This is a genomic window from Methylomonas koyamae, assembly GCF_019669905.1.
Classification (GTDB): domain Bacteria; phylum Pseudomonadota; class Gammaproteobacteria; order Methylococcales; family Methylomonadaceae; genus Methylomonas; species Methylomonas koyamae.
Window position 1 is genome coordinate 4,586,301 of the sequence record NZ_AP019777.1, and the last position, 115,343, is coordinate 4,701,643.

At 57.9% G+C, this 115,343-nt stretch carries 97 protein-coding genes, 1 other RNA gene and 1 pseudogene (2 of these 99 cut by a window edge); 35 read left to right on the forward strand and 64 right to left on the reverse strand.

The genetic code is table 11. The features are described 5' to 3' along the window. From MKFW12EY_RS20655 to MKFW12EY_RS20715, 10 genes are all read right to left on the reverse strand, one after another. Positions 1 to 290: the 5' end (the start) of a protein-glutamate methylesterase/protein-glutamine glutaminase gene (locus MKFW12EY_RS20655; protein ID WP_064023087.1), read on the reverse strand. Its footprint begins 796 nt before the window's first position; only the first 290 of its 1,086 coding nucleotides appear in the window; its start codon is at positions 288 to 290; the stop codon falls past the left edge of the window. Then, on the reverse strand, positions 287 to 814 hold the full coding sequence (locus MKFW12EY_RS20660; RefSeq protein ID WP_245006370.1) for a chemotaxis protein CheD: 528 nt from the start codon (positions 812 to 814) through the stop codon (positions 287 to 289). Before MKFW12EY_RS20660 ends, MKFW12EY_RS20655 begins: the two co-directional genes overlap by 4 nt. Then, the gene (locus MKFW12EY_RS20665) at positions 807 to 1,646 is read right to left on the reverse strand and encodes a CheR family methyltransferase (protein ID WP_221053683.1); all 840 of its coding nucleotides are present in this window, start codon (positions 1,644 to 1,646) and stop codon (positions 807 to 809) included. Before MKFW12EY_RS20665 ends, MKFW12EY_RS20660 begins: the two co-directional genes overlap by 8 nt. 8 nt (positions 1,647 to 1,654) lie before the next feature. After that, positions 1,655 to 2,215 (reverse strand): chemotaxis protein CheW, encoded by a 561-nt coding sequence (locus MKFW12EY_RS20670; protein WP_054763201.1) that lies wholly within the window; start codon positions 2,213 to 2,215, stop codon positions 1,655 to 1,657. A 9-nt stretch (positions 2,216 to 2,224) separates the two neighbouring features. Further along, positions 2,225 to 5,209 (reverse strand): methyl-accepting chemotaxis protein, encoded by a 2,985-nt coding sequence (locus MKFW12EY_RS20675; protein ID WP_221053684.1) that lies wholly within the window; start codon positions 5,207 to 5,209, stop codon positions 2,225 to 2,227. 119 nt (positions 5,210 to 5,328) lie between these two features. After that, the gene (locus tag MKFW12EY_RS23105; RefSeq protein ID WP_245006371.1) at positions 5,329 to 9,405 is read right to left on the reverse strand and encodes a methyl-accepting chemotaxis protein; all 4,077 of its coding nucleotides are present in this window, start codon (positions 9,403 to 9,405) and stop codon (positions 5,329 to 5,331) included. A gap of 41 nt (positions 9,406 to 9,446) precedes the next feature. Next, positions 9,447 to 11,627, reverse strand: a complete 2,181-nt coding sequence (locus MKFW12EY_RS20700) for a chemotaxis protein CheA (RefSeq protein ID WP_221053685.1) — start codon at positions 11,625 to 11,627, stop codon at positions 9,447 to 9,449. Between the two features lie 3 nt (positions 11,628 to 11,630). Then, positions 11,631 to 11,924 carry an STAS domain-containing protein gene (locus MKFW12EY_RS20705; protein WP_054762804.1) on the reverse strand — a complete coding sequence of 98 codons (294 nt, stop codon included), beginning with the start codon at positions 11,922 to 11,924 and terminating at the stop codon, positions 11,631 to 11,633. A gap of 64 nt (positions 11,925 to 11,988) precedes the next feature. Beyond that, on the reverse strand, positions 11,989 to 12,357 hold the full coding sequence (locus MKFW12EY_RS20710) for a response regulator (RefSeq protein ID WP_054762806.1): 369 nt from the start codon (positions 12,355 to 12,357) through the stop codon (positions 11,989 to 11,991). A 9-nt stretch (positions 12,358 to 12,366) separates the two neighbouring features. Continuing rightward, on the reverse strand, positions 12,367 to 13,440 hold the full coding sequence (locus MKFW12EY_RS20715) for a methyl-accepting chemotaxis protein (protein ID WP_245006372.1): 1,074 nt from the start codon (positions 13,438 to 13,440) through the stop codon (positions 12,367 to 12,369). A 241-nt stretch (positions 13,441 to 13,681) separates the two neighbouring features. Between MKFW12EY_RS20715 and MKFW12EY_RS20720 the strand changes: the two genes are divergently transcribed. Next, positions 13,682 to 14,017 (forward strand): ASCH domain-containing protein, encoded by a 336-nt coding sequence (locus tag MKFW12EY_RS20720; RefSeq protein ID WP_054762808.1) that lies wholly within the window; start codon positions 13,682 to 13,684, stop codon positions 14,015 to 14,017. Here the strand turns inward: MKFW12EY_RS20720 and MKFW12EY_RS20725 are convergent. The 5 genes from MKFW12EY_RS20725 to nth all read right to left on the reverse strand — a co-directional run bounded on the left by MKFW12EY_RS20725 (position 13,995) and on the right by nth (position 17,493). Continuing rightward, positions 13,995 to 14,753, reverse strand: coding sequence for an HvfC family RiPP maturation protein (locus MKFW12EY_RS20725; protein ID WP_221053686.1), 759 nt, complete (start codon positions 14,751 to 14,753; stop codon positions 13,995 to 13,997). The two genes, MKFW12EY_RS20720 and MKFW12EY_RS20725, sit on opposite strands and share 23 nt — an antisense overlap. Then, positions 14,753 to 15,601: an HvfB family MNIO-type RiPP peptide maturase gene (locus MKFW12EY_RS20730; RefSeq protein WP_054762811.1), complete on the reverse strand. Its 849-nt coding sequence runs from the start codon at positions 15,599 to 15,601 to the stop codon at positions 14,753 to 14,755. Before MKFW12EY_RS20730 ends, MKFW12EY_RS20725 begins: the two co-directional genes overlap by 1 nt. A 3-nt stretch (positions 15,602 to 15,604) precedes the next feature. Further along, positions 15,605 to 16,168: a DedA family protein gene (locus tag MKFW12EY_RS20735; RefSeq protein ID WP_064023096.1), complete on the reverse strand. Its 564-nt coding sequence runs from the start codon at positions 16,166 to 16,168 to the stop codon at positions 15,605 to 15,607. 30 nt (positions 16,169 to 16,198) lie between these two features. After that, complete coding sequence (locus tag MKFW12EY_RS20740) at positions 16,199 to 16,753, reverse strand: hypothetical protein (protein ID WP_064027950.1); 555 nt, start codon at positions 16,751 to 16,753, stop codon at positions 16,199 to 16,201. A gap of 104 nt (positions 16,754 to 16,857) precedes the next feature. Continuing rightward, the gene (gene nth / locus MKFW12EY_RS20745; protein ID WP_054762828.1) at positions 16,858 to 17,493 is read right to left on the reverse strand and encodes an endonuclease III; all 636 of its coding nucleotides are present in this window, start codon (positions 17,491 to 17,493) and stop codon (positions 16,858 to 16,860) included. 187 nt (positions 17,494 to 17,680) lie between these two features. On the opposite strand from nth, the gene smbP reads away from it, so the two are divergent. Beyond that, positions 17,681 to 18,016, forward strand: coding sequence for a small metal-binding protein SmbP (smbP, locus tag MKFW12EY_RS20750; protein ID WP_054762813.1), 336 nt, complete (start codon positions 17,681 to 17,683; stop codon positions 18,014 to 18,016). Positions 18,017 to 18,102: 86 nt separating this feature from the next. Here smbP and MKFW12EY_RS20755 read toward each other — a convergent pair whose 3' ends face one another. The 9 genes from MKFW12EY_RS20755 to MKFW12EY_RS20795 all read right to left on the reverse strand — a co-directional run bounded on the left by MKFW12EY_RS20755 (position 18,103) and on the right by MKFW12EY_RS20795 (position 27,482). Further along, positions 18,103 to 18,936 (reverse strand): thymidylate synthase, encoded by an 834-nt coding sequence (locus tag MKFW12EY_RS20755; protein ID WP_064027945.1) that lies wholly within the window; start codon positions 18,934 to 18,936, stop codon positions 18,103 to 18,105. An 87-nt stretch (positions 18,937 to 19,023) separates the two neighbouring features. Then, positions 19,024 to 20,172, reverse strand: a complete 1,149-nt coding sequence (locus MKFW12EY_RS20760) for an acetyltransferase domain-containing protein (protein WP_054762816.1) — start codon at positions 20,170 to 20,172, stop codon at positions 19,024 to 19,026. A gap of 179 nt (positions 20,173 to 20,351) precedes the next feature. Next, positions 20,352 to 20,546, reverse strand: coding sequence for a hypothetical protein (locus tag MKFW12EY_RS20765; protein ID WP_054762819.1), 195 nt, complete (start codon positions 20,544 to 20,546; stop codon positions 20,352 to 20,354). Between the two features lie 296 nt (positions 20,547 to 20,842). Further along, positions 20,843 to 21,025, reverse strand: coding sequence for a hypothetical protein (locus MKFW12EY_RS20770; RefSeq protein WP_054762821.1), 183 nt, complete (start codon positions 21,023 to 21,025; stop codon positions 20,843 to 20,845). Positions 21,026 to 21,027: 2 nt separating this feature from the next. After that, positions 21,028 to 21,294 carry a hypothetical protein gene (locus tag MKFW12EY_RS20775; RefSeq protein ID WP_054762823.1) on the reverse strand — a complete coding sequence of 89 codons (267 nt, stop codon included), beginning with the start codon at positions 21,292 to 21,294 and terminating at the stop codon, positions 21,028 to 21,030. 239 nt (positions 21,295 to 21,533) lie between these two features. Further along, positions 21,534 to 22,109 carry a DUF4276 family protein gene (locus tag MKFW12EY_RS20780; RefSeq protein WP_245006373.1) on the reverse strand — a complete coding sequence of 192 codons (576 nt, stop codon included), beginning with the start codon at positions 22,107 to 22,109 and terminating at the stop codon, positions 21,534 to 21,536. Positions 22,110 to 22,126: 17 nt separating this feature from the next. Next, entirely contained in the window at positions 22,127 to 23,329 is a 1,203-nt protein-coding gene (locus MKFW12EY_RS20785) for an AAA family ATPase (protein WP_054762824.1), read from the reverse strand. Between the two features lie 373 nt (positions 23,330 to 23,702). Continuing rightward, a complete protein-coding gene (locus MKFW12EY_RS20790) occupies positions 23,703 to 24,926 on the reverse strand; it encodes a sialidase family protein (protein ID WP_221053688.1) in 1,224 nt (407 codons plus the stop codon). Positions 24,927 to 24,953: 27 nt separating this feature from the next. Next, complete coding sequence (locus tag MKFW12EY_RS20795) at positions 24,954 to 27,482, reverse strand: TonB-dependent siderophore receptor (protein ID WP_245006374.1); 2,529 nt, start codon at positions 27,480 to 27,482, stop codon at positions 24,954 to 24,956. A gap of 238 nt (positions 27,483 to 27,720) precedes the next feature. On the opposite strand from MKFW12EY_RS20795, the gene MKFW12EY_RS20800 reads away from it, so the two are divergent. Together MKFW12EY_RS20800 and MKFW12EY_RS20805 are read left to right on the forward strand one after the other, a co-directional pair. Continuing rightward, the gene (locus MKFW12EY_RS20800) at positions 27,721 to 28,134 is read left to right on the forward strand and encodes a GFA family protein (RefSeq protein ID WP_221053689.1); all 414 of its coding nucleotides are present in this window, start codon (positions 27,721 to 27,723) and stop codon (positions 28,132 to 28,134) included. Positions 28,135 to 28,159: 25 nt separating this feature from the next. Continuing rightward, a complete protein-coding gene (locus tag MKFW12EY_RS20805) occupies positions 28,160 to 29,155 on the forward strand; it encodes a Gfo/Idh/MocA family protein (protein ID WP_221053690.1) in 996 nt (331 codons plus the stop codon). Between the two features lie 123 nt (positions 29,156 to 29,278). Here the strand turns inward: MKFW12EY_RS20805 and MKFW12EY_RS20810 are convergent, their stop codons facing one another. The 5 genes from MKFW12EY_RS20810 to MKFW12EY_RS20830 form a co-directional block, all read right to left on the reverse strand. Continuing rightward, positions 29,279 to 31,441, reverse strand: a complete 2,163-nt coding sequence (locus MKFW12EY_RS20810; protein ID WP_054763184.1) for a hemerythrin domain-containing protein — start codon at positions 31,439 to 31,441, stop codon at positions 29,279 to 29,281. A 166-nt stretch (positions 31,442 to 31,607) separates the two neighbouring features. Beyond that, complete coding sequence (locus MKFW12EY_RS20815) at positions 31,608 to 32,636, reverse strand: GlxA family transcriptional regulator (protein ID WP_054763183.1); 1,029 nt, start codon at positions 32,634 to 32,636, stop codon at positions 31,608 to 31,610. A gap of 169 nt (positions 32,637 to 32,805) precedes the next feature. Then, a complete protein-coding gene (locus MKFW12EY_RS20820) occupies positions 32,806 to 35,349 on the reverse strand; it encodes a TonB-dependent siderophore receptor (RefSeq protein ID WP_221053691.1) in 2,544 nt (847 codons plus the stop codon). A gap of 171 nt (positions 35,350 to 35,520) precedes the next feature. Further along, positions 35,521 to 36,495 carry a FecR family protein gene (locus tag MKFW12EY_RS20825; RefSeq protein WP_221053692.1) on the reverse strand — a complete coding sequence of 325 codons (975 nt, stop codon included), beginning with the start codon at positions 36,493 to 36,495 and terminating at the stop codon, positions 35,521 to 35,523. Between the two features lie 63 nt (positions 36,496 to 36,558). After that, complete coding sequence (locus MKFW12EY_RS20830; protein ID WP_245006375.1) at positions 36,559 to 37,080, reverse strand: RNA polymerase sigma factor; 522 nt, start codon at positions 37,078 to 37,080, stop codon at positions 36,559 to 36,561. Between the two features lie 326 nt (positions 37,081 to 37,406). Here MKFW12EY_RS20830 and MKFW12EY_RS20835 point away from each other — a divergent pair, with 326 nt between their 5' ends. The 5 genes from MKFW12EY_RS20835 (at position 37,407) to MKFW12EY_RS20855 (ending at position 42,702) form a co-directional block, all read left to right on the forward strand. Beyond that, on the forward strand, positions 37,407 to 37,964 hold the full coding sequence (locus MKFW12EY_RS20835) for an RNA polymerase sigma factor (protein WP_245006376.1): 558 nt from the start codon (positions 37,407 to 37,409) through the stop codon (positions 37,962 to 37,964). Between the two features lie 82 nt (positions 37,965 to 38,046). Continuing rightward, complete coding sequence (locus MKFW12EY_RS20840; protein WP_054763504.1) at positions 38,047 to 39,198, forward strand: FecR family protein; 1,152 nt, start codon at positions 38,047 to 38,049, stop codon at positions 39,196 to 39,198. 785 nt (positions 39,199 to 39,983) lie between these two features. Beyond that, complete coding sequence (locus tag MKFW12EY_RS20845; RefSeq protein WP_221053693.1) at positions 39,984 to 40,493, forward strand: sigma-70 family RNA polymerase sigma factor; 510 nt, start codon at positions 39,984 to 39,986, stop codon at positions 40,491 to 40,493. A gap of 6 nt (positions 40,494 to 40,499) precedes the next feature. Further along, positions 40,500 to 41,465, forward strand: coding sequence for a FecR domain-containing protein (locus tag MKFW12EY_RS20850; RefSeq protein WP_221053694.1), 966 nt, complete (start codon positions 40,500 to 40,502; stop codon positions 41,463 to 41,465). Positions 41,466 to 41,724: 259 nt separating this feature from the next. Next, positions 41,725 to 42,702: a TonB-dependent siderophore receptor gene (locus MKFW12EY_RS20855; protein ID WP_245006377.1), complete on the forward strand. Its 978-nt coding sequence runs from the start codon at positions 41,725 to 41,727 to the stop codon at positions 42,700 to 42,702. A gap of 22 nt (positions 42,703 to 42,724) precedes the next feature. Here the strand turns inward: MKFW12EY_RS20855 and MKFW12EY_RS20860 are convergent, their stop codons facing one another. Next, complete coding sequence (locus tag MKFW12EY_RS20860; protein WP_221052987.1) at positions 42,725 to 43,951, reverse strand: IS256 family transposase; 1,227 nt, start codon at positions 43,949 to 43,951, stop codon at positions 42,725 to 42,727. On the opposite strand from MKFW12EY_RS20860, the gene MKFW12EY_RS20865 reads away from it, so the two are divergent. The 9 genes from MKFW12EY_RS20865 (at position 43,932) to MKFW12EY_RS20905 (ending at position 55,034) form a co-directional block, all read left to right on the forward strand. Next, on the forward strand, positions 43,932 to 44,864 hold the full coding sequence (locus MKFW12EY_RS20865; protein WP_221053695.1) for a TonB-dependent siderophore receptor: 933 nt from the start codon (positions 43,932 to 43,934) through the stop codon (positions 44,862 to 44,864). The genes MKFW12EY_RS20860 and MKFW12EY_RS20865 overlap by 20 nt on opposite strands. Positions 44,865 to 44,911: 47 nt before the next feature. Continuing rightward, complete coding sequence (locus MKFW12EY_RS20870) at positions 44,912 to 46,009, forward strand: IS5 family transposase (protein ID WP_221053058.1); 1,098 nt, start codon at positions 44,912 to 44,914, stop codon at positions 46,007 to 46,009. Positions 46,010 to 46,133: 124 nt separating this feature from the next. Continuing rightward, a complete protein-coding gene (locus MKFW12EY_RS20875) occupies positions 46,134 to 46,883 on the forward strand; it encodes a TonB-dependent siderophore receptor (protein ID WP_245006378.1) in 750 nt (249 codons plus the stop codon). Between the two features lie 496 nt (positions 46,884 to 47,379). Then, positions 47,380 to 47,889: an RNA polymerase sigma factor gene (locus tag MKFW12EY_RS20880; protein WP_054763482.1), complete on the forward strand. Its 510-nt coding sequence runs from the start codon at positions 47,380 to 47,382 to the stop codon at positions 47,887 to 47,889. A 243-nt stretch (positions 47,890 to 48,132) separates the two neighbouring features. Next, positions 48,133 to 50,499 (forward strand): TonB-dependent receptor domain-containing protein, encoded by a 2,367-nt coding sequence (locus MKFW12EY_RS20885; RefSeq protein ID WP_221053696.1) that lies wholly within the window; start codon positions 48,133 to 48,135, stop codon positions 50,497 to 50,499. A 228-nt stretch (positions 50,500 to 50,727) separates the two neighbouring features. After that, complete coding sequence (locus MKFW12EY_RS20890) at positions 50,728 to 51,951, forward strand: PepSY-associated TM helix domain-containing protein (protein ID WP_054763481.1); 1,224 nt, start codon at positions 50,728 to 50,730, stop codon at positions 51,949 to 51,951. 145 nt (positions 51,952 to 52,096) lie between these two features. Then, positions 52,097 to 52,612 carry an RNA polymerase sigma factor gene (locus tag MKFW12EY_RS20895; protein ID WP_221053697.1) on the forward strand — a complete coding sequence of 172 codons (516 nt, stop codon included), beginning with the start codon at positions 52,097 to 52,099 and terminating at the stop codon, positions 52,610 to 52,612. Between the two features lie 59 nt (positions 52,613 to 52,671). Next, entirely contained in the window at positions 52,672 to 53,637 is a 966-nt protein-coding gene (locus tag MKFW12EY_RS20900; RefSeq protein ID WP_221053698.1) for a FecR family protein, read from the forward strand. A 188-nt stretch (positions 53,638 to 53,825) separates the two neighbouring features. After that, the gene (locus tag MKFW12EY_RS20905) at positions 53,826 to 55,034 is read left to right on the forward strand and encodes a PepSY-associated TM helix domain-containing protein (RefSeq protein WP_221053699.1); all 1,209 of its coding nucleotides are present in this window, start codon (positions 53,826 to 53,828) and stop codon (positions 55,032 to 55,034) included. 253 nt (positions 55,035 to 55,287) lie between these two features. On the opposite strand, the gene MKFW12EY_RS20910 is transcribed toward MKFW12EY_RS20905, so the two are convergent. The 4 genes from MKFW12EY_RS20910 to MKFW12EY_RS20925 form a co-directional block, all read right to left on the reverse strand. Continuing rightward, positions 55,288 to 57,657 carry a TonB-dependent siderophore receptor gene (locus MKFW12EY_RS20910; protein WP_221053700.1) on the reverse strand — a complete coding sequence of 790 codons (2,370 nt, stop codon included), beginning with the start codon at positions 57,655 to 57,657 and terminating at the stop codon, positions 55,288 to 55,290. Positions 57,658 to 57,825: 168 nt separating this feature from the next. Then, positions 57,826 to 58,794 (reverse strand): FecR family protein, encoded by a 969-nt coding sequence (locus tag MKFW12EY_RS20915; protein ID WP_221053701.1) that lies wholly within the window; start codon positions 58,792 to 58,794, stop codon positions 57,826 to 57,828. Positions 58,795 to 58,869: 75 nt separating this feature from the next. Next, positions 58,870 to 59,397 carry an RNA polymerase sigma factor gene (locus tag MKFW12EY_RS20920; RefSeq protein ID WP_221053702.1) on the reverse strand — a complete coding sequence of 176 codons (528 nt, stop codon included), beginning with the start codon at positions 59,395 to 59,397 and terminating at the stop codon, positions 58,870 to 58,872. 417 nt (positions 59,398 to 59,814) lie between these two features. Next, positions 59,815 to 62,253 carry a TonB-dependent siderophore receptor gene (locus MKFW12EY_RS20925; protein ID WP_245006379.1) on the reverse strand — a complete coding sequence of 813 codons (2,439 nt, stop codon included), beginning with the start codon at positions 62,251 to 62,253 and terminating at the stop codon, positions 59,815 to 59,817. 419 nt (positions 62,254 to 62,672) lie between these two features. Between MKFW12EY_RS20925 and MKFW12EY_RS20930 the strand changes: the two genes are divergently transcribed. Further along, positions 62,673 to 66,512 carry a P-loop NTPase family protein gene (locus tag MKFW12EY_RS20930; RefSeq protein WP_221053704.1) on the forward strand — a complete coding sequence of 1,280 codons (3,840 nt, stop codon included), beginning with the start codon at positions 62,673 to 62,675 and terminating at the stop codon, positions 66,510 to 66,512. Positions 66,513 to 66,812: 300 nt separating this feature from the next. Here the strand turns inward: MKFW12EY_RS20930 and MKFW12EY_RS20935 are convergent, their stop codons facing one another. The 3 genes and pseudogenes from MKFW12EY_RS20935 to MKFW12EY_RS20945 form a co-directional block, all read right to left on the reverse strand. Beyond that, on the reverse strand, positions 66,813 to 67,823 hold the full coding sequence (locus tag MKFW12EY_RS20935) for a FecR family protein (protein ID WP_221053705.1): 1,011 nt from the start codon (positions 67,821 to 67,823) through the stop codon (positions 66,813 to 66,815). A gap of 88 nt (positions 67,824 to 67,911) precedes the next feature. Beyond that, positions 67,912 to 68,430: an RNA polymerase sigma factor gene (locus MKFW12EY_RS20940; RefSeq protein WP_054762890.1), complete on the reverse strand. Its 519-nt coding sequence runs from the start codon at positions 68,428 to 68,430 to the stop codon at positions 67,912 to 67,914. Positions 68,431 to 68,659: 229 nt separating this feature from the next. Further along, a pseudogene (locus MKFW12EY_RS20945) lies at positions 68,660 to 68,902 on the reverse strand (PepSY domain-containing protein); the annotation flags it as partial. A 151-nt stretch (positions 68,903 to 69,053) separates the two neighbouring features. On the opposite strand from MKFW12EY_RS20945, the gene fliW reads away from it, so the two are divergent. Further along, positions 69,054 to 69,512, forward strand: a complete 459-nt coding sequence (fliW, locus tag MKFW12EY_RS20950; RefSeq protein ID WP_054762888.1) for a flagellar assembly protein FliW — start codon at positions 69,054 to 69,056, stop codon at positions 69,510 to 69,512. 42 nt (positions 69,513 to 69,554) lie between these two features. Here the strand turns inward: fliW and panD are convergent, their stop codons facing one another. From panD to pcnB, 5 genes are all read right to left on the reverse strand, one after another. Further along, positions 69,555 to 69,935 carry an aspartate 1-decarboxylase gene (gene panD, locus MKFW12EY_RS20955; protein WP_064023131.1) on the reverse strand — a complete coding sequence of 127 codons (381 nt, stop codon included), beginning with the start codon at positions 69,933 to 69,935 and terminating at the stop codon, positions 69,555 to 69,557. Between the two features lie 98 nt (positions 69,936 to 70,033). Next, positions 70,034 to 70,885, reverse strand: a complete 852-nt coding sequence (gene panC, locus MKFW12EY_RS20960; protein WP_221053706.1) for a pantoate--beta-alanine ligase — start codon at positions 70,883 to 70,885, stop codon at positions 70,034 to 70,036. A 3-nt stretch (positions 70,886 to 70,888) separates the two neighbouring features. After that, positions 70,889 to 71,698, reverse strand: coding sequence for a 3-methyl-2-oxobutanoate hydroxymethyltransferase (gene panB, locus MKFW12EY_RS20965; protein WP_082409892.1), 810 nt, complete (start codon positions 71,696 to 71,698; stop codon positions 70,889 to 70,891). After that, positions 71,695 to 72,198 (reverse strand): 2-amino-4-hydroxy-6-hydroxymethyldihydropteridine diphosphokinase, encoded by a 504-nt coding sequence (gene folK / locus MKFW12EY_RS20970; protein WP_064023133.1) that lies wholly within the window; start codon positions 72,196 to 72,198, stop codon positions 71,695 to 71,697. Before folK ends, panB begins: the two co-directional genes overlap by 4 nt. Then, entirely contained in the window at positions 72,195 to 73,547 is a 1,353-nt protein-coding gene (gene pcnB / locus MKFW12EY_RS20975) for a polynucleotide adenylyltransferase PcnB (RefSeq protein WP_245006380.1), read from the reverse strand. Before pcnB ends, folK begins: the two co-directional genes overlap by 4 nt. Before the next feature lie 272 nt (positions 73,548 to 73,819). Here pcnB and MKFW12EY_RS20980 point away from each other — a divergent pair, with 272 nt between their 5' ends. From MKFW12EY_RS20980 to MKFW12EY_RS20990, 3 genes are read left to right on the forward strand one after another with little or no spacing between them, the layout of a single operon-like run. Continuing rightward, positions 73,820 to 73,999 (forward strand): hypothetical protein, encoded by a 180-nt coding sequence (locus tag MKFW12EY_RS20980; RefSeq protein ID WP_054762884.1) that lies wholly within the window; start codon positions 73,820 to 73,822, stop codon positions 73,997 to 73,999. Further along, a complete protein-coding gene (locus MKFW12EY_RS20985; RefSeq protein WP_054762882.1) occupies positions 74,000 to 74,464 on the forward strand; it encodes an RDD family protein in 465 nt (154 codons plus the stop codon). A 60-nt stretch (positions 74,465 to 74,524) separates the two neighbouring features. Further along, a complete protein-coding gene (locus MKFW12EY_RS20990) occupies positions 74,525 to 74,911 on the forward strand; it encodes a hypothetical protein (RefSeq protein ID WP_064023136.1) in 387 nt (128 codons plus the stop codon). Positions 74,912 to 74,975: 64 nt separating this feature from the next. Here the strand turns inward: MKFW12EY_RS20990 and lptG are convergent, their stop codons facing one another. After that, complete coding sequence (gene lptG, locus MKFW12EY_RS20995) at positions 74,976 to 76,043, reverse strand: LPS export ABC transporter permease LptG (RefSeq protein WP_054762880.1); 1,068 nt, start codon at positions 76,041 to 76,043, stop codon at positions 74,976 to 74,978. After that, a complete protein-coding gene (gene lptF / locus MKFW12EY_RS21000; RefSeq protein WP_082881037.1) occupies positions 76,040 to 77,176 on the reverse strand; it encodes an LPS export ABC transporter permease LptF in 1,137 nt (378 codons plus the stop codon). Before lptF ends, lptG begins: the two co-directional genes overlap by 4 nt. 96 nt (positions 77,177 to 77,272) lie before the next feature. Here lptF and MKFW12EY_RS21005 point away from each other — a divergent pair, with 96 nt between their 5' ends. The 7 genes from MKFW12EY_RS21005 to rimK all read left to right on the forward strand — a co-directional run bounded on the left by MKFW12EY_RS21005 (position 77,273) and on the right by rimK (position 83,037). Continuing rightward, positions 77,273 to 78,757, forward strand: coding sequence for a leucyl aminopeptidase (locus tag MKFW12EY_RS21005; RefSeq protein WP_221053707.1), 1,485 nt, complete (start codon positions 77,273 to 77,275; stop codon positions 78,755 to 78,757). 361 nt (positions 78,758 to 79,118) lie between these two features. Next, the gene (locus tag MKFW12EY_RS21010) at positions 79,119 to 79,574 is read left to right on the forward strand and encodes a DNA polymerase III subunit chi (RefSeq protein ID WP_054762878.1); all 456 of its coding nucleotides are present in this window, start codon (positions 79,119 to 79,121) and stop codon (positions 79,572 to 79,574) included. 315 nt (positions 79,575 to 79,889) lie between these two features. Beyond that, an RNA gene (rnpB, locus tag MKFW12EY_RS21015) (RNase P RNA component class A) lies at positions 79,890 to 80,240 on the forward strand. A 36-nt stretch (positions 80,241 to 80,276) separates the two neighbouring features. Further along, entirely contained in the window at positions 80,277 to 80,900 is a 624-nt protein-coding gene (locus tag MKFW12EY_RS21020) for a methylthioribulose 1-phosphate dehydratase (RefSeq protein ID WP_221053708.1), read from the forward strand. After that, the gene (locus MKFW12EY_RS21025) at positions 80,897 to 81,454 is read left to right on the forward strand and encodes a 1,2-dihydroxy-3-keto-5-methylthiopentene dioxygenase (RefSeq protein WP_054762874.1); all 558 of its coding nucleotides are present in this window, start codon (positions 80,897 to 80,899) and stop codon (positions 81,452 to 81,454) included. The genes MKFW12EY_RS21020 and MKFW12EY_RS21025 overlap by 4 nt, the downstream gene beginning before the upstream one ends. Then, a complete protein-coding gene (mtnC, locus tag MKFW12EY_RS21030) occupies positions 81,451 to 82,128 on the forward strand; it encodes an acireductone synthase (RefSeq protein ID WP_221053709.1) in 678 nt (225 codons plus the stop codon). Before MKFW12EY_RS21025 ends, mtnC begins: the two co-directional genes overlap by 4 nt. An 18-nt stretch (positions 82,129 to 82,146) precedes the next feature. Further along, positions 82,147 to 83,037 (forward strand): 30S ribosomal protein S6--L-glutamate ligase, encoded by an 891-nt coding sequence (gene rimK / locus MKFW12EY_RS21035; protein ID WP_064023141.1) that lies wholly within the window; start codon positions 82,147 to 82,149, stop codon positions 83,035 to 83,037. 36 nt (positions 83,038 to 83,073) lie between these two features. On the opposite strand, the gene MKFW12EY_RS21040 is transcribed toward rimK, so the two are convergent. Genes MKFW12EY_RS21040 through MKFW12EY_RS21050 form a run of 3 tightly spaced genes read right to left on the reverse strand, consistent with a single transcriptional unit; the run spans position 83,074 to position 84,967 of the window. Then, on the reverse strand, positions 83,074 to 83,484 hold the full coding sequence (locus tag MKFW12EY_RS21040) for an ExbD/TolR family protein (protein WP_054762872.1): 411 nt from the start codon (positions 83,482 to 83,484) through the stop codon (positions 83,074 to 83,076). A 4-nt stretch (positions 83,485 to 83,488) separates the two neighbouring features. Then, on the reverse strand, positions 83,489 to 84,157 hold the full coding sequence (locus MKFW12EY_RS21045) for a MotA/TolQ/ExbB proton channel family protein (RefSeq protein ID WP_054762871.1): 669 nt from the start codon (positions 84,155 to 84,157) through the stop codon (positions 83,489 to 83,491). 18 nt (positions 84,158 to 84,175) lie between these two features. Beyond that, on the reverse strand, positions 84,176 to 84,967 hold the full coding sequence (locus MKFW12EY_RS21050) for an energy transducer TonB (protein WP_082881039.1): 792 nt from the start codon (positions 84,965 to 84,967) through the stop codon (positions 84,176 to 84,178). A 225-nt stretch (positions 84,968 to 85,192) separates the two neighbouring features. Between MKFW12EY_RS21050 and MKFW12EY_RS21055 the strand changes: the two genes are divergently transcribed. Continuing rightward, positions 85,193 to 87,076, forward strand: coding sequence for a potassium transporter Kup (locus MKFW12EY_RS21055; protein ID WP_221053710.1), 1,884 nt, complete (start codon positions 85,193 to 85,195; stop codon positions 87,074 to 87,076). Positions 87,077 to 87,090: 14 nt separating this feature from the next. Here MKFW12EY_RS21055 and MKFW12EY_RS21060 read toward each other — a convergent pair whose 3' ends face one another. Further along, entirely contained in the window at positions 87,091 to 87,546 is a 456-nt protein-coding gene (locus tag MKFW12EY_RS21060) for a hypothetical protein (RefSeq protein ID WP_064024094.1), read from the reverse strand. A gap of 72 nt (positions 87,547 to 87,618) precedes the next feature. Beyond that, entirely contained in the window at positions 87,619 to 88,494 is an 876-nt protein-coding gene (locus MKFW12EY_RS21065) for a fumarylacetoacetate hydrolase family protein (RefSeq protein WP_054763355.1), read from the reverse strand. Between the two features lie 151 nt (positions 88,495 to 88,645). Here MKFW12EY_RS21065 and trpE point away from each other — a divergent pair, with 151 nt between their 5' ends. Beyond that, the gene (gene trpE / locus MKFW12EY_RS21070) at positions 88,646 to 90,130 is read left to right on the forward strand and encodes an anthranilate synthase component I (protein ID WP_054763359.1); all 1,485 of its coding nucleotides are present in this window, start codon (positions 88,646 to 88,648) and stop codon (positions 90,128 to 90,130) included. Beyond that, a complete protein-coding gene (locus MKFW12EY_RS21075; protein WP_054763356.1) occupies positions 90,127 to 90,717 on the forward strand; it encodes an anthranilate synthase component II in 591 nt (196 codons plus the stop codon). The genes trpE and MKFW12EY_RS21075 overlap by 4 nt, the downstream gene beginning before the upstream one ends. Before the next feature lie 21 nt (positions 90,718 to 90,738). On the opposite strand, the gene MKFW12EY_RS21080 is transcribed toward MKFW12EY_RS21075, so the two are convergent. Beyond that, complete coding sequence (locus MKFW12EY_RS21080; RefSeq protein WP_221053711.1) at positions 90,739 to 91,212, reverse strand: Lrp/AsnC family transcriptional regulator; 474 nt, start codon at positions 91,210 to 91,212, stop codon at positions 90,739 to 90,741. 159 nt (positions 91,213 to 91,371) lie between these two features. Between MKFW12EY_RS21080 and leuA the strand changes: the two genes are divergently transcribed. Next, positions 91,372 to 93,033 carry a 2-isopropylmalate synthase gene (gene leuA, locus MKFW12EY_RS21085; protein WP_221053712.1) on the forward strand — a complete coding sequence of 554 codons (1,662 nt, stop codon included), beginning with the start codon at positions 91,372 to 91,374 and terminating at the stop codon, positions 93,031 to 93,033. On the opposite strand, the gene MKFW12EY_RS21090 is transcribed toward leuA, so the two are convergent. The 14 genes from MKFW12EY_RS21090 to MKFW12EY_RS21155 form a co-directional block, all read right to left on the reverse strand. After that, the gene (locus tag MKFW12EY_RS21090; protein ID WP_425334033.1) at positions 93,014 to 93,622 is read right to left on the reverse strand and encodes a uracil-DNA glycosylase family protein; all 609 of its coding nucleotides are present in this window, start codon (positions 93,620 to 93,622) and stop codon (positions 93,014 to 93,016) included. The two genes, leuA and MKFW12EY_RS21090, sit on opposite strands and share 20 nt — an antisense overlap. Positions 93,623 to 93,628: 6 nt before the next feature. Next, a complete protein-coding gene (locus MKFW12EY_RS21095) occupies positions 93,629 to 94,396 on the reverse strand; it encodes an exodeoxyribonuclease III (RefSeq protein ID WP_054763357.1) in 768 nt (255 codons plus the stop codon). Positions 94,397 to 94,487: 91 nt separating this feature from the next. After that, positions 94,488 to 95,237: a methylenetetrahydrofolate reductase gene (locus MKFW12EY_RS21100; protein ID WP_054763358.1), complete on the reverse strand. Its 750-nt coding sequence runs from the start codon at positions 95,235 to 95,237 to the stop codon at positions 94,488 to 94,490. Between the two features lie 44 nt (positions 95,238 to 95,281). Further along, positions 95,282 to 95,713, reverse strand: coding sequence for a winged helix-turn-helix domain-containing protein (locus MKFW12EY_RS21105; protein ID WP_245006381.1), 432 nt, complete (start codon positions 95,711 to 95,713; stop codon positions 95,282 to 95,284). Between the two features lie 101 nt (positions 95,714 to 95,814). Next, complete coding sequence (locus MKFW12EY_RS21110) at positions 95,815 to 97,500, reverse strand: ShlB/FhaC/HecB family hemolysin secretion/activation protein (protein WP_221053713.1); 1,686 nt, start codon at positions 97,498 to 97,500, stop codon at positions 95,815 to 95,817. After that, positions 97,497 to 98,375 carry a hypothetical protein gene (locus MKFW12EY_RS21115; protein WP_221053714.1) on the reverse strand — a complete coding sequence of 293 codons (879 nt, stop codon included), beginning with the start codon at positions 98,373 to 98,375 and terminating at the stop codon, positions 97,497 to 97,499. Before MKFW12EY_RS21115 ends, MKFW12EY_RS21110 begins: the two co-directional genes overlap by 4 nt. Before the next feature lie 11 nt (positions 98,376 to 98,386). Then, on the reverse strand, positions 98,387 to 100,294 hold the full coding sequence (locus MKFW12EY_RS21120; RefSeq protein WP_054763733.1) for a putative porin: 1,908 nt from the start codon (positions 100,292 to 100,294) through the stop codon (positions 98,387 to 98,389). A gap of 790 nt (positions 100,295 to 101,084) precedes the next feature. Next, positions 101,085 to 101,759, reverse strand: a complete 675-nt coding sequence (locus MKFW12EY_RS21125; protein ID WP_221053715.1) for a TonB C-terminal domain-containing protein — start codon at positions 101,757 to 101,759, stop codon at positions 101,085 to 101,087. A 605-nt stretch (positions 101,760 to 102,364) separates the two neighbouring features. Next, entirely contained in the window at positions 102,365 to 102,769 is a 405-nt protein-coding gene (locus tag MKFW12EY_RS21130) for an ExbD/TolR family protein (protein ID WP_064021505.1), read from the reverse strand. 15 nt (positions 102,770 to 102,784) lie between these two features. Beyond that, complete coding sequence (locus MKFW12EY_RS21135; protein WP_221053716.1) at positions 102,785 to 104,647, reverse strand: DUF2341 domain-containing protein; 1,863 nt, start codon at positions 104,645 to 104,647, stop codon at positions 102,785 to 102,787. Further along, entirely contained in the window at positions 104,637 to 104,783 is a 147-nt protein-coding gene (locus MKFW12EY_RS21140) for a hypothetical protein (RefSeq protein ID WP_157198258.1), read from the reverse strand. The genes MKFW12EY_RS21135 and MKFW12EY_RS21140 overlap by 11 nt, the downstream gene beginning before the upstream one ends. Before the next feature lie 18 nt (positions 104,784 to 104,801). Next, complete coding sequence (locus MKFW12EY_RS21145) at positions 104,802 to 105,863, reverse strand: molybdopterin-binding protein (RefSeq protein ID WP_221053717.1); 1,062 nt, start codon at positions 105,861 to 105,863, stop codon at positions 104,802 to 104,804. 307 nt (positions 105,864 to 106,170) lie between these two features. Then, complete coding sequence (locus tag MKFW12EY_RS21150) at positions 106,171 to 107,796, reverse strand: hypothetical protein (RefSeq protein ID WP_221053718.1); 1,626 nt, start codon at positions 107,794 to 107,796, stop codon at positions 106,171 to 106,173. A gap of 25 nt (positions 107,797 to 107,821) precedes the next feature. Beyond that, positions 107,822 to 108,673, reverse strand: coding sequence for a hypothetical protein (locus tag MKFW12EY_RS21155; RefSeq protein WP_054763442.1), 852 nt, complete (start codon positions 108,671 to 108,673; stop codon positions 107,822 to 107,824). 373 nt (positions 108,674 to 109,046) lie between these two features. Here MKFW12EY_RS21155 and MKFW12EY_RS21160 point away from each other — a divergent pair, with 373 nt between their 5' ends. Next, positions 109,047 to 115,343, forward strand: partial view of a filamentous haemagglutinin family protein gene (locus MKFW12EY_RS21160; protein WP_221053719.1) — the 5' portion only. The gene runs 4,074 nt beyond the window's last position; 6,297 of the gene's 10,371 nt are visible here — the first part of the coding sequence; the start codon lies at positions 109,047 to 109,049; the stop codon falls past the right edge of the window.

Sequence of the window (115,343 nt, forward strand, 5' to 3'; positions counted from 1 at the left end):
TGCATCGTGGTTTCGGCGCCTTTTTCGGTCAGAGTCGAGCAAATAACTACCGGCGTCGGCCGCACCGACATGATTTTCTTCAGGAAGGTAATACCATCCATCCGCGGCATTTCCACATCCAACACGACCACATCCGGCCAATCCTGATTCATTCTGGCCATCGCAAAGATAGGGTCGGATACCGAACCGATAACTTGGATGTCGGCCGACTTGTTTAACAATTGGGTCAACACTTGGCGCACCACCGCCGAATCGTCGACCACCAGCACTCTGATTTTTTTTTCGCTCATGCCTGTATCCGCTCCAACCCCTTCGAAACGTGCCGCATCCAGACGTGGCCACTCCACAAATCGAAAATCACATTCCGGTGGCCGGTACCGCCCAAGTGTTCGGCTTTAAGTTTGAAACCGTGATGGGCCAGCAACTCTCTGCCGGCTATCACATTACTATCCGGTACACTGATCCGGTCGGACTTGGATTGTCCAGGAAACTGGTCCCCGCCGCCGAACATTTTCACTTCGTAATCTTTCGGCGAAGTGTTGGATTTACGTAGCTCCTGCATGAACATCAACAGGGCTTCATCCGCATAGCGTCCGTCGAATTGCGTTGCCCGCTGCCGGCGCCGGCTCCCCGGCAACATGAAATGGCACATGCCGCCGATATAAAGCGACGGATGCCACAACGTAATCGCCACGCACGAGCCCAAAACCGTCCGGATCCGAGTCTCTCTGTCGCCGAAATAAAGCTCTCCCGGTTGCAAAAATATCTCCAGAAACAACTCCGGCTTGTTCATGCCGTACCCGTAATCAAGCATCCACCGGCTTGCGGTAGATCGATGGCGTAATGATCTGCAAATCGGTCTTCATGCCGTTTAACGACTCCGAGTGGCTGACGAAGAAGTAGCCGCCCGGCAGCAAGTACTTGGTGATACGCTCCAGCAGCCGCTGCTTGGTTTCCATATCGAAGTAAATCATAACGTTGCGCAGAAAAATCACGTCGAACATGTCCAAGTTAGGCAGATTACCGATCAAATTGGCGTAAATAAACTTAACATGCTTGCGCAAGGCCGGATCGATCAAAAAATAGCCGTCGAACTCGCCGGTACCCTTCAAGCAATACTTTTTCAATAGCGCTTGCGGGATTTTTTCCGCCCCATGGCTCGGATACAGGCCACGCCGGGCCTTCTCCAAGATACGGTTGGAAATGTCGGTTCCGACAATCTCCCATTGGCCGAACCGAGATTGGTTGGCCAGTAGCATCGCCAGGGTATAAGCCTCTTCGCCGCTGGAACTTGCCGCACTCCAAACCCGAAATGTCCGGCGAGGCGACTGTTGCGGCAGAACGTGCTGGGTCAGAAAATCGAAATGCTTGGGTTCGCGAAAAAAATAGGTTTCGTTGGTGGTCAATAAATCGATCGCCATCGTGGTTTCGTTTTCGAAACCGGGCCGGCCGAACAAGCGGAAATACTCGGTATAGCTGTCCAAGCCATGGTGTCGCAGCCGTTTCTCCAAACGCCCCACCACCATGGCCTGCTTGCTATCGTTGAGAACGATCCCGGCGCGTTTGTACAAAAAATCCTTGATCCAGGCAAATTCATGCTGGTGTAAGACAGGTGCCGAGCCGCTAACGTGGTTAATGGCCACCATTTCCCCCTTTAATCGGCCGTTCCTTCCGCGGTAAACCCGGAAACGGTTTGCCCCAAGGCCACCATTTCATCCACAGATAGCACTTTGCCGACGTTCAACAGGATCACGAAGCGGTTATCCCGTTTTGCCATACCGTTAATGAAATCGGGCCGGATACCCGCGCCGAAACTGGGCGGCGGCTCGATATCCTGCGGACCGATGTCTACCACCTCGTTGACCGCATCGACGATAATCCCGATATCCTGGTTATGTCCGTCTTCATGCTCGCCGGCGGCAGTCTCGACAATGACGATGCCGGTGCGCTTGGCTATTTGGGTCGCGCCCTTGCCGAACCTGGCCATCAAATCGATGACCGGCACCACACTGCCGCGCAGATTGATCACACCGCGCACGAAAGCCGGCATCATCGGCACTTCGGTTAGTTGGCCGTAATCGATAATTTCCTTGATATTCAAAATCCCCAACGCATAAACCTCGCCGCCGAGCACAAAAGTCAGATATTGGCCGGCGGCAGCCAAGGATTCCGTAGCTGCCGGCAACTGGCTGGATGTAGTCGCGATTGCTCCCATGCCAACCTCCTAGAAGCGCTCGAATTGGCTGAGATCGAATTCGGCTTCGCCGCCGTAACTGGAGCTCGGATTCGAAGCCGGTTTAACCTTTTCCACCCGACGCGAGACGCTCTTAGCGCGCCGCGCCCCGCTGCCGCCGTGGCCGATTTTGAAGAAGGCCATCAACGATTGCAGTTGTTCGGATTGGCCGGTCATCTCTTCCGCCGTCGCCGCCAGCTCTTCGCTGGCCGAGGCGTTTTGTTGGGTGATTTGGTTCATTTGGTTCATCGCGTTGTTGACTTGGCTGACCCCGGCCGATTGTTCCTGCGAGGCCGCCGCGATTTCTTGCACCAGGTCGGAGGTTTTGGCGATGCTCGGCACGATTTCGTCCAGCAGTTTGCCGGCCGTTTCCGCCGTTTTTACGCTGCTGCCCGCCAGTTCGCCGATTTCTTGCGCCGCCACTTGGCTGCGTTCCGCCAGTTTGCGCACTTCCGCCGCCACCACGGCAAAGCCTTTGCCGTGGTCGCCGGCCCGTGCCGCTTCGATCGCTGCGTTCAGCGCCAGCATGTTGGTTTGGTAGGCAATGTCGTCGATGATGCCGATTTTGGCGGCGATTTCTTTCATCGCGTCTACGGTTTGTTTCACCGCGGCGCCGCCTTCCACCGCTTCTTTGGAGGCTTTGCCGGCCATGCCGTCGGTGACTTTGGCGTTTTCGGCGTTCTGGTTGATGCTGGCCGCCATTTCTTCGATGCTGGCGCTGGTTTCTTCGACGCTGGCCGCTTGTTCGCTGGCCGCTTGCGATAGCGATTGCGAGGTGGAGCTGATTTGTTCGGCGGCATTGGTCAGTTGGTCGGCCGCCACGATCACTTCGCCTATGGTTTTCGACAGGTTGGCGATGGTGTTGTTGACGGTGTCTTTGAAGTCGCCGAGCTGGCCTTGGTAGTCGCCGTTGATGGTGCGGGTCAGGTCGCCTTGTTCGACCAGGCTCAGGACATCGACCGCTTCGTTGAGCGGGCCGATCACGCCGTCCAGGGTGTCGTTGACGCCTTGCACGATTTTACGGAAGTCGCCTTGGTGTTTGTTGGCGTCGGCGCGGGTCGATAACCTGCCGTCACGCGCGGCCTGGGCCAACATGTCGGCGTCGGCGACCAGGGCGTTGACCGCGTCGATGCAGGTGTTCAGGTTGTTTTTGATGACGTTGAAGTCGCCGTTGTAGCTGTCGGTAATTTTGGCCGGAATCGCGCCGCGCGAGATTTTGTCGACGTAGTCGGCGGCCACGTTCAGCGGGCCGATCACGGCATCCAGGGTGTTGTTGACCCCTTGCACGATTTTGCGGAAGTCGCCTTGGTATTGGCTGGCGTCGGCGCGGGTGGCCAGGCGGCCTTCGATCGCGGCTTTTTCCAACGCCGCCGCTTCCGCCACCATGTTGCCGATCGCGTCGATGCAGTTATTCAGGTTGTTTTTGATGGTGTTGAAGTCGCCGTTGTAGTTGTCGCTAATCTTGGCCGGGATGTTGCCTTTGGAAATATTGTCCACATAGTCCGCCGCCACGTTCAAAGGCCCGATCACGGCATCCAAAGTATTGTTGACCCCTTGCACGATTTTACGGAAGTCGCCTTGGTATTGGCTGGCGTCGGCGCGGGTGGCCAAGCGGCCTTCGATCGCGGCTTTTTCCAACGCCGCCGCTTCCGCCACCATGTTGCCGATCGCGTCGATACAGTTGTTCAGGTTGTTTTTGATGGTGTTAAAGTCGCCGTTGTAGTTGTCGGTAATTTTGGCCGGGATGTTGCCTTTGGAGATGCGGTCGACGTAGTCGGCGGCCACGTTCAGCGGGCCGATCACGGCATCCAAGGTGTTGTTGACGCCTTGCACCAACTTTCTGAAATCGCCATGGTGTTTGGACGCATCGGCACGGGTCGCCAGTTTGCCTTCCACCGCCGCTTGCGCCAGCAGGTTGGCGTCGGCGATTACGGCTTTCAAATTGCCGCGAACCAGTTCGACCGCCTCGTTGATAAAGACTTTTTTCCCCGGCAATTTTTCTATCGGCGCATCGAAATCGCCTTCGCCGAAGGCTTTGAATACGCCAACGGCCATTTTTTTGACAGCGATATGGGCATTGACCATATCGTTGACGCCTTTCGCCACCGTTTTGAAACTGCCGTGGAATTTAGCGGTATCCACGACCACGTCGATATCGCCTTTTTCGTGTTCGGCAGACATATGGTCCATTTCGGCCAACAAGGCTTTAATGTTATCGCTCAGGCGCTTCATGTTGGCCATCACACTGGTCTCGTCGCCGGCGCGCAATGCGATTACCGTGCTCAAATCGCCTTGCGATATCTTGTAAGCGAGATCGGAAACGAAGGCCGGTTCGCCGCCCAATTGCTTCATCAGATTACGGGCGATAAAAAAGCCTAACAAGCCGACCACCGCGATAGACAACAAGGCAATCGTTGCCGAAACCGCAACGGCGCTCGATTGGATCGAAACGGCTTCGTCCGAGGATTTTTTGCCCAACCGCTGGCTATACTCGCTATGGTTTTTAAACGCGGCCAGCAGTTTGTCCACCACCGGCTGGCTCCGCATCAACAAATCTCGGGCTTCGCTGCTTTTATTCTGCCGGGATAACTCTCGCACCTTAGCGCTCAACTTGTCGTAGTCCGCCAGAGCGGTTCTATCGTCCTGAAGCAGCCGTCTGTCTTCGTCATTGGCCAATAACCCTTCGTATTGATTCAATGACTTATCGATATTACGGCGTTTGGTTTCGATTTCTCGTTCCACGCTCTGCATCGCCGCATCGTCGGTCTCTGTCAGATGCTGCCAAACGTGGACACGAATGCCTGATATCTGGCCGGCGATATCGTTCAACAACAATACGCTCGGCAAGGTATTGACGGTGTTGAAATTGGTGGCGTTATAAACCTTATCTATCTGCACATAGTTAAAGCCCGCCAATCCGGCCAGCCCCAGTACGGCAGAGCCGATTAATATCAACAAACGCTGTGTGACTGTCATGGGGTACTCCTCCGCTTTTTAATTTAGTTGGCTCATGTTTTAAAGCTGATGCCTTACGGCAAATACGGCGCCGGCAACCGACCATAGGCAATGGAGCCGGATCGGACCAAGCCGGCTGGTTACAAGTTGGCTTGAATCTTCAATTCGGCGATTGCCAACCCTACCGCGCTCGATGCGGCGGCATAGGCACTGCCTCGATCCAGCATCGATTCGGCCTGGTCGTATTGGCCGCTGTTGATAATCTCCGCCACTCGGCCCGCTTCCCGATGAAACACGGCGTGCTTTTGCATACAGTCACGAAAACTGGGCAATTGCTGGTATTGGCGCTTGCCGGGGCCATGCAACCATTTACCCAACTTGCAACAATTGTCGCGGGCGATGGTGGCCGCATCCATTTCCTCGCGATGGCTGATGCCCCGCCGCAGCTTGATTTTCCATTCGCTATGCGCCTGTAACGCTTCGTCCAAATCGATGGCCGGCTCGGCATCGGCGTATCGCTGATTGCGGCGGGCATCCGCCCCGCTGCCGCCGTGGCCGATTTTGAAGAAGGCCATCAACGATTGCAGTTGTTCGGATTGACCGGTCATCTCTTCCGCCGTCGCCGCCAGCTCTTCGCTGGCCGAGGCGTTTTGTTGGGTGATTTGGTTCATTTGGTTCATCGCGTTGTTGACTTGGCTGACCCCGGCCGATTGTTCCTGCGAGGCCGCGGCAATTTCTTGCACCAGGTCGGAGGTCTTGGCGATGCTCGGTACGATTTCGTCCAGCAGTTTGCCGGCCGTTTCCGCCGTTTTTACGCTACTGCCCGCCAGTTCGCCGATTTCTTGCGCCGCCACTTGGCTGCGTTCCGCCAGTTTGCGCACTTCCGCCGCCACCACGGCAAAGCCTTTGCCGTGGTCGCCGGCCCGCGCCGCTTCGATCGCTGCGTTCAGCGCCAGCATGTTGGTTTGGTAGGCAATGTCGTCGATGATGCCGATTTTGGCGGCGATTTCTTTCATCGCGTCTACGGTTTGTTTCACCGCGGCGCCGCCTTCCACCGCTTCTTTGGAGGCTTTGCCGGCCATGCCGTCGGTGACTTTGGCGTTTTCGGCGTTCTGGTTGATGCTGGCCGCCATTTCTTCGATGCTGGCGCTGGTTTCTTCGACGCTGGCCGCTTGTTCGCTGGCCGCTTGCGATAGCGATTGCGAGGTGGAGCTGATTTGTTCGGCGGCATTGGTCAGTTGGTCTGCCGCCACAATCACTTCGCCTATGGTTTTCGATAGGTTGGCGATGGTGTTGTTGACGGTGTCTTTGAAGTCGCCGAGCTGGCCTTGGTAGTCGCCGTTGATGGTGCGGGTCAGGTCGCCTTGTTCGACCAGGCTCAGGACGTCGACCGCTTCGTTCAGCGGGCCGATCACGCCGTCCAGGGTGTCGTTGACGCCTTGCACGATTTTACGGAAGTCGCCTTGGTGTTTGTTGGCGTCGGCGCGGGTCGATAACCTGCCGTCACGCGCGGCCTGGGCCAACATGTCGGCGTCGGCGACCAGGGCGTTGACCGCGTCGATGCAGGTGTTCAGGTTGTTTTTGATGACGTTGAAGTCGCCGTTGTAGCTGTCGGTAATTTTGGCCGGAATCGCGCCGCGCGAGATTTTGTCGACGTAGTCGGCGGCCACGTTCAGCGGGCCGATCACGGCATCCAGGGTGTTGTTGACCCCTTGCACGATTTTGCGGAAGTCGCCTTGGTATTGGCTGGCGTCGGCGCGGGTGGCCAGGCGGCCTTCGATCGCGGCTTTTTCCAACGCCGCCGCTTCCGCCACCATGTTGCCGATCGCGTCGATGCAGTTATTCAGGTTGTTTTTGATGGTGTTGAAGTCGCCGTTGTAGTTGTCGCTAATCTTGGCCGGGATGTTGCCTTTGGAAATATTGTCCACATAGTCCGCCGCCACGTTCAAAGGCCCGATCACGGCGTCCAAAGTATTGTTGACCCCTTGCACGATTTTACGGAAGTCGCCTTGGTGCTTGGTCGCATCGGCGCGGGTCGACAACTTGCCTGCCACCGCCGCTTGCGCCAGCAGGTTCGCGTCGGCGACCAGGGCCTTGATGTTACTGCGGACCTGTTCGATGGTTTCGTTGATAAATTTCTTTTTCCCCGGGAATTGCTCAATGGCGGCATCCATATTGCCTTCGCCGAATTCCTTGAAACAGGCCATGGCTTTCTTCTTGACCTCGATATGTCCGAATACCATGTCATTGACACCCTTGGCCATGGCCCGATAGCTACCATGGAAACGGTTTTCATCGATTTTGACGTCGATATCGCCAAGGTCGTGCTGGTCGGACATGTGGTGCATTTCTTCAATCAGGCCATTCAACGCATCGATGCAAGTATTCAGATTATTTTTGATGGTGTTGAAGTCGCCGTTGTAGTTGTCGGTAATTTTGGCTGGAATCGCGCCTTTGGCGATGTTGTCCACATAGTCCGCCGCCACGTTAAGCGGACCAATCACGGCATCCAGCGTGTCGTTAACGCCTTGCACAATTTTGCGGAAGTCGCCTTGGTGTTTGGTCGCATCGGCCCGGATAGACAACTTACCCTCCACCGCCGCTTGCGCCAGCATGCCGGCGTCGGCTATCAAAGCTTGCACCGAAAATACTGCGGCCTTGACGCCTTCGTTGAGCTGATTGAATTCCAGGCCGTAATTGTTGTCGTCGCGCGGCGGTATTTCGCCGCGTCCGAGCAAGGTCATGGCATTGATCATCGAAGCTACCGGCTTTAGCACGCCCATCGCGATATACCAGCTCAAGCCCAGGAAACCCAACAAAAACAGCGATACCACCGCCAACGTGGCGTTGATCGTTCCGTCCAGCCGCGCCACGCGCGCATCCAAACCGCTATGCAGCAACTTGCCGAATCCGGATGACATGGCGAAATTTTGTTGAATGGTCTCGCTCAAAATCCTGAAATATTCGTCATCGGCAAGCTCCAATTTGGCAGGCTGCAAAATTTCGGTCTCGGCCAAAGCCAGGACCTGCTTGGCATCGACGCTGGCCTTAAGCAATGCCGAACGGATACCGGAATCCACGAAAGCGATTTTGGCGATGTTCTCATCGACTAACGTCAATGTCTCTTCGGTATTGGCGATCAATTCGCGCAGGTAAGCGGCTTCTGCCGGCGTAATCACCTTTCTGTGTAAAATCGGCGCACCTATTCCGCGCAGCATGCCCAATTGCTCGGACAGGTCCGGAAATAAAGTGATCGCCAACACTTGCGTGTAATACGTGTCGTTTTCCGGATCCAACGCCAGACCGGATGCATCGCCGAGCTTGCGATTGAAGGCATGTAATTGCGCGATGAATTCGCCATGCCGTGCCACATTGGCTTGAGCATCCATCTGGCCAACGACGGCCGCCAAGGTCTGCCACTGGTCTTGGATGGCTTTCCACGCCGGCGTTAAACCGAGCCCGGAGAAACGGTTATCCAACTCGGCAACATTGGCCAACTGGCGCTCGATTTCGTTGCGCTTCGCCTCCCTGGCATCGCTTTGGTCCTTGTTGCCCGCAATCACCATCGCGTTCAAACCGCGGTGCTCCACTACCAATTTCATCAAATTGATGGTTTCGGTGGCGTAATCGACACCCTGTTTTTCTTTCAAGGCGAAATTTCTATCGTCGACGCTGCGCCCGACCAATAAGTAGGTCGGCACGGCGAACATCACAATGGCGAGTACGATCAAAGCCAAAAATTTTTGCCACAGTTTTATCTTGCTCAGCATGGTGTTCAGTGTTTTCGGTTGAAATGGATTGCTGATGCGGCCGGCCTTGATGTCGGCATATAAGCTGGCAGCCGCATCGACATCGCGGCGTTGGGGTTTAAAACGTAGAGAGCGGTAACCAACGATTTTGCCTTGGGTATAGACCGGCGAGACGTTGGCCTCCACCCAATAGAAATCGCCTTGTTTCGAGCGGTTTTTTACTAACCCGCTCCAGGTATTGCCTGCGGAGATGGTGCGCCACATCCATTCGTAGGCCTCGGCCGGCATGTCAGGATGGCGAACGATGTTATGGGGTTGCCCGATCAGTTCCTGCTCGGCAAAACCGCTCAACTTGACGAAAGCCGGGCTGACGCTAGTGATGCGCCCTTTTAAATCAGTCGTCGAACTCAGTATTTCGTCTTCGCCGAAATGCAATTCGACATCGGTAACGGGTTGATTATTTCTCATGGCTTAATTCCTGATTCGCAAAGAGAATGACCGGCAAAGCATCATGCCGACATCGACAGGGCCTGGCGCTGCATTTTCTGTTCGAAGGAGCCGACCAGCACCGGCACGTCGAGGATCAAGGCCACCTCGCCGCTACCCAGTATGGTCGAACCGCCCAGGCCTTGGGCATGTGCAAACAGCTTGCCTAGCGGTTTGATCACCGTCTGAAACTCGCCGAGCAAGCGATCGACAACCAAGCCGGTTTTGGCGCCGGCCACGTCCACCACTACCACATTCGCCCGCCGCGGGGGTTGGTCGTTGATGCCGAACAGATTGCGCAGACGGATAAAAGGCAGCACTTCGCCGCGCAAGTCCATGTAGTCGTTGTTGCCGTTGTCGTCGGTCAATTCGACGCATTCGACGACCCGGTCCAGCGGGATCACAAAGGAGGATTTACCGACGCCAACCAAAAAGCCGTCGATAATTGCTAACGTCAAAGGCAAGCGGATACGCATCGTCGTGCCGACGCCCAAGGTACTTTCGACTTCGATGCTGCCGCGCAAATCGGTGACGTTACGCTTCACCACGTCCATGCCGACGCCACGGCCGGACAGGTTGGAAATTTGCGCGGCGGTGGAAAAGCCGGGTTCGAAAATCAACGAGTAAACTTCTTGATCGGTCAACTTGGCATCGGCCGGCACCATGCCTTTTTCGACGGCCTTGGCCAGGATGCGTTCGCGGTTCAAGCCACCGCCGTCGTCGCTGACCTCGATGGCAATGGTGCCGGATTCGTGGTAGGCATTCAGCCGCAACGTACCCTGGCCGGGCTTGCCGTTTTGCAGGCGGACTTCGGCCGGCTCGATACCGTGGTCCATGGCGTTGCGCACCAAGTGCATCAGCGGATCGCCGATTTTTTCGACGACCGATTTATCGACTTCGGTTTCGCCGCCGGTGATGGCCAGATTGATGTCTTTGCCCAATTCCTTGCTGACATCGCGCACCACACGCTGGAAGCGGCCGAAAGTCGTGCCGATCGGCACCATGCGCAGTTGCAACGCACTGTCGCGCACTTCTTCGACCAGACGCATCATTTCGCCGGTGGCTTCCAGCAATGCGGATTGCGCGGTTTGCAAGGCACGCAAATTGACGCCGGCGCTGGAGATCACCAATTCGCCGATCAAGTCGATCAATTTATCCAAACGCTCGGCATCGACTCGAATGCTTTGGCTTTCGCGGGCTTTGTTGTCTTTAATCTGTTTTTGCTTTTCCAGCGCTGCCGTAACCAGCGGTTGCTGCACCACCTGCTGTTCGACCAGGATTTCGCCGATCGGCTGCGCCGGCTGACTGGCTTCGGAGTCGGATTTTTGCTTACTCAGGCCGTCTTCCAATTCACGCTTGGTCAGTACGCCGCTTTTCACCAGCAATTCGCCAAGGTAAGCGTCGTCTTCCGGCAAGGAACGGATCAATTCGATGTAGTCGGCTATCGCGCTTTCCAACGGCAAGATGTGAATGATGCTGTCGGCCCGGACGAATTCGAATACGTTCTCCAACGCTTCCTTACCGGCATCGCTTTTGACGTCGATTTCGAAGCCTAAATAATTGGTTTCCGGATCCATTTCCGCGGCTGCGGGAATCCGGTTGGTGATCGTCGTCAGATTGACGATACTGCCCAGCGTCGTCAGATAGCGGATGAAAGACAAAGGGTCCATGCCGTTGCGCAAAGAATCCTCGCCAAACCTGAGCGAGATATGCCAATTGCCGGTTTCTACTTCGCCGCCGCCGCTGGCTTCCAAATGGTCCTGCGCTTGAGCCACGGTTGCCACCGGGGCGGAATTGCCGCCATCCAGAAACGGCCGCAATTCGGCGAGCAGCGCATCGCCGGCCGTTGTCATATCCGGATTTTCCTCGACATCGCCGTCGACCACCGCCCGGATCAATAACGCAATGTGGTCGCAGCACGGCAACAACACGGCCACCAGATCGGAACTGACCTCGATTTTGCCCTCGCGTAGTGCGTCCAGAACGCTTTCGACCACATGGGTGAATTTAACGATGTGGTCCAATCCGAACAAACCGGAGGAACCCTTGATGGTATGCGCGGCACGGAAGATCGAATTAATCCGTTCGGTCGGATCGGCGCCGTCTTCCAGACTCAACAGGCTGTCTTCCATGTCTTGCAACAGCTCCAGACTTTCTATCGTGAAAGTCACCAGAGCCGCCTTCATTTCGGCATCGATATTCATCGGCTAACCCTCGCTGTGCGAAATGACCACTTGGTCGCCAAAGGCCGTGGTCAGATTGACAAGCTCCAAAATGTCCAACACCGCCTTGCTATGCATGACAAAACGCAGAGTTTTCCCGGCACGAGCCGCCTCCCGCTTGGCCAGAATCAACAATTGCAGACCGGCGGTATCCATTTCCGCAACCTGGGAAAGATTGATTTCCAAATCGTCGCCCGAGCTTAAAAAACTCAATACATTGTTTTTTTGCTCCGCCGCGGTAAAGATGGTCAATTCGTCTTCTATCGTTAGAGTTTGCATCGTCGAACCCTTGCCCTTAAATGCGATTTGCCTGAAACGCTGAACAGCAGTCAGCGGCGAACCCTTAAGGCAAAATCAACTTCGCTACGGCAGCCAGCATCTGTGCCGGCTGGAACGGCTTAACCACCCAGGCTTTGGCGCCGGCGGCTTGCCCTTCCTGTTTCTTGCCTTCCTGCGATTCGGTGGTCAGCATAATGACCGGAGTGAATTTGTAGGCCGGCAACTGCTTGAGTTCTTTGACAAAGGTGATACCGTCCATGTTCGGCATATTGACGTCGGAAATCACTAGGTGCACTTTCTGGCCGGTGAGTTTGCTCAACGCGTCTTTACCGTCCACGCCTTCGATCACCTCGTAACCGGCGCCTTTCAGCGCAATACTGACCACTTGACGAACGGAGGCGGAGTCATCGACCACTAGAATTGTTTTTGCCATTGTTTGATCCTAGAAAAAAGTAATATCGGTAGCGGGTTGTTGGTGGTTGACATTACCGCGATGGGCGCCGTGCTCGGAAACCATCGTGTAGGTACTGCTCAACTCATGCAGAATGTCGTCTGTCGCCAGCGGTTTGAGGCCGAATACGCCGTCGCCGTGGCTGCGCATAATGTGGCGCGGCAGATTGCCGATGCTGTCGCGAACATGGGATAAAACCTGACTGATCCGGTCCTGAAATTGAAATTGCACCAGCGATTCGTCTATCTCGCGTTTGATTAGACGGGCTTGATTGTCCATGTCGTCCGAGTGGCGCTGCAGCGTTTCGAACACGCCGTGCAATGCACTCATAACGGTTTGGATATTGCCTTGCGATGCGGCGACGGCCGCAGTTTCGTTTTCGGTGCTTTTCTCGACGGCCACCAATGTGGTTTGGATCGCGCCACTGACCTGGTCGACCTTAGAACCTATCAATTTACCGGTCTCGCCGGACAAATTGGACAACTTGCGCACTTCATCGGCCACCACGGCGAACCCGCGGCCGGCTTCCCCGGCTCTGGCGGCTTCGATGGCCGCATTCAACGCAATCAAATTGGTTTGCTCGGCGATCCGCGCCACTTCCCTAGCCATGGTTTTCAGTTCATCGATAAACCCGGCCAAGGAGCGGATTTTGCTCAGTACCTGCAAGTTTTCCTGTAAAGAGGCATCCAGCGATCCGACGACTTTTTGCAGATTGGCGTTACTGGCCGAAAAAACGTCGTCGTGACCGCCGAGCGCCGGCTTGCTCGACACACCTAGCAAGGTATCGAGTCCGTCGGTAATCGCGGCAAAGCGTCCGGTCAATTCTGCGACGGCCTGATCCATTTGCCGGCGCGAAGATTCGATATGGTTGGACCAGACCGGCGCGACTTCGTCGGCAAACTTGTCAATTCCGGCAAGGTATTTTTCCAAATCGGCGGTAGGCAGCGACGGCGGTGGTTTGGGTTGATTTGCCAGCTCTTTCAGCAATCGACGTTTGGTATACGAGGCAGCAAACCAAGCGCTGCACAGCGAACCAACCAACAATAAAAGTAATACTTGAAACATCGGCACTGGCTTCCGCCTCCTTTTCCGCTTAATCGAATTGCTCGAACCTGTTCAAAGACTCTCTGGCAAACGTCTGTCAAGCAGTATAGCTAGGCAATCACGCATTGCTAATGTGCGAATGTAGGAAATGTCCGACGCGCCGCAATTAAACCTTAATAATTGCGGGCCAGTTACGGGAGAGGCTTGTATTGCTCGGGCAACGCTCTTAAAGTGTCGCGTTTTTGCGCAATCGAAGAAGACTATGAACGACTACCCTGAAAAGACTTGCGAGATCGACCGACTGATCCGCCATCCTAAGCTGGTGGCAGCGGCACTGGCCGGCGACAAGACCCAACAACGCCGGGACGGCCTGTACGCCTACCCTGGGGAAACGTTTGTTTTGGAAGGCGTCGAGTTCGAGATCACCGCGGTGGAGCGGCAACGCATCGGCGATATGAGCGACGCCGACGCCCAAGCCGAGGGCTATCCGAATTTGGCGGTATATAAGGATTTGATCTTGCGCATGCACAGCGGCATGGAATGGAACGACGACGGCCTGGTATGGCTACACTGCTTCAAGCGGCGCCAGCCGGAATAACGATTCCTTTTTCGGCCAGTTCCCGCAACATCGCCAAGCCGTTGCTGTGCAACAGTTGCGGCTCGACCTGCGGGAATTCGGCTGCGACGATTTGCAAACATTGCGCGGCGGGCATCGGTCCCCGGTCTTGCAGGATTTGCAGCAAGCTTAGCGTCAGACCGCTCACCTGCAGAAAGTGGACTTGGTCCGCCTGGTCGCGATAGACGACCAGGCAAGTCGCTTGCTCGGGCGGCTGCGCCGGCAGGAAATCCGGACCGATGAGGTGCACCGGATATTGGTACAACAACGGCCAGGCCAGTTGTGACAGCGCAATGGTTTGGGTAGACAGGTTGGCCAAAAACGCCTGGTCACCCCAATTCGGCGCATCCTTGGCAATCGACAGCGCCATTTCCACCCATTCGTAATGAGCCAACTCCAGCAGAAACGGATAGTCGTCCGGCTGATTGCGCTCGTTTTGCATATACTCCAAAAACTCTTCGGCAATCTCGGAAAAATACGGCGTCCGGCAGTGGTGGCGGGAAAAAAAATCCTGCGTCAACTCCAGCCATTGTGCATCGTCCAGAATGGCCCGTAACACTGGAAAATTGCTGGCAATGAAACTATCGATATTGTTGAAAAACAATTCGCGGTACATCGCCATCCGTTTAGGCGCGACATCGGCCGGCAGCGGATTGCTATACGGATCGCGGATATAGGCGGCAAATCGCTGTTGCGTGGTTTGAAAAGATGCTGCCATCAAGCCACCCGTTTTTCGGCGGCAACGGCATGCTGTTGAATGGCGCTGATCGTGTCCACTTCCCGTAACAATTCAGCCAGGGGTGGAATGTTGAAATCCCGTTCCAGCAAGGTTGGAAAGACGCCGAACAGATCGTAAGCCGTCGCCAGCAACGTCCAGACCGGGTCGATCACCGCGGCGCCATGGGTGTCGACCAAGAAGTCTTCGGCTTCGACGTAATGACCGGCAATATGCGCGTACGCGACCCGCTCGGCCGGCATGGCCCGCAGAAAAGCGGCGGCGTCGTAACCGTGGTTGACGCTATTGACGTAGATATTATTGATATCGAGCAGCACATCGCAATCGGCCTCGGCAACGACGGCATTGAAAAAATCGATCTCGGCCATTTCCTGCCCGGGCGCGGCATAATAGGAAATATTTTCGATGGCGATACGCTGTTCCAGAATGTCCTGTACCCGACGAATGCGGGCCGCGACATGTTTGACCGCGTCGGCGGTAAACGGCATCGGCATCAAATCGTATAGATGCCCGCCGTGGCTGCAATAGCTGAGGTGTTCGCTGTAAAACTTGATGCCGTGTTCGGCCATGAACCGTTTAAGATCGCGCACGAACTGTTCGTCGAGCGGATCGCTGCTACCGATGGATAGCGACAGGCCGTGGCAAACGAAGTCGAAGCGCTCGGTCATGGCCCGAAATTGCTTGCCGAACTTGCCGCCGATCGGCATCCAGTTCTCCGGTGCCACTTCGTAGAAGCCGACTTGCGTTGGCGGCTGGTCGACAATCTCGCTCAAAAACGAACGGCGCAAACCCAGGCCGGCACCGTGGACCAGATTGCGAACGCTCTGCATCGCTTACTCTTCCGGTTTATGCGTCGAACGCCAAAACAAGGCCAGACCTATCGCCACCAACACGCCCAGAATATACATTTCGTATTTTTTGACCTGGCCCATGATGGATTCGGCAAATTGGCCGAAGGTATAGCCCAAGTAACCGACAGCGATGGCCCAGATCGCCGCACCCAGAAAATTCAAGGCAAAGAACTTCAGCGGATGAATCTTGCTGGCGCCGATCACGAACGGCGTCACGTTGCGTACGCCGTACAGAAAACGGAAACCGAGAATCACCGGTATCTGGTGTTTGTGCAGCAGATCGAACACTTTGTCGGTTTTACTATGCCAAAGCGGCCGCTTCTCCAAAAAAGAGATCCCCTTCCAGCGTCCCAGATAAAAGAAGGTCTGGTCGCCGGCAAAGGTGCCGAGGAACGCTGTCAACATGACCCATTCCAGCGCTAAATAGCCGCTATGCGCCAAAAAGCCGGCAATTACCAGAATGGTTTCGCCTTCCAGATAGGTACCGATGAATAAGGCCAGATAACCGTAATCGATAACCAGCTGTTGTATATCCTGAAAATCCATAACGTCGATTCTTACCGTCAGGTCGGAGAATTAATGGCCGGCCGCTTTGTCGGCATCCACTTTGCTGCCGCAACTGCCTTCGCCGCCTTTCATCATGGCACCGCAGCTATGCTCGCCGGCTTTTTTATCCGGATTCATCATCGCGCCGCAACTGCCTTCCTCACTTTGTTTCGGCTTGTCGGCATTACCATGGTCCATGCCGCCCATCATGCCCATGCCGCAGGCGCCTTCCTTGCCTTTCATCATCGCACCGCACATGTTTTCCATGCCCGGCTTCATCTTACCGCCGCTCATCATGCCGCCGCACATCCCTTCGCCGCAGGAACCCTCTGCCTTCTTCGCGTCGGCTTTCTTGGCGCCGCCAGCCACTTTTTTACCGTTACTATCCATCGCATTGGAGCCGCAGGCACCTTGGCTGATTTTGCCGTTGGAATGCTCGGCGTGCGAAGTAGCGACCTGCATATAGCCGCCGGACAGTTCCGACAACGCAAACGGATTGGACTCGGCTTGCGCGTTCGCAGCGATTCCGGACAAAAGGGCACCGCCCATTGCAGCGGCCAACGGAGATTTATTGAATTTTTTCATGTAGATATCCTCTCGTGCGTTTTTGTAATTATGTTATCCGGCCCGATTCCGGCCGCATTACGAATGGCAAACGTCCTGCTGCTTCGATCCTGATTATTGCATATTCAAGCTGGATTCTTGTCCTTAAATTCGCACAGGTCCGCGATGCAACAGGCCCCACAGCGCGGCTTTCGGGCAATACAGATGTAGCGGCCGTGCAGGATCAGTAAGTGGTGCGCATCTTTTTTATAGGGCTTGGGCACCGTCTTTTCCAGTTTCTTCTCCACCTCCAGCACGTTTTTCCCCGGCGCTAGGCCGGTGCGGTTGGCGACCCGGAAAATATGGGTATCGACCGCGATGGTTGGCTGGCCGAATGCGGTATTCAAAATCACGTTAGCCGTTTTGCGGCCGACGCCAGCCAGCGCTTCCAGCGCTTCCCGCTCACGCGGAACCTCGCCCCGATGCTTTTCCAGCAGAGTCTGGCAAAGTTTTATGACATTTGCCGCCTTGCTATTAAATAAACCGATGGTCTTGATGTGATCTTTCAAGCCGTCTTCGCCCAAAGCCAAAATCGCCTGCGGCGTATTGGCGACCGGAAACAATTTGGCGGTCGCTTTGTTGACGCCCTTGTCGGTCGCTTGCGCCGACAACACCACTGCCACCAGCAATTCGAACGGCGTGCTGTAATTCAATTCGGTGGTCGGATTCGGCGTGGCCTCGGCTAGGCGTTGAAAAATCGTCAGGCGTTTTTCACTATTCATATCGGTTTGGCAAAATCGGGTTGAAGTGTTCCAGGCCATTCGAACTTCGGCAAGCCGATCCGGCTAGGCTGGCAATGCATGCATCAGCGGTAACGGCTAAATTTAATGGAACCATTCCTCGCGCCTCAAGTCTTTAACTAGCCACCGCAAGGGGGCAACTCAACACACAACAAAAATCGGGGGATTTATGAAAACATTAACAGCGATTACCGTCAGCGCACTATTGTTTGCCAGCAGCGGCGTATTTGCCGAAGAACATGCCGCAACCGCGCTGGAACACGCCAACCAGGCCGTGACCCACGGCAAAGCCGGCCATGCTTCGGTATTGGTAGAACACGCCGAAGCCGCTCTGCCCCATGCCAAAAAAGGCGCCGAAGTCGCCAAAGGCGAAGCCAAAACCCACATGGAGGCCGGCGTCAAATCTCTGGAAAGCGCGGTCGAGCACGGCAAAATGGGCCATGCCGACGTTGCGACCAAAGCCGCCGAGGAAGCCGTCGAACATATCAAAGCCGGCAACAAATAATCCGCAAAACTCCCGCTATAAGGTCCCAACGGCCAGTTGAGGCCATCGGGTAGAGGCGCAGCCAATGCGCTTCTACCCGCACTCCATCATACCGACACGGCCCCGGCAATATGCGGGTGCGCCTGATAATTCAGCAATTCGAAATCGCTAAACCGGTAATCGAAAATCGACTCCGGCCGGCGCCCGAACTGCAACTGCGGCAGCGGCAAAGGCTGGCGGCCCAATTGCAATTCTACTTGGGCAAAATGGTTGCGATAGACGTGGACGTCGCCGAACGACATGATCAGCTCGCCCGGTTCGAAACCGCATTGCTGGGCCAGCATATGCGTCAATAATGCCACGCTGGCCTGGTTATACGGCACACCCAAAAAACAATCGGCACTGCGCTGAGTCATCATGCAAGACAATTTGCCATTGGCGACGTAAAACTGGTACAGCACATGGCACGGCGGCAACGCCATCCTGCCGGCCGCCGCATTTTCGCGTGGCCCTATGGTTTCATCCGGTAGAAAACCCACGTTCCAGGCGCTGACCACGTGCCGCCGCGAGTCGGGTTTACGCTTCAAGCCGTCGACCAGAATCTCGATCTGGTCGTAACAGGTGCCATCCGGCCCCAACCAATTGCGCCATTGCGCGCCGTAAACCGGACCGAGCTCGCCGTCCGGGGTCGCCCACTCGTCCCAGATTGTGACGCCGTGGTCGTTCAAGTATTTGATATTGGTGTCGCCGCGCAGAAACCATAACAACTCGTAGGCTATCGATTTGAAATGCAGTTTTTTGGTGGTTAACAACGGGAAACCGTCGGCCAGGTTGTAACGGATTTGCCGGCCGAATACCGAGCGCGTCCCGGTGCCGGTACGGTCGTTTTTGTCGACGCCGTTGGCCATGATGTCGGCCAGAAGATCTAAGTAGGGTTGCATAGCGGGATAAATCGAAAAAAATAGCTGCAGTATATCGGGGAACGGCTACCGGGCGGAAACGGTTCTGCCGTTACCGGCAGCGATTGGCTACAAATATTGCAGCCAACACCACTGCCGCCGCGCCGCTTTAAACGCTTCGAACCAGCGGCACACCGGATACAGCATCAGTAATACCAGCAACCAAAAGCCGTAAACGCCGACCAAGCCAAAACCGTAATCGGCCGGCCAGTCTTTCTGCCAAATCCCGCCGCCCATCACTACCGCCACCGGACCGCCGTTGATCAACGCCACCAGTACCGCCAGACCGTGGATCGTGTATAGATGAATCAGATAATAGAACAGCGGAGTCCTGCCGAATACTTGCAGTACCGGCAGCGGCCGCGCCGCAAGCGCCAAAAACACCAGCGCCGGCCCCAACGTCATCAGCAAATACAATAGTGACGGCGGATATTTGTGGCAGTTTAGAAACGACAGCAGCGTGAACGACGGGTCTGGGTAGGCTTGCCACGGTTGCGGATCGCCGTACAGATTGCTGTAGCGCAACGCGACAAACCCGGCAAGCAAGCTACAGCCCAGTAGCATCAGCCACCGGGGATTTCGCCATTGCTCCACGGTCAACAAATGGCCGAAGCCGTAACCCAAGGCCATCACGCCGACCCAGGGAATCAGCGGGTAATATGGGTTCAATTGCCAGCCAGCGCCCAAATCGATGTCGTCCCCGGTATGCAGCACCGACCACCACGGTCCGAACCAACCCAAGTCGGCAGGTTTAAGCCCATCGAACAAATTGTGCCCGACAACCATCGATCCGCCGATCACGACGACCCAGCCCAACGGCAATTTCACCAGCGCAGCCAACACGATCATCGACCAGCCAAGCGCCCACAACACGCCGCCGTCGATGTGGCGCAAATCGGCGCGAAAATTCCAGGCCCAGGCTTCTACCGTACAAACCAATACCAGCAACAGCAAACCGCGCTTGGCGAGAAAACCGCTAACCGGAGCGTCCGTACCGCGTTTAGCCGCCCACAAATAGGCGCTGGTGCCGGCCAGAAACACGAACACGGCCGCGCAGAAATGCGTAATCCAGCGAGTCAGGAACAGCGCTGCGGTGGTTTTCTGCAAATCGGTAGGATCGAAATGGGAAATACTGAAATAATCGCGGGTATGATCGAGCGTCATCAACATCATGACCAATCCGCGCAAATTGTCCAAGCAAGCGATACGTTGACTCATAGAAATGCGGCTGACCCCAACTAAAAGGGCTTAGCTTAGCGGCTCAGCGGCGCAAGTCAAACAACGCCTATCGAACAACCCGGCTAGGCCGGGCAACCAGCCGCAAGCCGAGGTTGGCCGGGTCGGATACCGCCGGAACCTAAGCGCCGGAAAAGCCTGGTCTCGCCGAAAATCGGCGCTCAAATCACGCCCAGGCTGGTACACAGCAACAACAGGCTGGAGCAGCATATCGAGACCAGAATGGTCAAGCCGACCGCAACATCGGCAAAAGAAGCCAAATACGCGTAAACCTTACGTCCGTTAATGGCTTTGGCTTGAATGACAGCGACCTGGGCAAAATCCGCGACTTTCGGATTATGGTGATAGGTGTTCATAATCGCCCCCGGTATAGTGATTTTTTGTCGTCAAAATACCAGCATAAAGCGAACCTAAGCACAAAACCGTTTCAAAATCAATGCCGCCGGCTATCCGAACGAACCGACGTTAGTTTCGTTGACCGGCAAGTGTCAAAAAACGCGACACGGCCAGCCGGCAAGTTGCCGCTTGGTTACGCCGCCTAGCCTTTGCGGCGCCAAGGGCTTTTAAACCAAACCGGCTGCCGGGCGCGCGATCCGGGTGGCTTATGTCGTCAAATTATTCGACACAGTGCGGCGCCAACAGACGACAGCCATCAGCGGTGGTGGTGGTGGCGATGATGCCAACCGCCGCCGTGGCGCGGACCGGCATCGTAGCCGTAACCGCCGTGAGGTGCATAATAGCCGGCCGGGCGATGGCCGTAGGGTACGTAGGCCACGCATCCCGAAAGCCAGAGCAAACCGGCCAACAACCCCCAAGTACGCATAATCCGTTTCATGGCTACCAACCGCGCCGGTAATCGTAGTCGGGGTAAGGCGCGTGACGGTCGTGCCGGTAATCGCGCGGCGGCGGCAAAGCATGGTAACGCGGCGGCACGCGTTGGTAACCCCATCTCGGCGGAAGATACGCCGGGCGGTAAGGCCCGTGGTGGTGCCGGTAATGCTGGTGATGGTGGCCGTGGCGGCGGCCATGCCCCCAATCTTCGTGCGCGGCGGCCACACCGGAAAACGACAAACAAAACAAAGCGATGGCTAACAACCTGAACATATATCCTCCTTTGCGGACTGTTTCAGTTGCAGCAGATTGTTCTCCATTCAGCTTAATATCGGCTTAGCGCGGCTCACTTCGCGGCCAAACGAGAATCGCAGCGCCAAATTCATTCCCGCCACGATGACAACGGACTGTTTCGCAATAGATAGCGGTTCAAGCGATTTACCAGGCGCAACGCCGATCGGTCGACAGCCGGCTATAACCGCTATACCGAATCGTCCCTAACCGGGATGGAATTAGGCCCCAGCGGCCAATGACCGTTTATGCCATTCGCTGCAAAGTTTTCTGAACGAGCGACTACGGTCAAATGCTAACTGCAAGTTTATTTGCGCGGAAAACGCCGGCTGATCGGTGGTTTCGCCATACGAACGATTGGCCATGCAAGCCTTGATCCACCCCTTGGCATCGCGCGGTTGTTCGGGATCGACAAACTTTGCCGGGTCGTAAGTAAAGCCTCGATGTCCCTGCAGCGATTCGGCGGCTGCGACAAACCAGGCCTCGTACTCTCTGTTTGCCAACACCACGGAAATTTTCCGGTGCGGGACGATACTTTCGGCGCGCCGCAAAATCTCTTGGCCCAGTTCGGCGGGGCAGTCATCGTCCGCATCGAACAGAATCAATATCCAGCCCTCGTCGCCGCATTTGTTAGCGGCAAGACTTAAGTGGCGACGAAATTCGTCCGCTCTGTTTAAAAAGCGGTCGCGACGAACTCGAATCGGATACCCCACATCGACGTGTATGTCCGGGGTTAACCACTGGTTGAGTCGCCGTAACAGAATGGGTAAAGCGATAACTTCGCCATCGCCTTCCACAATCGCGGTTACATTGATCACGGCCGACTATCTCCAAATAAATCGGTTTGCTTTTGTTCTTCCAATTCCAGTTGTTTGCGGTCGGGAACCAATTGATTCAGACGCAGCAATTCGCCGGCAGAAAACAGCGAGTCTCGCATCGCTTGCCGAGACGCTTCGTCGATAGGGCCGATCCGGGTTTCACCTTTTTCGGAAACCACTGACAATAATGAATCGGCGCTTAACTGCAAATCGTCGAGCAGGTCCGGACTGTGGCTGGTGACGATGATTTGAGTTTCTTGCGACGCCCGATTCAGCGCTTCGCGCAAAGCCGAACTTGCCGCCGGATGCAAAGCCGTCTCCGGCTCTTCGATACCGATCAAGGTGGGGGCGTAATCCGGGTTACCCTGAAATAGCGCAGCCAATATTCCCAGTGCCCTTAACGTGCCGTCCGACATGTTTTGTGCCAGAAAGCGCCAGGGGTGCTTAGCGCCGGCCATGTCCTGCCGAAATTCCAAAGTCTCCATCGGGCCAATGGACTTACGCTCCACGCCATGAACCATAGGTACGACGGTTTGCAAATAGTCCTGGATGATGGTCATGCGTTCCGGCGAAACTCTTTCTAAATGGCCTATGACACTGGCGATGTTTTCTCCGACCGGCTTTAATAACCTACCCTCTTGCGGTTTTTGCAGTTCGCGCATTAACTTGGGATTCAAATTGTAAAATCCCATGGTGGAGAGCAAATCGAAAACCGGACGAAATTCGGTCATGCCGGAAGCGGCGACCAAGGCCAAACGGTCGGAGGTCACAGAGGGGAACGTCGACTCGCTAGTGTTGCGCAGTTTGCCTTTATCGATCTGGAAAAACGGGCCTCTACCGATACCTTCCAATACGCATTCCTCGGTCTGCACTTTGTAGCCTTGGCCGGAAAGCGCGCCAACATTGAATGCATAATGCCCTCTTTGCCCGTTAGCAAGCAAGAATTCCAGACGAATGCCGAAATGGTTTGGATGGCCACTGGAATATCTGCGCACTTCCGACAGGCCGCCGCGTTCGTTTAAGGCATTGTCCAGCGAACTGGTTAAGGCATCTCGCACCAAGTGCAAGGCGTCGAGAAAATTGCTTTTACCGGAACCGTTTGCCCCGACCAAATAGGTGAGCTGGTCCAATTTTACGTTGCAATAACCGATGCTTTTGTAATTCCGTAATACGACGCGAGTGATATGGGCATGGGCCATGGGCTCTAACTTCTCTATGTTTTGATACAGGTAACTTGCTGGATTCGCCTACCTTCAACCCAGAACCTTGAGGCCGAGTAGACCCGACGGAAATATCGAAATAACCGAGCTTATGCTTTTGAACGACTCGCCAAAGCGCATCTGTTTCTGGTTATTCAAGCCGGTGCTCAACTTGCTGTGCCCATGTTACCGAAGTTAGCGGCGATTGCAGCAAAAGGCATTCCGGAAACGGCCAGGCCCAACGCGCTGCCGCCCGCGGCAAAATTTGACTTTATCGGCGGCTCGACCCGCCGAGATATCGACTTAACCCAAGCCAGCCCGACTGCAGCGTTTCGTCAAGCCGGCTTTCGGGCTCCTCACCGGTACAGCCGCATCAATTCAATTCGACCACGGCCAGCCTTACCCGCTTCAGGGCCGGATCGGTCCAGGCCACGTAGGCTTGGTTGCCGATCACTTGCGTCGCCAGATACTTGCTGGGCCATTTCGGGAATCCGCCGCGATACAGCGTGGTGCGGCGGCTGATTTTACCGTCCTCGCCGAGCTTGGCCACGCGCAATTCGTCGTCCGGTCCCTGCCGGCCACGCCAACTGACCAGAGCCGAACCGTCTTCCAGCAACGAGGCATTGGCGTAACCGCTGGCGTCGGCATCCAACTCGACCGGTGCCCGGAACGTTTCGCCGCCGTCGTGCGAGAACGCCGCCTTGACCCGGCCCTTGCCGTCGGCGGCGCTGAACCAGGCCACCACGGCATTGGCCGGTGCCAGATCGACCGACGGCCCGTTGCTAGGGCAACCGCCTATCACCCAGCCGTCGGCGTGGACGCTGCCGATTTGCGGCGTTGCGCTAACCGGCTGCCAGCGCACCGCACTAATGTCGCGGATTTCGCCGGCGGCATGGTCGCGGTAGACAGTCAGCAAACGTTCGCCGAGCGCCGCAGTGTAGCTGCGGCAGCAGGAACAAACGTCGTTGTCCAGAATTTGTTCGGGATTCGCCCGCCAATCCCTATCGATCACGGCCGACACCAACTGGTAGCGGTTGGCTTTCGGATCGGCGGCCGGATCGTGGCTGGCTAAACGCATGTCGGTCCAGACCAATGCCAAGCGCCCGCCCGGCAGCGCCGCCAGCGACATTTGCGCGTCGTAGACCCGCGCTGCCGCGCCGTAAGGTTTCAGCGGCGCGCTCCAGCTCAGGCCGCCGTCGATAGAGCGCGCCAGAAAAATATCGGAAGCATAACGGTCCGTCGAGTCCGTGGGATACGGCATCCAGGCAGCGGCCAGGCTGCCGTCGCTCAAGCCCAGCACGACCGGCGGATCGGCCAGTTTGCCTTGCTCGCGGATTACCGTTAACGGCAGACTCCAGCCCGTTTTTTCCAGCACGGCAAATTTGGCGGTGCTGGCATTGCCGTCGGTTTCCACCCAACTCAGGATCAGCTCGCCCGCCGCGGTTTTTTCCAAATGGTGTTGCTGGCTATTGTCGGCGGCCGGCACTGCCAGTTCCCGCCATTTCAGCGGCCGGTCGGCGAAGGCGGCGGAGCTGGCAACCGCCAGCAAAACCGAGACTGCGAATCCGGCCGTTGCGGCCCGCGAAAATTTGTTCATGTCGATTACCTCTGCATCGCTGCCGGATCAGTACTCCACCCGAATCGAGCCGACGGCGGTCAGCGGCGCCCCCGGATAAACCCCCAGCGCCGGCGCGACGTTGGAATCGGGATCGGTGGATTCGTAATATTCCTTATCCAGCAAATTGCGAATGTTGAATTGGGCGGTAATCCTGGAACCGCCGATTTTGTGTTTATACGCCAAGAATGCATCCATCCGCACGTAGCCCGGCATCTGGAAACTGTTGGCATTGTCGCCTTCGCGCTGCCCGGCGGCAACCCCGCCGAGGCCGGCACTGAAACCGTCCTTGGCGGCATAGCCGTTGGCGTCGTAGCGCAACCACAAACTGCCGGAATGTTCCGGCACGTTGTTTAAACGGTTGCCGCGGGTAGCGCCGCTGTAATCCTTCAGCACCCTGGCATCGGTAAAGGCATAGCTGCCGATCAGGCTGAAGTTGTTGCTCAAGTAACCGGTCATATCCAGCTCGATACCCTGGCTGCGCTGCAGATTGGCGATCTTGTCGAACGGGTCCGGCGTGCTTAAATCGTTGACCAAAATATTATCCTTTTCCAGGTGGTAGTAGGCCAAAGTTGCCAATAGCCGTTGGTCGAACAAGCGGGTCTTGATGCCGGCTTCGAATTGTTCGCCGATTTGCGGATCGAAACTTCTGCCGTCGGCGCTCGGCGCGTTATTGGCGCCGAACGAAGTAGTCCAGTTGCCGTACAGGTTCAACTCGTCGAACAATTCGTAGGCAATGCCGACTTTGGGGCTGAAGCCCTGGTCCTCCCTTTTGAAGGCATTGACCTGGCTCTCGGCGGTGGCAAAATCGAAACCGTTGCCGCGCCCGGTCTCGGTCCAGTCGTAACGGCCGCCGCCCATGACGTGCAGCTTATCCCACAACGTGATTTGGTCCTGGAAATACACGCCGTACCAGCCGTTGTAAATCGAGGCGCGGTTACCGATGCCGCCGTTCGCCGCCGTGCCGAAAGTGTCGCCGACCGTAGCAAAGGCATTGTCGAACGTCGCTTGCGGAATACCGTAACTCGGGTATGGATCGTAGATATTGATCGCCAACGCCGGATTGGCGCTCTTCCAACGGCCGTCGCCACCGTACTTGTTGAACGTGCGGTAAAAATCGAATCCGAGCAACAGATCGTGTTTCAGCTCGCCGGTTTGAAATTTACCGGTGACATCCAGGTTGGCGGCGTAATGCTCCTGCTCGGTGATTTGCCGAAAAATATTGCGCTGCATCAGTCCGGTGGTCTGATTCAGCGCGGCGGCCGCGTTAAAAGCCGGCCCAGGATTGACGAAAGTGGTGCCGCCCTCTGCCAGACTGGCCAGGAAGCGGTTGTGGATGGCCCAATCCTGATTGAAGCGGTGGTTGATTTCGGTGCCTATTTTGACGCCGGATTGCTCGCCCATCGGCGTGTTCGGATCGCCCAGGTTGCGGCTGATCGGGATCGCCGCCGGCCGATTGCCGATTACCGGAATACCGAAGTCGGCCGGCGCGGTTTTATCGGTGCCTTCGATATCCAGGGTCAGGTCGGTGGCATCGCTGGGGCGCCAGGTAATGCTGGGATTGAACACCATCCGGTCCACCGAGACGAAATCCCGAAACGAGCCGTTGCTCTGGTAAGCGCCGGAGAAGCGGTAGACCAGCGATTTGTCCGCCGTCAACGGACCGCCGGCGTCCCATTGGGTCCGGTAATGGTCGTAGTTGCCGAACTGCTGTTCCAGCGAGTAGTAAGCGCTATCCAGGCCGCGTTTGGTGGTCAGATTGATCATGCCGCCCGGCTCGGTACGGCCGTAGAGCTGGGCCGGGCCTTTGATGACTTCGACGTTTTCCAGGTTGCCGGCGTCGAAATCGCCGAAGAAGGCCTCGCTGGCCATCAGGCCGTTGCGGTAGACGTTGCCGTTGCGGAAGCCGCGAATGATGAAACCGGTGCCGCCGCCGAGGGAAGGATTGGCGCGCACGCCGCTGACGTTCTCCAGCGCATCTTTAATCCGGGTGGTTTTCTGGTCGTCCATTACCGCCCGCGAGACCACCTGAATCGAGGTCGGCGTTTCGAAAATAGGGGTATTGGTCTTGGTTGCGGCGAAGGACTTGTCGACCGCATAGTCCTTGCTGTAAGGGTCGCTCGCGCCGTAACTGCGGGAACCGGACACCGTTACCGCAGACAGGGTCGAAACCTCGGCTGGCGCAGCCGGCGCCTTTTCCAGCGTTATGGTGCCGTTGGCGGTCGTGCGCGGCGCCAATCCGGAGCCGAACAATAAGCGTTGCAGCGCCTGTTGCGCGGTGAACTGGCCTTTTACGCCGGGCGATTGCAGGCCCGCCGCCAGTTCGGCCGGATAACTGAGCGCCATGCCGCTGGCGTCGGCAAACGCGTTCAACGCCGCTGCCAGCGGCTGCGGGGCGATGTCGAACGCCTGTGTCCGCTCGGCGGCAAACGCCGGCTGCATGCCGGCTACTGCGAACGCCGCCAGCGGCAGCGTCCGCAACATAAACGGGAAAGGACGGAATACGCCGCGTAAGCTGCGGCTGTTTCGACTGGCCATTGCTATCTCCTGAATTGGTACGAATTTGCCTCAAACCTTGAGGATGCAATGAAGACGGGCCAGCACAAGTTTCCCTCAATACGCCCGGCGATTTTTTTAGGCGGGCGGCGCCATCCGCCGGCGGCAAAGCTTGACGGCGCTAACGGCGCAGGTGCATGCTGCGGCACTTTCCACCACCCGCCGAAACCGGCCGGATTGCTTGCTCCGGCCGGCGACAGGCGACACTAGAGGAGGCTCCATGTCCGAAACCACGTTAAACGGCAGTTGCCTGTGCGGCGCCGTAAAATTTCAAGTCCGCGGCGAACCGCAACGCTTTTACCACTGCCATTGCCAACGTTGCCGCAAGGCCTCCGGCAGCGGCCATGCCAGCAATCTGTTCCTCAGCAACGCGACATTAAACTTTAGCCAAGGCGAAACTTTGCTAAAGCGTTACAAAGTACCCGAAGCCCAACGCTTTGCCCGCCAGTTTTGCAGCGAATGCGGCTGTGCCGTGGCACGTTTCATACCGGAATTGGAAGCGGTATTGATTCCGGCCGGCACCTTGGACGACGAGGCGCCGATCCAGCCGCAAGCGCGGATTTTCTGGGACTCGCGTGCCATCTGGTCTTGTGCCGGCGACGATTTGCCGCGCTTCGCCGAATATCCGACCTGAGCGACCTGTCCGCGATACAAAGCCAATGGCAATCTCATTCGACGAAGTCCGCTGGGGCATGATCGGCTGCGGCGCGGTCGCCGAACGCAAAAGCGCACCGGCCTTCGACAAGATCGCCCATTCCCGCCTGGTCGCGGTAATGGGCCGCAACCCGGCCAAAGCGGCGGACTATGCAGCGCGCCACGGCGTAGCGCGCTGGTACGCCGATACAGAGAAGCTGATTGCCGATCCGGAAGTCAATGCCGTGTACATCGCGACGCCGCCCGCCAGTCACGCCGAATACGCGTTACAGGCCTTGGCCGCCGGCAAACCGGTTTACGTGGAAAAGCCGATGGCCTGCCGTTACGGCGAATGCCTGACAATGAACCAAGCCGCCGAAGCAGCCGGATTACCGCTGTTCGTGGCTTATTACCGGCGGGCGTTGCCGTATTTCTTGCACGTGAAGGAGTTGCTCGATGCCGGGGCTATCGGCACGATATTGGCCGTCAACATCAGTCTGGTGCAATCGCCGCGTCCGGCCGACCGCAATCCGGACCGGCTGCCGTGGCGGGTCAAACCCGAGATCGCCGGCGGCGGCTACTTTTTCGATCTGGCCTGCCATACGCTGGACGTGCTGGATTTCATGCTCGGGCCGATCATCGACGTTAGCGGCCATAGCGCTAACCGCGGCGGGCTTTATCCGGCGGAAGACACCGTTTCCGCGTCGTTCCGCTTCGCCAATGGCGCCATCGGCTCCGGTTTTTGGTGCTTCGCCGCCGCCGAATCCGGCCGGGCCGACCGCGTCGAAATTCTGGGCAGCGCCGGCGCAATTCGGTTTGCCAGCTTTGCCTTTACCCCTATCGTGCTGGAAAACGGCACCGGAACCCGCCAATGGCTGCCGCCGAATCCGGAAAACATCCAGTTGCACCTGATCGAAGCGATTGTCGCCGAATTGCGCGGCCTGGGCCGCTCGCCGTCCACCGGCGCAACGGCGGCCAGAACCCAATGGGTGATGGACGCTATCGCCGGACATTTGGCCTGAAGCCGTAACGTAAACCAACGGGCCGGCGAGTGTTATTGCCGATTGTCCAGCAGGGGGCCTCCGGAAAAATCCGCACAAAATAGCCGCAATTCAGCTATTGATTGCGATCTGCCAAGCGAACGGCTACACACTGAACACGTTCATCTCCTTCCAGTGCTGGCTGAAGGCCATGTCGGAGTTGACGATGTGCTTGGTCCAGCGCTCGATGAATTCCGGCAGGTCGGTTTGAGCCAGTTGGTCGTGCTGAATTTTCTTGTCCATTTCCAAAAGCTTCTCCAGCATCAAATTGTGTTCCTTGGCGTGGTTCGGGTAATGCTGGAAACCGGATTTTTTCATCAGCGCTTCTTCTTCGGCGAAATGCTCCTTAACGTGTTGGTACAGCTCGAACATCAGGTCCAGGCGTTCGTCTTTGTTACGGGCCGCCATCAGTTTGTCGGCAATCTTGAAAAAGTCTTGGTGCTGATTGTCGACTTGAGGGTCGCCCATCGCATAACAATCTTGCCAAACGCAATGCATCATGCTGCCGGGCGCAGCCTTGGCCATGCCGGCGAGTTGGCGATGTTTGGCGAGGTAGTCCGGAGTCTTGTCTCCGCATTTTTTGAAGACGAACGCTTTACGTGCCTGATGGTAGGCATCGCTGCCGTAAAAGTTGGCGTGCATCTGCGCCAGTTCGAATTTACGGTACGCCGCCAGCGGTTTGATGGCTTCGTCCCGGCAGCGGATCGCGGCTTTTTCGGCCAACATTTTCTGCAGGTTGGCCGGGTCGGCGATCAAGGTATTGACCGAATGGCGGATTTGCGCGGCAAAGATCGCATGCTGCCGATCGAGAACTTTATCGACCATCCCCAAACGCCAGGCGCGGCGGGCGCTGACCGGCAGGCGTTGCTCGGTCAATTCGGCCGCGACGGTGTGGCCCACCCGCTTCGGCAACAAATAAGTCCAATATTCCGAGCCGTACAACTCGCCCATATTTTTGTAGTGCGGGTTGAAGACGACGCCGTCGCGGACGAATACCTTATCCGGCGCCAACGCCAGAATCGCACCGCCGGCACCGGCGTTGCCGGCTACCGCCGCGACGGTGATCTTGTCCATGGTGGTAATGATTTGCCGGATCAGGTCGTCGATGGCGTTGATGTTGTCCCAGGATGCGTCGGCCGGATTGGCCGCGGCCTCGATTTGGTTCAAATGAATGCCGTTGGACCAATACTCGTCGCCGCCGGTCAAGACGATGGCCTTTACATCCAGCGTGGCAACATGTTGGTACACCCGCAACAGCAAGCGGCATTGCTCGCCGGACATACCGCCGTTGTGAAACGGAAAATGCAAATAGGCGGCTTGGCCGGCGATTTCGTACCAAACCTCCTGGCAGGGATATTGCCGACCCGCTTGGGTGTAATCGGGTTCGAGGTATTGGATGGTTTTGCCGAGCCAGCCGGACCAGCCGGCTTGCGGTTTCGGCAATAAATCGGCCAGTGCGGTTGCCGCCGGCAGTTTGATTGCGTTGCCGTCGGGGGTTTTAGGTTTCAGGTGGCCGATCCAGACAGAGCCATCGATGGTGGCTCGGCAAATCGCGCCATTGGCGACGGCAACGATTGCGCCGGGTTTACCGCCGAAGCGCTCGCCGGCCGCAGCGTTGTATAAATAAAACGGCCGGCCACACAGATCATCCAACACCCCGGGACTGCCGTCGGCGGCATGGATTCTGGCCAGGATTTCGTCGGTGGCATGCCGGTTCCAGTCGATGCGGCGATCGGCTTGTTTCATTTGCGGCCGCAAGCGGCCTTTAACGTCGGCTCGGTTGTAGTCCAGCGGTTCCGGCCGAAAGTGCGGCGAGTCCAGATACGCCATCGCTTCCCACAGGCAATCTACCGCGCACTGCGCTACCTCCCGATTGAACAGACTGCTTTTGCTGGCTTGGCGTAACGGGAAGGTTTTCGCGGCCCAGATTGCGCCTGCATCCATTTCCCGGTCGGCGGCCAGCAGCGTGACGCCCCATTCGGAGACGCGTTCCTGTATCGCCCAGTCCAGTGACGACGGGCCGCGGTCACCCTTGATGCCGGGATGCACGATCAAGCACAGATAGTTTCGGTACAACGTTTCCGGCAGACGCCGGGTCAGGTAAGGGCAGAGAATCAGATTCGGTTGGAACAATTCCACGCCTTCGATTAGTTGCGTTTCGTTGCCGAGATGCAATTCCACCGAGACCTCGTAACCGGCGTCGTCCAGTTCGGTGTAAAAGCGTTGGGTTAGCCCGGAAAAGGCTGAGGAAATCAATAAAATACGCATGGTGGTTCTCCTGGTGCGGTCACTGCCGGACAAAGCGGTGGGCTGCCCGGCCGGCGGTATCGCCGCGGTTATTTGGGGGGAAACTCCGGCCCAGCCGATAGCGCTCCGGGCACGAACGGAATTTGGCGCCTAGCGCGCGCCGTTGCCGGGCGTTATCCGGGCTGGGTCAATGAATGGAAATCGCTCGGCTGAATCGCTGTCGATAATTTTGCGGATTGACACCTAACTGGCGGAGGAAGGTGCGGCGCATCCGTTCCGGGTCCTTGAAGCCGGTCTTGTCGGCGACGCTTTCGATGGATAGCTCGGTGGTTTCCAGAAAATGGCGGGCTTGGTCGATGCGGGCGGTTTCGACGAACTTGGCCGGAGTCATGCCGGTTTCGCTCAGAAACACCCGGGCGAAGTTGCGCGGGCTCATTGCCAACCGATCCGCCATGGCCTCGACTTTCAGGTCGGTATGCAAATTGGCGACGATCCAGGATTGCAATTCGCGCAAGTCGGCGCGCTGGAAAGCCTCGTTGGACAAATAACTGCTGAACTGGGATTGGCCGCCCGGCCGTTTCAAAAACACGACCAGAAAGCGGGCGACATACAGTGCCAAATCGCGGCCCCAATCCTCCTCCAGCAAGGCCAGCGCCAGATCGATGCCGGAAGTGATACCGCCGGAGGTAAAAATGTGGCCGTGCTTGATGAAAATCCGGTCCGCTTCGACCTGGATGTTGGGATAGCATTCGGCCAATTGTTGGCTGTAATGCCAATGGGTGGTCGCAATCCGGCCGTCGAGCAAGCCAGCCTCGGCCAACAAAAAGGCGCCGGTGCAGACCGAAGCGATGCGCCGGACTTTAGGCGCCATCGCGGTTATCCATTCCAGCAGTTCCCGGTCGTGCAATACCTGTGATACGTCGCCGCCCGGGATCAGCAAGGTGTCGTATTCGGCCGCAGCGTCTCCGTAAACGCCTTCGGCGACGATTTGCAGGCCCGACATGGTCGTTACCGGCCCCGGACTCTTGCCCAACAGTTTGATCGTGTAAATCGGGTCGGATTCGACCCCGTGTTGGCCCAAGCCGAGATTGGCGAAGTTGAACACTTCGAACGGCCCGGTGATATCCAACGACTCTACGCCGGGATACAGGACGATGCCGATGCTGCGCGATTGGTATTTGAAATTTTCCGGATGAGCAAAGCTAAATGCCGCCATGACACTTTCCCCCGTTAGCTGATCTCGCTAACAAGCGTACTCGTTCCGGCACAGGATTCAATGACAACTTTCCCTCGTTTTCTGCCAAGATCCATCGCAACCCTTTGCGGGCCAGAGCCAGGCCGGCGGGTTGCGTATCATGCCGCAGCCCGCCGGGTCGGAGCCGGTTTTAGAACTCGACCTTGATCGAGCCTATCGCCATCAATGGCGCGCCGGGATAAATACCGTTGCGCGGCGAGACGTTGGCGTCCGGGTCGGTCGATTCGTAATAGGTTTTGTCCAGCAGATTGCGGATATTGAACTGGGCCGTGACCGGAAATTTATGCACGTTCCATTTGTAGGCGGCAAACGCGTCGACCCGCACGTAGCCCGGCAACTGGAACGGGCTGCCGTAATAGGCGTAATTGCCTTCGCGCTTGCCGGCCAGCACGCCTCCCACCCCCATGCTGAAGCCCTCCGCGGCCTGGTAACCGTTGGCGTCGAATCGAAGCCATAAACTGCCGGAATGTTCGGCGACGTTGGGCAACCGGGTACCTTCGTAACCGTCGTTATTTTTGGTGATGCGGGCATCGGTATATGCGTAGCTGCCGATGATGCTGAAGTTGTCGCTCAAGCGGCCGCTGACGTCGAGCTCTATGCCCTGGCTGCGCGCCTGGCCGATTGCGGCATTGTCGGTCGGGTCCGGCGTGCTCAGGTCGGCGGTCATGATGTTGTTCTTGGTCAGATGGTAATACGCCAGCGTTGCCAACAAGCGGTCGTCGAACAACTGGGTTTTGACCCCGGCTTCGAATTGTTCGCCGGTTTCCGGCGCCAAAGCCTGGCCGGCGGCGGTGACGCCGTTATTGGCGCCGAACGAATTGCTCCAACTGCCGTAAACGCTGAGCCAGCGCCAGGGTTGGTACAGAATGCCAACCCTGGGGCTGAAGGCTTCGTCCTTGCGTTTGACCGACGGATTGGAATATTCCAGCGCATTTTCCGCGCTGGCTTCGGTTGCGCCGCGGCCACGGCCGACTTCGGCCCAGTCGTAACGGCCGCCGCCGTAGATATGCAGCTTGTCCCACAAGGTGATGTGGTCTTGAAAATAGGCGCCATACCATTCGGTGACGAACATCGAGTATTCGCGGCCGGGCTGCACGTAAGTAGCCAAGGTCGAATCGAATACCGACGAGGGGATGCCGTAACTGGCGCGCGGGTTGTAGATATCGATGTCCAGCGCCGGATTGCGGTTCTGCCAGTCGCCCTGGGTATGGTACATGGTATGCGATTGGGTGTAATCGAAGCCGACCAAGGCGTCGTGTTGCATCCCCAATAGCTTGAATTTACCGGTCAGATCCAGATTGGTGGTATAGGCCTCGACTTCGTTTTCCTGCGAGAAAATATTGCGGCCCAGCGTGCGGTTGTCGGCCAGCAGGGCGTTACCGAAGGCCGGCGACGGGTTGACGAACACCTGTTCGTTGTTTTCCCGGCTCATCAGGAAGCGGTTATGGATCGCCCAATCCTGGTTGAAGCGGTGGTTGAACTCGGTGCCCAAGTGCACCTTGCTCAAATGGTCTACCGGATCGTTGGTGTCGCCGAAACTGTTGCCGATCGGAATATTGGCCGGGCGGTTGCCGATGGCGGGAATGCCGAAATCGGCCTGGTAATCCTGCTTTAACCCTTCGACGTTCAAGGTAAAGTCGGTCGCGTCGCTGGGTTTCCAGGTGATGCTCGGCGACACGCTGACCCTGTCGGTAAAGATCAAATCCCGGAACGAATTGTTGTCCTGGTACGAACCGGAGAAGCGGTACAACAAGGTTTTGTCGCCGTTCAGCGGGCCGGTGGCGTCCCATTGTGTCCGGTAGTAGTCGTAGGAACCGAACTGCTGCTCCAACGAATAAAACGGCGTTTCCGACGGCTTTTTGGTGGTGACGTTGATCAGGCCGCCCGGTTCGCTGCGGCCGTACAGCATCGCCGACGGCCCTTTCAAGATCTCGACGCTTTCCAGATTGGCAATATCAAATTCGCTGTTAAAGCCGTTGGATTGGGTCGTAATCAGGCCGTTGCGGAAGACGTGGTCCACTTTAAAGCCGCGAACGATGAAGCCGGTGCCCATACCCAGCGTGGGTTGGGCGCGGACGCCGCTGACGTTTTCCAGCGCATCCTTGATCCGGGTGTTTTTCTGGTCCTCCATCACCGCGCGCGGCACCACCTGGATCGAGGCGGCGGTGTCGAAAATCGGCGTATCGGTCTTGGTGGCGGCAGCGCTATGCGACTTGGCGTACTCCCGGCTGCGCGGGTCGTTATCGTCGAAGCCGGACGCTTTACCGACCACGGTAACGCTGGGTAGCGTCGTCGAGCCGGGCGCGGATTGCGGCTCGTTCACCGCCGTTTTTTCCAGAATTACCGAATTGCCCTGGCCGGCCTTGTGCGCTAATCCGCTACCGGCCAATAACTTTTGTAAGGCTTGGTCAGCGGTCATGCTGCCGGACAACGCCGGCGCCTGCAAACTCCTGACCAGGTCCGGCGAGTAAACGAACTGGATTCCGGTTTGCTCGGCCAGTTGACTCAAAGCCGCATACAGCGGCTGTGCGGCGATATCGAATCGGTAAACCGCGGCGGAATTGGCCGCTGCCGGCTCGGCCAGACTGGGTTGAAGCGCTGCCGCGGCGCTGAGGCCCAGGCATAACGTGGCGGCGGCGCGTTTACGGCTGCGGCGGAGACGAAGAGGTTTCATATTGTCCTTGGTGTTTAGTTGATTCCAAGGCTAATACGCGTGGCACGACGGAAAGCCGTACTGAAAATCTGCGGCAAATTGTCGCGGCTTATCGTGCTATTCGAACGACAGAGCGCATGCCGCAAGCCGACGGCGCCCGTGACCAATTTGGATAAGGCGTTGTGCGGTCGGCTATCGGCGCAAAAACAGCCAAGGCCCCGCTTTGACCACCGTTAGCGGCAGAGTTTGTTGCAACGCCGCCAGCCAGTCGTCGATATGCTCCAGGTCGACGGCGATGTTGACCGGCCGCTGCGCCAGCTCCGGGTCCAGCAACCGGATCGGCACCCGCCGGTAGCGGTTGATTTCGGCGACCGCCTCGCCCAGCGTAATGAAATTGGCGATCAGCCGGCCGCGGCGCCAGGCGGAAACGGTTGACGGATCGACCGGTTCCGGTGCGCTTAAGCCGCCGGCGCCGAAGCGCAGGCGCTGGCCCGGCGCCAACACCGCGCTGTCGGCTTGCGCGCCCTGCGCAGACGGCCGGCTGGAGCGGACCTTGCCCTGCAACAGGCTGACCGAACCGGAACTGCCGTCGTAGCGCACCACAAAACGGGTGCCGAGCGCTTCGGTGGCGGTCGTACCGGCAATGACCCGGAACGGCCGGGTCGGATCGTGGGCCACTTCGAATTCGGCCTCGCCGCGCAGCAGTACCACGCGGCGCTCGTTAGCGTTCAACGCAACGTCTAGCGCGGTATCGGTATTCAAGTGAACGACGCTGCCGTCGGCCAAGGCGACCGAAATCCGTTCGCCGATTTGCGCCCGGTAATCGGCCCAGGGGTGTTGCCAGTAGTCGGGATAGAGCCCGGCCACAACCGCCAACAGTAGCGAAGCGGCCGCGGCCAGGCTCAGGCCGCGGCGCAACCAAGCCCGGCGCTGCGGGTGGGCGGGCAGCGCCCGGCGGCGCTGGCGGTCGGCGTGCAATGCCGTCGGCAGTTGCTGCCACAATTGTTCGATGTCGCGGTAGGCCTGCTCGTGGTCGGGCGATTGCCGCCGCCACTGCGCGCAAGCGGCAAGCGCATCCGGTTCGGCGCTGCCGGAGGTCAGCCGCAAATGCCAGTTCACGGCTTCCTGCTGCAGGCGTTCGCGGCGTTGTGCGGGCGTTTCGGACATCGGGGTAAGGCTGGGCGGTTGGCGGGCGCCCACTATAACCAAAGCCGCACTCGCAGTGCCATATTAATGCTCCGGCCGGTCCAGAGCCTTGCGGCAGTGCAGCAGCGCTCTGGCCAGTTGTTTCTCCACCCAACTGCAGGAAATGCCCAATTGCTCGGCAATCCGGGCATGGCTCAGGCCTTCGACCCGGCTCAGAAATAAAATCTCGGCGCATTGGTCGGGCAGTTCCGCCAACGCGCTCTGGACGATGCCAAGCTGGTCTCTGGCCTGTATCAACCGTTCCGGTGCGGCGGAGTCGTCGGCTTCGTGTGGCCGGTCCAGGTAGCGGTCCAGCAATTCGCCGCGGCGTTTTTGCCGGCGCACATGGTCGATGGACAAATTGGAGGCCACGGTAAACAGCCAGGCCCGCACCTCGGTCTCGCTGCACGGCGGCGGTTTCAGCAACATCAGCCGCAAGTAAATGTCCTGGACCAAATCGGCTGCCGTTTCCTGGCAATGCAGGCGTTGATTCAGAAACCGCTGGATTTGCGGGCGGGAATTCAGAAAAGTCAGGTAAATATCTTGTTCGGAAAAAAACATGCTCATTAAAACCGGCCACTCCCCCGAATCGGTCGAACCAACGGCCTAGCAGAGTTTGTGCCATTCCCCGCTTACGGTCGCCGGCGCCGGTTACGCGGAAACCCAAGTCGCATTAAGAAGGCAGAACTGCGGCAAATGCCGCAGTTTGCGAGGCATTTGCCGCAGTGGCTTGGCGTGCGCATCGGCAATTTCGGCCGGGGAATATGCCTCTGCCGCGCCGAAATTCGCTAAGGGCGGACACGGGCCAAACCGCAATTTCCGGTGCCGCAGCCGGATCGCTCCGGCCGAATGCGATAGCCCGCGCCGGGCGGTCCGGCTCCGAGCCGATAGGTATGGCCTGCAATTTGCTGCCTTTGGCTACCCTGCCCCCCTTTACAGCCAACATGCCAACCGTCGGCGAATCCCAATTACTTGACGCTTTTTTGCGCTACCAATCGGAAATCCGCCAATTTCTGGCGCGCAAGGTCGGCTGCAGCGATAGCGCCGCCGATTTGACCCAGGAAACCTATTTGCGCGTCGCCGGCTATGCCGGCGCCAACGAGATAAGCAATCAGCGGGCGTTCGTGTTTCGCGTCGCCGACAATCTGGCCCTGGACCATTTGCGCAGTAGAGCCAGGCAAGAACAACGCGACGGCGGCCTGGTCGACGAGGACATCCCATGCCACCAACCGCAACCGGATAGCGCGCTGGAGGGCCAACAACAAATGGAATTGTTCGAAAAACTCATCTCCGAACTGCCGCCACAGTGCCGGACGGTATTCTTGTTGTGCCGGGTGGAAGGCAAGCGTTATTCCGAAATCGCCGCCGATCTGGGAATATCGGCGCGCACGGTGGAAAGCCATATGCACAAGGCTTTGCAGCTATTGAAAGACCGTGTCGATTTCTTTTAATCCGGCAGCATCATGCAACTTAACCCCATTTTGAAATCGTGGCATCATGCCAACCCCGGCCCATCGATTCGCGCCCCTCATCATGTCCGATAAGCAGCAGTCAACGTCATCCCTATCGGTTTCCGACCAGGCCAGCGCCTGGTTTGCGCGCCTGCAAGCGGACGACGCCGGCGACGACGAGCGCCGCCGCTTTCAAGATTGGTATCGCGCCCATCCCGAGCATGCCGAAGCCTACGACAAAACCCGCAAGCTGTGGAGTCTGCTGCAACTCCCGGCGGAGCGCGTCCACCAGCGCCTGCAAGAAGCCAAAACTGAACCATCCTCCATCATTGGCGGCGGTAGTGAAAGCCCCTCTCCTCGCGGGAGAGGGGTTGGGCCGAGGGGGAGTCAACAAGGTAAGACATTGGTTTATACACCCTCACCCTGCCCTCTCCCAAAAGGAGAGGGTTCTGTTTTGACTTTTACGGCAGCCCCCATTGGGAGAGAGCAGGATGAAAGAATCTTACAAACGCCACAACCCGGCGGACGAAACCTGCGTTGGTTTTCTTTGGGTTGCCTGAGCTTATTGTTGATGGTTGCCTGCTGGCGCTTACCCGCTCAATTAGAAAACTGGCGCAGCGATTACCATACCGAAGCGGGCCAACAATTCAGCGTCGATCTGGAAGACGGCTCCCGGCTGACCTTGAACACCGATACCGCGTTGGCAGTCCGTTATAGTGACAATGTGCGCAAGATCGAATTGCTGCGCGGCGAAGCCTATTTCGAAGTGGCACCGAACAAGAACCGGCCGTTTGTCGTCGACGGCGGCCAGGCGACGGCACGAGCGGTCGGCACCGCCTACAGCGTTCGCAAACAAGCCGACGATCTGCGCGTCGTCGTCAGCGAAGGCACCGTGGAAGTCGTCGCCGATCAAGCCAAGGCCCTGGTGCATGCCGCCGAGCAGGCCGAATACCGGCAAGGCCGGCTGCAAGCCGTTACGAAATTGGATAACGACGATGCGCTGGCCTGGCGGCGCCAGCAGATTGTGTTTCACCGCCAGCCGTTGACGCAGGTGTTGGAAGAGGTCAACCGCTACCGCAAGGGTCGCATCGTCGCCGTCAATCCGCAGTTGGCGGAGAGGGTCGTCAACGGCGTCTTCAACAACGGCGACCCGGACGCGGTGGTAGCCGCGCTGACGGCCACCTTGCCGGCCAAAGCCTTGCGGATGCCCGGCGGCCTGGTGCTGCTGTATTGATTCGGGATTCGGCCGGCTTGCCAACGGCAGCCTCGTATTGCAATCGTCCAGTTGCTGCACAGGCCCGGTCTACCTTCGAACCCGCGCAACCCCGACGCGCTTTTAGATATTCCGTCAAATCACGCACTTTTTGCCATCGATAGGCCATATCACACAATTCGCTTAAGCCACCTCGCGGTTGTTCGCCATCTCGGCCAACGAAACGCATTTATCGTGCTAAGGAATTGGGCACAAATAATATCCCGCACTTCGAGCCAATCGCTCCCATGCTCTGCGCTTATCGTTATACACAAGTGTCGTCATGCCCGCAGGACGCGGGCATCCAGTGCCATGGACGGTAGCGCCAAGCGGTCCTTGCAGCCTGGATTCGCTTCGCGGTCTACGGCTCCGGCACAAATCCGTCAGGAACGGATTTGCATTAACCCGAAGGGCATTGGGCAGGATAGCCCAATGTGAATCCCTGCCGGAATGACGGCTGTTAAAAAAGATGTGTAAGCGATGAGTGCTCCGCGTACCCAAGGGCATGGGAACCATAAGCGGAAGTTATTTGTAGCGAGACCCTGAAACGCAAGTCGCTATTTTTTCTGCAAAACTCCACGCTACGCCCGGCTTTAAATCAGCGCCTTGTCGCAAAGGACCAATTCTTGCTTAACGATCGAGTTTGCAAGCAGAGAATATTTTGTTTTGATCGCCTCATCTACAGCAAGCGTTCCATGCAAAACCAATCCCTTTAACACAACAAGCTATGGATAAAGGCACTTACCAAGCAAGCTAAGGTTTAATCGATGACCACACAACTGATTGGCAACGGCGCACAGGAATTGACCCGGCTTTATCAAGACCATCATCCCTGGTTGCTGAAATGGCTGGAAAAGCGGGTGCAGGACCGCCTGCAGGCGGAAGACCATGCGCACGACACCTTCCTGAGCGTCATTGCCTCGAACCAGACCTCCAACCTGCACGAGCCGCGCGCCTATCTGGTGACGATCGCCAAGCGCCTGCTGATCAATCACTGGCGCCGCGCCACCATCGAGCAGGCCTACTTGGAGCGATTGGCGGCCCATCCGGAACAGATGGCACCGTCGCCGGAAGAAAATGCCGTCATTCTGGAAACGCTACGCGAAATCGACGACTTGCTTTGCCAATTGCCGGCGAAAGTCCGCAAGGCCTTCCTGATGGCGCAACTGGACGGACTCACCTACGCCGAAATCGGCCGGCGGCTCGGCGTCAGCGACCGCATGGTCAGAAAATATATGGCGCAAGCCATGCTGCAGTGCCTACTCGCCGGTTTTTAAACCCAGATGCGACACAAGAATAATCCGGACATCGCCCCGCGCATCCTGGCCCAGGCCGCCGAGTGGTTTGCGCTGTTCGGCTCCGGCGAAGCTCGCCAAGACGATACCGCAAAGTGGCAAGCCTGGCTGGCCGCACACCCGGACCACCGCGCCGCCTGGGCCCGGGTCGAATTCTACACCGACAAATTCAGGGCATTGCCGCCCAAAGCGGCCTACGCCGCGTTAGACGCGCCCGATTTATACCGCCGGCGCGCGATCAAAAACCTGGTACTGCTGGGGGTCGTGGGGCTAGGGAGCTGGCAAGTTTCGCGCAGCCACTTTTGGCATGAATGCACGGCGGATTACCAGACTGCGGCGGGCGAAAGCCAAACGCTGGCTCTGCCCGACGGCTCGACGGCGATTCTGGATAGCGGCAGCGCGTTGAACCTGGCCTTCTCCGCCGATTGGCGGCGGCTGCAATTGTTGTCCGGGGAAATTTATATCGAGACCGCGCCCGACAAGTCCGGCCGCCAGCGGCCGTTTGTCGTCGACACTGCGGATGGCCGGGTGCGGGCGCTGGGGACGCGCTTCAGCGTCAGCCAACAGCAAGGCCGTAGCCGCGTTGCCGTGTTTGCCGATGCGGTGGAAATACAGCCGGCGCATGGTTCCGTACCGAAGCAGGTGTTGCGCGCCGGCCAGCGGACCGGTTTCAGCGCGAATCGCATCGAGACTATCCAATCGAATCCGCTCGACCGGCCGGCCTGGACCCAAGGCGTCATCATCGCCGACGACATGCCGCTCGGCGAATTTTTACTGCAACTGAGCCGTTACCGCAAAGGGTACATCACCTGTTCCTCGGAAATCGCCGGCTTGCGCATCGTCGGCTCCTTCCCGCTGCAAGACACCGACCACATCCTCGCCTCGCTCGAAGCCACCTTGCCGGTCAAGTTGAGCCACCCGCTGCCGTATTGGGTAAAAGTCCTGCCGCGTTGAATCGGGAGTCATTGGCGGTGTCGCTTAGGATTCCGTCAAAAACAACTTACGCTTTTTGCCCCCACCCCTTCCGGGAGAGGGCCGGGGTGAGGGGATACACAAGAGAAGTTATTTTGGAGAAATCCTTAACGGGCGAATGACCCGTAAGAGCGCGTAGCGAATTCGCCCGTACTAAATATTTTTTCCTTCCGCGGTTCCGCTTTTTCATTTTCGATTGACATAGGTAGTGACAACAATCATTTTCAAGGAGATAGAACCGATGTCACCCACCAAACGCCGTTGCCGCCCCGGCTTTCAATCGTCGCGATTGCAGCAAGCCGTAACAGGCATGCTGCTGCTATCCGCACTGACCGTTTCCACAGCCCCTTACGCGGAAAGCGATGCCGACACGCTAAGCGTTAAACATAACTATCACATCGGCGGCGGTTCGTTGAGCCAGGTGCTAAGCCAGTTTGCCACGACATCCGGGATGTTATTCGTCGCCGAAGCCAGACTAACCGAAGGCAAAACCAGCGCCGGGCTGGACGGCGAATATACCGTCGAAGAGGGCTTCAGGAAACTGCTGGCCAGCACCGGGCTTAGCTACTCCATCTCCAGCGATAAGACGGTGACCTTGAAAATTGCGCAGCCGCAACCCCAATCCGGCACGACGGCGATGCCGGCGGTGACGGTGGTTGGGACTGCGGTTTACGATTCGACAGATCCTTACAACGAAGACTACCGCCTACCCAATGCCAATACGGCTACCAAAACCGACACGCCGATCATGGAAACGCCGATCTCCATCCAAGTAGTACCCAAGGCGGTAATGCATGATCAGCAAGCCGTTCAGCTCGGTGACGCCATCAAAAACGTCAGCGGTGTATTTCAGGGTTTTAGTTTTGGTGGCTTTTCTGAAACATTCTTTATTCGTGGTTTTGATGCGCGTAATACTAATTACATAGATGGTTTGAGGTGGCCAGTCAGCAGAATACCGTTGGCAAATGCAGAGCGAATTGAAGTGGTAAAAGGAGCCGCTGCGAATCTTTACGGACGCATAGAGCCCGGTGGCATGATTAATGTTGTTACCAAAAGACCCCAGGCAATGCCCTATTATTCATTAGAACAACGGTTTGGCTCATACGACTTATTTCAGACGCTGGCGGATGCTACTGGCTCAATCAATGGAGATGGGTCGTTAATGTATCGAATAAATTTTGAATATTTAGACAAAAACTCTTTTCGGAGGGTGTCCTGAATTTTGTGTAAACGGGATTTAATTATCGATTGGGCATCCTGTCTTCAAACTGAATGCTAAACCGATTCAAAGCCGCTTTCCAGTCATGCAACGGCATGGTCCATTTTTGACTGATATTCATCAGGGCCAAATAGAACAATTTCGACAAGGCTTCATCACTGGGAAATGAGCCGCGATTCTTGGTGATTTTCCGCAAACTCATGTTCACCGACTCGATCGCATTCGTAGTGTAAATGATGCGGCGTATCTCGGGCGGATAGTCGAAGAAGGGAATGATTCTATCCCAATTACGTCGCCAAATTTGAGCAATGGGCGGGTAGGCCTCGTTCCACTGCGTCTCGAACTCAGCCAGCCTTTGCTCTGCTTCAACGACGCTGGCGGATTGGTATATTCGTTTGAGATCGCCGGCGATCTGTTTACGCATTTTCCAACTGACATAGTTCAGGCTGTTGCGGACTAGGTGGACGATACACAGTTGGACGGCGGCGTGTGGATAGACGGTTTCAATCGCTTCCGGGAAGCCTTTCAAACCGTCGACACAGGCAATGAAGATGTCTTGCACGCCGCGATTCTTGAGGTCTGTCACGACCTGTAACCAAAACTTGGCGCCTTCGGTTTGGGCGATCCACAAGCCCAGCACTTCCTTCTCTCCTTGCAGGTTAATCCCTATGGCCAGATAAACGGCCTTGACACGAACGGCACCGGTATCGCGCACTTTGACGTGGATACAATCGAGATAAACGATGGGGTAAACCGGATCAAGCGGCCGCAATTGCCAGGCTTTGACTTCCTCAATCACGGCGTCCGTCACCGAGGAGATCAAGGTGGGTGAAACTTCAGTGCCATACAGTTCTTCCAGATGGCTCTGGATTTCCCTGACGGTCAGACCTCGGGCATAGAGTGAAATGATCTTGTCATCAAAGCCCGTCCAGCGGGATTGGTGTTTGCCAATGATTTGCGGCTCGAACTGACCATGACGATCACGGGGAATCTCAATCGGCAATGCGCCAAAATCGCCTTTGAGGGTTTTACGGCTCTTGCCATTGCGGGTGTTGCCGGTGGCGTTGCAGACTGACTCATGCTTGGCATGGCCTAAATGTTCAGTCATTTCGGCTTCTAAGGCTCGCTCGACCAAGGCCTTGGTGAGTTGTTTTAGCAGGCCATTTTCGCCCAGCAGGTCTTCAGGTTTTTGATAGCCCGACAATAAGGTATCAATTAGGTCGGTTGGGATGGCTTTTGGTAAGGTCATAGTTACTCCTCAAAGTAAGGGCAGTTTCCTGCCTAATGGCCGTTTACACAAAAATTCTTACACCCTCTCTTTTCGCGATTTTGCTTTTACTGATCGCAAATTTGTTGCTCCCTCGTTGACTTGGAAAATCAGTGATCGCACGCAGCTTGATATCGACTTTATCTATTCAAATGAAAAATCATTGGAAGATCACGGTGTTGTTGCTAGCACCGTAACTCGTAGGCCCGTCAATATTCCTATTTCGCGCTTCTTGGGCGAACCTGCGATAGATAGAGGTAAAAACCAACTCTATAGTACTGCTGTGACGTTAAATCACGAGTTTTCTGACAATTGGAAGATTAACGCCAAGTTTAACCACAGAAACCGAAGCGCCCTCGATATTCAACATGCTGCCCCAGGCTTTTTAAACCCAGACCCTGTTGATCTGAATAGAGTGCTATGTTGTGGTTATGATACCGAAGATGTATTGGGTGGTACTATCAATGTTTCGGGTAAGTTTTCAACTGGTGATATTAAACATACTGTATTGGTTGGATGGGATTATTGGGGATCCAATAGCAATATTGATGGTTGGTTTTTAGGGCCGGCCGTTTTTGGTGGGCCAGTCAATCCTATTAATATCTTTAATCCTCAATATGGGCAATCTGGGGTAAACCTCGCAACTACAGCAAAAAATAGTTTTATAGATTCAAACACCAATTGGAACGGCGTTTATTTCCAGGATCAAATTACATTATTTGACAAACTTCATATCCTTGGCGGTGGAAGGTATGATTGGGCGAATACAGGAAGTGGATTTTCATCGATTTCTTTAGCGGACGCATCATCAAACTTCACGGATATAGAAAATCAAAAATTCAGCCCTAGCAGGCTGGTGAAAAACTCCCAAAGCTGCAGTCATCAAGGCGCATAGCCTCAGCAAACAAGTAAAATAGCGCATCTAAATTGGAGAAGCCCCCCATGCGCGGACACGATGCCATTCAAAATAGCTGGTTCAGCTACGTTAGCCTGGAAGACCGTATTCCCAAACAGCATCCGTTGCGTCGTTTACGGCTACTCGTCGATGGCGTATTGGCCTCTATGGATGCGGTCTTTGCCGAATGCTACTCCCATACTGGCCGCCCGTCGATTGCGCCCGAAAAACTGCTGCGCGCCTTGCTATTGCAAGTGCTGTACACCGTTCGTAGCGAACGCCAGTTGATGGAACAGCTGGACTACAACCTGCTGTTTCGCTGGTTTGTCGGTTTGGGTATCGACGATGCTGTCTGGGAACGCAGCGTGTTCAGCGCCAACCGCGAGCGCCTGCTGTCCGAAGCACTGAGTCGCGAGTTTTTTGAGCGGGTCTTGGCCATTGCCGAATGGCAAAACCTGGTGTCCGACGAACACTTCAGTGTCGACGGCAGCCTGATCGAAGCCTGGGCCTCGCACAAAAGCTTCGTGAAGAAAGACGGCAGCGGTCCTGATAAACCCGCCGGCCGCAATCCCGAGGTCGACTTCAGCGGCGAAAAGCGCAGCAATGCCACGCATCAGAGCACGACAGACCCCGAAGCGCGGCTTTACAAGAAAGGCGAATACACCGAGGCCAAACTGCGTTACATCACCCATGCCCTATCCGAGAATCGTAACGGCCTGATTGTCGATGTCGAAACCACCCAAGCCACCGGCACCGCTGAAATCGAAGCCGCGCAAACAATGATCAAACGCCGTGTTCCCAAAGGCGGCAGCGTCGGTGCCGACAAAGGCTATGACCAACCGGCGTTCGTCAACAAACTCAAGACGCAAGACATCAAAGCCCATGTTGCTCGCAAAAAGACCGGCAGTGCCGTCGATGGCCGCACCGCGCGCGGCAAAGCGTACGCTCAAAGCCTCAAGCGCCGCAAAATCGTCGAAGAAGCCTTCGGCTGGATCAAGACCGTCGGGGGCCTGCGTAAAACCCGCCACATCGGCTTAGCCAAAGTCGCAGGTCAGGCCTTGTTTTGCTTTGCCGCCTACAACCTGACGCGCTTGCTCAACCTATTGGTGTTCACGCCGAAACCGGCGTGGAGTGCGCCCACCTAGGGCGAAGTGCGCCTGAAAACCGTCCACAGACGGCTTCAGGCGAATAAAAAGCCCTTGAAACAGGGGCAAAACGGTTGAAACTCGATGTCATGACCGATTTCAACACGAAAAAATCACGGAAACCGTGGGTAAGGGGAAATATCAGTGGGTTTTTCACCAGCCTGCTAGGGTTGGAGTGCTATATCAACCTTGGGAATGGCTCTCAGTTTACGGAAATTTTGTTGAATCGCTTGGCGCGGCAAACACGGGTACCGGTGTCAATGGAACCAGTCTTACTCCTGAAACGGCTGAACAATTCGAAGCAGGATTTAAGACCGAATTTTTCGATCAGCGTTTGATTTCTAGTGTTTCGTATTATCACCTGACCAAGCAAAACATAAGTGTTCCGATTGCAGGTACGCAATTTTCGCAAGCGATCGGTGAAGCCCGTAGTCAAGGCGTAGAAATTGATGTTTCAGGACAAATAACAAATAGTTTAAAACTTATTGCTTCTTATGCCTATACCGATGCGGTGATTTTGAAAGGCGAAAATGCAGGAAATCGCTTATGGAATGTCCCCAGAAATGCGGGCAGTGTTTGGGCTAACTATGATCTTCAAGAGCATGGAGTCAGAGGTTTGAGCGTTGGTGCTGGAGTATTTTTTCAAGACCAACGAGAAGGGGATAGTGCAAACAGCTTTGAATTGCCGGGATATGGAAGAGTGGATGCGATGGCAAAATATCAGTTACCTATAGCAAAAGCAAAAACCACACTGCAATTCAATATCGAGAATTTATTGGATCATCAATATTACGTTGCAACTGATAATAGTAATACTTTTATTACGCCGGGCGCGCCGCGTACTTTTATGGGTTCGGTTAAAGTGGAGTATTAACCTGCTTACCCACTTTAGGGCGAGGCAACGAACCCGACGGTTAGGTGGGTTCATGCCTTTGAGCGAGTCGGGGTTTACAACCCCGACCTGAACGGTTCAAAGCCCTTTGCGGCACCTAACAACGACAAAATCCGTCCGGCTGTTGGCATTAAACGGAATGGAGGTTTTCGTCACCGAAACGCCCTAGTCATACCAGTTCCATACAAAATCATCGCCACTCCTGGCCGCTCTGATTTCTAGGTGAAAGATGAATCACACTATCAATCCAATCAGCTCGATTCGACAAACAAAACCGCTCAACGATACTCGGGTCCGCCTGAGAGTCCGCCGCCGGCGCTGGCTGACCGTGCATCTTTGATGGGGTCTGACGCTGGAACTGCTGCCCGAGGAAGCCAAGGGTACGCACCACGTACCTTTATTTGTCGTTTGATTCTTCGGGAACCATCGAATGGTATGCGGTGCATACCCTACGCATCTAACTCTATCGATTTCGGCCATGACCTCGAACTATCCCCCGCTAACCGCCGCCTTTTTACGCCATCAGCCCGAGTTGCGGCAATTTTTGGTGCGCCGGGTGAATTGCAGCGATACGGCTGCCGACTTGCTGCACGACACTTTTCTACACATCGCCAACTATCCGGACCAACGGCAAATCGCCAACAGTCGAGCATTTCTGTACCGGGTGGCCGGCAATCTGGCACTGGATTACCTGCGCGGCCAAGTCCGCCGCCAAACGTGGGACGGCGGAGAGCTGGATGACGAATGGCCCTGCCCAAGCCCGCCACTTGAACGCTACGTGCAAGGCTGGCAGCAATGGCAAGCGGTGAAAAGCTGGATTCGCGGCTTACCGCCTACCCATCGCCAGACCCTGTATCTCCATCGCCTGCACGGCAAGACGCATCGGCAAATCGCCGCCGAGTTGCAGGTCACTGAACGCCACGTCGAATACCTGCTAAGCCGGACCGGACAATGGCTGGTTGAATCCGAATTGAGCGATGGCTGTTGATAATCTTGCCCTGAAATACCGCCGGCCTCGGAAACCATCGAGTGGTATGCGGTGCATACCCTGCGCAACCGACAAGAAACACTAGTACCCATCGGCGCCTTTCAAGCCGGAATCGATGGCGACTTTGAGCGAATCACCCACACCAGTCGAAATTGAAAAAATTTTTCTATCGCCACTAAGGGTAAACCCAAACTCGCGTCGTCTTTGTCGGTAACACCATTCATAGACAAAGGAGATTGACGAATGAAACACCCCGCACCGGCCCGCCGCAGCCATTTCTTCGCCTTGGCCGCCGCCGGCTTGTTGGCGCCCGCCGTCACGGTTGCCGCCGAACCGGCCACGCAAAATTTCGACATCCCGTCCCAGGCACTTTCCTCGGCACTGACCCGTTTTTCCGCGGCAACCGGCTTGCAGGTCCTGTACGAAGGCGACATCGCCGAACGCATCACCGCCCCGGAACTAAAAGGCGTTTACAGCCCCGAACAAGCCTTGCAGAAAATGCTACGGGGCTCCGGCCTGAATTACCGGTTCAGCAACGGCAATACCGTAACGCTGGAGAAGATGGCGGTAGTGAAGCCGCAGTCGGCAGTGGGCGCGACGACATTGCCCAGTGTCACAGTGACGGGAAATGCCTATGGAGCCGTTAGTCCCAGTTTAACCACGCCATCCTTGCAAGAATCGCAAACCAAACTGAATCGTGTGGCGGGCGGAACCTCGGTGATCGATGGCGAACGGATCAAGGAAGGCGCGCCGTTGTCGGTTAGCGATGCCTTGGCGACGGCACCGGGTGTTTATGTGGGCGACATTAGCGCTGGCGCGACCGGCGGGTCTCGTATCTCCATCCGCGGTTCGGACGGCAATTCCGATATTTCGCCGATTCGCGGGATCAAAATCCTGCGTAACGGCTTGCCGTTTACCCACGCCAACGGGACTTTCGATGTCGAAATGCTCAATCTTTACGCCATCGAGCATATAGAGGTTTATCGCGGCGCCAATGCCTTGGAATACGGCGGCAGTAACCTAGGCGGGGCCATTAATTACATCACGCCGACCGGCTACACCGCCGATCCCTTGAAAATTGGCATCGTCGGCGGCACCAACGATTATTACCGACCTTATTTCAGCGGCGGTAAAGTGTTCGAAAACGGCCTGGATGTTTTCGGCACGTTTTCCTACGTCAATACCGATACAACCCGGGAAAACAATCATCAAGAACAGTTTTTAGGTCACGGCAATATCGGTTACCGCTGGAACGAAAATCAGGAAACCCGTTTGTATTTCGATGCGCAAAACCATAATTTCTTGTGGCCGGCATCGCTGAGCAAGCGGCAAATTGACCAAAATCCCCAACAAAACGCCAACGACTGGTCGCTGCCTAACGGTTTTTCATCCTACCGCTTCGATCTAAAGCATTCGGTAAAATTGCATGGCGGCGATCGACTCGATGTCGGCACTTATTATTCGATCAATAACTATCGTTACGACTATACCGATAGCGGCAATCACGACCAGTGGCAGGATGTCGGCTTCAATTGGCGGCATGAACTCAACGGTCAGTTATTGGGTTTAAATAACCGGGTGGTCTGGGGCGGTCTGACCCAATGGCAATTTATCAACGATAAAAACTACGGCGTCGTCGGCCGGCAGCTTGGGCCGTTGTTGACGGCGGAGCGCGACCGCTGGCTGAATGTCGAAGCGTTTATGGAAGATCAATTGAGTTTGACCGACAGGTTTACCTTGATTGCCGGCATCCAGTTGAATTATCGCGATGTAAACTATGAGCGGTACGAGGGCTACGTTGCCAGTGCCGCCAGACCCAGCCCTCAAGCCAATCAAGATTTCTTCACGGCTAACCCCAAGCTGGGCTTTACCTGGCAAGCCACCAACGAAGCACAGATTTACGGCAATGTCAGCCGCAGCGCCGAACCGCCAAAAATGGCCGATCTTGCCAACATTTATCTCCAACCCAAACGAAATCTGCAAACAGCCAGCACCGTGGAAATCGGTACGCGCGGACAAGCCCAGCGCTTGAAATGGGATTTGGCCTTCTATCAGTCCTGGGTTAACAACGAATACTTGATCATTGCCGATCCCAGAAATCCAACGGCGTTTTCCTCCACCAACGCCGATAGCACGACCTTGCATCGTGGTGTCGAACTCGGCTTGGAAACCACTTTGCCGCTAAATCTGGCGGCATCCGGCGATAACTTGCGGCTCAGCGGCAACTACACCTGGAATGACTTTACGTTCGACAGTGATCCCGCGCTGCGCAATAACCGCTTGCCCGGCATTCCGGAACACAATGCTTTCGTCGAAGCGTTGTACCAGCATCCCAGCGGCTTTTACATCGGCCCCAATGCCCGCATCGTCAGTTCCAATTATGCGGACTTCGCCAACACCCTGGCCGCCAAACCTTATGCGCTGTTGGGCGCGCGCATGGGTTGGGATGACGGCAAACATTGGAAGTTGTTCGTCGATGGCCGAAATTTGACCGACGAGCATTATGCGTCGTCGGTGTGGGTGATGGGTAATGCTAACGGCGCCGATTTGGAACAGTTCAATCCCGGCGCGACCCGCTCGGTATTCGGTGGCGTGGAATACCGGTTTTAAGCGATTGCGGGTTGCCAATAAATAGGCCTAAGCGTGGCGAAGCATGGCGCTCCGGCCCGAAATGACGGCGGGAATGTCACACAGTCCCGCCAAACCCGGTCGATACGATGAGGATTTCCTACGCCTAAACGTCTTATTCAAGAAAGGCGGCCAGCGCTTGATCCAGGCAACAGCAGTACCTGGTTTCCCGGCCTATTTTTCGAATGTTGACGGTAACCGGCCCCCATCATGAACAGTAATCTCTATCAACCTGACACGCTTATCCAATCCAAGCCGCAAAACCGAGAGCTGTCTCGCCTGAAAGCCCGCCGCCAACGCTGGCTGACCGTTCATTTGTGGTTGGGCCTGACGCTGGGCTTGTTGCTGTCTATTTATGGCATCACCGGCAGCATCCTGGTGTTTCATGCCGAAATCGACGAATGGTTACATCCCGAGATGTTGACGGTGCAACCACCGGCACATGCCGAATATCGACCCTTGGCGGAAATTTTCGCGGCCGGCAAGCAGGCGATGCCGCCAAACGCTAAACATAACTTCGCCACCTATCCGCGCAACGAATTCGCGGCCTTCAAACTGCGGTACGCAGTTGCTGGTGCTGACGGTTCGCTGGAAAACTGGGAAGTTGCCGTTGACCCGTATACGACTAATATCACGGGTAAGCAACTCAAGAGGCGTTCCAGCGACTGGCTACCCAGCACTTTTATCGGCTTGATGTTTGAATTGCATTTCGCCTTGTTGATTCCGGGAGACCTCAGTGAGCCGATAGTCGGCGGGTCCGCCGCGTTATTGATTATTTCGACCTTGACCGGCCTGATCGTCTGGTGGCCGCTGACCGGGCATTGGCGCAATGCCCTGACTTTTAAGGCCAAGGCAGGCAGAGTCCGCTTCAATTACGACCTGCATAAAACCAGCGGCTTTTACACGCTGTTGGTGATGGTGCCGGTACTGTTTTCCGGGATTTACATGGTACTGCCGCACAACGTGGTGCCGGTGCTGGAGCTGTTCTCGCCAGTGACTTACCGCTACTGGTTTCAATCCCAACCGCCTTATCCAAATGCACCGACCATCGGCATGGACGAGGCGGCGGCGATTGCCTTCAAACAATACCCGCAAGGCCGTCCGCACTGGATTTACGGCGCCGCCGAGCCGACCAAAACCTATACGGTTTGCCAGGACGGCGTCGATGCACCCGGCAGCATCCTGCAACGGCGCTGCACGGTGATCGACCGCTACAGCGGCAAGATTCTGGACTTGGACGATCCGAGTTTGCCGACGGCCACGGCCGGCGAAATTTTCACCCACTGGCAATGGCCGCTGCATTCCGGCCAGGCCTTCGGCATGACCGGGCGGATTTTGGTATTCATCACCGGTCTGGCCTGCCCGGTGCTGTTCGTCACCGGCGTGATTCGTTGGCTGCAAAAACGGCGGGGCGGGCGCCGCTCAGCAAAATAAACTGCGTCATTTGACCGGTCGGCTGGGCGATATCGCACACTTCCCGCCGCCGCAACCACGCCAACCGACTGATAACACTGGCATTTCTCTATGGCACAAAACTGGCTGAGTGTTCCGCCAATACCAAATGCCAATTCCATAAACCATGAGTCTGGACATCAGTGCCCTGTACCGGCGGTACCGCAGCGAGTTGCTGCACCATTTGCAACGGCTGGTGCAATGCCCGGATGCCGCTCAGGACTTGCTGCAGGAAAGTTACGTCATTCTGAGCCGCAGCGCCGCCGTTGGCGCGATCGAGCATCCGCGCGGTTTTTTGTACCGCATCGCCGGCAACTTGGCTCTGGACCATTTGCGGCATAACAAGATCGTGGACGCGCACCGGACCGCCTGGGCTACCCACGAAGCCGAGCCGTTTCCCGATGCGGCGGAGCAACTGTCGGACCAACAATGGCGGGCGCTGTTGCATCAAACCATTGCCGAACTACCGCCGCGCTGCCGAGATGCTTTTATCCTGCACAAATTACACGGCAGCAGCTACCGCGACATCGCCAAGCTGTTGGATATTTCCGAAAGCGCCGTGGAAAAGCACATCATCAAAGGCTTGGCGCATTGCCGCCGGCGCCTGGGCGTCCATTTCAACCGCCCTTACCGTGATAGCTGAGGCTCGGCCGGCTCCGGCCGCCAGCTCGATATTCCCTGCTGCCGCTATATAATCCGGCCATGACCCAGCACCAGCCCGTTTCCGTATCCGACGCCGCCGCCGAGCAGGCCATGGCCTGGTTCGTGCGTTTGCGCGCCGAAACGGCGACGCAGACCGAGCGCGACGAGTTTCAACGCTGGTACCGGGCCGATCCGGCCCACCGCCGGGCTTATGCGCAAACGGCGGCGTTTTGGGGCGACGCCGAATTCGGCCGGGCCTTGGCCGCCGCGGAATTAACTGCGCCGCCCAGCCCGCGGTTGCGCATTCGGCGCGCGGCTCCGGCCCTGGCTGCCGCGGCCTGCCTGATGCTGCTGCTCGCCGGCTACCGGCCGACGCTGGATTGTTGGCGAGCCGATTACTGTACCGGCGTCGGCGAAATCAAAAGTTTCAGGCTGGGCGACGGCAGCGAAGTCACTCTGAATTCGGCCAGCGCGATCAGCGTCGACTTGAACGACGGCTTGCGCCGGGTCGAATTGCGCCAGGGCGAAGCCTTTTTCGACGTGCAACCCGAGCCGCAGCGGCCGTTTCAAGTCAGCGGCCGCTACAGTACGGTGCGGGTGCTGGGCACTCGCTTCGCCGTCAGGGAAGACAGCGCCGACGCCAGCGTCAGCGTGGTCAGCGGCCAGGTAGCCGTCGCCCGGCCCGAAGCCGAACCGGCTTTATTGCAAGCCGGCGACAGCATTACCGTTGCCGCCCGCCGCAGCGGCGATATCCGGCACAGCCCGGCGGCCGGCGGCACGGCCTGGCTCAAGGGCTACGCGGCGTTCGAAAACGCGCCGCTGAGCGAGGTCGTGGCCGAACTCGGCCGTTACCGCCGAGGAACGCTGGTTATTCGCGGCGCACCGCTACGCGACTTGAAAATCAGCGGCCGTTTCGACATCCGCGATACCGACAAAGCCTTGGAGTCGCTGCAGCAAACCTTACCGATCCGGGTAACCCGGCTCACGCCCTGGCTGGTCTTGATCGGCAAAAGCGCGCAGGGCTAACCGCGGCATCCGACTTTGCCGAATCCTCGCTACCTGGCCTGAAAAGGCAGGCTTCGTCTCCTAAGCGCCGGGCCAATTTCGGCCGACCGCTCCCGCCCAACCCACCGATTTTGGCGCCGATGTAGGGAATTGCCGCGCCCATACGTCTTACCGGATATAAACCTTTTTTCGGAATCAAGGAGTATCCCATGAACTTGCGCCCCTTCTGGGTGGTTGTACACCGTTACGCCGGCTTGGCGATGACGGTTTTTCTGGTCATCGTCGGCCTGACCGGCAGTTTGCTGGCTTTCTACCACGAGCTGGATAGCTGGCTTAATCCGGCATTCTCGGCGCCGGCCGGCAACCGGCCGCGCATGGGTTTGCCGAGCATCCTGGAACGGGTGGAAACGTTGGCGCCCAACGCCCGTTTCCAATCGGTGAGCCTGAGCGACGACGCCGTCGAAGTCTGGGTCGCGCCGAAGACCAATCCGCTGGACGGCAAACCTTACGCGTTGGATTTCGACCAGTTGCTGTTGAACCCCTACAACGGCGACGAACTGGGGCGGCGCAAGTGGGGCGATATCGGCCAGGGCCTGACCAATTTGCTGCCGTTCGTTTACCGCTTGCATTACGCCTTGGCGCTGGGCGAAATCGGCGGCTGGATCCTGGGCATTACCGCGCTGGTGTGGACGCTGGACAGCTTCGTCGGCTGTTACCTGACGCTGCCGCCGAGCCGGCGCCCTGCCGCGGCAACGCCGGCCAAGCCGTTTTGGCCGCGTTGGGCTCCGGCCTGGAAGATCAAATGGCGCGGCTCCGCCTATCGGATCAATTTCGATCTGCACCGCGCCGGCGGCCTATGGTTATGGCTGTTGCTGCTGGTGTTCGCCTGGTCCAGCGTTTACATGAACCTGAGCGACAGCGTCTATGCGCCGGTGACGCGGACGCTGGTCGGCGAATACCACGAACCGTGGCTGGATTTTCCGGATCTGGATAAACCGCTGGAAAATCCGGCCATCGCTTGGCGCGACGCCTACCGCATTGCCGGGGAACTGATGGAACAGGCTACCCATGCACACGGCGTGTCAATCGAAAAGCCGGTATCGTTCCGATACAACGCCGAAAAAGGGTTTTACGTTTACGTCGCCCGCAGCGGTGCCGACATTCAGGACAAAGGCGGCGATACCCGATTGGTGTTGGATGCTACGACCGGGGCGCAGAAATTGCTGCTGTTCCCCAGCGGCCAATATGCCGGCAACACCGTGTCCAGTTGGCTGGCCGCGCTACACACCGCCAACGTGTTCGGCATGCCGTACCGGATTTTGGTCTGCACGCTCGGCCTGGCCATTGTCATGCTGGCGGTGACCGGCGTCGTGATTTGGTTGAAAAAGCGGCGGGCGAGGTTGGCCAAGGCTGCCTGATCCCGCCGATGTAGCAGCCACTCAATAAACCCAATCCAGTTAAGTTGATCGATTCGGTTTTCATGGCCTTCTTTGAAATACAGGGAGGCCGGCCGCACTTAACTGCACTGTCTATAAACCCGGCTCTTGCTTTCGCCAGGGTCAGTCGAAGTCCAAGGTGAAGCCTGGTCTTGTACGACCGACCGATGGGTATGAGTAGTTAGAGAGCCGGCAAAAACTAGGCTGTTATCCATATGGCCTAGCTGTTCCAAGGCTAATACTCGATCTTGATCGCCCCCATGAAGGTACGCGGGTTACCGTAATAAGTCGGCCCATAACTGTAAATCGAGGCGTTATACGTTTTATCCAGCAAGTTATCGATGTTGAGTTGGGCTGTCACTTTGGTTTGTCCCACCTTCCAGTCCTTGCTGGTCATCAGATTCATGATCGCATAGCCCGGTGCCTGTGCCGTTTCGTAAAAGCCGATTTCCCGCTGGCTGACCGCTTGCATGCCGACGCCAAACTTCAAACCGCGTAAATCGCCTTGCTGCAATTGGTAAGTGGTCCACAGGCTACCGTTATGCTTGGGGGCATTGTTCAAACGTTTACCCACCACGGCCGGATCGGTTTCGTCGGCAATCGTTTTGGCGAACGACATATAGGAATAAGCCCCGATCACGCTCCAACCCGGCGCAAGTTCGCCGGATAAGTCGAATTCGATACCTCGCGATTCCGCTTCGCCCAAGGCTCGGGTATATGCCAGATAGCCGGCAATCGGCGCGTTGCGCTTGGTCAAATCGTAATAGGCCAGCGTCGCGGTGAAGCGGCCATCGAACAATTCGGTTTTGGCGCCGACTTCCCATTGATCTGCGGTTTGCGCGGGTAGCGGTTGGCCGTCCAAGCCGAAGTTGCCGGGCATGCCGAAGTTCTCGGTATAGCTACCGTACACCGAAAACTCCGGAATCGGCTGCCATACCAGACCGCCTCTCGGCGACACGCGCTCGGAATGGGTATCCGGGCTTCGGCCGCTGCCGAATTCACCGCTACTGCTGGAATACATATCGGCGTTGTCGTAACGCAAGCCAGCCAACAGATGGATATGGAACGGCAATTCCGCTTGATCCTGAGCGTAAAGCCCGAACCACGGCAACGTCGAATTCGAGTATGTCACGTCGCTGGGTAGAATGGTCGGCGGAGCTGCCCTATGCACGGGATTGTAGAGATTGCTGTTGTCGTAAAAATCCGGATTGGAACCAAAACCCGCCATCGTCGCCCGGTAATCGGTTCTGTAGTAGTCGCCACCTAACAGAATATTGTGTTTGACAAAGCCGGTTGCGAATTTGCCGGTCAATTCCAACGCATTATAAAAATTGTGCTGAAAGTCGTCGCCATCGGTGTTTTGCGCAAAAAAAGCTCTACCGACGTTTCCGGTGGCTGGATCCGCACTCGATCCATGAATTGCCGATATCGTCTGCTTGTAGTTTTTAAAATTGAACCGATGCCGGAGTTTCCAGCGGTCGTTGAAGTCATGCTCGGTATTTAACGCCAGCATCACATATTCGTCTTCCGTAAAACTCCACGGCTCGCCCAAATTGCGTTCTCTGGCTATCGGCGCGGGGCCATTCCCTAACAACGGCACCCTACCGTTACCCAATTCCTTGATCTTGCTGTATTCGAGTTTGACAGTGCTGACCGTGCGCTCGGAGATATTCCAACGCAAGGTCGGCGCCACCAGCAAGCGTTCGTTGCCGCCGAACTCCTGAAAGGAATGATTGCTTTGGTAACCCAGGTTAAAACGATAGGCAAGACTCTTGTCGTCGTTCAACGGCCCGGTGGCGTCGACACTGGTTCGATAAAGGTCAAACGAACCGAATTGCTGACGCAAGGCGTAATACGGCCGATCCAAAGGCTGTTTGGTGACGAAATTGACGATCCCGCCCGGCTCGGCACGACCGTACAGGATGGAGCCGGGCCCCTTTAACACTTCGACCCGCTCGACGTTTTCCAGGTCTTCTGTATGAGCCCACTCGCCTTGGCTCTTGTAACCGTCTCGATAATTGAGATAACTGCCGAAACCGCGGATAAAGAAGGTACCGCTGCCGCCGAGTCCGCTGCTGACGCCGCTGACATTGCGTAACGCTTGTTCGATAGTAATAGCCTGTTGGTCCTTCAGCACGCTTTGCGGAACCACCTTGACCGACATCGGAGTTTGCATGATCGGGGTATCGGTTTTGGTCGCGGTACTGGCGTGGCGGACCTGGTAATCGGTGTTATACGGGTCGGTCGTGTCGTAAATTGCCTTAGCGCTAACCATGACCGCCCCCAACGTTGTCGTTTCCTGGCGATTTTCGCCCGGTCGTAACGTCACCGTGCCGCTACCGTCGATGGTGTAGATCAATCCGCTGCCGCTGATCAGGCGGCGCACGGCTTCCTCTAGCGTAAATTCGCCATGCAATGCCGGTGCGTTTTTACCGGCAGCGGCTTGTTCGGTATACAGCATCGCCGCGCCGGATTGTGCGGACAATTGCTGCAACGCAGCGGCCAAATCTTGGGCCGGAATGTCGAACCGGTGTTTGCTGCCGTCGGCGAAAGCCGGCGCCGAAACCAGCGCCGCAACGGCCAGAGGGGCGAATTTCAAGGTCATACTCCATGTCTCCAGTTGAAAAGGGTTCATGGACATAGACGCAAGACGTAAAAAATGCCGCCAGCCGTGCAACGAATTTCGATGCGGTGCAGTTTCAGGCAGCATTTATTGTTGAAGCCGAATAACGTTTCGTAATCGCAGCCGGGGCTACGCGGTCCGACTTCGGGATTAGCGGGCTTTTCCTGTCGGCTCCAGCACGATTTCCCGTTCGCTGAGGCGGATGATGTTCACCGGCAACAACGTGGCGACGGCGTTCAACAATGCGTCCAGTTGTTCGGTGCGGAAGCTGCCGTTGACCCTGAGCTCCGCCAGCTTCGGGTCGGGCAGGCGGATATCGACGTCGTGGTAGCGGCTGATTTCACTGACCACATCGGCCAGGCGCCGGCCGCGGAACACCAGCAAGCCCTGGCGCCAGGCGGTGGCGCCGGCCGGATCGCTATGCGGCAAGGCCTGGAAACCGCCGTCGTTGCTATAGGCCAATTGCTGGCCGGCGGCAAGTTGCTTGCGCTCGCCGCCGCCTTCCAGTTCCACTACGCCTTCCAATACCGTCACGCTGGTTTGGCGAGCTTGTTTATAAACGTCGAACGCGGTGCCGATATCGCGGACTACGGCGTTATCGGTATGGACGCTAAACGGCCGGGCGGCATCGTGGCGTACGCTGAAGAACGCTTCGCCGCGCACCAATTCCACCCGGCGCCGGAAGCGGTTGTAACGCACCCGAACTTCCGAGTCGGCGTTCAATTCCAGGTTGGAGCCGTCGGCCAGCGCCACGGTGAGGCGCTGGTTTTTGCCGGTAGAGTAACTATGCGGCAGGCCGTACCAACCCTGCGGCGAAAACAAGGCCCAGCCGGCAACCAGCAACAGGCTGGCGGCGGTGGCGAACGCGGCGCAGCGGCGGCCGGCGCGGCGCGGCCGGTAGCTTAGAGCTTCGTCTCTGGCTTGGAAGTCTTGCCCTTCGAATTGCCGCATCCAGGCCCATTGCCGCTCGGCTTGGCGGTACGCTTGCGGATGGGCGGGGTCGGCCGCCAGCCAGGCCGAAAAATCGCGTTGCACGCTCGCATCTTGCGGCGACTCGCGCCGCCGCAACAACCAGGCGATGGCTTGGTCGCGTTGAGCTTGGGTACAGGAAGGCGGCATCGGCGTTGCGCGGATTTCGGGTAAATGAAGAGGCGGCAGTTTACCGGACATAGGCTAGACGGATAAAGCGCACGGTTACCGCCAGTCGGCGTCCGGGTCGGCGCTTAGCTTGGCGCTGATGTGCTGCATAGCCAGCATCACGTAACGCTCGGAACAGCGCACCGAGATACCGAGCCGAGCCGCGATTTCGGCGTGGGAGCAACCTTCGATCCGGTACAGCATGAAGGCGTGGCGGCGCAGTTCCGGCAGTTCGGCCAACCACTCGGAAAACCGCTCCAGTTGCTGCTGGGTCTGCCAGTATTGCTCCGGAGAGCGGCCGTGGTCGGCAATGTCGTCGATTTCCGCATCGGCGTCGGCAAAACGGGCGCGAGTCTCCCGACGGCGGTGGCGGTCGACGGTCAAATTGGCCGCAGTTTGAAACAAAAACGCCCTGGGATTTTGAATGGCGTCCGGCTCCGGATACTGCGACAAGCGCAGAAAACTCTCCTGCACGATGTCGCCGACATCCGGCTCCTTCGGCCAACGGCCGCGCACAAAGGCGCCGACTTCCGGCGCGTGGCTCAGAAACAGCGTGTGTAAGAATCCTGAAAAATCTTTGGGCATCGGCGCGGGCGAGTTCGGCAACGGCTGGCGCTGAGCGAGCAAGGTTTACGCCAAGATGCCGAAAATGCGCCTATGCCGCAGGTCCGACCCGCCGCCCCGGCCGGACCGTATCGCGATGGCCGTTAGAAACCGGGCCGGCCGATTCGCTCCGGATTTGCCGAATCAGTAACGGATACGCGAGATGCCGCAGTTTTTTTGGAAAACGTGGCATTTCACACAATTGGGTAACCCGACCCTCCAATACCGCTCGCTTTGTCGAAATCTTAATCGGCCCGGGCCTCGGCCAGCTCCCCCCGAGCGGAACACCCGCGCGATCAAAAGCGGGCCAATAGGCTTTTGGACAGCTTCCGCCCGGCACGAGGTTGCTGCCGGGGCGTATCGCGCCGGCCACGAACCGCACCGCGCATGCCGCAACATTCAATACTCCAGCTTGATCGAACCGATTACCGACAGCGGCTCGGCCGGCAGGTTGTAACGGCGTGCGCGCATACTGTAATACTCTGCATCATTCACGTTGTTCAGGTTAACTTGCGTCGTCAGCCGGGTGTCGCCGAGTTTCATTTTGTAGGCCGCCATCAAATCCAGGCGGGCGTAGGCACCGTCGGAATAGCTGTTTTCAGGATCGCCGTAGCGGCGGCCGGCGGTGTAAACCCCGGTGCCGATACTGAAGCCGTTCAACACCCCGGAGCTAAAGTCGTATTTCAGCCAGAGACTGCCTTGATGGATGGGGGCATAAGGTAGCCGGCGGCCGACATTTGCCGAAGCGTTTCGCGGGTCGTCAACGACTTTGGCATCGGTATAGGCATAGGTGCCGACCACGCTTAAGCCTTCGTAAATCCGGCCTTGAATATCCAGTTCCACGCCATTGCTTTGGCCTTTGACCGGCACCGATATCCGCGGATTGGGATTATTGCTGTCCTGGTAAAACTGGGTACGTTCCAGATCGAAATAGGTCAAGTTTGCGGTCAGCTTGCCGTCGTAAAATTGGGTTTTGATACCGCCTTCGAATTGAGTGGCCGAAAACAACGGGTAAAGCCGGGCACCGCCCAAATCGTAATCGTTCGCCGGCCCGAAAGACTCGGAAAAGCTGCCGAATACCGACAACCAATTCACGGGTTCGTACAGAATGCCGACCCGCGGACTGATAAAGATATCGCTACGCGCGTCCGCGCTATTGGGCCCATTCCAGCTTAGATTCTGAAAGCGCTGCACCCAGTCGTAACGGAAACCGCCGAGCAGATGCAGTTTGTTCCAAAACGTCATCTGGTCCTGAAAGTAAATGGCTTTCGACGTGTTTTGCGTGACGATGTTGCTAGTCGTCGGCGGCGTGTTGCGGTACTGGTCTATGGGCAAATTGGAGTTTTGCGGATCGAAGGTAAACAGGTTGATAAGATCGTTGCCGTTTATCACGCCGTCGCCGTTTTCGTCGACTCTGGCGTTGTAGACTTGGTAGTCCAAATTGGTGTCGTGGTACTCGCCGCCGAATAGCAGCTTGTGTTTGACGCCGAAGGTATCGAAATCGAAGGCACCGTTGATCCAGGCAGTCAGCGAGTCGGTCCCCTCCGGGCTGAACCAGGTGCTGCGCGCCACTTTTTGATAGTCGGCGCTCGCCGGATTTTCATTGACCCGGCCCAGGTAAATCCCTTCCCAATTCTTTTTGGTTAAATAGCCCACCGCCCCCGCATTCAGCTTGACGTGATCGTTGACGCGGTGATCGATCCTGAAATCCAGCGTATCGTTGATCATGGAATTGCTTAGGCCGGATTGGGCAAAGGTGCGCTCGATCGGCAGATTGGCGATTTTGTTGCCGAACGCCGGCGTACCGGCATCGTAGGTGTAGTCGTCGTCGAAATGTTCGTACGATAGCGTCAGCTTGGTATCGGGCGACACTTGCCAACTGATGCTGGGCGCAAAAAACACCCGCTCGTTGCCCATAAACTGGCGGAATGAGCCGCTATCCAAATACGAAAAATCCACGCGGTAATTCAAGCCGTGTTTCTTGTCTATCGGCCCGGTCGCGCTGGCTTCCGTGCGGTAAAAATCGTAAGAACCGAAGCGCTGCTCTATCGAATAATACGGCACGTCGCTGGGCTGCTTGGTGACGGTACTGATCATGCCGCCCGGATCGCTGAAACCGTAAAGCATGGCCGAGGCGCCCTTCAACACTTCCACCCGTTCGACGTTGGCCAGATCGAATTTGGTAAACGGGATCCGGACGCCATTACGGTAACCGACCGTGCTTTGCAGAAAACCGCGCAACACAAACTGCTCGAACATGCCGCCGTAGCCATGGTAGCTTTGCACGCCGCTGACGTTCTTTAGCGCATCCTGCAGCCGATAGGCTTGTTGATCCTGCATGACGCGCCTAGTAACGACCTGGATCGATGCCGGCGTTTCCATGATCGGCGTGTCGGTTTTGGTCGCGAGGGCGGTATTGGACCGGGTATAACTCAGGCTATATGGGTCCTCATCGTCGTATAGCGGCTGCCCGACCACGGTGACTGCCGGCATGGCCGTCGGATTAGCCGATTGCGGTCCGGCCGGATTTGCCGTTTTCTGCAACGTCACCGTGCCGTCTGCTGCCGTTTTGGCAGTCAGGCCGGAACCTTCCAATAACTTTTGCAAAGCCTGCTGCGGCGCAAAGCGGCCTTGCACGGCATTGCCGCGTAAATTGCCGGCCAGTTGCGAGCTGAAAAACACCTTGACGCCGCTGGCTTCGGAAAATTGCAGCAACGCATCGGCCAGCGGGGCCGCAGGTATCGCAAAATCGATTGCGCTTTCCGCCGCGCACCAGGGGCTGGCGCTCATTGCGGCGGCAAACAAAGTCGTACAAATGGTGGAGAAGCGTTGGCTCATCTTGCCTCCTGGCATGGGTTAGCTTGTGCGCGGAGGCGGCGGCCGATCTACGCCGCCGCGTTATCCGCGGATTCCTATGCAAAGACGAAGCAGGCGTTGGGTTTTATAACCAGGCGGGAAGAAAAAATTTTGGCGGTTGGCCGGTAAGGCAACTGGACGGCAATCCTTGCCAAGGCTTCCAGGGCTGTTCTCGGCATAGTCCATGGCAAATCGGCCAGGCATGCGGATTAAAACCGGCGCCGGTTCCGGTGCAAACCGGGCCATTGGTTCCGTTAGGATTATGCCTGTGTTTAATGACGGTTTTTTGAGGTGAAATGTCGCTAACGCCCCTGAGCGTAAGCCTATGTTTTAAATTTAAATGCCTGGTTTCAACCTTATACTGATCAGGCTAAAACCTTATTATTAATTTACTGATAGATATGCACCCTTTTTTTGAAGTCACAGTCTCGGATGTTCAAAAACTGAATGATGAGCAGGCTCGTGAATTGATTGCTCGGCTTTGTAAAGCCGAACTTCAGTCCTTAGGTATTGGAACAGCTCCAGTCACATGGGGGGGCGATCAACGAGCGAAAGACGGAGGAGTTGATGTTAGAGTCGATATTCCACCGCCATCCTTAGTATCTGGCTATATACCCCAGGGGGTAACTGCTTATCAGGTCAAAGCCGAAAAGTTTGAACCTTCAAAAATTCCCGGTGAAATGGCTCCAAAAGGCAAATTACGTCCGGCAATCGTGGAGCTGAGCAAGAATTCCGGCGCGTATATCATCGTGTCGACAGTAGACAATTGTTCCGACTCGTTTCTAATCAGTCGTAAACAAGCCATGTCGAAGTGTCTGGAGGAACACGGACTAACTGAACACCTTGAACTCGACTTTTATGATAGCCGACGGATTGCCGACTGGGCCGGGAATCATCCTGGTGTTTTGGTCTGGTTACGGGACGTTTTGCGTAGGCCTATCCAAGGCTGGAAACCCTATGGACCTTGGGCCTATCAAGAGATTTCTATTGATGATGAGTATCTGCTTGACGACAAGATTAAGGTATTCGTTCCAAATACTGATGAAGCGATTTCCGTAATTGACGCCCTCAAACGCCTTCGAGAGGAACTGTCAACACCGCGCACCTCAGCGCGAATAGTCGGACTCTCGGGAGTTGGAAAAACGCGGCTCGTTCAAGCTTTGTTTGACATCCGTATAGAAGCATCAAGCGCGCTAGATCGAGAGAACGTTCTCTATACCGATCTATCGGACGATCCAAGCCCTCAGCCAACCGCAATGCTCGAAGCATTGATTCAAGATGAATCGAGTTGCGTGGTAATAATCGACAACTGCGGACAGAACGTACATGCAAAACTCACCGAAATCGTCCAGCGCCCAGAGAGCAAGATACGCCTAGTAACTGTTGAATATGACATCAAAGACGATTTGCCAACCGGCACGGCATGCTACCGGCTGGAAGGATCGTCTGATGAAGTGATCGCAAAATTACTGAAGCGTCACTACCAAATGCTGTCGGACTTGGACGTGCATAAGATTGTCGAGTTTTCCGCAGGTAACGCTAGGGTCGCATTTGCCCTCGCGTCAACCTCTTCGACGAAAGGACAGTTGGCTCAACTCAGGGATGAGGATCTTTTCCGGCGCCTGTTTATTCAAAAGCAATCCGAAAGCGACGAGCTTCTTAGATGCGCGAAGGCTGCAAGCTTGGTTTATTCGTTCGACGCGGAAGACGATTCGGAAACTTCTGAGTTGGCCATACTCGCGGCTGTCGGCGACGTTTCAATATCGGCATTTTTGAGGAATGTCGCAGAGTTAAAACGACGAGGCTTGATTCAGGCACGCGGCAAATGGCGCGCGGTATTGCCTCATGCCATTGCAAATCGTCTAGCGATGCGATGTTTGGAGGATTTTTCTCCACAATTTTTGATAAAAAAATTTGTTTCCGAAGCGTCTGCGCGTGTAGCGCGGTCATTTTCCCGTCGGCTGGGTTACTTGCACGAATCAGAAGTAGCCGCCGCCATAGTTAGCGAGTGGTTAAAACCCGGAGGCTTATTAGGGGATACGACTAGGTTCAACGAGCTTGAATGGCAAATGCTGGAAAACATAGCGCCGGTTAACGAATCTGCCGCTCTTGATACCCTACTTCGGGCAACCGATAACGAAGAACTCATATCGCATTCCAATGAGAAGCGCGCGGAATTTACCCTATTGCTTCGATCCCTTGCATACGAGGCTGATTTATTCGAAAAGGCAGCTTCCACTTTATTGAAATTTGCTTTGGCCGAACCCGAGGAAGGAAGCTCTAATTCAGGACGTAAGATCCTAAAATCGTTATTTTATTCGCATTTCTCTGGAACGCTAGCTTCGCCAAAACAGCGGACTGAATTTGTAAATGCGTTAGTTTTGTCGAACGACGATGCGAAGTTAAAGTTGGCAATTAGCTTGTTGGAGGCAGGACTTGAGGCATGCCATTTCTCGTCAAGTTTCGGCTTCGATTTTGGCGCACGCAAACGGAGCTATGGGTGGTATCCAAGAACGCTTGATAATTTTCGAAACTGGTATGGTGCTTTTGTCCAACTTGCCGCGCAGGTTGGAAAATCCGACACCCCGCTTGGGTTGAATGCCAGAGGCATATTGGGTAGAGCCATTCGCGGCCTTTGGGGGGACGAATGGCTGAATGAAACATTAATCGAAGTTGCCCAAGAGCTCGCTGCCGTGGATGGCTGGCCTGACGGATGGATAGGTATCCGTAACGCGCTTAGGTGGAAAAAAGAAGCAATAAACGGGGAATCCCTGGAGCAATTGAAAATGCTCGAAAAACAGTTAGCCCCGTGCGATCTGTGGGGGAAAATTCAGGCGAAAATATTGCGGCGCGGCGATTACAGTGTTGAACTGGACGGCGAATATGAGGATGAGCCTGACCATAATTCCGGGCTTGGATGGTACGAAAGGATATTAGAAGAAGCGGAAGTTCTTGGAAAAGCCGCGGCCACAGATGAAACAATGCTATCCGACTTACGCCCTTTTCTATCTCACTCAGGACACACAAACAAACCGTATTGTTTTGGTATTGGCGTGGGTAAGGAGCATTCCGCCGTTAGCGCTCTCATTAATCAAATTCACGCGATTATCGATAGTAATCCTAACCGGGCATTTGACCTGCAATTTGTGCACGGCTTGTTAGTAGGGTGGCATTCGGTAAAACCCCAAGAAGTCGGAATTTTTATGGACTCGGCTATCGGCGATCCGGTTTGGGCCGCTTATTTCCCCATGCTGCAACTTTCGGTGCAAGTCGATGACGTTGCGTATGACAGGCTAATCAAGTCGCTGGAAATAGGACTGGCACCCAGTTGGCGCTACGCTCAGCTTAGTTTAGGACGCAGAACGGACTCACTTTCAGTGAAACAACTTTCTGTGCTGCTGAATCTGCTGAAGTCAAAGCCGGACAATGGAACAGAGGTGGCGATACACATCATTTACATGGTGATTCATTGCGCTGCTGATAAAGACGCGAACTATCGACAGGAATTGCAAGCCTATGTCGCTGGTTTTGTGGCTGAAATAGATTGGACGCGATTGAATTTTGAAAATCACAATTTTGATTACCATCTTGAGAAAGTCATCGAATTTGCGCTTTCAGGAAACGACCCTTACAAAATCACGAAACTTTCCATAGAACGTTTGCTTGCGCAAGGTGATTTCAAATTTATGATGCGCTGCGGAGACCTGCATAGACCGTTTTTCAAGGAAAATCCAATTGATGCGCTAAATGGGGTCTATTGCAACGATGAGGTGAGTTCGATGCAGCGTTTGCTTATTTTGCAGACGAGTAGGAATGACGAAACAGCTTTGGCTGATGTGCCGGCAGATGCAATTATCGAATGGTGTAAGGGTTCTCCGGTTGAAAGATGTAAATTCGCCGCCGAGGGATGCAAACTTTTTGATTATCAAAATGCCAACGATCTGAACAATGACAATGTTCTTTCAATTTCTGCGAACGCAATTGCCATACTAGAGATTGCGCCAGACAAGAAGAAAGTTCTCGAGATTTTAGTCCGTCGTTTTTCTCCCAGTCATTGGTCAGGTTCTCGCGCTGCAATTATGCGACAGAGGCTTTCCCTAATTGATCAACTCAATCCTCTTGACGATCCCGAGCTTTCGAATTTGATTTCAGCAGAAAAAAAACGACTGTCAGATGCAATCTCATCGGAAGAAAGATGGGAACAAGAATTGGAGAGACGGGAAACTGGCAGTTTCGAATAAGCCAGCACATCCGGCGTAACCAAGTTGAAATAACTTAAATGCAAGCTTTGCACAAATAACTACTTTCAGACAGCTATCCATTCAGGTGCGGTCACTGACGTTAGAAACGCAGTAGTCCAGAATGGCCGGCCTGCGCCGTTGTGCGGTTTTGAAATTCAAAACAGTGGAATATTTCACGGAGTACCCCAGTTCCCGCAGTGGCGTCAGCGGCCTCGGCTGAGATCGCCGCGGTTGGCGCCGCAGTGACCCACTTGATCGTCGCGATGCTTCAGCCGGCCAAACGGCGGGACTTGAGCCGCGCTAACGGCGGTGCAGTACGACCAGCGCGTCGGTCAGGCGGATTTCGTCGGCGGACAAGGTCTTCTCGATCACGTTCAACGCCGCTTCCGGGTCGTTAGCGTCGAATACGCCGGTTACCAGATGGCCTGCCAGTTCGGCATCGGCAATCACGATCCGGCCGGGACGGTAACGGTTCAGGTCGGCGACCACTTGTTGCAGCGGTTTTTCCTTGAACACCAGCCGCCGCTCTTGCCAAGCGCCGACCTGCTTCAGATTGACCGGTTCCGCCGGACCGGCTTTACCGCCCGACGATGCGACGCGCCGGCCTTCCGGCAAGCGCGCTATCGTCTCGCCGTTGGCGAATGCGACGCGCACGCTGTGCTCATAGACCGTAACCGCCATGTCGCCTTGCCACTGTTTAACGTCGAAGGCCGTACCCAAGGCCCTGACCCGGCCGCCGCTCGCCACCACTTCGAACGGCCGCTCCGCATCGGCAGCGACTTTGAAATGGGCTTCGCCGTTATGCAACCGAATCACCCGCTGTTTTTCGGAAAATTCCACCGAGATAGCCGAGGCCGTGTTTAGAATCACCGTCGAGCCGTCGCTGAGTTGTACCCGGCGTTGTTCGCCGGTGCCGGTGCGGAAGTCGGCAAAGAAACCGGCATTCAATACCCAGCCCAAACCCAGCGCCAACGTCAGGCAGGCTGCCAGCGGCATCGCCCACAGGCCGCGGCTTAGCGCCGGCCGGCCGCCGGCGGTTCGCGCCGCGCCGGCATTCGCGGACTGAGGTGACAGCCCGGCTGTCAGCCGCTGTTCTATCAGTTCGATTTGGGCCGGAGGCAAGTTTTCCACCCGCCGAAAAAAAGTCTGCGCCTGTTGCCAGGCTTCCAGATTCTCCCGGCTGGCCGCCAGCCAAGCGCGCCAGCGTTGTTCCTGCTCGCCGTCGAAAAAAGGCGATTCGCGCAGGGCCAGCCAATATTCGGCTTGCTCGTTGGCTCCGGACTCCGGAATCGGCGGGATGGAAGGGTTCATAGCAGGGGCAGTGCCGCGGTCTGTTGGTTGGTCGGATTATAAAACGCTTGCCGAATAAACTCAGGCGCAGCAAGCAAAATCGACGCACTCAATCGAGTTCGCCGATTTTCTGCCGGCAGTGGCGCAGGGCTTGCGTCAGATACTTGAATATCATCGTGTGCGAGATACCCAGCCGCTGCTCCACTTCCGCGTAGCTGCAGTGTTTCAGTTTGAGCAGGATGAAGACTTCCCGGCATTTGGGTGATAACTCGTCCAGCGCGGCGATCAATTGCTGAAGTTGCTGTTGCGACATCGCGGCCCTCTCCGCGGACAAGGAAGCCGGCCCTACGGTTTCGGCCTCGCCTGTATCGGCTTCCGGATCGTGCCCGGAATGGCGATTGCGGCTGCGCAGATAATCGGTCGCCAGATTGGCTGCGATTCTGAAGATAAAAGCGCGCGGATTTTCCACCCGGTGCTTGCCGCCGTAACCGGCGTAACGGATAAAGGTCTCTTGAAAAATATCCTGGGCGGCATCCGTGCAACGGGTGCGTTGCGACAGAAAATGCAATAACTCCTGGCGATGCTTATGCATCAGATTGGCGATGTCGACGGCGGACAATTCGAGCATGGGACGGTTAACGGTAGGCAGCCAAATTTGGCGTACAACCAAGCAATATCCGCGCCGCAGGCGGATTGCGCCGCGGGCAACGCGGGCGACGCCGACCGGGAAGGCGCGTATTTGCTGGGCTTTACCGGCAAAACGCGCCTATGCCGCCAAGCGGATTTGTAAAGAATTAGGACTTGCTTTACCAAGCCATCAGGCTGCGGGACGCGAAAAGTGGGTGATTTCACACACCTTACCGATGATGGCGTATTTGCCTGCCCCGTCGCTTTTGTAACCAACGAATCACGCCGGTCGTGAACGACACCGGGCAAGCCAGACCGGTAATAAACACCAGTATCCTGCCGGTCATGCCGAAGGCTTGGCCGGAGTGCAACGGCCATTGCCAGCGGGTAAAGATTTCGCCGGCCTTCGCGATCGGCAAACTAAGGTCGTCATGATCGAGAATGTGACCACTGCAGCGGTCGAACACCGTGCAACTCACGGAGATAGCGGCTTGCGCACCCAAACCCATCGATCAAGGCAGCGCTTAGTTCGGCATGCGGGATTGCAAATACCCGCCTCCGTGCTATACATTGGTGCGTTAGGCAGTAGTGCCGATTCAGATTTCATTAAACACGGGCGGGACCATGGAAATTCAATCGAAGTTATTAGGCAACCAGGAAATCAATCCGGAAACCATCATCAATTTTCCGCGCGGCCTGCCCGGTTTTGAAGATCAGACCCGCTTTAAGCTGTTTCATCAGGAAGGCAGCGAAATCGTGTATTGGCTGCAGTCGGTGGACAATGGAGACCTGACCTTTTCGGTCGCGCATCCGGCCCATTTCAACATCAATTACAACTTTACCGTGACCGACGCCGAGGAAGCCTTGCTGCAAGTCGAGCCCGGCGACGAATTGGTGATTTTGATCCTGCTGCATAAGGACAACGAGCAGGAGAATGGCAAGCCGACCATCAAGGGGTCGATTAAATCGCCGATCTTGATCAACGCCAACAAACGTATCGGCATGCAAAAGGTATTGGTGGCGATAGAGCAGAGCATCACGCTGACCGAAAAAATCAGCGAAATCGACGTATCGGAAGCTTAAAAAGGCTATCGGCCGCCGTAAGAAGTACGGCGGCCGACCGAATCAGGCGGCCTGAACAGGAACGGAATGGCTGGAATGGGTGATTTTGTTGTTGCCGTCGAAGTAAACCAAAGTCGGCTTGTAGTTTTTCAGTTCCTTCTCGTCGAGACTGGCAAAGGCGCAGACGATAATCAAATCTCCGGGACATGCCAGACGGGCGGCAGCGCCGTTAATCGAAAAAATGCCCGAGCCCTCTTCGGCACGGATAGCGTAAGTGGTGAAACGCTGGCCGTTGTTGACGTTGTAGATATGGATTTGCTCGTATTCCCGGATCCCTGAAAAATCCAAAATCTTGCCGTCGATCGCGCATGATCCCTCGTAGTCCAATTCCGAATTGGTCACGCGGGCGCGATGCAGCTTGGCTTTAAGCATGTTTATGTTCATGGTAAGCAAGTTCCAATACTAGGGCAGGCGATTATGCCTGAAATCGGATTGGCTATCAAATTTAAGCATTAGCATTTTTGCGCGAAAACCCTGCATCTTCAAGCGCTTGGCATGCAAAAATACACGTTATCTATCAGGCGGGTAGCGCCTAATTTGGCGGCGGCCAACACCACCAGCTCCGTATCTCCGGGCCGGGCGGGCTGCAAATCGGCACTCCGGCAGACCGAAAAATAATCCACGTTAAACCCGGCAGCTTGCAATGCATGCTTGGCGGAGTCCTCGACCGCACGGTAATCGGCGGCCCCGGCCAACAATTTGTCGCGGGCGGCGATCAACACCCGGTATAGCGCCGGGGCGGCTTGCCGTTGCGGCTCGGTCAAATAGCCGTTACGCGAACTCATCGCCAAGCCATCGGCTTCCCGCACCGTCGCCACACCTTGCACCGTAACCGGAATGTTCAAATCGGCCACCATCTGCCGGATTAGCGCCAACTGTTGGAAATCCTTTTCCCCCATCAGCAAGCAATCGGGCTGGACCATGTTCAATAACTTGCAGACCACCAGGGCGACGCCGTCGAAATGGCCGGGCCGGCTGGCGCCGCAATGCAAAGCCGACAGCCCGGCCACCGACACCCGAGTTTGCGACGCTTGCGGATATATTTCGGCGACACCGGGCAAAAACAACAAGTCGGCGCCGCAGGCGGCCAATTTCTCGGCATCCTGGCTTTCGGTGCGCGGGTAACTGTCGAAATCTTCGTTCGGGCCGAATTGAGTCGGATTGACGAAAATACTGACGACAACCTTATCGGCCTGAGTCTTGGCGGTTTCGACCAACCGGATATGGCCGGCGTGCAGATTGCCCATAGTCGGCACGAAGCCGATGCTGTGGCCGGCTTGCCGCCATTGCCGGATGGTTTGCCTTAACTCGGCGACGTTATTGACCGTTTGCATGGATCAGTAGCTATGTTCCGAACCGGGGAATTGCGCGGCTTTCACCGCTTGATGATAGCGAACCACCGCGTCTTCTATGCTAGCGGCTCCCGCCATGAAATTGCGAGAGAAGCGCGGCCGGTTGCCGGTGCCGATGTTCAGCATATCGTACAACACCAACACCTGACCGTCGCAGTCGACCCCGGCGCCGATGCCGATCACCGGAATGGCCAGCGTTTGGCTGATTGTTTTGGCCAGAACGGCCGGGACGCATTCCAGCACCAGCAATCCGGCACCGGCCTGTTCCAGTTGTTGCGCCTCTCGCAGGATGGTTTCGGCCTGGACGGCATCGCGGCCTTGCACCCGGTATCCGCCCAAACGGTTGACCGATTGCGGCAGCAAACCCAGATGGCCGCAGACCGGCACGCCTTGGTCCACCAGAAAACGCACTACTTCGATTTTTGCCCCCTCCAGCTTAACCATCTGCGCCAAACCCTGCTGCATCAAGCGCGCGGCATTGGCCAATGCTTGGGCCGGCTCGGCATAACTGGCAAACGGCAAATCGGCGACGATGAAAGCCCGTTGCGCCGCGCCTGCCACACAGCGGCAATGGTAAGCCATATCGTCCACCGTGACCGGCACGGTGCTGTTGGCGCCTTGGATCACCATGCCCAACGAATCGCCGACCAGCAGCACGTCGATTCCGACCTGATCCAACAGCGCCGCGAAACTGGCGTCGTAAGCGGTCAGGCAACTGATTTTCTCGCCGTTGCGCTTCATTGCGGCCAGATCGCTGATCGTCAGGCTTTTTGCGGAATCGGCGTAAAGTTTCACGGCTCCAGCCTCTGTAAGCCGGCTTTGGGGCAGGTAGCCAGCAAGTCCGCCAATGGTCCGAGCCCTGGGACAGGCAAGTCGGCCGGCGCGATGTCGGCCAGCGGATACAGCACAAACGCCCGCTGCGCCATTTCCGGGTGGGGTACGCTGAGGTCGGCTTCAGCGATAACGTGCGATCCGTAGAGCAGAATATCCAAGTCCAAAGTTCTGGCACCCCAGCGAATCAGGCGCAATCGACCATGGGCGGTTTCGATGGCCTGTAATTGGCGCAGCAACTCCGCTGCCGGCAGGCTCGTCGAAATTTTCATCACCGCGTTGATAAAGTCGGGCTGGTCCTGCGGACCGACCGGCGTGCTGCGGTACAGGGGGGAAAAGGCCAATTCGGCGACTCCTGCCAGTGACGCAATCTCAGTCCGCGCTTGCTTTAGTTGTTCCAGCGGGTTTTCCAGATTGCTTCCCAGGCCGATATAGGCTTCGACGCCGGGATTCAGCGCCGTCATTGCGGATTGGCGACCGGCTTGGTTCGGGAACGGTAGCGGCCGGATTTGCGGTTGCGCGGTTTGCCGCCGCCGGATTTGCCGGGCGTTGTCATTTGTTTGCGCAATTCCTCGTCGGCCTCCTGGAACTGTGCCCACCATTCCACCAATTGCGGATCGGCGCCGCCGGTTTCCGCCCGCAGTTGAAAGAAGTCGTAAGCCGCCCGGAATTTGGGCTGCTCCAACAGCCGATACGGCCGGGTGCCGACAGTACGGGAAAATTTGGGCTGCATGAACCAGACATCGCGCATCGACTGCGTGATGTGCCTGGGCATCGCGGTGATCTTGATTTGCCGCGCCAGAACTTCGTTGGCGGCGTTTTGGTAGGCCAGCGTCTCGTTTTCGCCGTTGCCGATGCGCTTTTGCGCGGCGACCTGTAACGGCTCCCACAATAGCGCGGCCAGTAGAAAATACGGGGTCAGCGTCTTGCCGTCGTTATAGCGCCGGTCGGAATTCTCTAAAGCCCGAATCAAAAACAGGCGCGGAAAGTCCTGTTCCTGGGTAGCCAGACAACGTTCGGTCTCCGGGAATAGAATCCCGAACAGGCCGTAATGCCTGAGCATTTCGAAGGTTTGCAATCCGTAACCGGCCAAAAACAGCTTCAACACTTCGTCGTACAAGCGGGCGGAGGGGATGCTTTTCAGTAAGTCGGCCTGGGCGTAGATTGGCTTCTCGGTATCGGGATGCAGCGTAAAACCCAATTTGACGGCAAAGCGGATAGCCCTGATCATCCGCACCGGATCTTCCCGGTAGCGGACTTCCGGGTCGCCGATCAGACGCATTACCCCAGCCGCGTGGTCCTGCATGCCGCCGGTGTAATCGACTACCGAAAAATCGCGGATGTTGTAGTACAGGGCATTGACGGTGAAGTCGCGACGCCAGACGTCTTCCTCCAAGGTTCCGAACACGTTGTCGCGCAGCAAACGGCCGTCTTCGTGCACCACTTGCCGGTCGGACTCTTCGTTATCGACACCGCCGCGAAAGGTGGCGACTTCTATGATTTCCCGACCGAAAAACACATGGGCCAAACGGAAGCGGCGGCCGATAATCCGGCAATTGCGGAAGATTTGTTTCACCTGCTCCGGGCTGGCGTTGGTCGCCACGTCGAAATCCTTGGGCTCCCGCCCCAGCAGCAAATCACGCACGCAACCGCCGACCAGATAGGCTTCGAAATCGGCTTTTTTCAGCCGCGTCAATACCTTGAGTGCATTCTCGCTGATTTGGGTACGGCTTATGCAATGCTCCGAACGCGGGTAAATCTTCACGGCATTGGCAGCAGCCGGCGCGTCGGCCGACTGGGCGGCCAAACTCACGGGCGCAAAGATTTTTTTGATGAAACTAAAAATAACCGTATTCCTTTATTAAATGATGCCTGCCAAACCACGGAGCTGCGGAGCGCGCAGCTTGAAAGCTTTATCATAACACCTCGCCAGAATTAAGCTCAATCGAGCACTTTCTTTTACATTCCCTTGCGTTGACTGTAGAATTTGACCACTCGTCGCGTAACGGCGTAATACCTTGAATACCAGCCAAGCCCGCGTCCATTCGTCAGGCAGCGGGCTCTTTACTTCGGAGTGTGGAGCGTATGTTTAAGAAGATTTTACTGGGTTTTGTCGACCGCCCCTTGTTCGCTAGTCTGTTTATCGCGGATTTCGCGATCTTGCTGTTCCATCGGCCGCCGTTCCTGTTTTCCATCGTCATGGTTGGCGCATTGGTCGGAATGAGCATGTACATGGGCCAAAAGCTGGCTCCGTTCGAACAGTAATTGCGCGAAGCAAGCCGAACCATCCAAACCAAGCCCGGCGTCGAACCCGTATCGGCGCCGGGTTTTTTACGCCGCATGGGCGCTGTGATTTACGACGCCCTGCTGTTGTTAGCCGTACTATTTTTGGCCACCGCCCTAGCTCTTCCGTTAAACCAAGGCCAAGCGTTCGCCTCGAACCAAGCCATATACCCGATCTATCTGCTGGCCGTAAGCTTTGCCTTCTACGGCTGGTTCTGGACCCACGGCGGCCAAACCCTGGGCCTACGCGCCTGGAAGATCAAACTCGTCTCCACCGACCAGCAAGCCGTCGATTGGCCGCACGCGGCGTTGCGCTTTATTAGCGCCCTGCTTTCCTGGGTCTGCTTGGGCTTTGGATTTGTCTGGTGCTTGTTCGACAAGGACCGCCAAAGCTGGCACGACCGCCTGTCCAAAACCCGCCTCATCTACTGCGAAGAAAAGCGCTGAAGCCAAAATCGGATGTGCTATATTCCCGGCTCCATCTTCTTCATGAGCCGGGAGCACACAATGAAAACAATAACAATAGCCCTATCCCTGTTTGCAGTATTCGTCTCCGCCAATGCCGTTGCCGACGTGAAGTTGGCGGACAATTCCAAGTTAGTGGGCAAATGGCAGGTCACCGCCGAAGCCCTCGCGCTGGACAGAGAGAAAAAAAAGCTCCAAGTCACCTGGGAGTTTCAAAAAGACGGTACGTTGATCACTACCGGTGAAGATGCCCGTAGCGGCATCGGCGAAATGACGATTCCGATCAAATACAGCGTGGCCGACGGCTTGATCAAAAAACAAATCACTCCGGGCCGGGAAAAATACGAGGACTGCGCCGTCGTGGAAATGGACGAAAAGGATATGGTATTGAAATGTAAATTTCTCTACCTGTTCATGACCCGCAAATAACCTCCGCTACCGACCGCTCGAGCCGGCTGCGAAGTGCAGCCGGCTTCCGTTCGAGGCTCTCGTCTTAGCTGCCCCGCTTAACCGCGTAAAGCGCGCAACAAAACACCAAGGTGCTGGGCAACATCGCCATCAACATCGGATTCATGTCGTAAACCAAGCCGACATGGCCGGCAATCCGGTCGAAAATATTGAAGGTCATGCCGATCACGATACCCATCATGATCCGCGCACCGGTGCTGACGCCGCGGCCGATGCCGATCACGAACGGCGCCGACACCATCAACATCACGAACGTGACGAACGGATTGATCAACCGGCTCCAAAACGCCAGCTCGTAACTTTGCGATTTCTGGTTGTTCTGTTTCAGAAAATCGATGTACATAAACAAATCGTACAGCGACAGGTTATCGGAGTTGACTACGGCCACTTTCAGCAGATCGGAATCGATCCCTGAACGCCAGGCCTGCTGCTCCTGAGCGCCGGCAAATATTTGCTGCGGTGCGATTTCCGAGTGCTTGACCCCCTCCAGCCGCCATTGCTTGTCCCCCAGAAATTGGGCGCGCTCCGCTTGGGTGACCCGTTGCAAGTGCTTATCCTCGCCCACGTCGTAAATCCGCAGGTCGGCCAACGAGCCGTCGTCCAGTATTTTGCGAACGTTGATGAAACTATTGCCTTCGCGCAGCCACATGCCGTATTGCGAACGCATCACCACACCGTCATGCAGCGCCGTCGTTTTCAGCAATTGCGCGGCCCGCTCGCAAGGCGGCGCCACAAACTCGCCGACCAGCACCGCGACAACCACCAGCACCAGACCGGCCAGCATGATGGTCCGGATGATCCAGGCCACCGACAGACCGGCGCCGCGCATCGCGATGATTTCCCGGTTGTTGGCCATCGCCCCGACCACGAACAGGCTTCCCAACAGCGCCGAAGACGGCACCAATTCGTAAAATACCCGCGGCGAAGTCAACGTCAGAAACCACAAAATGGTCTGCAAATTGTAGCCGCCCTGGCCCAGGTCCTTTAATTCGTCGCTGAAGCTGAACAGATTGAACAAGGTCAGCAACAGAATCACCGCCACCAGCGAACCTTTCACGACTTCCCTGACGATATAAAACGTTAATACATTCATCCGGCAACCTTTCCTGTCAGACTTTGCAAACACCAGCGCCAGCCGTACAGACGGACCAGCATGGCCAATCCCAGCAACAGCAAGGCCGTATCCACCCAAAAATAACCGACCCAGGCCGGCAGCGCACCGCTGATGACCCAGCTATGGTTGACCCGCTGCAGGTTGCCGTAGACGAAGTAAATGCCGAAAGCGACCAGCATACTGCCGTAGATTCCGCCGCGCGGCGACAGTTTGGCCAGCGGTACCGCCAAAACCGCCAACAACACCACGCCCAGCGGCGTATTCAACCGGTCTTGAACTTCCGCGACATCGCGCAATTCCTGCGACACCCACAACGCCTTGGTCGGAATGGCCTCCCGGCCCAGGCTTAACACCGTGACCTTTTTTTCGATCAACACCGAATATTCCTGAAACGCTTCTATGACGAAATCCTTATTGCCGGGCACACCCATCACCCGCTGGCCATTTTCCAACACCAAATACAGCCCGCCAGGCAAATTTCTCAGCCAACCCGATTCGGCGTTGACCACGCCGAGTTTGCCGCCCTGCTTGTTTTGCACGAACACATGGTGCATATGGCCTTCGTCGTCCACCGTTTCGGTATAGAAAATCAGCTCGCCATCACTGTACTCGCTGAAGCGGCCGGCGGAAATACCGCGAATATCGGCATTTTGCTTGTCCTGGTGCATCAATTCTTCGGTGCGCGCCTCGGCCCACGGCGCCGCGAACATCGACAGACCCACGCCAAGCAGACTGAGCGGAACCACCAGCAGGAACACCGCCCGGTAAATGGTGAACGCGCCGCCGCCGGCCGACGAAATCGCCGACATTTCCTGTTCGCGGTGCATCCGCCCCAACACCATTAACACCGCCATGAACAACGCCGCCGGCAAAAAGGCCGTGGTGGCGATGACGATTTTCATGCCCAGCAAGGCCATCACGGTATCGTTGGCGATATTGCCCTCGATAGCCAGAGCCAGTACCCGAATGAATTTGCGGCTGACGATAATCACCACCAGAACCGTCAGCACCGCCGTGACGGTAAAAAACAGCTCCTTGATGATCATTTTATCCAGCACGGTGAACAGCCGAAACGGCCGGCCGGCGCTGGGCATTGCACGCTCGACGCTCAAAGACTCTCTCCCGATATTCTCATGTATAATCGGTCGCAATACCGCTGCAACCGGCAGAAACCCTCAATCCAAGACACTTGATAGTGGATGTATCAAATGGACTATTCTATAGAAAGCTCCCCCTTAGACAAACTGCAAAGCGATTGCCTGCTGCTGGGTATTTACGAGAACCAACAACTGACCCCGGCTGCCGCGGCCTTGGATGCGGCGAACGGGGGCCTGATCGGTAAGCTGATCGCCCGCGGCGACATTAAGGGCAAGAACGCGGAAACCCTGCTGGTCAACAACCTGCCCGAAGGCAATATCGTTCGTATCGTCCTGGTCGGCTTCGGCGAACGCGGCAAAGTCAGCCGTAAACAATACCGCAAGGCGCTGGCCGCGGCGGTCAAAACCGTCAAGGACAGCAAAGTGCAAACTGCGAGCAGCGCACTGCTGGACATCGACGTCGATGGTGCAGACAGCCAATGGAAAGCCCGACAAATCGTCGAAGTGTTCAACGACGGCCTGTACCAATACAGCGCGACCAAAAAAGTCGACGACAAAATTCCGCTGCAACAGCTCCGCATCGTCGCTAACGACAGCCAAAAGGCGGCGGCCGAAACCGGTCTGCAACAGGGGGTCGCAATCGCGTTGGGCGTCGAATTGGCTAAACAACTGGCCGACCTCCCCGGCAATATTTGCACGCCGACCTACCTTGCCAAACAAGCGCTGGCACTGGCCGGCCAACACGAGTTGTTGAGCTGCGAAATCCTGGAAGAAAGCGACATGGAAGCGCTGGGCATGGGCTCGTTTCTGTCGGTAACCCGCGGCAGCCGCCAGCCGGCCAAATTGATCTGCCTGGAATACCGGGGCGGCGACAAAAACGCCAAACCCATCGTGCTGGTCGGCAAAGGCCTGACCTTCGACGCTGGCGGCATTTCGTTGAAACCCGGTCAAGGCATGGACGAAATGAAGTACGACATGTGCGGCGGCGCCAGCGTGCTAGGCATCGTCCGCGCCACCAGCCTTTTGAATTTGAAACTGAACATCGTCGGCTTGGTGCCGGCTTCGGAAAACCTGCCGGACGGCGCCGCCAACAAACCGGGCGATATCTGGACCAGCATGTCCGGCAAGACTATCGAAATCTTGAACACCGACGCCGAAGGCCGCCTGATCCTGTGCGACACGCTGACCTATGCCAAAAAATACAACCCGGACGTCATCATCGACATGGCGACCTTGACCGGTGCCTGCATCGTCGCTTTGGGCCGGGTGCCGAGCGGCTTGTTCGGTAACGACGACAAACTCTGCAACGAATTGATCGGGGCCAGCGAAACCGCCTGCGACTTGCTGTGGCGGATGCCGATCTGGGAAGAATACCAGGAGCAACTGAAATCCAATTTCGCCGATCTGGCCAACATCGGCGGCCCGGACGGCGGCAGTATCACCGCGGCGGTATTCCTGTCCAAATTCGCCGAGGAATACCGTTGGGCGCACATCGACATCGCCGGCACCGCCTGGCGCACCGGCGCCAACAAGGGCGCTACCGGCCGGCCGGTGCCGTTAGTTACCCAGTATTTGTTGAATCGGGCATCGGCTTAACCGGTGCCGTGGCGCCCGGCTTACGCCGGGCATTGCGCTACCCCCTCTTTTCCAAAGAGGGGCAGTGGAGATTTTCCAAATAAGCCCATCTATCCCCGCGGCTAGTTAACAAGGGTAAGTAACTTAGAGACGTATTGGATTGGGATAGCTTGAGTTATTGGTTGTAACTATGTGGCACGATTGAATTGCCGGACCCCAGAAGCCATGCATCGCCAGCTCTCCCCTGGTTCTTGTAGCCCAGCACAGGTTTCTGCACGAAGTAAATCCATGCCGGGATGACGACTTCGAATTGCTTTCAACGACTAATCCGAACATGCCTTGAATTGGCCCCACCCCGCCCAAACGCCCAACTTAAACCGACATGACCGAAACCAGTCATTCGCCATCCGTCCCGGAAGTCAGCTTCTACGTGCTCGGCAGCCACGATCAGCAGCAGCGCCTGGAATTCGCCTGCAAATTGGTCGAGAAAATCTACCGCACCGGTTTTTTCTGTTACGTGTTGGCCGAATCGGCCGAACAGGCCGGGCAAATCGACAAAGCCTTGTGGACCTTCCGCGCCGGCAGCTTCGTCCCCCACCAAATTTACCAAGGCTTACTGCCGCAATATCCCGGCACGATATTGATCGGCGACAGCGACATTCCTGAGGCCTGGCGCGGCGTCATCGTCAACCTGTCCTCGACGTTCCCGCCCGCCGAACCGCCGACCGAACGGATTCTGGAAATATTGGACAACAGCGAACAATCCAAACAAGCCGGCCGTCAGCGCTACCGGCATTACCAGCAGTTGGGTTTATCGATCAATACCCACAAAATGTAAGCCGGGCCGGGAGCAGCTCCGGGCTCTAGCGAAGCTCTCAGCCACGCCGCATCCTCCGCGTCGGCATGCAGGCTTTTGGCTGCCGCCGCACATTTTCCAGTGGCCGCTTCGGCTTTGGCTGCTTCGGCCCAATAGTTTGAACAGCAGGCGCCCCGCGCGACCATGGCCGCCCCGGTTTCGTGCGGATATCGCCTTTGCCGAACCGCGCTATTCAACAGGCATGAACGCCGATGCCGCTCATTATTTTCATCGTGGCTGCCATCGCTGCGCGCAGACATCGAACTATTTGCCGGCGTTGCCTGTATAATCTCCGGCAGAGTTGGCCGAACAGTCGCCGTTCCGCGCAAGCGGGAGGGAGGAAAGTCCGGGCTCCATAGGGCAGGGTGCCAGGTAATGCCTGGGAGGCGCGAGCCTACGGAAAGTGCCGCAGAAAATATACCGCCTGGTTCGTATCGGACCCGGTAAGGGTGAAATGGTGCGGTAAGAGCGCACCGCGCAACTGGTAACAGGTGTGGCAGGGTAAACCCCACCCGGAGCAAGATCAAATAGAGGAGCATTGGCGTGGCCCGCGCTGCTCCTGGGTAGATTGCTTGAGCGCTTGGGTGACCAAGCGCCTAGATGAATGGCTGTTCACGACAGAACCCGGCTTACAGGCCAACTCTTTCTCTTCCCCTATTCTCTTTTGCCATCCGCAAATTTTCCATGACCTTGAAAAGCGACGAGTTCTACCTGAAGGCCGAACAATTGATCGCGGCCGGCCGCTTTATCGACAGCAAAGGCTGGGTGCCTGCCACCAGCGGCAACTTTTCGGCGCGTTTGGCGGACGGCAATATTGCGATCACGGTATCAGGCCGGCATAAAGGCCGTTTGCAAACCGACGACATCATGCTGATCGACCCTCAAGGCCGCTCCCTCGACGGCAAGAAGCCGTCGGCGGAGACCTTGCTGCATACCTCGATTTACCGACGTTACCCGGATGTCCAGGCCGTATTGCACCCGCATTCGGTGAATGCCACCTTGACTGCCCGGCTGTTTCAAAACGAAATCGTGCTGGAAGATTACGAGCTGCTGAAGGCATTGCCCGGCATCGATACCCACGAAAGCCGCATCGTCGTACCAATCTTCAGCAACGATCAGGATATTCCGCGTCTGGCGGCCGAGGTCGAGCACTATTTGGACGCACACGGCGACATTCACGGCTACATTATCGCCGGCCACGGTTTTTACACTTGGGGCGCTTCGGTGGACGATGCCTTACGCCATCTGGAAGCCCTGGAGTTTTTATTCGATATCGAAATTCGTCTGCACGGAGTGAAACGATTATGAGCGCATTGACTACCTACCCCGCCGACCAACCAGGCCAAGGCCAAACCTGGCACGACTTTGATGCGATCTCCAGCCAATTAAACGGCCTGGGCGTGCAATTCGAACGCTGGCAAGCCGATTGCGCGTTTACGACTGACGACGATGCCGACGCGGTGCTGGCGGCTTACCAAAGTTCGATAGACAAATTGAAACAGCAATACGGTTTTCAGTCGGTCGACGTGATCAGCCTGAACGCCGAGCATCCCAACAAGGATGCATTGCGGCAGAAGTTTTTGTCCGAGCATATTCACAGCGACTTCGAAGTGCGTTTTTTTGTGGAAGGTAGAGGATTGTTTTACCTGCATGTCGGCGATCAAGTGCACGCGGTATTGTGCGAACAAGGCGATTTGATCAGCGTTCCGGCCAATACCAAGCATTGGTTCGACATGGGCGAAAACCCGGCTTTCAAATGCATCCGCCTGTTCACGACCGAAGACGGCTGGGTGGCGGATTTTACCGGCGACAAGATCGCCGATAGCTTCCCGACTCTGGACCAATACCTCGCGAACTTATGATCGAAGCCATCGTTACCGACATTGAGGGCACTACGTCGTCGTTGTCGTTCGTCAAGGACGTGCTGTTCCCTTACGCCCGCGCCCACCTGCCCGACTTCGTCGCCGAGCACTGCGCCGATCCTGAGGTACAAGCCTTATTGGACGATGCCAACCGGCTGGCGGGCGGCCAACTCGATCAAGCGGCATTGATCGAACAATTCATTGCTTGGATCGATGCCGACCAGAAAATCACGCCGCTTAAATCCCTGCAAGGCTTAATCTGGCTGGACGGTTACCGCAACGGCGATTTTACCGGCCACGTCTACGCAGATGCGGTCCGCAATTTGCGCGCGTGGCATCAGCGCGGATTGAAGCTCTACGTTTATTCGTCCGGCTCGGTGCAGGCGCAGAAATTATTGTTCGGTCACAGCGACTTCGGCGATCTGACGCCGCTGTTCTCCGGTTATTTCGATACCCGCATCGGCGGCAAGCGCGAAACCGATTCTTATCGAAAAATAGCCGAGGAACTCGGTTTGCCTGGTGCGCAGATCCTGTTTTTGTCCGACATTCGTGAAGAACTGGATGCGGCGCGGGCGGCCGGCTTTGCTACCCGCTGGCTGGTGCGGGAACAGCAGGCGGCGGATGCCGGCGCCGAACATCTCCAAGCGGCCGATTTCGATGCGATACGGTTTTAAGCGAATTCGACGCAGGCTATGAAAATCGCCATCCTATCGCGCGACCCGGCGCTGTATTCCAGCGTGCGGCTTATGGAGGCCGCCAAAGCGCGCGGCCATGACGCGCGCATCTTCGATCCGACCCATTGCTACATGAACATCACCTCGATGAAGCCGTCGATCCATTACATGGGCGAGGATTTGTTGGGTTACGACGCGGTGATTCCGCGCATCGGCGCGTCGATTACCTTTTACGGCACGGCGGTGCTGCGCCAATTCGAAGTGATGGGCGTCTACACCCTGAACAAGTCGGCGGCAATCAGCCGATCCCGCGACAAAATGGCCTCCAGCCAACTGCTGGCCCGCAAAGGCATCGATTTACCGATCACCGCGTTTGCCCATAATCCGGACAATATCGAGGATTTGATCGCCGAAGTCGGCGGCGCGCCGTTGGTGATCAAACTGGTGGAGGGCTCGCAAGGCATCGGCGTGGTGCTGGCGGAAACCCATAACGCTGCCCACAGCGTGATTCAGGCCTTCATGGGCCTGAACGCCAACATCATGGTGCAGGAGTTCGTTCAAGAGGCGGCCGGCAGCGACATTCGCTGTTTCGTGATCGGCGACAAAGTAGTGGCGGCGATGAAGCGCCAAGGCCGCGAAGGCGAATTCCGCTCCAATCTGCATCGCGGCGGTACTGCGACGCTGATCAGACTGGCGCCGGCCGAGCGCGCCGCGGCGGTTCAAGCGGCAAAAATCATGGGCTTGGACGTGTGCGGCGTGGATTTGCTGCGTTCCAAACGCGGACCGTTGGTGATGGAAGTCAATTCCTCACCCGGCCTGGAGGGAATCGAAAAGACCAGCGGCAAGGACATTGCCGGTTTGATGATCGAACACATCGAAAAAAACGCCGGAAAGGTCAAGTCTGCATAAGAAAGAGTCCGGCTGCGCCGGACTCGGAGAATGCCGCTATTGCTCCAGCGTGACGAAAGCCAGTTTCGAGATGCCGGCGTGTTGCACGGTTGCCATGACTTCCGCCACTTTGCCGTAGTTGACGCCTTGGTCGGCGTAGATATGGATGATCAGCTCGGGGTTGGCGGCCAGTTCGCTTTTCAGCGTGGTGTCCAGCGCCACCAGATCGGCGATCGGATTCTTGTTCAACGTCACGGCGCCCTGGGCGTCGATACCCAATTGCATCGGCTGTTTTTCGGTATCAGGCGTGGTTGAGGCCGTTTTCGGCAGCGCCACGTTCACGGATTGGGTTAGTAAAGGCGCCGTTACCAACAGAATGATGACCAGCACCAGCATCACGTCGACCAGCGGCGTGACGTTTATCTCGCTGACCGCCTCGTCGTCTTCCGAATTCGTTTTAAATCCCATTTATTTACTCCTTGTTTTTACCGTTGTCGCCAAAGGCGATATGCAGAAAGCCGTCCACGAAATTTTCCAGCGACGCCCGATGGTGCTTGGCGCGCCTCAGGAAAAAATTGTAGGCCAAGACTGCAGGAACCGCTACCGCGATACCGATGGCCGTGGCGATCAAAGCGTCGCCGATCGGGCCGGCCACAACGTCGAGGCTGGCCGAGCCGCTGGCGCTGATGTCGTGCATCGCGTGCATGATGCCCAATACGGTACCGAATAAACCGACGAACGGCGCCGTGCTGCCGATGCTGGCGAGCATAGTCAGGCCGCTTTCCATCCGGCGTTGCTCGTCCTGGGTTTGTTTACGCAGGGTTTGTTCCAGCAAGTCTTGGGGCGAACCGCGGAATTTCAGGCTGGCGCAGGTCTCCGGGTGGCTCATTTCCGCCAACCAGGCAAAACCGCATTGGGCGATGCGGGCTTTCGGGCCGCGCGCGGTCTCGGCGGGCAATTGTTCGGCGGCTTTCAAATCGGCCGAGTCCCAAAAAGCGGCGTTGTACTTTTTGTTGTAATAGTTGTTTTTGGCGAATTGCCAAATTTTAAACAGAATCAAAGTCCAGGTTATCAGCGAAAACACCACCAATGTGTACAGCGTGGCGTCGATAACAGCTTCCGGGGCTATATGGTAAGGCATTACTCTCTCCGAGTTTTATTATTCACGTAGTGTAAAAATGATTGGCACGATCACCGAACTGGCCACCGGCGTTTCACCGCGCTTGGCCGGAATGAATTTCCATTTTTTGACGGCCTCTACCGCCGATTCGTCCAGTATTTCGTGGCCGCTGCTCTGATCCACCGCGACCGCATCGCTCAGGCCTTCCGCGGAAACCTGGACCTTTAACAGCACTTTACCCTGCCAACCGCGGCTTTTCGCGATCATCGGGTATTCCGGCTTCGGATTGTGCGCATAGTTGGCGCGGAAATTGGCTTCGGTAAATTGTTCGGCGTGAGTCGGCACGCTGCTCGCGGCGGTGGCCGGGGCGCTGGGTGCGCTCGGCGCGGTAACCGGAGTCGGCTGCGGCTCGGCCGGGGCTTCCACCGGCGCAAATTCCGGCGCTTTTTGCACAATCGGCGGCGGCGCCTTCTTCGGCACCGGTTTCGGCTGCGGTTTTTTCGGCGGCGGCTTTTTCTCCGGCGGCGGAGGGGCGGGCGGTGGCGGCGCGGCACTGGGTTTCGGCGCCGACATCGCTATCATCGACACTTCCATGACCAACGGTTGGGCCTGGGTCAATTTTTCTTCCGGTTGCAACAGTTGCTGCAGGCCCCAAATGTGCAATAACAGCACCAAGACCGCTAGCAGCCGCAGCATGCTGGCGGGCCGTTCTTCGCCGAACAGGCTCCGCCAAAACCAATGTTGACCGCGCTCCCCCGTTTGCCCCGCACCGCCGAAGGATACCAAGTGATTTTCCGGCAAAGCATCTTCGTGGTTTTTAAATAAAAACATATAGGCTGTTCGATACAAAAATATGCGCGATTGGTTTTTTAATCATACATTGTATGTTATTAGTTCCCCCCGCGTCAGCCGCATCTGGGGCGACTGGCGTGGCCGAATATAGACTAAGACGTTTCAGAACCTTAAATCCCCACTACCATCCTTTGCCATTGGCGGCAAAATCGCGAACTGTGGCATAATTTTCAAGCCCGTCCTCCCTTCTTTCCGATTTTTTCTATGCCCGCAAAACAATCCCAGACCAAGGAGCAAATCGCTGCGTTGGCCTTTAGCGCCATCGGCGTCGTATTCGGCGATATAGGCACCAGCCCGTTATATGCCATTAAAGAGGTATTTCACGGCGGCTTGCCTACCGATACGGTTCACGTGCTAGGCGTGTTGTCGCTGATTTTCTGGGCCATCACGCTGGTGGTGACGACCAAATACGCCATCTTCATCATGCGCGCGGACAATAAGGGCGAAGGCGGGATTATGGCTTTGATGGCGCTGGCTTTGCACGGCTCCAAAGACAACACGGAGCGCAAGCTGTTCATCGTCACGATAGGCTTGCTCGGGGCGGCGCTGTTCTACGGCGACAGCATGATCACGCCGGCCATTTCAGTGCTGAGTGCCGTGGAGGGTTTGCGGATCGTCGCCCCCAGGCTGGAGAGCTTTGTTACGCCGATCACGATCCTGGTGTTGGCCATGCTGTTCATCATCCAGGCCAAAGGTACGGGCCGGGTCGGCCGCATGTTTGCGCCGGTGATGTGTTTTTGGTTTGCAGCCCTGGCCCTGCTCGGCATCGTCAATATCGTCCAGCATCCGGACGTGCTGATGGCAATCAATCCTTATTACGCCGCGAATCTGCTGCTCGAAATCGGCTGGAAAGGCTTTGTCATCATGGGAGCCGTGGTGCTGGCGATTACCGGCGCCGAGGCACTGTACGCCGACATGGGCCATTTCGGTTTGAAACCGATCCGCTATGCTTGGTTCGGTTTCGTGTTCCCGGCGCTGTTGTTGAATTATCTGGGCCAGGGCGCCTTGTTGATCGGCAACCCGAAGGCGGTGGAGAATCCGTTCTTTTTGATGGCGCCGCAGTGGGCATCTTATCCGTTGTTGGTTCTGGCTACGCTGTCCACCGTGATCGCATCGCAAGCCGTGATTTCCGGCGCCTTTTCCGTCACCCGCCAAGCCATCCAGTTGGGCTATTGCCCGCGGATGAACATTCGCCATACTTCCGGCGACGAAATGGGCCAAGTATTCGTGCCGACCATCAACTGGCTGTTGATGGTGTCGGTGTTCATTTTGGTACTCAGCTTTAAATCTTCGTCGGCACTCGCCTCGGCTTACGGCATCGCCGTGACCGGCACCATGATCGTCGACACGATATTGGCGTTCATCGTGATCCAGGGCTTGTGGCAATGGAACAAGCCCACCAGCATTCTGTTTCTTTCGACGTTCTTGATCATCGACTTGCTGTTTCTGTCCTCCAACAGCCTGAAAATTCCGCACGGCGGCTGGCTGCCGCTGGTGGTCGGTACCGTGCTGTTCTTGGTGATGACCACCTGGATCAAGGGCAAACAACTGCTGGCGCGCTATCTGGACGAACGCCGGGTATTGTTCGAGGATTTGGAAGAGCGCTTGCGCGACCGGCCGCCGGCCACCGTACCCGGTACCGCGATTTATATGGCGCGCAACGTGCACGGCGTGCCGCAGGTTTTGCTGCACAACCTGGAGCACAATCACGTCATTCACGAGAAAGTGATCGTACTGACCATCGTCACTCGCGAGGAGCCTTACGTGGAAGAGGCGCAGCGGGTCAAAATCCGCTCGTTCGGCGACAGCGGCAATTTTTACCGGGTCAAGTTGTATTTCGGCTTTCAGGAAGAGCAGGACGTCCGTCGTGCCTTGCAACTTTGCTGTCACGAAGGCCTGGATATCAACCAGAAAACCGTGTCGTTTTTTATCGGTAGCGAGCGGCTGTCATTCCGCCGCAAAAGTCCGATGCCGAAATGGCGACGCTCGCTGTTCAGTTTCCTGACTCACAATTCCAGCAGCGCGATCGAGTATTTCAAAATCCCGGTCGAACGCGTGATCGAGTTGGGGATTCGGATCGAGTTGTAAACCCTGCGCCGCGGCTACCGGTCGCGGCGTCCGCGCCAACCGCCCGGCCGGCTATCGCCGTTGCCGCGCTCGCGCCATTCCCTGCGGCCACCGGCTTCGGCCGGTTCCGGCCGCGCCATCAACGAGTTTCCGCGCCAGGAAGAGCGGTCCGGCTGCTGATCGTGCCTATCGTGGTCCGGCGAACGCCTGCCCCAGTCGCCGCGACGGTCGTCGTGACGGTCGAAATCGGGCCGGCGCCAGTCATGGTGGTCGCGATGGTCGTGAACTCGGCCTTGAGGCAGGTAGTAGCGGCCGTAAGTGATGGTCGTGCTCGGGGTGTAATAGCTCGAACCGTAACTTTGGTAATAACCCGGAGTCGAGTAACCGGAGCCGTAACCGTAACTCGAATAGCCGCGTTGGTAATAGCCGGTCGCGCAACCCGACACGGCAATGGCTAGGATCGAAATAACGACGACTCTTAAGGTTTTCATGACTGCCTCTTGGCTGTTGGGCCCTCTTGATTTAAGTTGGCTTCAGCTTACCGAGGCAGACTTAATCGGTGCTTAAACTTGCGGTCCGGCCAAATAATTCTCCGGCTCCACGGCGACCGGATTGGTCAACGTGCCGATGCCTTCGATTTCGATGCGCACGATTTGTCCCGGCTTCAAATAACCGCGCGGTTTCATCTTCACGCCGACACCGGCCGGCGTGCCGGTGCTGATCACGTCGCCGGGTTCCAGGGTCATGACTTGGCTCAGATAAGCGATCAACTCGTAGCAATTGAAAATCATCTCGCCGGTGTTGGCGTTTTGGCGCAATTCGGCGTCGACCCAAGTTTTCAGGCTCAGATTATGCGGATCGGCGATTTCGTCGGCGGTGACCAGCCACGGGCCGAGCGGGCCGTGGGTATCGAACGACTTGCCCAGGGTCCAGGTCGGCGTACGGGCCTGCCAGTCGCGCACCGTGACGTCGTTGCAAATGGTATAGCCGGCAATCACTGCGTTGGCGCGTTCGGCGGAGACGTTTTTGCAGCGTTTGCCGATGACCAGCGCCAGCTCGCCTTCGTAATCGACTTTATCCGAAACCGGCGGCAGGTGGATCGCCGCACCGGGGCCGATCACGCAGGTGCCTTGCTTGGTAAAAAACGTCGGGTATTCCGGCTTTTCCAGACCGGTTTCGCCGATATGGTCGGCGTAATTCAAACCCACGCCCAACAATTTGCCGGGACGCGGGATCGGCGCCAGCAATTGCACCTCAGCCAACGACTTGCCGGCAGCGCCGCTATCGATCAAGGCCTGTAACGCCCGTTGCGCCGACGCGCCCGCCGCCAGAAACTCCAACATGTCGTTGGGCAAACCGGCGCCTGCCGCTATCACCTGTTCGCCTACTACCGCACCGATTTTGCGTTCGCCGTTGTCCAGAAAAGTCGCCAGTTTCATTCGTGCTATCCCGTCCCAAAAACCTGCCATTCTAGCCGATCGGCTGCCAATTCGCGGCAAGCCGGCGTTGGCGTTCGCCGCCCGTCGCGTTGTGGGTTACAATCGCGGCTTGATTGTCCGCGGCCTGGCCGCCCCATTTCGAGTTCCACCGATGACACCCGCCCAATTTGCCGATTACGCCCAACAGGGCTATAACCGCATCCCGGTCTGGCGCGAAGTTTTAGCCGACCTGGACACGCCGCTCAGCGCTTATTTGAAGCTGGCCGACGGCGCCTATTCTTATCTGTTCGAATCGGTGCATGGCGGCGAACAATGGGGGCGTTACTCTATCATCGGTCTGCCTTGCCATACCCGGATCAAAATCAGCGGCAAGCGGATAACGGTCGAGGCTGAGGGCGCCGACAGCGAAGCCTTCGAGCATAGCCAACCGTTACAGTGGATAGAAGAATTCCGCCAACAATATAAAGTGCCGGACGTGCCCGGTCTGCCGCGTTTCAACGGCGGCCTGGTCGGTTACTTCGGTTACGAGACCATCGGTTACATCGAGCCGCGGTTGCAAGCGTCGGCCAAACCCGATCCGATCGGCGCGCCGGACATTCTGTTGATGGTATCCCAGGATTTGCTGGTGTTCGACAACCTGTCCGGCAAGATGCTGTTATTGACTCACGCCGACCCGGCCCACGATAACGCTTACCATAACGCCAAGGCCCGTTTGGATCGGCTGGTGGAAAAGTTGCGCAAGCCGCACGCCCACCCGCAACCGCACGCCGCGACCAAGCACGTGCAGGAAGCCGACTTCGTCTCCGGCTTTACCCAACAGGGATTCGAAGACGCGGTCATGAAAGTCAAACAATACATCACCGACGGCGATTGCATGCAGGTAGTGTTGTCGCAGCGGATGTCGATTCCGTTCCAGGCCGCGCCGCTGGATTTGTACCGGGCTTTGCGTTGCCTGAATCCGTCGCCGTACATGTTTTTCATGAATCTGGGCGATTTGCACGTGGTCGGCTCGTCGCCGGAAATTTTGGTACGACTGGAAGACAACGAAGTCACGGTCAGGCCGATTGCCGGCACCCGCAAACGCGGCGAAACCCACGAGCAGGATCTGGAGCTGGAAAAAGAACTGCTCGCCGATCCGAAAGAAATCGCCGAGCATCTGATGCTGATCGACCTGGGCCGCAACGATACCGGCCGGGTCGCCAAAATCGGCAGCGTCAAACTGACCGATAAAATGATCGTCGAACGCTATTCGCACGTGATGCACATCGTTTCGAATGTCACCGGCGAGTTGCAGGAAGGCAAGAATGCCTTCGACGTGTTGGCGGCGACTTTTCCGGCCGGCACCGTTAGCGGCGCGCCCAAGATTCGGGCGATGGAAATCATCGACGAATTGGAGCCGGTCAAGCGCGGCATTTATTCCGGCGCGGTCGGTTACATTTCCTGGTCCGGCAATCTGGATACCGCGATTGCGATCCGCACCGCCGTCATCAAGGATCAAACCCTGCACATTCAAGCCGGCGCCGGCATCGTCTACGACTCGATTCCGCGCAACGAATGGGATGAAACAATGAACAAAGGCCGCGCGGTATTCCGCGCCGTCAGCATGGCCGAAGCCGGCCTCGGAGGCAAAGCATGAGCGGCGTCAGATTGGTGATGGTCGACAACTACGATTCCTTCACCTACAACCTGGTGCAATATTTCGGCGAACTCGGCGCCCAGGTGGTGGTGGTACGCAACGACGAAGTCACGGTGGAGGATATCGAAGGGTTGCGTCCGGACAAAATCGTCATTTCCCCCGGCCCCTGCACACCCAAAGAAGCCGGCATTTCTGTAGAAACCATCCACCGCTACGCCGGCAAATACCCGATCCTGGGCGTTTGTCTGGGTCACCAGAGCATAGGCTACGCCTTCGGCGGCAACATCATCCACGCCAAGCAGATCATGCACGGCAAGGTGTCGCCGGTGTATCACAAAGATTTGGGCGTGTTCAAAGGCTTGAGCAACCCGTTCACCGCCACCCGCTACCACTCGTTGGTCATCGAACAGGCCACGCTGCCGGATTGTCTGGAAGTGACGGCCTGGACCCAGGACGACGCCGGCAATATCGACGAAATCATGGGCGTGCGCCACAAAACCCTGGACATCGAAGGCGTGCAATTCCACCCCGAGTCGATTCTGACCGAGCATGGCCACGACATGCTCAGGAATTTTCTGCAGCGCTGACGAATCCGGCCGCGGCCGGTTTTATCCCGCGGCGCCCACCGCAAACGCCGTCTTATCGACGACTCGGCGCAATACGAAGCTGGAATGCACGCCGCTGACACCGGGAATGCCGGTGATGCGTTTCAGCAGCAATTCCTGGTAAGCGTCCAAATCCTTGACCGCGACCTTGAGCTGGTAATCGGCGGCCTGGCCGGTAATCAACAGGCATTCCATGACTTCCGGAATTTCGGCGACGGCGACTTCGAAAGAAGCAAAGCGCTCCGGCGTATGCCGGTCCATCGAAATCTGGATTAAGGCCGTCAGGCTGAGGCCCAAGGCCTTGGCATCCAGCAATGCCCGATAGCCGACGATCAGGCCGGCCTCCTCCAGCGCCCGCACTCGGCGCAAACACGGCGACGGCGACAGGCCGATGCGGTCGGCCAATTCCTGATTGCTGATCCGGCCGTCCGTTTGCAAAATCTCCAAAATCTGCCGGTCGTAGCGATCCAATTCCATAAAATTCCGCTCAATCTTAAAAATGCACAATTAATTTAAACATATGAAATTAAATTGGCAATATTCCTCCAATTTATCGTTCAATCAAGACTAACAACGCAATCGCCTGCGCGTCGATTTGGCCTATCGTATCGCCAACCGAAACGCAGGAGACCAGCGATGTTAAGCAACCCTTCTTTGAAATACCGCCCGTTCCCGCCGGTCGCGTTGGCCGACCGGCAATGGCCCAACCGCAGCATCACCCGTGCACCGATCTGGATGAGCACCGACTTGCGCGACGGCAACCAGGCTTTGTTCGAGCCGATGAATGCCGCGCGCAAATTGCGCTTATTCGAGACGCTGTGCGGCATCGGTTTCAAACAAATCGAAGTGGCGTTTCCGTCGGCGTCGCAGACCGATTTCGACTTCGTCCGCCAACTGATTACCGAACACCGAATTCCGGACGACGTGACAATAGAAGTACTGAGCCATGCCCGCGCGCCGCTGTTGCGCCGCACCGTCGACAGCTTGCGCGGCGCCCGCAGCGCAATCGTGCATATCGTCAACGCCACCTCGCAACCGTTCCGCGAGCTGGTATTGGGCATGAGCCAAGCTGAAGTGCTGGCGATGGCGGTCGATGCAGTGCGCTTGGTCAAGGACTTGACCGCCGCGCAACCGGACACCGATTGGCGTTTGCAATATAGCCTGGAAACTTTCACTGCCACCGAGCTGGATTACGCGCTGGCAGTGGCCGACGCGGTGGTCGAAGCCTGGGGTGCGACGCCGGATAACAAGCTGATTTTGAACCTGCCGTCCTCGGTGGAAAACGCAACGCCGAACGTCTATGCCGACCAGATCGAATGGATGCACCGCCGCATCGCTCGCCGCGACAGCGTGGTGTTGAGCGTGCATCCGCACAACGACCGGGGTACAGCGGTGGCCGCCGCCGAATTGGCGCTGATGGCCGGGGCGGAACGGGTCGAAGGCTGTTTGTTCGGCAACGGCGAGCGTACCGGCAACGTCGACTTGGTGACCTTGGCCTTGAATTTGTACACCCAGGGCATCGCGCCGGGCCTGGATTTTTCCGACATCGACGCGGTGGCGCGCAGTTTCGAAGCCTGTACCGGTTTGACGGTACCGCCGCGCCAGCCTTACGCCGGCGACTTGGTGTTCACGGCGTTTTCCGGTTCGCATCAGGACGCGATCAAGAAAGGCTTCACCGCGCAAACGGCGGACGCTGTGTGGAACGTGCCGTATTTGCCGTTCGATCCGGCCGACGTCGGCCGCGGCTACGACGCGGTGATCCGGGTTAACAGCCAGTCCGGCAAGGGCGGCATTGCCCATTTACTGGAAAACCACTACGGCCTGGTGTTGCCGCGCCGGTTGCAGGTGGAATTCGCGCAAGTGGTTCAGCGCCAGGCCGATGCGGAAGGCGGCGAAATCGGCCACGCGCAAATCTGGCGCTTGTTCAAGGCCGCGTATTTGGAGGCGAACGCACCGCTGCTTTACCTCGGCCACCGCTTGAGCGATAGCGCCGGCGGCCAGCGGATTGAATTGGATCTGCATTGGCGCGGCGTAGCGCGGTGTTTGGTTGGCGCAGGCAACGGCCCGCTGGATGCGGCGGTCGCCGCGTTGGCGGCGCTGGACTACGCTGTCACCATCCGCAGTTATGAAGAACGCTCGCTCGGCCCCAGCCACCACGGCGGCGATGCCCAGGCCTGCGCCTTCGTCGAACTGGCCGGACCGGACTCGCGTACTGGCTACGGCGTCGGTATCGACGACAACTTGGTCACGGCCTCGATCAAGGCGCTGGTCAGCGGCATCAATCGTTTGGTCGGATAGCTTGCCAGGCCGGATGGCGCTCGATCGCCGCCAGGGCCTCGGCCAGCAAACCGATGCCCGGCTCGGTCCGGTGCCAGGTCGAGGCGCCGGACGGGTGCGGCAGCGGGATCAGGTCGGCGACGTGGCCGTAGGCCTCGACCCGAAATTGCTTGCCGATCACCTCGCTGAGCTTGTCGGCCTGCAACCATTGCCGGATCGCCAGTTTGCCGACCGGAATGATCAATTGCGGTTGCAATAGCTCGATTTCGGCACGCAGCCATGCCGCACAATGGTCGATTTCGGCCGGGTTCGGCACCCGGTCGCCGCCGCCGGCCTGTTTGCCGGGGAAGCAACGGCACACCGCCGCCATGTACAGCCGTTGCCGGACCTGCTCTTCGCTTAGTCCCAGCCGGCCGAACCAGCCGAATAAGGTTTTGCCGGCGGTCCAGGCGAACGGTTTGCCGAACTGGCCTTCCTTGCCGCCGGGCGCCTGGCCGATCAGCATCACCTTCGACAACACCGGCTGGCAGCATACCACCGGCCCGACCATGTCCGGACAGCGCCGGCAAGCCAGCAACTGTTCGCGGTGAGCGTGTAGCGCGGCTAACACTCGGCTTTAAGCCGGCTTGATCTCGATGCCGACCGGGCAGTGGTCGGAGCCGGCGATTTCCGGCAGGATGAAGGCGCTGCTTATGCTCGGCAGCAACGGCTCGCTGGCCAGCATATAGTCGATCCGCCAACCGATGTTCTTTTCGCGGGCGTTGGCGCGGTAACTCCACCAACTGTATGCCACCGTGTCGGGGTGGAAATGGCGGAAGCTATCAACCAGACCGCGCCCCAGAATGCCGCCGAAGCCGTCGATCTCGGCCTGGGTATAGCCGGCCGATTTGTTGTAGTTGGCCTTGGGCCGGGCGATGTCGATGGCTTGGTGGGCGACGTTGAAGTCGCCGCCGACGATGACCGGCTTGCGGCTTTGCAAGTCGGCCAGATAATCAGCGAATGCTTGGTCCCAGGTTTGCCGGTAATCCAGCCGGGATAAGCCGTCGCCGGAATTGGGGACATAAACGTTGACCAAATAAAAACCTTCGTATTCTGCGGCGATAACCCGACCTTCCGAATCGTGATCGGTCTGGCCGATGTCGCGCAGAATCTGCAAAGGCTGCTGCCGGCACAGCAGCGCGACGCCGGAATAGCCCTTGCGCTCGGCCGAATTGGCGTGAACGTGGTAACCGTCTATGCCGGCCAAGGCTTGGGCGACCTGATCTTCCTGGGCCTTGGTTTCTTGCAGCAAGATGCAATCGGCGTCGATTCGAGCCAGAGTTTCGGCAAAACCTTTGCCTTGCACGGCGCGAATGCCGTTAACGTTCCAGGAGACGATTTTCATGGACTTGATGGATGGAGTTGCGACCGGCTTATTCTAAGCGCTGAAGGGGCAAAGGTCATGAGGAACCGGCCCGAACTCGCCGCGGCTGGCGTTATTGCGCCGTATCGAAACGGATCCGCTGAAAATATTTGGCCAAATCGATCCGGATCGGCATGAAATAGACGTGCAAACCGGTCTCGGCGGCAGTGGCGATCAGATTATTGGCGAACTCGACGTTCCAGTCGTAATCCGGGCGAAAACTCTTCGGGAATTTGACCCGGTTTTTCACTTCCCAGTAGTTTTGCGAGGCCTGGGTCGTGATCGGACTGATGCCGATGTAGGTTTCCAGGCCTTGCATATGCTCGGCATAAATCTCGACCATGCGCGGATCGTAAAACGGCTGTGAGAAAAAACCGGTGGCACCGGCATCGGCCTTGCGCCAGATATAGTCGCACTCGTCCTGCAAGCCCTGGCGATGCGGGTCGAAACCGGCGTAAATGTTCAACTCCGGAAAGCGGCTGCGCACGGCGCGAATCAAATCGACCACGTCGGTATTGTAAAACGCCCGTTTCAAGCCCTCGGGCGGATCGCCGGTTACCAGCAAGACGCTGTCCAGGCCGTATTCCTCGATGATGCGGAACAATTCGCCGCTTTCGATTTTGAAGTCGATGGCCCGGAAATGCGGAATGAAGCGGTATTTATCGCGGTCGATGCGGGTTGCCAACTGCCAACTGCGGGTGTCGAAGCGCTGGATGTCCGGCACGTTGATAATGTTGATGCCGCCGCTCAGGGTTTGCACAAAGGCGTATTGTTCGTCAAAAGCCGCCAGGCTTCTAGGGACGATTTCGAAAGAAATGTTCATGCAGGTGGTGAAGATGGTTGGTCTATTGATTCTTGGCGGCAATTTCAACCGGCCGTTCGCTGTTCCGGTATTTCGTCCTCGAGCGGTATGGCGTCCTGTTTGTTAGCCATCATGCCGGAGAACAGCGGCAGATAGGCGTTGGCGGAATGGTTGACGGCATCGACCATTTTCAAATATTGCTCCAGAACCTGTTCTCCCATCGGCGTCAGCACCGTGCCGCCGCCGTGGCGGCCGCCTTTCGCGGCATGCACCAACGGCTCCGCGAAGCTGCGGTTCATCACGTCCACCAGCAGCCAGGCCCGACGGTAACTCATGTTCATGGACTTACCTGCCGCCATGATGGAGCCGGTTTTGCGAATAGCCGCCAGCAGTTCCGCCTTACCCGGCCCCATCGCAATTTCCTGGTTATGCATCAGGCGTACCGTGATTTTTAATTGCGGCAGCAGGGCATCCGCATCGGTCTTGGTAGGTTTCATGGCTTGGCAACGGACGAAAACGACTAAGGGTTGGCATGATACATCGCCGACCGCTTTAATTCTAAATAGTATCTGCCGCAATGCAATATTCGGCCGCCCCCTCAAAACTCATAAGCCATCCTAAAATCGAGGCGTTGTTGTCCGATGTCGACGGTGCCGTGGGAATGGAACGGGTAGGCCCAGTCCAGTTCGCCGCTCAGGCGTTTCAGCAGTTGCAGCCTGAGGCCGATGCCGGCCGCGGCCAGGGTTTCGCTGGCCGGGGTCGGTGCAATCGGCGCATCGGTCCACAGGTGGGCCCAGTCGATGAAGCCGAGCAGGCGCAGGTTTTGCGCGGTGTCGATCTCATTCGGCAGCAGGTGCGGGCTGTACAGCTCCAGCGACAGGTTGACGCCGTGGTCGCCCAGCACCTGGGTCTGGTGGTAGCCCCTGACGCTGAGCGGGCCGCCGGCCGAGAACTGTTCGTTGCTGATCAGTTTCGCCATGCTGGCCTGGCCGCCGGCGCGGGCTTGCAGCCGAAAGTCTCCCGGCAGTTGCTGTTGGTGTTTCAGCTCGGCGGTCAGGTAGAGGAAATTGGGCGTGGCGCCGGCGCGTTTGCTTTCGAACTGCTCGGCGTCGTTGCCCAGGCCGCGGAAGCTGAAGTGGCCGCTCAGGTTCAGGCTGCTGGCATAACCGTCGCCGCGGCGGACGCCGTCGTAACCGGCGACGAAGGCGGCGTAGCTGATCGGGCTGCCGCTGCCGGCGAACTGGGCGATCTGCTGGTCGAAGCTCTTGTAATCCACGCCGAAGTTGAGGCTGTGCAGCACGCCGTCGCTGGCGCCGTCCAGCGGTTTCACCAGGCGGGCGCCGTAGATGGAACCGGCGCCGACCACCGACAGGCCGCCGACGTTGACGCCGAGCTGGGTGCTGGAGCTGATGCCGATGCCGTACAGCGCCAGCCGGGTGTCGGCCCAGCCGGTCGGCAGCACGTAGGTGCCGGACCAGACTTCGACTTCTTCGGCGTTTTGCGGCGAGACCTGGTATTGCACCGAAGCACTGTGGAACTTCTGCCACAGGTTGTCGTAGCGCAAGCTGCCTTGCAGCCGGGTGTAGCTGGTATGTTCCGAGTTGCGGCTGTTCAGCTCCAGACTGCCGTGCAGCGGCAGTTCGTCCTTGACCTTCAGTTCCACTTCCATCTTGCCCGGGGTCGAGCCGGCGCGGAACACCGGCGTGATCGAGCGGTCGCCGGATTGCTTGGCCAGCGCGTTGATCTGTTCCTGCACCTGCGGCATATGCGGCGCCCGGCCCTCGGCCAGGGCTGGCACCCCGGCGCGGATCTTGCCCAAGTCGAAATAGCGCGAACCGCTGATGTGCAAGGTCTCGATACTGCCCTCCACCACTTGCAGCCTGACGCTGGCCTCGTTGACGTCCTGTTCCGGGATCGACACCACCACGGTCGGGTAACCGGCGGCGCGGTAGGCCTGCTCCAGCGCGGCCCGGGCCTGTTCCACATCGGCCACGGTTTTCTCCGGCCCCAGATAGGGATACACCGCCTGTTCCAGAGTTTCGTCGTCGAGCAGGCTGTTGCCGTCGATCTGAAAGTCCAGCACGTCGAAGCGCGGCTGCGCTTCGCCGGCCCATTGCGTGGCGGTGTCGGCGGCGTCCTTTCCGGTACCGGCTGCGGCCGCGCTGTCGCCGCGGGCGGCCTCGCCGGGCGGCGTTGGCGCCGGCGGCGGCGCGGCATCGGCTGCGCTAGCGAGCAGACAGCAGGCGGCCAGCCAGGCCGGCGTTAACGGTTGGCAGCGTTTCATTGCCCAGCCCCCCGATTGACAGGCGTTTGTGGCGATGCCACTGCGGATTCGCTGTCACCCAGCGGCACTGCGGCTGAGGACGCTGCGGTTGCGCTGGCCGCTTCTGCCGGCTGCCCGCCGGCGCTATCGGCGCCAGGCTCGGCGCGGGTGGCGGTGTCGATGGGCTCTGACGCTTCCTGCGCCGGCTCGGCCGCGGCCTGGCCGGCCGCTAACGCCGCACCGGCCTCGAACGGCGTCACTTTCAACTGCTTGAGCTGATAACGGTATGCCTCGGCCCGGTTTTGGCTGTCGACCTTGGCGATGCCGGTGAGCGGTTCCAGTTCCGCCAGTTGCTGCCACAGGCCTTTCTGTTCGTATTGCTCGACCACTTTTTGGTTCAGCTCGCGCAACTGTTGGTTCAGTTGGCCGCATTGGCCGATCCACTGCTCCCGTTCCTGCACCGCCTGCACCAACAATTGGTTGTCGTCGCGAATGGCGCGGGCTTTGGCCACCACATCGTTGTGTTTTTGCACCAGGGCCTGTTCGCGCTGGCGCTGCTGGCTGAGCTGGCTTTCCAGGCTGGTTTTGACCGCTTCCAAGCCGTTTTTATAGCGCGCGACTTCGCCTTGCAGCGGCGCCAGTTGCGCCACGGCGGCTTCCAGGCTTTTCAGCTTGGCTTCCAGACCGGCCTTTTCGTTGAGCCAGGCCGCTTTCTCGGCTTCCAGCGCTTGCTTTTCCTGGCTGAGCTGGCGGATCAGGCCTTGGGCCTTTTTGATCGCGTCGCCGCCGGGGACGGCGGCTTTGGGTTCGGCGTCACTGGTTTCAATGCCGGCCAACAGCAGTAGCAGGCATAACGGCGGGACATAAATCCAGCGCCAGGGTTGTTGCTTAGCCATCGCCTGCCCTCCTAGAACCGCGCATTCAAATCGACGTTGACGGTGTCGATGCTGTAGCGGGGACCGTCGATGGCGTCGGTGCTGAACCAGCGCAGGTTGAGCCAGGTGCTTTTGGCCAGGCCGTATTGCAGGCCCATCACCCAGCCCTTGGCATCGGTACCGCCCTGGTGGAAGATCGAGTCGGTGAAGGCGTCCAGCACCGCGTCGCGCTGCACGTAGCGATAAGCCAGGTTGACGTTCCAGTCGGCCCAGCGCCGCAGTTCCGGCACGCCGACGTCGACCCGCACCTGGTAGGCCTTGGTGCGCGGTTGCAGGTCGGTGCTGGCGAAGGCGGTGCCGAACTGGCTGAGGATTTTCTGCCGGTTGAAGCCCAGGTTTTGGGCATAATCGGCGGTGAACAGCACGTGGGTGTCGCCGAAGCCGGCGTAATCGAACATGGCCGTGGCATTGAACACCTTGAATTCGGAGGCCAGGCCGAACAAGCAGCCCACCGTGTCGGTGCAGTTGGGCAGCAAGGTGTTGGCGTCGCTGATCGCCACCATCGAGTTGCCCTTCTGCACGAACTGCGGTGCGGTCCAGTCGTAGGCATGGCTGCCGACCGGATTGCGCCGGGCCTGGACGTTGTGGAATTCGTAATACGACGCGGCCAGATTCAACCGCGAGTCCTGCCACACCAGCCAGTCGGCGCCGACCTGGCCGGCATACAACCATTTGTCGTTGACCGAGACGTCGATGTCCTGCAACGGGAATACGCCCAGCGTGACGAACAGGCTGTCCGGGGTCTGCTGGCCCTGGTTGATGCCGAAGCGGGCGGTCGGGTTCGGCGTTTTGTAGCCGGCCAGTTTGTTGCTGCCGCGATTGAACGGCAAGCGGAAGCTGCCGGCCACGCCTTCGAAACTCAAATCCGGGTCGAACACCACGTCGGTGGACAGGAACGGATTGATGATGCGGCCGGCATACAAGCTAAACCAGTTGGTCTTACGTTCGTCCAGGAAATCGTATTGCAGATAGGCGCGGTCGATGGCGAACTGGTAGGACTGGCCGGTGTTGCCCAGGGTCTGGTCGTTCGAGACGGGGTTGTTGATGTTGCTGGTGGCAAAGCGCACCCCGGCTTTCAAACCGTCGGCCAGGTTGGCTTCGAAGCCGAGACGGAAGCGTTCGCGTAGCCGCAGCCGGTCTTTTTGGTTGTTAATGATGGCCTCGTTCGGGTTCAGCGAGACCTGGGTGGTCAAGCCGGCCTGGTTGCCGGTGGCGGCACGGTTGATGGCCAGCCAGTTGTAGGGGCCGACGAAGTTGCCGGCCGCATCGAGGCCGACGTTCTCGACCCCGCCGGCGTTTTCTTTACCGTAGAACTCGTCGGCGAAACGGATACGGATATCGAAGCTGGGATGGATCGCCGCCACCCACTCCGGCAACGCGCCGGGAATGCCCCAGCCTTCGTCTTTGGCGTCGCGCTTCACGTCCTGCAACACCTCGGCCTTCAGTTCGGCGCGGACCTGGTCGCGGATTTCTTTTTTGACGAACTCGGGCACGTAAGCGACGTGTTTGGTTTTGCCGGTTTTACCCGCAACATTGGCCGGCTCGCCGGCCCAGTCGGCCGCGGTTTGGGCGGCGTCCGGGGTGGCCGTAGCCGAGGTTCCGCTATTGCCGGCCGGATTAGCAGCGCGCGCGGCATTGGCCGATTCGGCTTTGGCCTGCGCGGCGACCGCTTCCTGTTCGGCGGCCTGCACCAGGCCTTGGCCTTCATCTTGGTTAATCACGCCGCGCTGCACCAGCAGGTCGACCAGGTTGACCAGGGTGGATTTCTTGACCGGAATCACGGCGTCGGCCGGGGCCGGAGTGGCGGCTTGCGCCGCGCCGGCGCTGGCGGTCAGGCTGCCGGTCAAAACCAGGGCCAGGGATTTGCTTACGGTATTCATTTTGGTTTTTCGGTTATTGCTTGGTTTTCAATAGTTCGCTAGCCGAAGTAGCTCATGTAAGTCCGATTCGCGTCGGCGTCATCGGACGCCTGTGTTTTTAAGGTTTCGCTAGCGCGAAGCTTTTTTAATGTCGGGTCTCGGCCCGACAGCCGAGTGGCTTTTCTTTGTTTGGCCAAAGAAAAGCCACCAAAAGAAAGGCCACCCGGATGCCGCTTATTCCCTGCGCTCCACCGCTTTTATCGAGGGCCGGCAGAAGGGGCTTCCCAGCCCCTCCGCCGCCGTGCGGCATCCCTGCCGCACCCCTTCGGGCAATTCTCGATAAAAGCGGCGGTGCTCGGCGCGGCAAACGGGAGATAAAACCCTCCCACTACCGGCAGACTCACCGAACAACACGGGTAAATCTTCTGTCTGGATCGGTCCGATTGCCCCCAGCGCAATCGGACGCGGGGTTTTTAAAGGCTTCGCTACCGCCACAACGATTGAATACCGGTTCGCCGGTTGCTCCCCTTTGCCGCGCCGAGCACCGGCGGGTTTGGCAAGATCAGCCCGTCAGGGGCGCGGCAGGGAGGCCGCGCGTTTTCGGAGGGGCAGGAAGCCCCTTCCGAAAACCCTTGCCAAACCCGACGGCGCGCAGGATTCAAGCGGCAGCGGGGCGGCCTTTTCTTTGGTTTCTTTCTTTTGGCCGAGCAAAAGAAAGAAACCCGCTTGTCGGTGCGGGAACCGACATTAAAATCAGCCGTCGCGCCAGCGACACAACGCCATGCCCTACCAAGAGCTGAAGCACTATTGCTTAAACCCTCGAACTCAACCGTATCCGAATCGGCTGCGGCATGCTCTCCGGCGGCGGCCGGCCGACGCTGGCCCGCAGCCGCGGCAAGGCCGCACGCAGGGCTTGGTCGATGTCGGCCTTACCGCTGCCGCCGGCCAATTCACTGCGGCTGATGCGGCCGTCCGGGCCGACCCAGATTTCCAGGATCACGCTGTAGCCGGCTTGCGCGGCCGGGGTGTCGGTCAGCAGGTTTTGCAGGCCGGTCTCGACCTGGCGCTGGATCTGGCCGCCGTACCAGAGGATGGCGTTGCCGCCGCCACCGCCCAGGATCGAGCGGCCGCCCTTGCGGGCTTGCAGGCCAAAGCCGTCGCTGCCGGCGGTGCCGTCGGCATCCACGCCCAGGTCTTCGGCCGGCGGCGCTTCGTCCGGCTCCGGCGAAGGTTCGGGCTCGGGTTCCGGCTCGGGCTGCTCGATCTTTTCTTCTTTGATCTCTTCCGGCGGAGGCGGCGCTTGCTCCGGCGGTGGGGGTGGCGGAGGCGGCGGCTGGATCATCGTGATCTGCTGCACTTGCTTTTTGGTCTGCGGCGGCTTCTCGAACTTGTCCGCCAACCACCACACGCCCAGCGCAATCAACAGGCTCAACCCTATCCCCAACACCACCGGCAAGCGCCGCAGCCAGGCGTATTTGTTTGTCATCTCGTTTCAATCAGTCGTCGCCACAACGCCCAGTGCGCCGTGTTCTCCAATCCATCCGGCCGATACCCGGCCTGGTTTTCCCCCGGTTTGATTCCGCGCCGGTTTGATTCCGCGTGGGCGCTATTGGTGTCCACGGCACGCATCGCGCCATTCCGCGTGGGCACATAAACCGTGCCCACCCTACGTCCTGCTGAAGCCGAAGTCGGCGATCTGCCCCGGCGAACCAATAGGCGTCACCAATCGTTTAAGCCTTGCCGGAAACGTTTCACTTATTCCGGCCTACCGAGAGTTATTTCAAATATCGGGAGGCACCGTTGCCCCCTTTGCCGCGCCGAGCACCGGCGGGTTTGAACGGATCAGCCCGCAGGGGCGATGCAGGGATGCATCGCGTTTTCGGAGGGCTAGGGATAGCCCTTCCGAAAACCCCGTTCAAACCCGACGGCGCGCAGGATCAAAGCGGCAGCGGGGCGGCCTTTTCTTTGGTTTCTTTCTTTTGGCCGAGCAAAAGAAAGAAACCCGCTTGTCGGTGCGGGAACCGACATTCAATCCAGCCGTCGCGCCAGCGACACCTCTCCGTCAAATGCCTATCGCAATCCAGCCACTGCTCACTTCACTAACTTCTGCGTCACCAACCCCAACTGACTAATCTGCAACCGAGTCACAATGTCCAAGACCTCGATCACCTTCTGGTACTGCACGCTGGCGTCGGCCTTGACCACCACCGGCAGGTCCGGCGTCGCCGCCTTGTATTGCGCCAGCCGGGTTTCCAGTTCTTGCAACGACACCGGGTAGGTGTCGAGATAAACGCTGCCGTCCGGGGTGATCGAAATCGCCTTGGTCTTGGGTTTGGACAGGCTGGGCGTGCTGCTGGCCTTGGGCAGGTTGACGGTAATGCCCTGCACGGTGGCGGTGGTCATGATGATGAAGATCAGTAACAGCACGTAGGCCACGTCCAGCATCGGCGTGATGTTGATGTCGTCGTAAACTTTGCCTTCTTCTTCGACTTTCATGTTGCGTCTCCTGGCTTAGCGGGCGTTGGTTTGATGGGCGGCGGCCTGGCGGGCGGCGCGCATCGATAACAGGGCCAGAAATTCGTCGCTGAACACGCGCATGCCGGCGCTGATGTCTTTGATCTGGGTCAGCAGGTAGTTGTAGGCAAACAGCGCCGGGATGGCGACGGCCAGGCCGGCGACGGTGGCCAGCAAGGCGGCGGCGATACCGGGAGCGATGGAGTTGATGTTGACGTCGCCGCTGGCGGCGATGGCGGCAAAGGTGATCATGACGCCGACTACGGTGCCGAGCAGGCCTAAAAACGGGCCGCCGGCGATGGCGATGGTCAGCAGCACCATGTGTTTGTTCAGGCGTTGGCCTTCGTGGACGATCTGGCTATCCAGTTTGACCCGCAGGTAGTCCCAGGCTTCGCGGGTCACCACTTGGTCGGCACCGCCTTGCAGTTTGTTCAGTTCCTGGATCGCGGTGTGGTACAGGTGGTAGAGCACCGAACTTTGGAAGTGGTCGTGTTTGCCGACCAGGGCGGTCAGCCAATCGGAGTCGGCCAGTTCGTGTTCTTCGGCGGTTTCGGCCTGATCCAGCGCGCCGAGCGTGTTCGGGTCGAGCTGGCGGTATTGCGCCAGGAAGGCGCGGTTGTCTTTGCCGATGCGGTTGATGACTAAGGTTTTGCTGACCATGACGATGACGGCCACGATCAGCATGATCAGGGTCAGACCGATGACGACCCAGCCGTCGACGGTGACGTTTTGCACAATGACCATGAAGTGGCCGGCGTCGCCGCTGCCGTTGGATTCGTCCTGGCCGAAGCTGAGTACGGCAAAGTCGGGGCTTTGGCTGCGGTAGGCAAATTTGAGCCAGTCGGCGCTGCGGGCGGTGGCGGCGATTTGGACTTCGTCGAGCCAGCCTTGGTAGTTGTCGCCCAGGCGGATGCTCGGTTGGCCGGCGGCGAGTTGGGTTTTGACGCTGCCGACCGGGACGCCGTCCAGGTAGAGTTCGACGATTTGCGGCGGGGCGTAGCTGTTGGGGTTTTCGGCGGCTTTGGCGCCGGTGTAGGCGGCCAGGGTTTCCGGGCGCAGCACCAGGGCCACATGTTGCCATTTGCCCAAAGTCAGTGACGCGGCCGGGGTGCTAGCGCTGCCGGCCACGGCGGTCAGGGCGTTGCCTTGCAGGTTCAGACGCAGGTCCAGGCCGGGGGCTTGGGCGCTGAGCACGGTCGCGGCCGGGTTGGCCTGGTCGATCTTCAACCAGGTGGTGAAGGTCCAGCCTTTGCTGGGATCCAGCGCCAGTTGCGGCGCCGGGTTGACGGTAATCGGGCCGGCGCCGGTGAATTGGGCGGCGGCGCCGATCCAGCCGGCGGCCTGGATCGCGGCTTTGGAATCGGCGGCGTGGGAGCCGTAGGCGGTGGCGTCTTGCGGCAACGTCTCGGACGCATCGAAGTGGTAGACCAGGCCTTGGGCCACGTCGTACAGGCTGTTGCTATCCGAAGCGTCCGGGGCGTTGGCGTTGGCGTTGCCGTAGTAGAGCCAGAAGTCGTCGGTGGACACGCCGCCGCGCACTTGCGGCAGCTTGACCCAGACCAATCCGATCTCGCTCAACGCATCGACTTGCTCGACCTGGTAGGCCAGCGGGCTTTGCTCGTCTTTCAAGGCGCGAAAGTCGCGGCCGTTGTCGGCCAGTTCGGCAAAGTAGCCGAAGTTGCCGGCGTGCAGCCGCACCAGCACCGGCACCTCGCTCAGGGTCTCCTGCACGTCCGCCCCGGTCGCCGACGCGTCCACCGCCACCTGCCGCCGCGAACTCCAGTCGGCATTCCACCAGGCTTGGGCCAACGCCGGCAGTAATAACAGGCCGAAGGCCCACTTAGTTGTCCTAGACAGCATCGGTTTGTTCCCGGTTAACATTGTTGCTATGCAAAGTCAGCTCGGCGGCAATCGCGGAGCCATTGAGCCAGCCCAGAATCAGCGCGATCAGCACCAGGCAACAGAGCAATTTAAAGTCGGCATCCGTCAATTTCATGCGGCGGCCCGGCCCCGGTCAGGCTGCCAACGGTTTGGGCCGGCGCGCATGCCAGGCGCAGCCGAGCAAACCGCTCATCATCAGCAGCGCGCTGGCCGGCAACGGCACGGCGGCGACGCTGACCACGGTCAGGCCGGTCAGATTGGAGACGTAGCGGCCACCCTTGGCAACGTCGCCGGGGACCACCAATTCGGCAAAGCCTTTACTGCCCAACCCGGCGCCGACGCCATTGGCATACGCCACCAACACCGGAATATTGCCGAAACTCGGATGCAATTCGCCCAACGAAAAGATGGCCTGATAGCCGTCGGAACCGGTAGCGACGACGAATTTGCCGAGGATGTCGTTTTTCACGCTGGCGTCGGTGAGGATGCCGGACAGATTCAATAAGTCCCACAGCGAGACGCCGGTGAATGAGGAACCGGTCAAAGGCGGCGTCGCCACCGTGACGGTTTGCGCCGGCAAGGCCGCGGCCAGACTGGTAACGTCGTAACTGATCGAATTCGTCACCGCGCCGTCGATGCTGAACTGGTTGGAGACCCCGCCGGCGCCGGGCGTATAGGGGATGTGGCCGACGTAAAGACTGGACAGGTTGGATACCCAGCGGCCGGCTTTGACGTCGTCGGGCGCGACGATACGGGCAAAGCCGCTACCGGTCAGGTCGGCGCCGTTCAGTTTGTAGGCGATGATGTCGTTGTGGTTGCCGAAACTCTTGTCCATTTCGGCCAACGAAAACACGGCCTTATAACCGTCGCTGCCGGTGGCGACCGCGTAACCGCGCAGTATGTCGTTTTTCGGCACGCTGGGATCGGTTTTCAGATAGCTGCCCAAAAAGGCGCTCAACGACACGCCTTCGTAAATGCCGGAGGTCGTCGCTACCGTTTTTACCGCGGTCGGATTGGCGGCGGCATAGGCTTGCAACGCAGCCAGATCGACGCTGGCCGGGCTGCCGGCGTTCAGATAGCCGCCGAAGCTGAATTGGCTGGAAGTCGCCGCCGCGAATGCCGGATTGGCGACAGCCAATGCCATGAACAAGCCGAACAGAGCGGCCGGCCGGGTAAGTGTTTTTAGATCGAACATGTAATTGCGCCTCGGATGCGATTCAAGAAGCGCCGATGGCTGTCCGGAAGAACCTTGCCCATCGGCGGGAAGGAGGCACATCCTTGTGCCGCTCAAGCCTGCCAAGTCCTATGGCATCAACTTGAGTTGTTTGTTTGTTAACGCTATCTGGATATTCTCGATAGCTCGGGCACCGCCACCGACACCCTGTAACTCAGCGGTAGAAATTGGAGATTTCGATTCGAGCTTGCCAAAGGTTGCACGTCCCTGTGCGGCCCACGCCTACCCCATCGGATGGCGTGAACATTCCCATCGGCGCGGACCTGGCTTAGCGCAGTTCGACGCTGCCGAAGTCCGGATTGACCACCGGTATCGCGCAGGCATCGGGAGTGCCGTTAAGCGCGCGGGTGTAAGGCGTGACCGGATTGGCCGGATCCCAGGTCGCCGGCGGCATATGGCCGTTTGCGCTCAAGGCGATGTAACCCGCCTGGCCCCAACTGTGGTTGCTCAGATCGGAGTTGCGTGCCGCAATCGTGCTGGGCAGGCCGCTGTATATCGCCAATGCGTTCAAAGCGGCATCCTGGTTGGCGGTGACGTTGTTTTTCCAAGACAGCGCATACTCGCCGACCAGCGGGTAATGGCCCAGGAATACCTGTTCGCCGGTGGGCAGGGCGCCGTCGATTTTGATGAAGCGGTAGCTGGCGCTATTGCTGGCGTTACGCTCCGTGGTCTGGATGCCGATCGCCCATTGGTTGCCGTGGGGAACGCCGGTGGCCGGCGGATTCGGGAACGGCGCCGGATTGCTGGTGCCGAACCAGCCGTTAGTGCCGTTGTTGTAATCGCCCAAGCACCGATCCACCGCGCCCAGGCTGGTCGCATACTGAATGTCGGCAAACCCGCCCGGCTCGGCCAGTTTCGGCGACGAGTCGCCCAGGCATGGGCTTTTCAATATGTTGGACAACAGGGCCACTTGTTGGCCGGCGCCGTTTTCCCGGCGACAGACATGCACTGCGGTATCCAATGGATTGCTCAGTCCGGCCACACCAGCCGTAACGCCGTCGGCAACCACTTCCGGCAGCGTTTTTTCGGCACCGGCGGCTTTAACTTTCAACGTACTCCAATCGTAAAGTTGGCCGCTAAAAATACTGACCAGAATTTCCTTGGACAGGCTGGGTACGCAGGCCGGGGTTTCATTGCCCACCGTACAACTGGCCGGCAAGGTTCCGTTTTGGACTTGCGCATATTGCAGGGCGTTGCGCAGCTTCAACGTCACCGGCGTACCGATGATATGGCCGCCCAGCGCAAAGCGATTGTCCAGCGTCGATGCGTCGATATCGGTTTTACCCGGCGTCACGTTATCGACGCCGCGGAACGCGTCCGGCGTCACGTCCGAAGTCGCGGCCGTCGCCGAGATGCCGGAGGTCGCGGTAGTGCAGGAATAGTTCCATTGGTAACTCGCCCCGCCCGAGGAGTAAGAACCGTTAAACGCGGTACACACTGCCGTGGTCGGGTCTTTCAAGTAAGTCAGCTTGGTGCCGTTGGCCGCCGCGTCCAGACCGACGAACGACGCCCCCAAGCGCCGGCGCGAGATCCACAGCCGGGTTTTATTGTTGGGCGCCACGCCGCCGGTCAGTCCGGGAATTTTGGTGCTATCGGTGTAACAGTAAATCGCCGAGTACTCGTCGTTGGTCGCTGCGCTGTTGGCACCTTTGGTATGGAAATACACGTGGGTGGTGGTGCCGGTACCGGTCGGATTCGGATCGTTCAGGCACAGTGCGTTGGCCGGGGTGGTATTGTTGATCATGAAGCCGAAGGCCGGATCGTTGGATTGCGAGCCGGGAATGTACAGGCTCAATTGCGGGGCGCCGTCGGCCGGGGTCAAGGCCCAGGCGCTACCGGTCGCCGCCAGCGCCAATCCCAGGGCGATCAGGTTGCGGGATAAGGTGGTAAACATGTTTTGCTCCAGAAAACGAATTGAATTAAGCGGCCACGGTGCGGCGTTGCAGGCGTAGCGCGGCCAAGATGCCGCTCAGGAATAGCCAGGCGGCGCCGGGCACCGGCACCGGAGCCACGTTGGAAGTCCATACCAGTTTGGCGTTGGCGACGTCCAGACTCAGAAAACCGTCCAGCTTGTCGAACGCGGCCTGAGTACTGCCCAAAACCGTGCCGCCGGGGGAATGGACGAAGAACAAATCCAGATTCTGGTCCGGCGTTTCGCCGTTTCTGACCACGGCACTGCCGATCCACCCTGGAATACTCATCGTGGTACCCCAAGCCTTGTTGAAATAAGAAGTTGGGAAGGTGCTGGTCGTCACTTCGCTCAGGTCGGCCTCGAAATCGGCGGCCGTTGCGCCCGGATTTTGCGCGACTTGGGCGATGTTCAGAGCATTGGCTCTGTCCCGGACTTTGGTCGTCCAGGTTGCCAACGTTGTCATTGCGATGCCTCCCGGAGCGGATGCGCCCTCGCGCCGACTCAACACGACGCCATAGTTCGCGTTGCCAGTACCCAGATAGGAACTATTACCGGCAACGTTGAAGGTCAACGGATCGCTGGTCGAGCTGGCCCAATCCGCAAATTTCTGGTCCAGACTCCAAGTCCGCGACAGTTGTTTGCCGGCTAGAAAATCGTCCACCGTCGTACCCAGGTCGATGCTATAGGACGTTGTCGCCAGCGCATCCCAAACGTTCAGATATAACTCGCCGCTCGATCCGGTACCCGACGCCTGAATTAACGGCGCACCGTTATTGATTGCCGCGTGCGCAGTGCCGGCGCCCGCTACCAGACAGATTGCCGCCAGCCAGTGATAGCCTCGTTGCTGTATCAGTTTCATAAATTCACCTCATCCATTCCTTAAGGGACCGCAGTCCCGTTCATTGCCGTAAGCCGCATCGCCAATCCGGTAGATCCAGGTAACGGATTGGCCATCAGCCGTTTTGATCGGATGGCGCGCTGCCGTTATTCTCCGATGGGCATAACGTAAGCGAATTTCGTGAACTAGGTCAAATTCGACTTTGCAAATTAATTGATTGTTTCCAGGAAACAATCATACAAAACATACGGCACTTGGCGACTTATATTGAACTAAAGTCGGGTATTTGGCAGTTTTTGCGGCGTTACAATCGGGGCAAGCCCAATTCCGGGTTGCAGTTTCGATATAAACAAGCAAATATACAAACAACCCGACCGCAATTCAGGTGATTGAGATGAAACCGTTACGCGCGCCGATACCCGTCAACGAAACATCGCTGCGTGCCAGCATCGGCCGCATTTTGGCCGGCGGCGTGTTGGCGCTGTCCGGCGCCGGCGAAATCCGGGCCGACGCCAACCTGCCGCAGCCGCTGAATGCCGGCCTGACCCATCCGGAATTGCATCCCGGCATCAACGTCGGCCAGGCCACGGCCGATTACAGCGCCGACGGCCTGAAGCTGACCGTCAACCAGACCACCGACAAAGCCGTCCTGGATTGGCACAGTTTCGATATTGCCGCCGGCCACAGCGTGCAATTCGTCCAGCCCGGCGCGACCTCGATTGCGCTGAATAACATCCACCAACTCGACGCCAGCAAGATTTACGGCAACCTCAGCGCCAACGGCCAGGTTTACCTGGTCAATGCCAACGGCTTTATCTTCGGCAAAGAGGCTGCGGTCAACGCCAACACGCTGGTGGCGACGACGCTGAAAATCAGCGACCAGGTGTTCGAGAAGGGCATCAGTAAAGTCGTCGACGCCAATGCCGCGCCCGGTGCCGGCAATGCCGATCCGGTCGCGGCGCTGACGGCCGACGGCAGCATTTACCGCGAGCTGGGCAACGGCAAACGCGAAAAAATCCGTATCCTGGTGGAAGCCGGCGCCAAGGTCGCGGCGGCGGCCGGCGGCAGAGTGGTGATGGCGGCGCCGGACGTGGAAAACCGCGGCACTATCGCCGCGCCGGACGGCCAAGTCATATTGGCTGCCGCGACCGACAAGGTGTATTTGCAGGAAAGCGACGACGACAATCTGCGCGGCCTGCTGGTGGAAGTACAGACCGGCGGCGACGTCAAGAACGTCGGCAAAATTCTGACCGAGCGCGGCAACACCACGATGATGGGTTTCGCCGTGGCGCAACAAGGCATCGTCTCGGCCAGCACCTCGGTGGCGTTGAACGGCAGCGTGCGCTTGCTGGCCAGAGAGGGCGCCCGGCTGGAAGCCGACGGCAACCGCTATGTGCTGAAACCGGCCACCACCACCCGCGCCAGCGCCGGCGACGACGGCCTCGGCACGTTGGCCAGCGTGACCTTGAGCGACGGCAGCTTGACCGAAGTGGCGTTGGACGCCAGCGCCGGAACGGCGGTGGCCGGCCAAAGCCAACCGAAATCGCGGATAGATATCGCAGCCGGCCAGATCCGGGTCAAGGCCGGTGCGGCCGTCGTTGCCCACGGCGGCAACGTCAACCTGACCGCCAGCGAGGCGCCGGCCAAACCGCTGAGCCTGACGTCGCCGGAAAACGCCAGCACTATCGTGCTGGAGCAAGGCAGCAAAATCGACGTATCCGGCGTCAAGAACGTGCAAATGGCGATGTCCGACAATGCGGTCGGCGTCGAATTGCGCAACGACGAATTGCGCGATGCGCCGTTACAGAAGACCGGAATTCTGCACGGCAAAACCGTGTTCGTGGACGTGCGCAGCGGCACGCCGCTAGCCGATATTTCCGGCGCGCTGAGCAAAGTGCGGCACAGCGTCGAGGAACGCAACATCGACGCCGGCAGCGTCAATTTGAGTTCCGAAGGCCAAGCCAACGTCGAGCAGGGCGCCGATATCGACCTGTCCGGCGGTTCGCTGCACTATTTGGGCGGTCACGTCACCACGACCAAATTGGTGTCGGGCAGCCGGATCGTCGACATTGCCGCCGCCGACCCGAATCTGACTTATCAAAAAATCCTGACCGCCAGCCATTACGAAGCCGACTATTACCAAGGCGGCGACGCCGGCAGTTTGAACATCAAGGCCCGCGAACTGGCCCTAGCCGGCAATCTGAATGCGGCGACAGTGAACAGCCTGCACCAACGCAGCGCCGATAGCTGGGCGCTGGGCGGGGCGTTGACCATCGACACCGTTTGGTCCAAACAGCGCCAGCAAGATATCGTGTTCGGCCCCGGCACCGGAGCGGATTTGTCGGCCGCCGTGCCGATCTCCTTGAGCAATGCCCTGTTCAGCCGCGGCATCAACCGGATCGGCATCAACAGCGGCGGCAAATTGAGCGTGCCGCAAACTACGTCGCTGGTGCTGGCACCGGCCGGCAGCCTGAAGCTGCAAGCCGGCGAAATCGAATGGCAAGGCCGGCTGTTGGCGCCGGCGGGCGATGTCGGGTTGAAAACCGTCGTCGGCCAGGACCCGACCCGAAACCTGAGCGGGCAAATCCATTTGGCGGCGACGGCCGGCATCGACGCCAGCGGTAGCTGGATCAACGACGCCCTCGACAGCCGCAACCTGCAAACCTTGCAGGCGTTGACGCTTAACGGCGGCAACATCGCCTTGCACGCCCAGGGCGATTTGCTGATCGATGCCGGTAGCCGCTTATCCGCCAACGGCGGCGCGGCCCTGACCGCGAAAAACAAGATCCGGGCCGGAACCGGCGGCAACATCGAATTGGCCGGTGCCGGCATCGAACCCAGCCGGGTGGTGATAGCGGCGGCGCTGTCGGCCTACGGCCTGGAACAGGGCGGCAGTTTGCGCATTACCGCCAATGCCCTGCAAATCGGCAGCGCGGCCGGCTCCGACGCCAACACGCTGTACCTGGACTCCGCCCTGCTGGCGGCCGGCGGTTTCCGCAGTTACCGGTTGACGGCCAACGCCGGTAATCTGGCGTTGGCCGCCGACAGTAGCATCCGGCTGCAACAGCGCAACTGGCAACTGAATGCCGCGGCGATTCATGCCGCGAGCGGCAGCGATTTAAGCCAACTGGTGCATTTGGCCGTATTGCCGGACGACCAGCGTTCCGCCGTCGATCTGAGCCTGAATTTGCTGCACAACCCGTCGATTCACGGCGGCTACGACGCCGACCGCATACTCTCTATCGCTGCCGGGGCCGTTATCGCCGCCGATGCCGGCGCCGAAGTCGGCCTGACCTCGGACACCGATATCCGCGTCGACGGCACGATTCGCGCCCCGGCCGGCAAAATTGCGCTGGCCTTGACCGCCCCACCCAGCGCGATTAAAGCCGTTTACAACCCCGACCAGGCGATTAGCTTGGGCAACACGGCGTTACTCGACGCCGGCGGCACCTTGGTACTGACCGCCAACAGCCTGGGCCTGAAGTTGGGCCAGGTGCTGGCCGGCGGCACGGTCAGCCTGACTGCCGATCGCGGTTATCTGCTCACGGCGGCCGGCAGCCGGATCGACGTTTCCGGCAGCCAAGCTCAAATCGATATCGTCAACGCCGCCGGCAAAGCCAGGCCGACTATCGGATCGGCCGGCGGCAACATCAACCTCACCGCCGCCGAAGGCATGATTCTGCAAGGGCAACTACGGGCCGCGGCCGGCCAAGGCCAGGCCGCTACCGGAACCACGCGCCCGGCCGGAGGCCGTTTGAGTGTGACGCTGGACGCCCAGCGCCGCGCCGAACCGGAGGACACCGTCTTTACCACCGGCGACCGGGTCATCCATATCGGCGCCGTGCTGCCCGCTTTGCCCGACGCCGGCAGCTTGGCCGCCGGCGGTATCGACCAGAGCCTGAACGGCCAGGCTTACCTGTCCGCCGCGCAAATCGCCGCCGGCGGCTTCGATGCGTTGGCGCTGACCGCAGCCGTGATCGAACCCGACCAATACGCCGATACGCCGCTAGTGCCGGAAGCCGGTGCGATCCGTTTCGACGGCAATGTCGAATTGGCGCTGGCGCACAGCCTGATCCTGGACGCGCCGCTGATTAGCGGCAACGGCAAGGTGGCGCTGTCCGCCAATACCTTCCGCCTGGGTTCGAGCCTGAACCGCGCCGCCCACGGCAAACTGGCCGGCGCATCGGCCGCAGCCGATTTCAGCGTCGCCGCCAATCTGATCGAGTTGCAGGGTTCCAGCCAGATCGACGGCTTCGGCCAAATCCGCTTCAGCAGCGCCGGCGGACTGCGGCTAAGCGGCGTCAGGCCGAACGGCGAAGCCGATTTGGCGGGCAGTTTGGAGGTCGCCGGCAATCTGACGCTGGCCGCCTGCCAGGTTTATCCGACCACGTTCAGCCGTTACCGCATCGCCATCGACGCCGACTTGAACCCGGACGGCACGCTGGACATTCTGCCCGCTGGCGGCGCTTGGGCCACGCCCTATTCCGCGGCCGGCGCACTGGCCTTGAGCGCGCCGCATATCACCAGCCGCGGCGTATTGCTGGCGCCCTTCGGCAGCATCGATTTGCAAGCCGGCAAAAGCCTGACCCTGGCCGCCGGCAGCGTGACCTCGGTCAGCGACGACGACGGCATCGCGATTCCGTTCGGCCGCAGCCAAGGCGGCCTGGATTGGACCTATCCGTTGGGCAATTACCGCAACATTCAAAACGGCACTCCGCAAAAAACCATTACGCTGGCGGCGCCGGACATCGATCTGGCGGCCGGCGCCAAGGTCAACCTGAACGGCGGCGGCGAGCTGAGCGCATTCGAATTCATTGCCGGTCCGGGCGGCAGCCGCGACGTACTGGATACCAACGGCGCCTACGCCATCGTACCGGCCTACCGTTTCGAGTATGCCGCCTACGATCCGCTGGAATTCGCCGCGTCCGGCTTGACGCCGGGCGACAGCATTTACCTGAGCGCCGACAGCGGCCTACCGGCCGGATCTTACGTACTGTTGCCGGCGCATTACGCATTGCTGGACAACGCCTATTTGATCACGCCGCAAGCCGGGACCACCGATATGGCGGCCGGCACGACCGCTGTCCGCAGCGACGGCGCCAGTATCGTCGCCGGTTACCGTTATCTGGCCGGCACCAATGTTGCAGACAGCCGCTGGTCGGGTTTCGCGGTCGAACCCGGCGCTATCGCCCGCACCCGTTCCGAATACCAGGAAACCACTGCCAGCCGCTTCTTCGCCGCGGCCGGCGGCGCGGGCTTGCCCAGCGATGCCGGCAATCTCGGCCTGGCCGCGCAACGCAGCCTGCTGCTGGCGGCCGACATCAGCGCTACCGCTGCGGCCGGCGGCCTGGGCGGCATGCTCGATATCGGTGCCGACCGGCTCACTGTCGTCAACCAACGCAGCGCACAGCCGGGCGCCGGCGTCGAATTGCTGGCCGGCGAGCTGAACCGGCTCGGCGTCGACAGCCTATTGCTCGGCGGCCGGCGCAGCCGCAACGGCGCCGGCACCGAATTGGCGGTGACGGCCGACCAGGTCGCCATCGCCGCCGGGGTCGAGTTGCATGCGCCGGAAGTGATTCTGGCCGCCAGCGATACGGTCCGGGTCGAGGCCGGGGCCGCCATCGCCGCCAGCGGCAAGTTGAGCCGGAGCGACGCCCGCTTCAACGTCCGCAACGCCGACTTCGGCAGCGACGGCGCTTTGCTGCGGGTCTCGGCCGCCGGCCAGGCCGGCGTATTGCGCGCAGCCGACGGGTTGACCGGTTCGGCCGGAACCCTGGACATTGCGGCCGGCGCCAGCTTATCGGCCGCCGGTTCCATTTTGCTGGACGCCAGCAAGGACAGCCTTTTCGCCGGCAGCATCGCGATGGAACGCGGCGAACTGGCGCTCAGTTCCAGCCGCATCGCGCTGGGCGCGGCTAACGGCAACGGCGGTTTGCAATTGTCCGAGGCCGCATTGAACGCGTTGCATGCCGACAAATTAGTATTGAACAGCTACGGCGCAATCGACATCGCCGGCACGCTGGCCTTGCAGTTACAGGATTTGACGTTGAACGCGGCGGCGATAAACGGTTACGCCGGCCAAGCCGGGCAAATCGCCACAATCGACGCCAAGCGCATCACGCTCGGGAACGGCACCGGCGCGGCCAGTGCGGAACTGGGCACGGGCAGCGCCGATTTGGCGTTGAGCGCCGACACCTTGACGCTGGCCGGCGGCAACTACGCCTGGTCCGGATTCGGCACGGTACGCTTGACCGCGCGTGATGCGCTGGTCGACAGCGGGGCCGCGGCCATCGACGCCCATAGCGACCTGGTGGTCTCGGCCCCGGTCTGGACCGCTCGGGCCGGCGCCAACACCACCTTGAATCTGGCCGGCCACAGCCTGACGACGCTGGCCGGCGCCGCTGCGAACACACAGGACGCCTTGGGCGCCCGGCTGACGCTCAACGCCGGCTCGATAACCCACGCCGGCCGGATCGAGATGGCTGCCGGCGTGGTCAAACTCAACGCCGACGCCGACTTGAATGTGTCGGGCAGCATCGATACCTCGGGCCGGGACGTCGATCTGGCCGGCAACCACATTTATACCGGCGGCGGCGGCATTGCGCTGAACTCGGCCGGCGGCAACCTTAACCTGGCGGAAACGGCCGCATTGAACGTCTCCGGCAGTCCGCTCGGCGGCGACAGCGGCAGC

Excerpts from the sequence above, each read along its gene's own strand:
- MKFW12EY_RS20660 (WP_245006370.1), bottom strand. The coding sequence starts at position 814 with ATGCTTGATTACGGGTACGGCATGAACAAGCCGGAGTTGTTTCTGGAG.
- MKFW12EY_RS21060 (WP_064024094.1), bottom strand. The coding sequence starts at position 87,546 with ATGAAAACCTTAAGAGTCGTCGTTATTTCGATCCTAGCCATTGCCGTG.
- MKFW12EY_RS20980 (WP_054762884.1), top strand. The coding sequence starts at position 73,820 with ATGTTTAAGAAGATTTTACTGGGTTTTGTCGACCGCCCCTTGTTCGCT.
- MKFW12EY_RS20760 (WP_054762816.1), bottom strand. The coding sequence starts at position 20,172 with ATGAGTCAACGTATCGCTTGCTTGGACAATTTGCGCGGATTGGTCATG.
- MKFW12EY_RS20860 (WP_221052987.1), bottom strand. The coding sequence starts at position 43,951 with ATGACCTTACCAAAAGCCATCCCAACCGACCTAATTGATACCTTATTG.
- trpE (WP_054763359.1), top strand. The coding sequence starts at position 88,646 with ATGACACCCGCCCAATTTGCCGATTACGCCCAACAGGGCTATAACCGC.
- MKFW12EY_RS21065 (WP_054763355.1), bottom strand. The coding sequence starts at position 88,494 with ATGAAACTGGCGACTTTTCTGGACAACGGCGAACGCAAAATCGGTGCG.
- MKFW12EY_RS20885 (WP_221053696.1), top strand. The coding sequence starts at position 48,133 with ATGAAACACCCCGCACCGGCCCGCCGCAGCCATTTCTTCGCCTTGGCC.
- MKFW12EY_RS20910 (WP_221053700.1), bottom strand. The coding sequence starts at position 57,657 with ATGACCTTGAAATTCGCCCCTCTGGCCGTTGCGGCGCTGGTTTCGGCG.
- MKFW12EY_RS21125 (WP_221053715.1), bottom strand. The coding sequence starts at position 101,759 with ATGACAAACAAATACGCCTGGCTGCGGCGCTTGCCGGTGGTGTTGGGG.
- MKFW12EY_RS21025 (WP_054762874.1), top strand. The coding sequence starts at position 80,897 with ATGAGCGCATTGACTACCTACCCCGCCGACCAACCAGGCCAAGGCCAA.
- MKFW12EY_RS20905 (WP_221053699.1), top strand. The coding sequence starts at position 53,826 with ATGAACTTGCGCCCCTTCTGGGTGGTTGTACACCGTTACGCCGGCTTG.
- MKFW12EY_RS20790 (WP_221053688.1), bottom strand. The coding sequence starts at position 24,926 with ATGAACAAATTTTCGCGGGCCGCAACGGCCGGATTCGCAGTCTCGGTT.
- MKFW12EY_RS20855 (WP_245006377.1), top strand. The coding sequence starts at position 41,725 with ATGTCACCCACCAAACGCCGTTGCCGCCCCGGCTTTCAATCGTCGCGA.
- MKFW12EY_RS21105 (WP_245006381.1), bottom strand. The coding sequence starts at position 95,713 with ATGAAACCTACCAAGACCGATGCGGATGCCCTGCTGCCGCAATTAAAA.
- MKFW12EY_RS21010 (WP_054762878.1), top strand. The coding sequence starts at position 79,119 with ATGACCGAAACCAGTCATTCGCCATCCGTCCCGGAAGTCAGCTTCTAC.
- MKFW12EY_RS20880 (WP_054763482.1), top strand. The coding sequence starts at position 47,380 with ATGACCTCGAACTATCCCCCGCTAACCGCCGCCTTTTTACGCCATCAG.
- MKFW12EY_RS20775 (WP_054762823.1), bottom strand. The coding sequence starts at position 21,294 with ATGTTCAGGTTGTTAGCCATCGCTTTGTTTTGTTTGTCGTTTTCCGGT.
- MKFW12EY_RS21130 (WP_064021505.1), bottom strand. The coding sequence starts at position 102,769 with ATGAAAGTCGAAGAAGAAGGCAAAGTTTACGACGACATCAACATCACG.
- MKFW12EY_RS20850 (WP_221053694.1), top strand. The coding sequence starts at position 40,500 with ATGCGACACAAGAATAATCCGGACATCGCCCCGCGCATCCTGGCCCAG.
- MKFW12EY_RS20920 (WP_221053702.1), bottom strand. The coding sequence starts at position 59,397 with ATGCCCAAAGATTTTTCAGGATTCTTACACACGCTGTTTCTGAGCCAC.
- MKFW12EY_RS20830 (WP_245006375.1), bottom strand. The coding sequence starts at position 37,080 with ATGAGCATGTTTTTTTCCGAACAAGATATTTACCTGACTTTTCTGAAT.
- MKFW12EY_RS21140 (WP_157198258.1), bottom strand. The coding sequence starts at position 104,783 with ATGAAATTGACGGATGCCGACTTTAAATTGCTCTGTTGCCTGGTGCTG.
- MKFW12EY_RS20835 (WP_245006376.1), top strand. The coding sequence starts at position 37,407 with ATGGCCTGCAATTTGCTGCCTTTGGCTACCCTGCCCCCCTTTACAGCC.
- MKFW12EY_RS20930 (WP_221053704.1), top strand. The coding sequence starts at position 62,673 with ATGCACCCTTTTTTTGAAGTCACAGTCTCGGATGTTCAAAAACTGAAT.
- MKFW12EY_RS20715 (WP_245006372.1), bottom strand. The coding sequence starts at position 13,440 with ATGTTTCAAGTATTACTTTTATTGTTGGTTGGTTCGCTGTGCAGCGCT.
- MKFW12EY_RS20870 (WP_221053058.1), top strand. The coding sequence starts at position 44,912 with ATGCGCGGACACGATGCCATTCAAAATAGCTGGTTCAGCTACGTTAGC.
- MKFW12EY_RS20800 (WP_221053689.1), top strand. The coding sequence starts at position 27,721 with ATGTCCGAAACCACGTTAAACGGCAGTTGCCTGTGCGGCGCCGTAAAA.
- MKFW12EY_RS21050 (WP_082881039.1), bottom strand. The coding sequence starts at position 84,967 with ATGTTTTTATTTAAAAACCACGAAGATGCTTTGCCGGAAAATCACTTG.
- nth (WP_054762828.1), bottom strand. The coding sequence starts at position 17,493 with ATGAATAGTGAAAAACGCCTGACGATTTTTCAACGCCTAGCCGAGGCC.
- MKFW12EY_RS21055 (WP_221053710.1), top strand. The coding sequence starts at position 85,193 with ATGCCCGCAAAACAATCCCAGACCAAGGAGCAAATCGCTGCGTTGGCC.
- panC (WP_221053706.1), bottom strand. The coding sequence starts at position 70,885 with ATGCAAACGGTCAATAACGTCGCCGAGTTAAGGCAAACCATCCGGCAA.
- MKFW12EY_RS20990 (WP_064023136.1), top strand. The coding sequence starts at position 74,525 with ATGAAAACAATAACAATAGCCCTATCCCTGTTTGCAGTATTCGTCTCC.
- MKFW12EY_RS20665 (WP_221053683.1), bottom strand. The coding sequence starts at position 1,646 with ATGGTGGCCATTAACCACGTTAGCGGCTCGGCACCTGTCTTACACCAG.
- MKFW12EY_RS20900 (WP_221053698.1), top strand. The coding sequence starts at position 52,672 with ATGACCCAGCACCAGCCCGTTTCCGTATCCGACGCCGCCGCCGAGCAG.
- MKFW12EY_RS20770 (WP_054762821.1), bottom strand. The coding sequence starts at position 21,025 with ATGAAACGGATTATGCGTACTTGGGGGTTGTTGGCCGGTTTGCTCTGG.
- mtnC (WP_221053709.1), top strand. The coding sequence starts at position 81,451 with ATGATCGAAGCCATCGTTACCGACATTGAGGGCACTACGTCGTCGTTG.
- MKFW12EY_RS20710 (WP_054762806.1), bottom strand. The coding sequence starts at position 12,357 with ATGGCAAAAACAATTCTAGTGGTCGATGACTCCGCCTCCGTTCGTCAA.
- MKFW12EY_RS20670 (WP_054763201.1), bottom strand. The coding sequence starts at position 2,215 with ATGGGAGCAATCGCGACTACATCCAGCCAGTTGCCGGCAGCTACGGAA.
- MKFW12EY_RS21150 (WP_221053718.1), bottom strand. The coding sequence starts at position 107,796 with ATGTTTACCACCTTATCCCGCAACCTGATCGCCCTGGGATTGGCGCTG.
- MKFW12EY_RS20825 (WP_221053692.1), bottom strand. The coding sequence starts at position 36,495 with ATGTCCGAAACGCCCGCACAACGCCGCGAACGCCTGCAGCAGGAAGCC.
- fliW (WP_054762888.1), top strand. The coding sequence starts at position 69,054 with ATGGAAATTCAATCGAAGTTATTAGGCAACCAGGAAATCAATCCGGAA.
- rimK (WP_064023141.1), top strand. The coding sequence starts at position 82,147 with ATGAAAATCGCCATCCTATCGCGCGACCCGGCGCTGTATTCCAGCGTG.
- MKFW12EY_RS21020 (WP_221053708.1), top strand. The coding sequence starts at position 80,277 with ATGACCTTGAAAAGCGACGAGTTCTACCTGAAGGCCGAACAATTGATC.
- MKFW12EY_RS20810 (WP_054763184.1), bottom strand. The coding sequence starts at position 31,441 with ATGCGTATTTTATTGATTTCCTCAGCCTTTTCCGGGCTAACCCAACGC.
- panD (WP_064023131.1), bottom strand. The coding sequence starts at position 69,935 with ATGAACATAAACATGCTTAAAGCCAAGCTGCATCGCGCCCGCGTGACC.
- folK (WP_064023133.1), bottom strand. The coding sequence starts at position 72,198 with ATGACGGCGCTGAATCCCGGCGTCGAAGCCTATATCGGCCTGGGAAGC.
- MKFW12EY_RS20925 (WP_245006379.1), bottom strand. The coding sequence starts at position 62,253 with ATGAGCCAACGCTTCTCCACCATTTGTACGACTTTGTTTGCCGCCGCA.
- MKFW12EY_RS20915 (WP_221053701.1), bottom strand. The coding sequence starts at position 58,794 with ATGCCGCCTTCCTGTACCCAAGCTCAACGCGACCAAGCCATCGCCTGG.
- MKFW12EY_RS20785 (WP_054762824.1), bottom strand. The coding sequence starts at position 23,329 with ATGGCCCATGCCCATATCACTCGCGTCGTATTACGGAATTACAAAAGC.
- MKFW12EY_RS20845 (WP_221053693.1), top strand. The coding sequence starts at position 39,984 with ATGACCACACAACTGATTGGCAACGGCGCACAGGAATTGACCCGGCTT.
- MKFW12EY_RS20865 (WP_221053695.1), top strand. The coding sequence starts at position 43,932 with ATGGCTTTTGGTAAGGTCATAGTTACTCCTCAAAGTAAGGGCAGTTTC.
- MKFW12EY_RS21040 (WP_054762872.1), bottom strand. The coding sequence starts at position 83,484 with ATGGGATTTAAAACGAATTCGGAAGACGACGAGGCGGTCAGCGAGATA.
- MKFW12EY_RS20765 (WP_054762819.1), bottom strand. The coding sequence starts at position 20,546 with ATGAACACCTATCACCATAATCCGAAAGTCGCGGATTTTGCCCAGGTC.
- MKFW12EY_RS20820 (WP_221053691.1), bottom strand. The coding sequence starts at position 35,349 with ATGAAACCTCTTCGTCTCCGCCGCAGCCGTAAACGCGCCGCCGCCACG.
- MKFW12EY_RS20890 (WP_054763481.1), top strand. The coding sequence starts at position 50,728 with ATGAACAGTAATCTCTATCAACCTGACACGCTTATCCAATCCAAGCCG.
- MKFW12EY_RS21080 (WP_221053711.1), bottom strand. The coding sequence starts at position 91,212 with ATGGAATTGGATCGCTACGACCGGCAGATTTTGGAGATTTTGCAAACG.
- MKFW12EY_RS20795 (WP_245006374.1), bottom strand. The coding sequence starts at position 27,482 with ATGGCCAGTCGAAACAGCCGCAGCTTACGCGGCGTATTCCGTCCTTTC.
- leuA (WP_221053712.1), top strand. The coding sequence starts at position 91,372 with ATGTTAAGCAACCCTTCTTTGAAATACCGCCCGTTCCCGCCGGTCGCG.
- MKFW12EY_RS20735 (WP_064023096.1), bottom strand. The coding sequence starts at position 16,168 with ATGGATTTTCAGGATATACAACAGCTGGTTATCGATTACGGTTATCTG.
- MKFW12EY_RS21100 (WP_054763358.1), bottom strand. The coding sequence starts at position 95,237 with ATGAACATTTCTTTCGAAATCGTCCCTAGAAGCCTGGCGGCTTTTGAC.
- MKFW12EY_RS21120 (WP_054763733.1), bottom strand. The coding sequence starts at position 100,294 with ATGAATACCGTAAGCAAATCCCTGGCCCTGGTTTTGACCGGCAGCCTG.
- MKFW12EY_RS20940 (WP_054762890.1), bottom strand. The coding sequence starts at position 68,430 with ATGCTCGAATTGTCCGCCGTCGACATCGCCAATCTGATGCATAAGCAT.
- MKFW12EY_RS21135 (WP_221053716.1), bottom strand. The coding sequence starts at position 104,647 with ATGCTGTCTAGGACAACTAAGTGGGCCTTCGGCCTGTTATTACTGCCG.
- MKFW12EY_RS20725 (WP_221053686.1), bottom strand. The coding sequence starts at position 14,753 with ATGGCAGCATCTTTTCAAACCACGCAACAGCGATTTGCCGCCTATATC.
- MKFW12EY_RS21110 (WP_221053713.1), bottom strand. The coding sequence starts at position 97,500 with ATGAAACGCTGCCAACCGTTAACGCCGGCCTGGCTGGCCGCCTGCTGT.
- MKFW12EY_RS23105 (WP_245006371.1), bottom strand. The coding sequence starts at position 9,405 with ATGAGAAATAATCAACCCGTTACCGATGTCGAATTGCATTTCGGCGAA.
- lptG (WP_054762880.1), bottom strand. The coding sequence starts at position 76,043 with ATGAATGTATTAACGTTTTATATCGTCAGGGAAGTCGTGAAAGGTTCG.
- MKFW12EY_RS21115 (WP_221053714.1), bottom strand. The coding sequence starts at position 98,375 with ATGGCTAAGCAACAACCCTGGCGCTGGATTTATGTCCCGCCGTTATGC.
- MKFW12EY_RS21045 (WP_054762871.1), bottom strand. The coding sequence starts at position 84,157 with ATGCCTTACCATATAGCCCCGGAAGCTGTTATCGACGCCACGCTGTAC.
- MKFW12EY_RS20935 (WP_221053705.1), bottom strand. The coding sequence starts at position 67,823 with ATGAACCCTTCCATCCCGCCGATTCCGGAGTCCGGAGCCAACGAGCAA.
- MKFW12EY_RS20815 (WP_054763183.1), bottom strand. The coding sequence starts at position 32,636 with ATGGCGGCATTTAGCTTTGCTCATCCGGAAAATTTCAAATACCAATCG.
- MKFW12EY_RS21095 (WP_054763357.1), bottom strand. The coding sequence starts at position 94,396 with ATGAAAATCGTCTCCTGGAACGTTAACGGCATTCGCGCCGTGCAAGGC.
- MKFW12EY_RS20720 (WP_054762808.1), top strand. The coding sequence starts at position 13,682 with ATGAACGACTACCCTGAAAAGACTTGCGAGATCGACCGACTGATCCGC.
- MKFW12EY_RS20805 (WP_221053690.1), top strand. The coding sequence starts at position 28,160 with ATGGCAATCTCATTCGACGAAGTCCGCTGGGGCATGATCGGCTGCGGC.
- MKFW12EY_RS20700 (WP_221053685.1), bottom strand. The coding sequence starts at position 11,627 with ATGAATATCGATGCCGAAATGAAGGCGGCTCTGGTGACTTTCACGATA.
- MKFW12EY_RS21145 (WP_221053717.1), bottom strand. The coding sequence starts at position 105,863 with ATGTTCGATCTAAAAACACTTACCCGGCCGGCCGCTCTGTTCGGCTTG.
- MKFW12EY_RS21005 (WP_221053707.1), top strand. The coding sequence starts at position 77,273 with ATGGACTATTCTATAGAAAGCTCCCCCTTAGACAAACTGCAAAGCGAT.
- MKFW12EY_RS21075 (WP_054763356.1), top strand. The coding sequence starts at position 90,127 with ATGAGCGGCGTCAGATTGGTGATGGTCGACAACTACGATTCCTTCACC.
- MKFW12EY_RS20730 (WP_054762811.1), bottom strand. The coding sequence starts at position 15,601 with ATGCAGAGCGTTCGCAATCTGGTCCACGGTGCCGGCCTGGGTTTGCGC.
- MKFW12EY_RS21155 (WP_054763442.1), bottom strand. The coding sequence starts at position 108,673 with ATGAAACTGATACAGCAACGAGGCTATCACTGGCTGGCGGCAATCTGT.
- MKFW12EY_RS20755 (WP_064027945.1), bottom strand. The coding sequence starts at position 18,936 with ATGCAACCCTACTTAGATCTTCTGGCCGACATCATGGCCAACGGCGTC.
- MKFW12EY_RS20740 (WP_064027950.1), bottom strand. The coding sequence starts at position 16,753 with ATGAAAAAATTCAATAAATCTCCGTTGGCCGCTGCAATGGGCGGTGCC.
- MKFW12EY_RS20675 (WP_221053684.1), bottom strand. The coding sequence starts at position 5,209 with ATGACAGTCACACAGCGTTTGTTGATATTAATCGGCTCTGCCGTACTG.
- MKFW12EY_RS20840 (WP_054763504.1), top strand. The coding sequence starts at position 38,047 with ATGTCCGATAAGCAGCAGTCAACGTCATCCCTATCGGTTTCCGACCAG.
- smbP (WP_054762813.1), top strand. The coding sequence starts at position 17,681 with ATGAAAACATTAACAGCGATTACCGTCAGCGCACTATTGTTTGCCAGC.
- MKFW12EY_RS20895 (WP_221053697.1), top strand. The coding sequence starts at position 52,097 with ATGAGTCTGGACATCAGTGCCCTGTACCGGCGGTACCGCAGCGAGTTG.
- MKFW12EY_RS20705 (WP_054762804.1), bottom strand. The coding sequence starts at position 11,924 with ATGCAAACTCTAACGATAGAAGACGAATTGACCATCTTTACCGCGGCG.